The 87,346-nt window shown below is 63.0% G+C and carries 83 protein-coding genes, 1 tRNA gene and 1 other RNA gene (1 of these 85 only partly in view); 48 read left to right on the top strand and 37 right to left on the bottom strand.

Annotation, left to right across the window (positions count from 1 at the left end; all coding sequences use genetic code 11):
• On the top strand, positions 1 to 839 hold the 3' portion of the coding sequence (locus tag AC27VQ_RS14560; RefSeq protein ID WP_313530862.1) for an ABC transporter substrate-binding protein. It extends 244 nt beyond the left edge of the window; 839 of the gene's 1,083 nt are visible here — the last part of the coding sequence; the start codon falls outside the window, past its left edge; it ends in the stop codon at positions 837 to 839.
• 161 nt (positions 840 to 1,000) lie between these two features.
• Entirely contained in the window at positions 1,001 to 1,192 is a 192-nt protein-coding gene (locus AC27VQ_RS14565; RefSeq protein WP_421593569.1) for a hypothetical protein, read from the top strand.
• A gap of 165 nt (positions 1,193 to 1,357) precedes the next feature.
• On the opposite strand, the gene AC27VQ_RS14570 is transcribed toward AC27VQ_RS14565, so the two are convergent.
• Genes AC27VQ_RS14570 through AC27VQ_RS14580 form a run of 3 tightly spaced genes read right to left on the bottom strand, consistent with a single transcriptional unit; the run spans position 1,358 to position 4,214 of the window.
• Complete coding sequence (locus AC27VQ_RS14570; protein ID WP_488716886.1) at positions 1,358 to 2,452, bottom strand: ABC transporter ATP-binding protein; 1,095 nt, start codon at positions 2,450 to 2,452, stop codon at positions 1,358 to 1,360.
• Positions 2,453 to 2,475: 23 nt separating this feature from the next.
• Positions 2,476 to 3,300, bottom strand: a complete 825-nt coding sequence (locus tag AC27VQ_RS14575) for an ABC transporter permease (RefSeq protein WP_488716819.1) — start codon at positions 3,298 to 3,300, stop codon at positions 2,476 to 2,478.
• The gene (locus AC27VQ_RS14580) at positions 3,297 to 4,214 is read right to left on the bottom strand and encodes an ABC transporter permease (RefSeq protein ID WP_488716820.1); all 918 of its coding nucleotides are present in this window, start codon (positions 4,212 to 4,214) and stop codon (positions 3,297 to 3,299) included. Before AC27VQ_RS14580 ends, AC27VQ_RS14575 begins: the two co-directional genes overlap by 4 nt.
• A gap of 234 nt (positions 4,215 to 4,448) precedes the next feature.
• On the opposite strand from AC27VQ_RS14580, the gene AC27VQ_RS14585 reads away from it, so the two are divergent.
• Positions 4,449 to 5,864: an aminotransferase gene (locus AC27VQ_RS14585; RefSeq protein WP_488716821.1), complete on the top strand. Its 1,416-nt coding sequence runs from the start codon at positions 4,449 to 4,451 to the stop codon at positions 5,862 to 5,864.
• A 201-nt stretch (positions 5,865 to 6,065) separates the two neighbouring features.
• A complete protein-coding gene (locus AC27VQ_RS14590; RefSeq protein ID WP_488716822.1) occupies positions 6,066 to 7,136 on the top strand; it encodes a D-alanyl-D-alanine carboxypeptidase family protein in 1,071 nt (356 codons plus the stop codon).
• A 7-nt stretch (positions 7,137 to 7,143) separates the two neighbouring features.
• Here the strand turns inward: AC27VQ_RS14590 and AC27VQ_RS14595 are convergent, their stop codons facing one another.
• From AC27VQ_RS14595 to AC27VQ_RS14605, 3 genes are all read right to left on the bottom strand, one after another.
• On the bottom strand, positions 7,144 to 8,337 hold the full coding sequence (locus tag AC27VQ_RS14595; RefSeq protein ID WP_488716823.1) for an aromatic ring-hydroxylating oxygenase subunit alpha: 1,194 nt from the start codon (positions 8,335 to 8,337) through the stop codon (positions 7,144 to 7,146).
• Between the two features lie 163 nt (positions 8,338 to 8,500).
• Positions 8,501 to 8,755, bottom strand: a complete 255-nt coding sequence (locus AC27VQ_RS14600; RefSeq protein ID WP_488716824.1) for a hypothetical protein — start codon at positions 8,753 to 8,755, stop codon at positions 8,501 to 8,503.
• 92 nt (positions 8,756 to 8,847) lie between these two features.
• Entirely contained in the window at positions 8,848 to 9,636 is a 789-nt protein-coding gene (locus AC27VQ_RS14605; RefSeq protein ID WP_488716825.1) for a DUF1194 domain-containing protein, read from the bottom strand.
• Positions 9,637 to 9,812: 176 nt separating this feature from the next.
• On the opposite strand from AC27VQ_RS14605, the gene AC27VQ_RS14610 reads away from it, so the two are divergent.
• Entirely contained in the window at positions 9,813 to 10,910 is a 1,098-nt protein-coding gene (locus tag AC27VQ_RS14610; RefSeq protein ID WP_488716826.1) for a hypothetical protein, read from the top strand.
• A gap of 7 nt (positions 10,911 to 10,917) precedes the next feature.
• On the opposite strand, the gene AC27VQ_RS14615 is transcribed toward AC27VQ_RS14610, so the two are convergent.
• Positions 10,918 to 11,526: a TetR/AcrR family transcriptional regulator gene (locus AC27VQ_RS14615; RefSeq protein ID WP_488716827.1), complete on the bottom strand. Its 609-nt coding sequence runs from the start codon at positions 11,524 to 11,526 to the stop codon at positions 10,918 to 10,920.
• Positions 11,527 to 11,624: 98 nt separating this feature from the next.
• Here AC27VQ_RS14615 and AC27VQ_RS14620 point away from each other — a divergent pair, with 98 nt between their 5' ends.
• From AC27VQ_RS14620 to AC27VQ_RS14640, 5 genes are all read left to right on the top strand, one after another.
• On the top strand, positions 11,625 to 12,443 hold the full coding sequence (locus AC27VQ_RS14620; protein WP_488716828.1) for an NAD(P)H-binding protein: 819 nt from the start codon (positions 11,625 to 11,627) through the stop codon (positions 12,441 to 12,443).
• A 2-nt stretch (positions 12,444 to 12,445) separates the two neighbouring features.
• Positions 12,446 to 12,928, top strand: a complete 483-nt coding sequence (locus AC27VQ_RS14625; protein WP_488716829.1) for an anthrone oxygenase family protein — start codon at positions 12,446 to 12,448, stop codon at positions 12,926 to 12,928.
• A 75-nt stretch (positions 12,929 to 13,003) separates the two neighbouring features.
• Entirely contained in the window at positions 13,004 to 14,422 is a 1,419-nt protein-coding gene (locus tag AC27VQ_RS14630; RefSeq protein ID WP_488716830.1) for an amidase, read from the top strand.
• Positions 14,423 to 14,674: 252 nt separating this feature from the next.
• Entirely contained in the window at positions 14,675 to 15,877 is a 1,203-nt protein-coding gene (locus AC27VQ_RS14635) for a DUF2778 domain-containing protein (protein WP_488716831.1), read from the top strand.
• Between the two features lie 182 nt (positions 15,878 to 16,059).
• Positions 16,060 to 17,763: a methyl-accepting chemotaxis protein gene (locus AC27VQ_RS14640; protein ID WP_421593584.1), complete on the top strand. Its 1,704-nt coding sequence runs from the start codon at positions 16,060 to 16,062 to the stop codon at positions 17,761 to 17,763.
• 33 nt (positions 17,764 to 17,796) lie between these two features.
• On the opposite strand, the gene AC27VQ_RS14645 is transcribed toward AC27VQ_RS14640, so the two are convergent.
• From AC27VQ_RS14645 to AC27VQ_RS14655, 3 genes are all read right to left on the bottom strand, one after another.
• Positions 17,797 to 20,262: an ATP-dependent helicase gene (locus AC27VQ_RS14645; protein ID WP_488716887.1), complete on the bottom strand. Its 2,466-nt coding sequence runs from the start codon at positions 20,260 to 20,262 to the stop codon at positions 17,797 to 17,799.
• Between the two features lie 103 nt (positions 20,263 to 20,365).
• The gene (locus AC27VQ_RS14650) at positions 20,366 to 20,779 is read right to left on the bottom strand and encodes a carboxymuconolactone decarboxylase family protein (protein ID WP_488716832.1); all 414 of its coding nucleotides are present in this window, start codon (positions 20,777 to 20,779) and stop codon (positions 20,366 to 20,368) included.
• 48 nt (positions 20,780 to 20,827) lie between these two features.
• A complete protein-coding gene (locus tag AC27VQ_RS14655) occupies positions 20,828 to 21,649 on the bottom strand; it encodes a cyclase family protein (RefSeq protein ID WP_488716833.1) in 822 nt (273 codons plus the stop codon).
• A gap of 297 nt (positions 21,650 to 21,946) precedes the next feature.
• Here AC27VQ_RS14655 and AC27VQ_RS14660 point away from each other — a divergent pair, with 297 nt between their 5' ends.
• The 4 genes from AC27VQ_RS14660 (at position 21,947) to AC27VQ_RS14675 (ending at position 31,653) form a co-directional block, all read left to right on the top strand.
• A complete protein-coding gene (locus AC27VQ_RS14660; RefSeq protein ID WP_421593552.1) occupies positions 21,947 to 23,134 on the top strand; it encodes an efflux RND transporter periplasmic adaptor subunit in 1,188 nt (395 codons plus the stop codon).
• Positions 23,134 to 26,307, top strand: a complete 3,174-nt coding sequence (locus AC27VQ_RS14665) for an efflux RND transporter permease subunit (protein ID WP_488716834.1) — start codon at positions 23,134 to 23,136, stop codon at positions 26,305 to 26,307. Before AC27VQ_RS14660 ends, AC27VQ_RS14665 begins: the two co-directional genes overlap by 1 nt.
• Positions 26,308 to 26,400: 93 nt before the next feature.
• Entirely contained in the window at positions 26,401 to 27,813 is a 1,413-nt protein-coding gene (locus AC27VQ_RS14670; RefSeq protein WP_488716835.1) for an FAD-binding oxidoreductase, read from the top strand.
• Between the two features lie 51 nt (positions 27,814 to 27,864).
• On the top strand, positions 27,865 to 31,653 hold the full coding sequence (locus tag AC27VQ_RS14675; protein WP_488716836.1) for an AsmA family protein: 3,789 nt from the start codon (positions 27,865 to 27,867) through the stop codon (positions 31,651 to 31,653).
• On the opposite strand, the gene AC27VQ_RS14680 is transcribed toward AC27VQ_RS14675, so the two are convergent.
• The 5 genes from AC27VQ_RS14680 to AC27VQ_RS14700 all read right to left on the bottom strand — a co-directional run bounded on the left by AC27VQ_RS14680 (position 31,646) and on the right by AC27VQ_RS14700 (position 34,506).
• Positions 31,646 to 31,876, bottom strand: coding sequence for a ribbon-helix-helix domain-containing protein (locus AC27VQ_RS14680; RefSeq protein ID WP_488716837.1), 231 nt, complete (start codon positions 31,874 to 31,876; stop codon positions 31,646 to 31,648). The genes AC27VQ_RS14675 and AC27VQ_RS14680 overlap by 8 nt on opposite strands.
• A 68-nt stretch (positions 31,877 to 31,944) precedes the next feature.
• On the bottom strand, positions 31,945 to 32,151 hold the full coding sequence (locus AC27VQ_RS14685) for a DUF4169 family protein (RefSeq protein ID WP_488716838.1): 207 nt from the start codon (positions 32,149 to 32,151) through the stop codon (positions 31,945 to 31,947).
• Between the two features lie 8 nt (positions 32,152 to 32,159).
• Complete coding sequence (locus AC27VQ_RS14690; RefSeq protein ID WP_313527166.1) at positions 32,160 to 32,678, bottom strand: SspB family protein; 519 nt, start codon at positions 32,676 to 32,678, stop codon at positions 32,160 to 32,162.
• A 111-nt stretch (positions 32,679 to 32,789) separates the two neighbouring features.
• Positions 32,790 to 33,151: a transfer-messenger RNA gene (gene ssrA, locus AC27VQ_RS14695) on the bottom strand.
• A 26-nt stretch (positions 33,152 to 33,177) separates the two neighbouring features.
• On the bottom strand, positions 33,178 to 34,506 hold the full coding sequence (locus AC27VQ_RS14700) for a putative bifunctional diguanylate cyclase/phosphodiesterase (protein ID WP_488716839.1): 1,329 nt from the start codon (positions 34,504 to 34,506) through the stop codon (positions 33,178 to 33,180).
• 218 nt (positions 34,507 to 34,724) lie between these two features.
• Here AC27VQ_RS14700 and AC27VQ_RS14705 point away from each other — a divergent pair, with 218 nt between their 5' ends.
• The 7 genes from AC27VQ_RS14705 (at position 34,725) to AC27VQ_RS14735 (ending at position 40,946) form a co-directional block, all read left to right on the top strand.
• Positions 34,725 to 35,036: a DUF2853 family protein gene (locus AC27VQ_RS14705; protein ID WP_488716840.1), complete on the top strand. Its 312-nt coding sequence runs from the start codon at positions 34,725 to 34,727 to the stop codon at positions 35,034 to 35,036.
• A 119-nt stretch (positions 35,037 to 35,155) separates the two neighbouring features.
• Positions 35,156 to 35,950 carry a thymidylate synthase gene (locus AC27VQ_RS14710; RefSeq protein WP_421593543.1) on the top strand — a complete coding sequence of 265 codons (795 nt, stop codon included), beginning with the start codon at positions 35,156 to 35,158 and terminating at the stop codon, positions 35,948 to 35,950.
• 207 nt (positions 35,951 to 36,157) lie between these two features.
• On the top strand, positions 36,158 to 36,811 hold the full coding sequence (locus AC27VQ_RS14715) for a dihydrofolate reductase (RefSeq protein ID WP_488716841.1): 654 nt from the start codon (positions 36,158 to 36,160) through the stop codon (positions 36,809 to 36,811).
• 215 nt (positions 36,812 to 37,026) lie between these two features.
• Positions 37,027 to 38,154, top strand: a complete 1,128-nt coding sequence (gene hflK / locus AC27VQ_RS14720) for an FtsH protease activity modulator HflK (protein ID WP_313527180.1) — start codon at positions 37,027 to 37,029, stop codon at positions 38,152 to 38,154.
• Positions 38,154 to 39,089, top strand: a complete 936-nt coding sequence (gene hflC, locus AC27VQ_RS14725; RefSeq protein WP_313527182.1) for a protease modulator HflC — start codon at positions 38,154 to 38,156, stop codon at positions 39,087 to 39,089. The genes hflK and hflC overlap by 1 nt, the downstream gene beginning before the upstream one ends.
• 4 nt (positions 39,090 to 39,093) lie before the next feature.
• The gene (locus AC27VQ_RS14730) at positions 39,094 to 39,282 is read left to right on the top strand and encodes a DUF2065 domain-containing protein (protein WP_488716842.1); all 189 of its coding nucleotides are present in this window, start codon (positions 39,094 to 39,096) and stop codon (positions 39,280 to 39,282) included.
• 119 nt (positions 39,283 to 39,401) lie between these two features.
• Positions 39,402 to 40,946, top strand: coding sequence for a DegQ family serine endoprotease (locus AC27VQ_RS14735; protein ID WP_488716843.1), 1,545 nt, complete (start codon positions 39,402 to 39,404; stop codon positions 40,944 to 40,946).
• Positions 40,947 to 41,041: 95 nt separating this feature from the next.
• On the opposite strand, the gene serB is transcribed toward AC27VQ_RS14735, so the two are convergent.
• Complete coding sequence (gene serB, locus AC27VQ_RS14740; RefSeq protein WP_488716844.1) at positions 41,042 to 41,932, bottom strand: phosphoserine phosphatase SerB; 891 nt, start codon at positions 41,930 to 41,932, stop codon at positions 41,042 to 41,044.
• Between serB and miaA the strand changes: the two genes are divergently transcribed.
• Positions 41,931 to 42,839, top strand: coding sequence for a tRNA (adenosine(37)-N6)-dimethylallyltransferase MiaA (gene miaA / locus AC27VQ_RS14745; protein WP_488716888.1), 909 nt, complete (start codon positions 41,931 to 41,933; stop codon positions 42,837 to 42,839). The two genes, serB and miaA, sit on opposite strands and share 2 nt — an antisense overlap.
• Here the strand turns inward: miaA and AC27VQ_RS14750 are convergent.
• Positions 42,836 to 44,944: an ATP-binding protein gene (locus tag AC27VQ_RS14750; protein WP_488716845.1), complete on the bottom strand. Its 2,109-nt coding sequence runs from the start codon at positions 44,942 to 44,944 to the stop codon at positions 42,836 to 42,838. The two genes, miaA and AC27VQ_RS14750, sit on opposite strands and share 4 nt — an antisense overlap.
• A gap of 345 nt (positions 44,945 to 45,289) precedes the next feature.
• Between AC27VQ_RS14750 and AC27VQ_RS14755 the strand changes: the two genes are divergently transcribed.
• Entirely contained in the window at positions 45,290 to 47,068 is a 1,779-nt protein-coding gene (locus AC27VQ_RS14755; RefSeq protein WP_488716846.1) for an acetolactate synthase 3 large subunit, read from the top strand.
• Positions 47,069 to 47,087: 19 nt separating this feature from the next.
• Positions 47,088 to 47,660 (top strand): acetolactate synthase small subunit, encoded by a 573-nt coding sequence (gene ilvN, locus AC27VQ_RS14760; protein WP_313527199.1) that lies wholly within the window; start codon positions 47,088 to 47,090, stop codon positions 47,658 to 47,660.
• 63 nt (positions 47,661 to 47,723) lie between these two features.
• Here ilvN and AC27VQ_RS14765 read toward each other — a convergent pair whose 3' ends face one another.
• Positions 47,724 to 48,569, bottom strand: coding sequence for an aldo/keto reductase (locus AC27VQ_RS14765; protein ID WP_488716847.1), 846 nt, complete (start codon positions 48,567 to 48,569; stop codon positions 47,724 to 47,726).
• A 125-nt stretch (positions 48,570 to 48,694) separates the two neighbouring features.
• Here AC27VQ_RS14765 and AC27VQ_RS14770 point away from each other — a divergent pair, with 125 nt between their 5' ends.
• From AC27VQ_RS14770 to AC27VQ_RS14785, 4 genes are read left to right on the top strand one after another with little or no spacing between them, the layout of a single operon-like run.
• Positions 48,695 to 49,288 (top strand): LysE family translocator, encoded by a 594-nt coding sequence (locus tag AC27VQ_RS14770; protein WP_313527205.1) that lies wholly within the window; start codon positions 48,695 to 48,697, stop codon positions 49,286 to 49,288.
• Between the two features lie 34 nt (positions 49,289 to 49,322).
• Positions 49,323 to 49,964, top strand: coding sequence for a nitrile hydratase subunit alpha (nthA, locus tag AC27VQ_RS14775; RefSeq protein ID WP_488716848.1), 642 nt, complete (start codon positions 49,323 to 49,325; stop codon positions 49,962 to 49,964).
• On the top strand, positions 49,961 to 50,620 hold the full coding sequence (nthB, locus tag AC27VQ_RS14780) for a nitrile hydratase subunit beta (RefSeq protein ID WP_488716849.1): 660 nt from the start codon (positions 49,961 to 49,963) through the stop codon (positions 50,618 to 50,620). The genes nthA and nthB overlap by 4 nt, the downstream gene beginning before the upstream one ends.
• Positions 50,607 to 50,963 carry a nitrile hydratase accessory protein gene (locus AC27VQ_RS14785; RefSeq protein WP_488716850.1) on the top strand — a complete coding sequence of 119 codons (357 nt, stop codon included), beginning with the start codon at positions 50,607 to 50,609 and terminating at the stop codon, positions 50,961 to 50,963. The genes nthB and AC27VQ_RS14785 overlap by 14 nt, the downstream gene beginning before the upstream one ends.
• On the opposite strand, the gene AC27VQ_RS14790 is transcribed toward AC27VQ_RS14785, so the two are convergent.
• Complete coding sequence (locus tag AC27VQ_RS14790; RefSeq protein ID WP_488716851.1) at positions 50,960 to 52,051, bottom strand: AbrB family transcriptional regulator; 1,092 nt, start codon at positions 52,049 to 52,051, stop codon at positions 50,960 to 50,962. The genes AC27VQ_RS14785 and AC27VQ_RS14790 overlap by 4 nt on opposite strands.
• A 142-nt stretch (positions 52,052 to 52,193) precedes the next feature.
• On the opposite strand from AC27VQ_RS14790, the gene AC27VQ_RS14795 reads away from it, so the two are divergent.
• Entirely contained in the window at positions 52,194 to 53,321 is a 1,128-nt protein-coding gene (locus AC27VQ_RS14795; protein WP_313527220.1) for an ATP-dependent DNA helicase, read from the top strand.
• Positions 53,322 to 53,495: 174 nt separating this feature from the next.
• Here AC27VQ_RS14795 and AC27VQ_RS14800 read toward each other — a convergent pair whose 3' ends face one another.
• Positions 53,496 to 54,179: a MerR family transcriptional regulator gene (locus AC27VQ_RS14800; protein ID WP_488716889.1), complete on the bottom strand. Its 684-nt coding sequence runs from the start codon at positions 54,177 to 54,179 to the stop codon at positions 53,496 to 53,498.
• Positions 54,180 to 54,514: 335 nt separating this feature from the next.
• Positions 54,515 to 55,618 (bottom strand): hypothetical protein, encoded by a 1,104-nt coding sequence (locus AC27VQ_RS14805; RefSeq protein WP_488716852.1) that lies wholly within the window; start codon positions 55,616 to 55,618, stop codon positions 54,515 to 54,517.
• A 252-nt stretch (positions 55,619 to 55,870) separates the two neighbouring features.
• Here AC27VQ_RS14805 and AC27VQ_RS14810 point away from each other — a divergent pair, with 252 nt between their 5' ends.
• On the top strand, positions 55,871 to 56,623 hold the full coding sequence (locus AC27VQ_RS14810) for a pyridoxine 5'-phosphate synthase (RefSeq protein WP_488716853.1): 753 nt from the start codon (positions 55,871 to 55,873) through the stop codon (positions 56,621 to 56,623).
• Between the two features lie 42 nt (positions 56,624 to 56,665).
• Here AC27VQ_RS14810 and AC27VQ_RS14815 read toward each other — a convergent pair whose 3' ends face one another.
• A complete protein-coding gene (locus AC27VQ_RS14815; protein WP_488716854.1) occupies positions 56,666 to 57,553 on the bottom strand; it encodes an SDR family oxidoreductase in 888 nt (295 codons plus the stop codon).
• A gap of 159 nt (positions 57,554 to 57,712) precedes the next feature.
• Between AC27VQ_RS14815 and AC27VQ_RS14820 the strand changes: the two genes are divergently transcribed.
• Both AC27VQ_RS14820 and AC27VQ_RS14825 read left to right on the top strand, forming a co-directional pair.
• Positions 57,713 to 58,120: a winged helix-turn-helix transcriptional regulator gene (locus AC27VQ_RS14820; RefSeq protein ID WP_488716855.1), complete on the top strand. Its 408-nt coding sequence runs from the start codon at positions 57,713 to 57,715 to the stop codon at positions 58,118 to 58,120.
• 22 nt (positions 58,121 to 58,142) lie between these two features.
• Positions 58,143 to 59,387 (top strand): FAD-dependent oxidoreductase, encoded by a 1,245-nt coding sequence (locus tag AC27VQ_RS14825; RefSeq protein ID WP_488716856.1) that lies wholly within the window; start codon positions 58,143 to 58,145, stop codon positions 59,385 to 59,387.
• On the opposite strand, the gene AC27VQ_RS14830 is transcribed toward AC27VQ_RS14825, so the two are convergent.
• Positions 59,375 to 60,337: a bifunctional helix-turn-helix transcriptional regulator/GNAT family N-acetyltransferase gene (locus AC27VQ_RS14830; RefSeq protein ID WP_488716857.1), complete on the bottom strand. Its 963-nt coding sequence runs from the start codon at positions 60,335 to 60,337 to the stop codon at positions 59,375 to 59,377. The two genes, AC27VQ_RS14825 and AC27VQ_RS14830, sit on opposite strands and share 13 nt — an antisense overlap.
• A 54-nt stretch (positions 60,338 to 60,391) precedes the next feature.
• Complete coding sequence (locus AC27VQ_RS14835; protein WP_488716858.1) at positions 60,392 to 61,105, bottom strand: aspartate/glutamate racemase family protein; 714 nt, start codon at positions 61,103 to 61,105, stop codon at positions 60,392 to 60,394.
• A 168-nt stretch (positions 61,106 to 61,273) separates the two neighbouring features.
• Between AC27VQ_RS14835 and AC27VQ_RS14840 the strand changes: the two genes are divergently transcribed.
• Complete coding sequence (locus tag AC27VQ_RS14840; RefSeq protein WP_421593581.1) at positions 61,274 to 61,735, top strand: Lrp/AsnC family transcriptional regulator; 462 nt, start codon at positions 61,274 to 61,276, stop codon at positions 61,733 to 61,735.
• 57 nt (positions 61,736 to 61,792) lie between these two features.
• Here AC27VQ_RS14840 and AC27VQ_RS14845 read toward each other — a convergent pair whose 3' ends face one another.
• From AC27VQ_RS14845 to AC27VQ_RS14860, 4 genes are all read right to left on the bottom strand, one after another.
• A complete protein-coding gene (locus AC27VQ_RS14845; protein ID WP_064330432.1) occupies positions 61,793 to 62,002 on the bottom strand; it encodes a cold-shock protein in 210 nt (69 codons plus the stop codon).
• Between the two features lie 192 nt (positions 62,003 to 62,194).
• Positions 62,195 to 62,557, bottom strand: coding sequence for a DUF4087 domain-containing protein (locus tag AC27VQ_RS14850; RefSeq protein WP_488716859.1), 363 nt, complete (start codon positions 62,555 to 62,557; stop codon positions 62,195 to 62,197).
• A gap of 10 nt (positions 62,558 to 62,567) precedes the next feature.
• The gene (locus AC27VQ_RS14855) at positions 62,568 to 62,867 is read right to left on the bottom strand and encodes a hypothetical protein (RefSeq protein ID WP_313527254.1); all 300 of its coding nucleotides are present in this window, start codon (positions 62,865 to 62,867) and stop codon (positions 62,568 to 62,570) included.
• A 117-nt stretch (positions 62,868 to 62,984) separates the two neighbouring features.
• Positions 62,985 to 63,365 (bottom strand): BRA0787 family protein, encoded by a 381-nt coding sequence (locus AC27VQ_RS14860; protein ID WP_488716860.1) that lies wholly within the window; start codon positions 63,363 to 63,365, stop codon positions 62,985 to 62,987.
• A gap of 419 nt (positions 63,366 to 63,784) precedes the next feature.
• On the opposite strand from AC27VQ_RS14860, the gene AC27VQ_RS14865 reads away from it, so the two are divergent.
• The 3 genes from AC27VQ_RS14865 (at position 63,785) to AC27VQ_RS14875 (ending at position 67,174) form a co-directional block, all read left to right on the top strand.
• Positions 63,785 to 64,408 carry a TetR/AcrR family transcriptional regulator C-terminal domain-containing protein gene (locus AC27VQ_RS14865; RefSeq protein ID WP_488716890.1) on the top strand — a complete coding sequence of 208 codons (624 nt, stop codon included), beginning with the start codon at positions 63,785 to 63,787 and terminating at the stop codon, positions 64,406 to 64,408.
• 58 nt (positions 64,409 to 64,466) lie between these two features.
• On the top strand, positions 64,467 to 65,486 hold the full coding sequence (gene ilvC, locus AC27VQ_RS14870; protein ID WP_117366444.1) for a ketol-acid reductoisomerase: 1,020 nt from the start codon (positions 64,467 to 64,469) through the stop codon (positions 65,484 to 65,486).
• A gap of 464 nt (positions 65,487 to 65,950) precedes the next feature.
• Positions 65,951 to 67,174, top strand: a complete 1,224-nt coding sequence (locus AC27VQ_RS14875) for an aminotransferase-like domain-containing protein (RefSeq protein WP_488716861.1) — start codon at positions 65,951 to 65,953, stop codon at positions 67,172 to 67,174.
• A gap of 148 nt (positions 67,175 to 67,322) precedes the next feature.
• On the opposite strand, the gene AC27VQ_RS14880 is transcribed toward AC27VQ_RS14875, so the two are convergent.
• Positions 67,323 to 68,966 carry a M20/M25/M40 family metallo-hydrolase gene (locus AC27VQ_RS14880; protein WP_488716862.1) on the bottom strand — a complete coding sequence of 548 codons (1,644 nt, stop codon included), beginning with the start codon at positions 68,964 to 68,966 and terminating at the stop codon, positions 67,323 to 67,325.
• A gap of 140 nt (positions 68,967 to 69,106) precedes the next feature.
• Between AC27VQ_RS14880 and AC27VQ_RS14885 the strand changes: the two genes are divergently transcribed.
• Positions 69,107 to 69,523, top strand: a complete 417-nt coding sequence (locus AC27VQ_RS14885; RefSeq protein WP_421593510.1) for an Lrp/AsnC family transcriptional regulator — start codon at positions 69,107 to 69,109, stop codon at positions 69,521 to 69,523.
• Positions 69,524 to 69,527: 4 nt separating this feature from the next.
• Here the strand turns inward: AC27VQ_RS14885 and AC27VQ_RS14890 are convergent, their stop codons facing one another.
• On the bottom strand, positions 69,528 to 71,144 hold the full coding sequence (locus AC27VQ_RS14890) for a hypothetical protein (protein WP_488716863.1): 1,617 nt from the start codon (positions 71,142 to 71,144) through the stop codon (positions 69,528 to 69,530).
• A gap of 168 nt (positions 71,145 to 71,312) precedes the next feature.
• On the opposite strand from AC27VQ_RS14890, the gene AC27VQ_RS14895 reads away from it, so the two are divergent.
• The 9 genes from AC27VQ_RS14895 to AC27VQ_RS14935 all read left to right on the top strand — a co-directional run bounded on the left by AC27VQ_RS14895 (position 71,313) and on the right by AC27VQ_RS14935 (position 80,407).
• Entirely contained in the window at positions 71,313 to 72,419 is a 1,107-nt protein-coding gene (locus AC27VQ_RS14895; protein ID WP_488716864.1) for an endonuclease/exonuclease/phosphatase family protein, read from the top strand.
• A gap of 82 nt (positions 72,420 to 72,501) precedes the next feature.
• Complete coding sequence (locus AC27VQ_RS14900) at positions 72,502 to 73,419, top strand: PhzF family phenazine biosynthesis protein (protein ID WP_488716865.1); 918 nt, start codon at positions 72,502 to 72,504, stop codon at positions 73,417 to 73,419.
• Positions 73,420 to 73,536: 117 nt separating this feature from the next.
• Positions 73,537 to 73,612 (top strand) — tRNA-Lys (locus tag AC27VQ_RS14905).
• A gap of 387 nt (positions 73,613 to 73,999) precedes the next feature.
• A complete protein-coding gene (locus AC27VQ_RS14910) occupies positions 74,000 to 74,152 on the top strand; it encodes a hypothetical protein (RefSeq protein ID WP_488716866.1) in 153 nt (50 codons plus the stop codon).
• Positions 74,153 to 74,390: 238 nt separating this feature from the next.
• A complete protein-coding gene (locus tag AC27VQ_RS14915; protein WP_488716867.1) occupies positions 74,391 to 74,948 on the top strand; it encodes a DUF924 family protein in 558 nt (185 codons plus the stop codon).
• Between the two features lie 70 nt (positions 74,949 to 75,018).
• Positions 75,019 to 77,529, top strand: a complete 2,511-nt coding sequence (locus AC27VQ_RS14920; RefSeq protein ID WP_488716868.1) for a mechanosensitive ion channel domain-containing protein — start codon at positions 75,019 to 75,021, stop codon at positions 77,527 to 77,529.
• Between the two features lie 149 nt (positions 77,530 to 77,678).
• Positions 77,679 to 77,927, top strand: coding sequence for a hypothetical protein (locus tag AC27VQ_RS14925; RefSeq protein WP_488716869.1), 249 nt, complete (start codon positions 77,679 to 77,681; stop codon positions 77,925 to 77,927).
• A 186-nt stretch (positions 77,928 to 78,113) separates the two neighbouring features.
• Positions 78,114 to 78,941, top strand: a complete 828-nt coding sequence (locus AC27VQ_RS14930) for a response regulator (protein ID WP_488716870.1) — start codon at positions 78,114 to 78,116, stop codon at positions 78,939 to 78,941.
• 143 nt (positions 78,942 to 79,084) lie between these two features.
• Positions 79,085 to 80,407 carry a GGDEF domain-containing response regulator gene (locus tag AC27VQ_RS14935; RefSeq protein WP_488716871.1) on the top strand — a complete coding sequence of 441 codons (1,323 nt, stop codon included), beginning with the start codon at positions 79,085 to 79,087 and terminating at the stop codon, positions 80,405 to 80,407.
• Positions 80,408 to 80,447: 40 nt separating this feature from the next.
• Here AC27VQ_RS14935 and AC27VQ_RS14940 read toward each other — a convergent pair whose 3' ends face one another.
• A complete protein-coding gene (locus AC27VQ_RS14940) occupies positions 80,448 to 81,455 on the bottom strand; it encodes a GlxA family transcriptional regulator (protein WP_117366400.1) in 1,008 nt (335 codons plus the stop codon).
• A 297-nt stretch (positions 81,456 to 81,752) separates the two neighbouring features.
• Here AC27VQ_RS14940 and AC27VQ_RS14945 point away from each other — a divergent pair, with 297 nt between their 5' ends.
• Complete coding sequence (locus AC27VQ_RS14945; protein WP_488716872.1) at positions 81,753 to 82,346, top strand: GNAT family N-acetyltransferase; 594 nt, start codon at positions 81,753 to 81,755, stop codon at positions 82,344 to 82,346.
• A 94-nt stretch (positions 82,347 to 82,440) separates the two neighbouring features.
• On the opposite strand, the gene AC27VQ_RS14950 is transcribed toward AC27VQ_RS14945, so the two are convergent.
• Positions 82,441 to 82,635, bottom strand: coding sequence for a hypothetical protein (locus AC27VQ_RS14950; RefSeq protein WP_488716873.1), 195 nt, complete (start codon positions 82,633 to 82,635; stop codon positions 82,441 to 82,443).
• Positions 82,636 to 82,742: 107 nt separating this feature from the next.
• Positions 82,743 to 82,961 (bottom strand): hypothetical protein, encoded by a 219-nt coding sequence (locus tag AC27VQ_RS14955; RefSeq protein WP_488716874.1) that lies wholly within the window; start codon positions 82,959 to 82,961, stop codon positions 82,743 to 82,745.
• Between the two features lie 116 nt (positions 82,962 to 83,077).
• Here AC27VQ_RS14955 and AC27VQ_RS14960 point away from each other — a divergent pair, with 116 nt between their 5' ends.
• Positions 83,078 to 83,995, top strand: coding sequence for a LysR family transcriptional regulator (locus AC27VQ_RS14960; RefSeq protein WP_313527311.1), 918 nt, complete (start codon positions 83,078 to 83,080; stop codon positions 83,993 to 83,995).
• 33 nt (positions 83,996 to 84,028) lie between these two features.
• Here the strand turns inward: AC27VQ_RS14960 and AC27VQ_RS14965 are convergent, their stop codons facing one another.
• The 4 genes from AC27VQ_RS14965 to AC27VQ_RS14980 form a co-directional block, all read right to left on the bottom strand.
• Complete coding sequence (locus AC27VQ_RS14965; protein WP_488716875.1) at positions 84,029 to 84,433, bottom strand: hypothetical protein; 405 nt, start codon at positions 84,431 to 84,433, stop codon at positions 84,029 to 84,031.
• A 12-nt stretch (positions 84,434 to 84,445) separates the two neighbouring features.
• Positions 84,446 to 84,754, bottom strand: coding sequence for a hypothetical protein (locus AC27VQ_RS14970; protein ID WP_488716876.1), 309 nt, complete (start codon positions 84,752 to 84,754; stop codon positions 84,446 to 84,448).
• A gap of 174 nt (positions 84,755 to 84,928) precedes the next feature.
• Positions 84,929 to 87,001, bottom strand: coding sequence for an ASKHA domain-containing protein (locus tag AC27VQ_RS14975; RefSeq protein ID WP_488716877.1), 2,073 nt, complete (start codon positions 86,999 to 87,001; stop codon positions 84,929 to 84,931).
• Between the two features lie 33 nt (positions 87,002 to 87,034).
• Positions 87,035 to 87,346: hypothetical protein (locus AC27VQ_RS14980; RefSeq protein WP_488716878.1), on the bottom strand; the 312-nt coding region annotated here is incomplete at its 5' end.

The raw sequence follows: 87,346 nt of genomic DNA on the forward strand, positions 1-87,346 counted from the left end.
CGCATCCCTGCTCGCAGAGCGTGGTGAAATGGCGCGAGGCGGGGCTCTTGGAGCCGCTCGATACGGCCAAGCTCACCTCGTGGAACGATGTGCTCCCGAATTTCAAGGCGATGAAGAACCTGATGACGTCGGACGACGGTACGGCATGGTTCATTCCCTTCGAATGGGGCAACACGGTGCTGACCTATCGTACCGATACGGTGAAGCCCGAAGAGGTCGCGTCGCTCAAGGCGTTCGCCGATCCCAAGTTCAAGGACCGCGTGTCGATCGGCGACAATGTCGATGATGCCTATGCGCTGGCCAGCCTTGTCATCGGCGTGAAGGATTGGACGACGATGACGGATGCGCAGTTCCAGGAGGCCTCCGCCTTCCTGCGCGAGGTACACAAGAACGTGCGCCTGTACTGGACCGACAATACGGATCTGAGCCAGGCGATGGCGAGCGGCGAGGTCGATCTCGCCTGGGCCTGGAACGAGACGGCGACGACCCTGCAGGCCGAGAGCCAGCCCGTTGCCATCAAGAAGGACACCAAGGAGGGGCTCTCCACCTGGGTCTGCGGCTATGTACGCCTGAAGGGGGCGGAGGCGAGCCCCGATCTTGCCTATGATTACCTCAATGCCGTCACCGATCCTGCCGTCGCGGCCTATATGGTCGAGAGCTGGGGCTATGGCCATTCGAACGCCAAGGGCATGGCCGCCGTCGACCCGAAAATCCTGAAGGACAAGGGCTATGCCGATGTCGATGCCTTCGTCGCCAACACGCTCTTCCAGTCGCCGATGCCGACGGAACTGCGCCAGAAGATGATCGCCGAATTCGAGAAGATCAAATCGGGTTACTGACGCCCGCTTGCCGAACCTTGCCCCGCCGGGGCGGGGTTCACCAAGGGTTCATTCGACATTCATCGGAAATCGCGTATCATGGCGGTATCGGTGGCAATGAAAACGGGCGCCACCGCCGAAAGTTAAGGAGCTTCCGCCCCAGTGAACGAAAGGGGGCGGCTATGCAGCCAAACTCTGTAACGCTCATTCCGGACAAGGACGACTGGATCGTCGTCGTCATGGAAAACGGCGTGGAATTACAACGATCTTTCAAGATGCAGACCCATGCGCAGAGCTGGTCCGATGGGCAGCGTGTGCGCCTCGGTTTGCCGGCAGGCTCTGCGCCGGCGACCTTCGAATTTTCCGGTAAGTAAGCGATTTTCACGCAAATCATAGGGATCGCCTGAAACTCCCGGCCCGCCGGGAGTTTTGCTTTTCTAGAGCAATTCCAGCAAAAGTGCGCAGCGGTTTTGCGTCCGGAATTGCGTAAAAACAAAGGGATGGAGTGTTTTCGCGATTCGAAGAAAAGCGGAAATGATCTAGATACGCGTGACCGGTGGATCCTCGGCCAGCAGCACGAAGGCATCCGGATCGTAAGCAAGGCGGATTTCGGCGCCGATCGGCAGGTCGTCTGCGCCGAAATTGTTCGTTTCGACCATGGACAACGGCTGCTCCAGCCCGTCGACGCCAACCGTCAGATGGGTGACCTCACCGAAATAGGCGCGGTTTTCGATGCGGCCGGCAAGCTCGTGCGGCGCGCGGTCGTCGTCCCACAGGAGCCGCAGGCGCTCCGGGCGAATACCGACGGTGACATGGCCGTTGCTGGCGGCAAAACCCTGCGGCTTTTCCAGCTGCACGGCGCCGAAACGAGCGGCGTCGATGGAGACGGCATTGCCCTGTTCGCCGAGCACCCTGGCCTTCAGGAAATTCATGCCGCCGAGGAAATCCGCGACCTTTCGCGTGCGCGGGCGCTGGTAGATTTCCTTCGGGCTGGCGATCTGCGCAATGCGCCCGCCGAACATCACGGCGATGCGGTCGGAGAGGGCGAGGGCCTCGTACTGGTCGTGCGTCACGAGGATGAAGGTGATGCCGACGGCCTTTTGCAGGGTGCGCAGTTCCACCTGCATTTCCTCGCGCAGCTTCTTGTCGAGGGCCGACAACGGCTCGTCGAGCAGCAGCACCTTCGGGCGCATGACAAGGGCACGGGCGAGCGCTACGCGCTGGCGCTGGCCGCCGGAGAGTTCATGCGCCTTGCGCTGGCCGAGGCCGGAGAGGCGCACCATGTCGAGCGCATCGCCGACGCGTTTCTTCTCCTCCTCGGGCGAGAGCTTGAGCCGTTTCAGGCCGTAGGCGACGTTTTCCGAAACATCGAGATGCGGGAAGATAGCGTAGCTCTGGAAGACCATGTTGGTCGGCCGCTTGTTCGGCGGCAGTGCCAGCGAGGGCACGCCATCGATATAGATTTCGCCGGCCGTCGGATTTTCGAAGCCGGCGATGGAGCGCAGCAGCGTGGTCTTGCCGCAGCCAGAGGGGCCGAGCAGGGAGAAGAATTCGCCTTCGGCAATCGACAGCGAGACATCGTCGAGCGCCTTGTAGATGCCGTAGAATTTCGACACGTTTTCGATCTGGATCATCGCGCGGTCGGTCATGAGGGCTCCTAGGGCAGGGCGTGTGCCAGCTGCGTGCGGCGTTCGGCACGGCGGCGCAGGATTTCGGCGAGGGTGAGCATCAGGATGGAGGCGGCGAGCATGATCGTGCCGAGCGCCAGCACACCCGGCAACTTCGCGGCAAAGCGCAGCTGGCCCCAGATATAAACCGGCAGCGTCGGCTCGGTGCCGGACAAGAAGAAGGCGAGGATGAACTCGTCGAGCGAGATGGTGAAGGTGACGAGCAGGCTGGAGACGATGGCGGGTGCCACCACCGGCAGCGTCACGCGGCGGAAGGTGCCGATCGCGGTTTCGCCGAGATCGTAGGACGCTTCCTCGAGGCTCCGGTCGAAGCCTTCGAAGCCCGAGACCAGCACCGACATGGCATAGGGCACGCAGAACACTGTCTGGCCGAGAATGACGGTGACGAGCGACAGTTCCACCCCCATCGCCAGCACGATCATCAGCAGCGAGACGGCGACGATGATCTCCGGCAGGAAGAGCGGCGCCATGATGAGGCCGGCGGCGGCGCGCTGGCCACGAAAGCGGTAGCGCGTGATGGCGCGGGCCGCGCAGATGCCGAGGATGGTCGAGAGCAGCGAGACGGACAGGCCGACGATCAGGCTGTTCCAGGCCGCCTCCAGCATCACCGAGTTGCCGGAGAGTGAGGCGTACCATTTGGTCGTGAAGCCGGCGAGCGGGAAGGTGGTGGTGGCCGCATTGTTGAAGGAGAAGATCGGCAACAGCAGGATCGGCAGGTATAGGAACAGGAAATAGAGCGCCACATAGATGGGCAGGAACGGAATGAAGCGCAGGCGCTGGGTGAGGAGGCTCATTTGATCCTCCTGATGGTGAATTTCAGCGCGAGAACCACGGCGGCGGCCGAGAGCGAGACGAGTACCATGGTCGTCACCGAGAGCGCTGCCCCCAGCGGCCAGTTGGCGCCCTTGCCGAACTGCGCCTGGATGGCGGTCGCGATCATCACGCCGTCCTTGCCGCCGACGAGGCGGGGCGTGACGTAGTCGCCGACCGTCGGGATCATGACGATCAGGAAGGCGGAGATGACGCCGGGCAGCGAGAGCGGCAGGGTGATGCGGAAGAAGGCCTTGATCCTGCTGTCGCCGAGGTCGCGCGCCGCCTCGATCAGCGTGCGATCGACTTTCTGCAGTGAGACGTAGATCGGCAGGATGGCGAAGGCCGCCCAGCTGTGCACAAGCGTGATGACGACGGCGTTGGAATTGTAGAGCAGCGAGGTCACCGGCTTGTCGATGAGACCCATCGAGATGAGGCCGGTGTTCATCACGCCGCCATAACCCAGAATGACCTTCCACGACATGACGCGCAGCAGGTAGCTGGTCCAGCAGGGCACGGTGATGAGGAAGAGCCAGAGGTTCTTGTGCACGCCGCCATGGAAGGAAATGAACCAGGCGACCGGGTAGGAGAAAACGACGGTGACGACGCTGACCGTCAGCGAGATCCACAGCGAGCGGACGAAGAGGTCGCGGTAGATCGGTTCCGTCAGCGCCTGCCGGTAGTTTTCCAGCGTGAAGGTGCGGTCGATTTCGAGATAGTTCTGGGTCCAGAAACTGTAGGCGATGACGATAAGGACCGGGAGGAAGAGCAGCGCCAGCGCATAGAGAAAGGTCGGCGAGAGCATGGCGAGGCCACGGGCCTCTTCGCTCCGCATCCAGGCCCGGCGCCGGGAGGGGGCGGGCGTGTCAGCGATCGGTCCGAACGCCGCCGCCGTCATCGGGCAAGGCTCCCGTGGCGACAACTTTCATAAAGGGTGAGCTTTCCCATTCCCATGGCGGTCGCCTTTTCGGCTTCGTTGTTCCCGAAACGAAGCATGCGCCTAAATCCCCGTTGAAATCAAGCCCTGTTTCTGCAATATTGATTGAACGAACATTCAATATGATCGGGAAATACGAGATCTTTCATATTGTTGATCGCAGATTCTTTTCGCAAATTCTCGATGGAGAGGGACATGGCGGCAATTCCGAAAACGGCGAACGAACCGGTCGAAGAGGTGGCCGACGATCTGACCCGGCTTGCCGAGCGGCATCTCGTGCAGCCCTGGCCGGTGTCCGGCTCCATCGGCGCGGAGGCGCGTGGGCGCATCGAGTCCGGCGAGGGCATCTATGTGACGGATGCGGCCGGGCGAAAGCTGATCGACGGCCCCGCCGGCATGTGGTGCGTCAATGCCGGCCATCGCAACCGTGAGCTTGCCGACGTGATGGCCTCGCAGGCCATGGAGCTCTCCTATAACTCGCCCTGGTACACGACCAACACGCCGTCGGCCGTGCTCTCGGCCCGGCTTGCCGGCCATGCGCCCGATGGCGTCGATCACGTCTTCTACACGACGGGCGGCTCCTCGGCGGTCGAGACGGCGCTGCGCTTCATGCAGTTCGCCAACAATGTGAAGGGCCGGCCCGAGAAGAAGCTGATCGTCTCCCGCCAGGGCGGCTATCACGGCTCGACCTATCTCTCCGCCTCGCTCAACGGCCGGCCGCGCGACCATGACTGGATGGATAGCGCCTCAGAGCTGGTGGTGAAGCTCTCCTGCCCGAACCCCTTCCGCCGGCCCGACGGTATGAGCATTGACGCCTTCTGCGATTTCCTTGTCGAGGAATTCCGGCAGGTCATCGAGGAGAAGGGGGCGGAAAATATCGGCGCTTTCATCGCCGAGCCCGTCATGGCCTCGGGCGGCGTCATCGTGCCGCCGCCGGGTTACCTCAAGCGCATGCACGCCCTTTGCCGCGCCAATGACATCCTCTTCATCGCCGACGAGGTGGTGACGGCCTTCGGCCGGCTCGGGCATGTCTTCGCCGCGAAGGATGTTTTCGACATCGAGCCCGACATGATCACCTTCGCCAAGGGTGTCACGTCAGGGTACTTTCCGCTCGGCGGGGTGATGATCGCGGGGCGGCTGTTCGAGGAACTGCGCCGCTCGAACCATTCGGAGGCGATGTTTGCGCACGGGCTCACCTATTCCAGCCACCCGGTCGGCTGCGCGGTCGCGCTGAAGAACCTCGATATTCTCGAAGGTGGACTGCTGGCGCATACGCGGGCGGTGTCGGATCATTTCCAGGCGGGCCTGAAGGCGCTGGAAGAGCTGCCGCTGGTCGGCGAGGTGCGCGGGCTCGGGCTGATGGCCTGCGTCGAATGCGTCGCTGATCGCGTCAGCAACAATCCGCTGACGCTCGATCTGGAAGTCGGCAAGCGCATCGACAAACATTGCCAGGAACTCGGCCTGCTGGTGCGTCCGCTGATTAACATGTGCGTGATGTCGCCGCCGCTCACCATCTCGCTTTCGCAGATCGACGACATGACGGCGATCCTGCGCAAGGGCATCGAACTCACCATGGACGATCTCGTCCGGGAGGGGCTCTGGAAGGACTAAGTCCTTCAAAAAGCTTGTTTGGAACGACCATTCCCCGGTCCAAACATTTGAGGCTCGCGAAAGCGGGCCTCTTTTTTATGTGCCTTTCAGTGTGCGTTCGGCGCAGGAGGAGCGGCAGGCCGACCCGGCTCCCGATCGCAGCAAAAGCTTGCGCTCACGCGGCCCATGATGGCATTAGGGCTGCTTCTTCGGAGAATGGATATGAGCAACGACACAACAGCAGAACGGCCGTGGAGGAGACAGGCCCTTTTCGCATCGCTTTTCGCGCTGGCGCCGCTTTTCACCGGCGCGCCGGCTCTTGCCACGCCTGTGCTGGTCGTCGATGCCGACAGCCGTCAGGTGCTCTATCAGGAAGATGCGGGCGCGCCGTGGTATCCGGCCTCCACGACCAAGCTGATGACGGCGCTCGTCGTGTTCGAGGCTTTGAAGGCCGGCGAAGTCACCATGTCGACGCATGTGACGATGACGCGCAATGCGACGAAGCAGGCGTTTCTCGAGTCCGGCCTGACGCTCGGGCGGGCGATGACGCTGGAAGACGCGCTCTATGCCGTCATCACCGCCTCCGCCAACGACGTCGCCGTCGCGCTCGCCGAAGCCGTGGCCCCCGATCAGGCCGCGTTCGTCGCGCGGATGAACAAGACGGCCGAGCGCCTAGGGCTGACTGGCACGCATTTTTCCAATCCGAACGGCCTGTCCGACAAGGCGAACTATACGACAGCGCGGGATCTCGCGATCCTCGGCCTGGAAGTGGATCGTTCGTTTCCCGGCTACCGCCGCTTCTTCCAGGCCTCCGCCGTCACGATCGACGGCAAGGAGATCAAGTCCAACAATCTGCTCCTGACCCGCTTCAGCGGCACCATCGGCATGAAGACCGGCTTCATCTGTGCCTCCGGGCGCAACATCGTCGGGCTCGCGACGCGCGGCGGCCGGCGCATGATGGTGGTTATTCTCGGCGCGACGACGGAGCGCGAGCGCAACGAACGCTCGGCGCAATACCTGACGCAGGCCTTCGACGGCCGTCTGCCGACCGGCGCGGGGCCTGTCGAAAGTCTCCAGAACAAGGTCGGCGCGGTACCGGAAGACATGCGCATTCGTCTGTGCACCGACAAGGCGGCGGCCTATGAGGCGAGCCGCGACGCGCTCTATCCGATGGGCCTGCCGGGGCAGGAAACTTTTCTGAAGGACCGGATCGCCGAGCAGGTCCACACCATCAAGACATGGGTCGACGAAACGGTGAAGGACGTGCCGGTACCGAAGCCGCGCCCTTCGTAAGAGCTGCTCAGGCCTTGAGGCTGCTATTGGCCTCTGCCATCGCCTTCTCGTCCGGCGCTTCCTTCAGCGTCATGACCGGCAGCACCTTGCGCAGGTGGTCGTGATGGGTGCGCACGCCATATTCGAGATCGGAGAGGTAAAAGCCGGCGAAGGCGTTCGACGTCATCGCCTCGTTCGACCAGACGGTGAGCTGCACGTCTTCGGCCTGGGTGTCGCGATCGATGCGGAAGGCGAGGTAGCGGGCGAGCCGGTGGGCGCGATCCTCTTCGCGATAGCGGTAGATGCCGCCGCGCAGCATGGTCTTGCCGATGGCGACGGGGAATTCCTGATAGAACTGGATGGTTTCGGGCGTGACCGCGATGACGCAGTTCGGGAAGAGGCCGAAATAGATCCAGGCCTTGCGCAAGTGCTCCGGCAGCGCCGTGTTCTCGGGGGAAATCTTGACGTAGTTACGCACGCTCCAGCGGCGGCCGGCATGCGGATTGTAGGTCGCAAACGACCGGCAGAGACCGTCGACGAAAGGCTCGTCGTAGTAGGTCGAGCCGTAGAGATCCTGTAGCGCCGGATGGGCCATGGCGACGTGATAGCCCTCGTTGTCGACGTCGCGCACGGACTTCCAGTTGACGGGTGTTTCCTGTGTCCAGATGCCGCCGGTCGGGATCATCTCTTCCGATCGGTAATGGGACAGCTCCGCCTCGAAAGGCTTCATCACCTCGGCGACGGAGGGCTGGGGGCCGGGGGCGAAGCGGATGAAGACAAAACCTTGCCAGATCTCGCATTCCAGCGATTTCAGCGCGAATTCGTCTTTGTCGAGCGGTGGGAAGCTGCGTGGGCGGGCAGCGCCACGCAGCGTGCCGTCGAGATTATAGACCCAGCCGTGGAACGGACAGACCAGCGCGTTGCGGCAGCTTCCCGTCTCGTCCGCGACGAGGCGGGAGCCGCGATGGCGGCAGATATTGTGGAAGGCGCGCACCGTGCCGTCCTGTCCGCGCAGGATGAGTGCACGCTCGCCGACGACATCCATGGTGAGGTAGTTGCCTGGCTCGGGAATGTCGGAAACATGGCAGGCGATCTGCCAGTGCTCGCGGAAGACATGCTGCTTTTCCAGCTCCAGAAGCGCGGGGCTGTGATAACACCAGCCGGGAAGTCCGCTCCGGTCCCAGTCGTTGGGAATGCTGATATCGCGGATCATCTCGTTCATGTCGCTCCCCATTATTTTGCTGAACGTTCATTCAATATAAGCACGATTTTCGTGCAAAAGGAATAGCTTGTGAAACGTGCGTTTTCCAAAAAGGGGAAAACCCCGGCCGATGGGCGACCGGGGCAGGCGGGATTTCCGGCGAAAGCCGGGACAGTGCCGCTGCTTAACGGCAGACCTTCACGCGCTTGATGACGAGGTTGCCCCAGTGGTCGTAGCGCTTGATCTTCTTCCAGAAGCAATGCCGGCGATGGCCATAGTAGTGGGTGACATAGCCGCCATGGTGGCCGCCCCAGCCGTGATGGCCACCCCAGCCATGGCCACCGCCAAAGCCGAAATAGAAGCCGCCGGCCTGCGAGGGGGCTGCGAAGGATACCGCTGCGATGGTCGCGACAACGGCGGACATGAGGAATTTGCGCATTTCAGTCTCCTCTCTTCCCGTGAAAGGATGAAGGGATTTCATCCAGTACGGTCACTGTGACACGAGGGCGCTGTTTCGGCTGGAACAGGTTTTTAGCGGTCGAGTTCGGGGTAGTAGCGGTCCATGTTGCTGGGGCGCAGCCGCTCGCCGATCAGGCAATCGACGTCGCTGCCGGCGGCCGGCAGGATGCGGGCGGGCGGCTCGGCGCCGCTGACTTCGAGGATCAGCTTGCGGCGGATGGCGATGGCGAAATCCTCCGGCTCCTGCACCGGCAGAACGAAGGCGCCGGGGCCGCCGATGACGCAGTTCGAATAGTAGTCGTCCAGCGAACCATAGGCGGCGGACGGGCGGATCATGATGGCGAGGCCGTTGATGATGATGCCGAGCGCATTGGCGGCATCGCGCGTCGGTGTCACAGGCGGGCCGAAATTGTTCGGGCCGTCGCCGGAGACGTCTATGACTCGACGCATGCCGGAATAGCTGTTGGCGTCGAAGAGCTTTGCGCCATAGGCGATGGCGCTGGAAATGGAGGTGCCGCGGCGCGTGGCGATCGGGCGGGCCTCCAGCAGGGCGGCGAAGGCGTTGGCGTCGTTGGGGCCGGAGATGATCTGCCAGGGGATGTGCGAGCTGTCGCGAACCGTGCCGGCCCATTCGAAATAGGTGATGGCGATGCGGCCGGTCAGCCCGTCGCGCACGGCATTGATGAACTCGGCGTGGCGCAGCGCATCGACATAGCCAGCACGCTGGATCTGCGCCTCCTCGATATCCATCGACCCGGACACATCGACCGCCAGGACCAGCTCCACGTCGACGTCTTCCCCGGAAGCGGCGAGCGTGGTGCCGGATGTGAGGCTCATCAGCAAGGCAAGCATCGTCAGCATGACCGTCACCCATCCATGCATCTGCCATCCTTAAATGTAGCACGCGCGCGACGGGGAAAGAGCGGGCCATCTTCAAAAAACGGTGATGGCGGTGAATAGCGTCCCTGGGGCAGCCGTCTGCTGTGTGTCCCGGGGGGTGCGGGGCAGGCGGGCTTTGCCCGGGGGAGTGGAGCGACATGGGGTTCAAGACTATTCTCGCCGGTCTTGCGAGCAGGATTTTCGGCCGAGCACCGGCCGCACCGTCCGAGCCGCTTTCCGACGAGGAACGGCTGGTTCGCGACTACGACCTCTCCCTCGTCGAGCTCCATGACGAGATACCGGCCCTCATCCCGCAGCGCGACGCCATGCGCGCGGCCTGGCGGAGCGGCGGTTTCGAGACTTACCAACGGACTTTCGAGGCGGCGCGGGCGGGCGGTGTCATTGCGGAAAACGGCAAGCCGCTCTATTCGCTGGTGCGGGACTGGTTTTTGGAACCCTTCACCGAGCTGCCCGACGAGGAAGCGGCGGCTCAGGCGCATGAGGATGGGCTTGCGCCTTTCCGGGCGTTCATCGAGCGCAGTCCGTCCGCCTTTTCCGCCGCGACCTATGCCGACGCGCTCCGCGTCACCGCCTTCGTGCGGCGCGGCACCGGCTGGGGCCGGGACGTCAGGGCCGAGCAATGGCAGGGTTATGAAGCGCTGCTGAAGGAGGCAGACGTGGTGCTCGATAGCCATGCCGATCCGAGTGATTTCAGCTGGCGGATGAGCGATTACCGCCGCTCGGCCAACGAGGGCAATTTCGAGACGTTCAAGGCACGCTTCGAGCGCGCCTGGCTGCTCGATCGCTACAATATCGATCTGTGCCGCGCCCATGCCCGCATGATCATGCCGCGCTGGCTTGGCCGGGATGAACGGGATCTCGAGGATTTTGCCCGCCGCGCGGCCAAGCTGACCGAGGACCGTTTCGGGATGGGCTTCTATGCGCTGATCCAGCAGGCCAATACCGATGTCGGCAGCCACGAGCTCGTCGATACGCTGTGCGATCCCGATCTGGTGAAGCGGGGCTTCGAGGATTTGCTGGCACGTTTCCCGGCGCCGAGCGTGATGAACCTCTATGCCGATGCGCTGGAATGGATGGGCGACACGCAGGCGCTGGCCGATCTGCTCGAAACCCGCTTTCGCGTGATGGTGCCGCAGATCTGGTATGGCGAGACGCGCAGCGACCGGATTTCCTATCTTTTCGCGACGTTGCTGGAGGCGGCCGAAGTGCTGGAGCAGCGCCGCGCCGCGAAATAGGACCGTTCTACAGTGCCGTCAGGTCGCGGATCGCCATGCGCTTGTAGGCATCGACCAGCGCATCGCCCTCCGCCCGCTCGACGGAGACGGCAAGGCGCATCGTGGCTTCGCCAAGATGCATGACGAGCAGGGCCGTCGCGTCGATTTTTGCGGGATCGACCGTCGGTCGCAACGCCTTCAGCCGAGCGCCGAGCAGGGCGCCGTTGCGGCGGCTTTCCTCCACCTCCATCGCCCGCAAGGCACCGTCCGCCTGCACGGCGGACCAGATGTCGCGAATGACGGGCTCGGCGAGGAAGATCGCATAATAGGTGTCGATCAGCGCGCCGAAGGCGGCGGCGAGGTCTTCCATGCTGGTGACGGTGGAAAGGCCTTCGGCGATGCAGACGCGGCTTTCCTCGTTGCAGCGCTCGGCAAGCGCATGCACGACGGCGCTCTTGTCGGGGAAATACTGGTAGAGCGAGCCGATCGAGATGCCCGTGCGCTGGGCAAGCTCGCTCATGCGCAGCGCGTCGCTGCCCGTTTGCGCAATCATCTCAGTCGCATTGGCAAGAATGGCATCCACCCGCTCGCGGCTGCGCTTCTGGCTCGGCGCGCGGCGCATCTGCGTGTCGTTCATCGCTCTCTCCAAAGCTTGGCGCAAATCACGCTTGACAAATACGAGGATTCCTCACATTTTGCAAATATGAGTAAAGCTCACATTTTGGAGGATGAGAGATGAAGCGTATTCTGGTTATGGGTGGTGAAGGCAAAACCGGACGGCCGGTGGCCGAACGGCTGCGGGCGCGGGGATATGAGGTGCGGATCGGCTCGCGCTCGGCGGCGATCCCGTTCGACTGGCGCGATGCCGCCGGCTGGCCGGCGGTGCTTGCGGGCGTGGATGCCGTCTATATCGCCTATCAGCCGGATCTGGCGGTGCCGGGCTCCGACGACGATATCCGCCTTGTCTCGCGCCTTGCCGCCGAAGCCGGTGTCCAGCGCCTCGTGCTGCTCTCCGGGCGCGGCGAGGATGCGGCCGAGGTCAGCGAGGAGGCGATGAAGGAGGCGGGCCTCGCTTGGACGGTGCTGCGCGGCAGCTGGTTCTTCCAGAATTTTAGCGAGGGCCTGTTTGCCGAACCGATCCTTGCCGGCGAGCTCGTTCTGCCCTCGGCCACGGTGCGCGAACCCTTCGTCGATACGGCCGATGTCGCCGACATGGCCGTCGCAGCGCTGACGGAGGAAGGGCATGCCGGCAAGACCTACGAACTGACCGGTCCGCGGCTGATGACGTTTTCGCAGGCCGTGGCGGAGTTTGCCGCAGCGGGCGAGCGTGCGGTCACCTATACGCCCGTCACGATCGATGCCTATGCGGAGATGCTGCGGGACGCGCAGATGCCGGAAGACGTCATCTGGCTCGTCAGCTATCTCTTCGGCTCGGTGCTTGACGGACGCAATGAGCGCCTGAGCGACGATATTCACCGCGTGCTCGGCCGCCCGCCGCGCGATTTTGCCGATTTTGCCCGCGATGTCGCTGCAACCGGTTTCTGGAGGACCTGACCATGGCAAGCCTGTTTCCCATCCTGACCTTCCTCGCCATTCTCGCGACGGCGCTCAATGCGGGCCTGTTCTTCATCTTCTCCGTCTGCATCATGGCGGCCTTTGCACGCCTGTCGCCGGCCGAGGGTGCAGCGGCGATGAATGCGATCAACGCGGTCATCCAGAACCCGCTGTTCTTTTCCGCCTTCTTCGGCGCGACGCTGCTGTCGCTCGTCCTCGCGATCATCGGCTACATGCAGGGCGGGGCGGCGGGGCTGATGGCGATGGCGGGTGGCATCGTCTTCCTCGTCGCGGTCTTTGGCGTGACCGCGGTCTTCAACGTGCCGCTCAACGATGCGCTAGTCGCGGCCCCTGCCGGCAGTCCGGAGCAGGCGACACTCTGGCAGCGCTATCTCGATGTCTGGGTGATGTGGAACCATATTCGCACGCTGGGCTCGCTGGCTGCGGTGGCGCTGCTGGCGCTCGCCTTCCGCCAGGGCGCCTAGCTAGGCTGAAAGGCTAGGCTGGCGCTCCCGCATACGGCCTGCTAGCTCTGTCACAGACAAATGCCGGAGCCGACCTTGCAGGACATCACCGCCCTTTCCGCCCTTGCCCTTTCCGCCGCCATCGCCGAACGCCGGCTGACCTGCCGAAGCGTGATGGCGGCCTATCTCGACCGCATCGCTGCGATCAATCCCCGCATCAACGCCATCGTCAGCCTGCGCCCGACTGAGGAACTTCTGGCCGAGGCTGACGAGGCCGACCGGGCGTTCTCGGCCGGCGAATACCGCGGCTGGCTGCACGGCATGCCCTTCGCCATCAAGGACCTGTCGGAGGCCAAGGGTATCCTCTGCTCCTTCGGCTCGGCGAACTACGCGGATTTCGTGCCTGACTATGACGATATCCATGTCGAGCGCATCCGCGCGGCCGGCGCCATCATCATCGGCAAGACCAATGCGCCGGAAATGGGCCTGGGATCGCACAGCTACAATCCGGTCTTCGGCGTTACGCGCAATCCCTACGATACGGCCAAGAGCGCCGGCGGTTCCTCCGGTGGTGCTGCGGCGGGGCTTGCGGCGCAGATCCTGCCGGTCGCCGATGGTTCCGACATGATGGGCTCGCTGCGCAATCCGGCCGGCTTCAACAATGTCATCGGCTTCCGCCCGTCCTTCGGCCGCATCCCGTCGCTCGGCAACGAACTCTTCCTCGGCCAGCTCGCCGTCAACGGTCCGATGGGCCGTACCGTCGCCGATGTCGCCGCGCTGTTTGCCACGCAGGCCGGGCACGATCCGCGCGACCCGCTGTCGCTGACCGATGAAAGCCTGGCCTATGATCCGCACCGCGATCTCTCGGGCGCCCGCATCGGCTGGCTTGGCGATTTCGGCGGCTATCTGCCCTTCGAGCCCGGCGTGCTGGAGCTTTGCCGCGCTTCGCTCGATGTTTTCCGCGGGCTCGGCTGCACCGTCGAGGATGTCGCGCCCGGTTTTGACATGGACAGGCTCTGGCAGACCTGGCGCACGCTGCGTCATTTCCTCGTCGCCAACGGCCAGGCGGCCGACTATGCCGATCCGGCGAAGCGGGCGCGCATGAAACCGGAGATGATCTGGGAGATCGAAAACGGCGAGCAGCTTACGGCAAAGGACGTCTATGCCGCCTCGCTGGCGCGCAGCGACTGGCATCGTTATGTCGCCGGTCTCTTCGAAAAGTATGATTTCCTGATCCTGCCCTCTGCACAGGTCTTCCCTTTCGATGCCGGGATGGACTGGCCGAAGACGGTCGGCGGGCGCATGATGGATACCTATCACCGCTGGATGGAGGTGGTGATCGGCCCGACGCTCGCGGGCCTGCCGGTCGCCGCCATGCCGGCGGGTTTTGGCGACAATGGTCTGCCGGCCGGCATCCAGATCATCGGCCCGGCGCGGGCGGACCGGGATGTGCTCTCGGCGGCCGCGGCTTACGAAAAAGCGACCGACTGGTTAAGCCGGCATCCCCAATTCTAGGGAGGCGACGGCGTTCGGACACGCGAGCGCCGCAATCTCGTGACAGGGCAGTTTCGCCGGGTGTTGAGGACCTCCCGGCAGACTCCTTCAAAAACACGAGGCGCCGTTTAGGATTTGCTTACCATATTTCGTCATTCTTTGCTCGTTCGGCGGAACTCTGGAGCCCGTGGCTCCCACCGCCGCCAGCGTAGTGGCTCTCGGAGTGTTGTTTCCGCGGCCGCGTTGAGTAACGAGTTTCGGGTAACAAGTATCATGGCGTCTGTGTACAGTTCCGCGCGTTCCGCGGCGAAAACCCGTTCGGGTCGTTCCGGCGGTATCCTTCTCAGCGCATTGCTTGCTTGCGGCGTCATCGCCGGGTCCGCCTGGGCCGTCGTCTCGACGCTGGGCGCGATGCAGCATGCGGCCTCTTCGCTCTCTGAAGGCAAGAAGAGCCTGTCGGCTCCCCTTCATGTCGCGTCGCTCGCGGCCGGCAAGGACACCACCGAGCGCTCGCTGAAAATCCAGAAATTCGGCCGTCTCTCCAAGCCGTCGGAAAGCGAGCTTCGCCAGAAGCTTTTGACGGCCGAGGCGATCCAGGTCGCGCACCAGCGCAAGATCTCCCTGCAGCTTGCCGCCGTCGTGAAGCGCGAAAAGGCCAAAGCCGCAATGATCGACGCGGCCGTCGCGCGCGCCGAGCGCTCGGTCGAGCAGGAAAAGGCCATTACCGGCCAGCCGACGCTCGTCACCGCGCTCATCGAGGATCAATCCGCCCGCAAGGATATCCAGCCCTTCGGCCTCGTCATGAAGAAGCCGGATATCGAGGAGGAAAACCTTCTCAGCGAAATTCCGCTGCCGGAAGCACGCCCCGCGCTCGAAACCGTCACCATCGAAAAGCCCGTCGTCGAGGAAAAACCCGTTGCGCGCACCAACAAGCGCGACGATGCCAAGGCTGACGACAAGGATGAAGACGTCGCGCTCGTGAAGCCCGAGCGCTCGCTGTTCGGCGATCTCTTCAAGAGCAAGGGTTCCGGCACCGGCTGGCCGGGCCGTGGCACGAAGGTCGCGATCTATGACGTCTCCAACGCGACGGTCTACATGCCCGATGGCACGAAGCTGCGCGCCCATTCCGGCATCGGCAAGATGCGCGACAATCCGGGCTACGAGCACGTGAAGATGACGGGACCGACCCCGGCCGGCATCTATCGCCTCCGGATGCGCGAGCAGCGTTTCCATGGCGTGGAAGCCATCCGCATGCTCTCCGTCGACGGGCGTGATCCGAAGAACCGCACGGGCCTTCTGACCCACACCAACCTTCTGCGCGGCCAGAAAGGCTCGCATGGCTGTGTCGCCTTCCAGAACTACGAGCCGTTCCTCAATGCCTTCAAGCGCGGGCATATCACGATGATGGTCGTAGTCCCGGAAATCCCGTCCTCCCGCACGCAGCTCGCCGCGCTCTACCGCAAGGCCGGCGCCTGATCCGAAACCGACTGTTTCTCTTCAAAAACCGGTGCCTTTGGGCGCCGGTTTTCGTTTTGTCGTACTTTCCTCTTAAATGTTATGCGCAAAAACGGTTGGTTTAGAAAACGCTAACAATTTTCGGTCAATTCTTGCCAAATCCAGTTGGTTGGGGAACGAACGTGACTGCTTTCGATTTTGGAATGAATGCCCGCGCCGTGCTTGCCGCGATGAACAAATCGCAGGCGATCATCGAATTCGATCTGACGGGCAAGATCCTGCATGCCAACAAGAATTTCCTTGATACGGTTGGTTACGAGCTTTCGGAGATCGTCGGTAAACATCACCGCATCTTCGTCGAGCCGGAAGAGGCGCGCTCGCCCGAATATGCGGCCTTCTGGGCGCAACTGGCCGAGGGGCGTTTCGACCAGCGCCAGTATAAGCGCGTCGCCAAGGGCGGGCGCGAAATCTGGATCGAGGCGTCGTACAATCCGATCTTCCGCGGCAGCAAGCCTTACAAGGTCGTGAAGTTCGCCACCGACATCACCGCCGCCAAGCGCAAAGCGATGGAGGACGACGGCAAGCTGACGGCGCTCGGCCGCGCGCAGGCCGTCATCGAATTCACCCCCGATGGCAAGATTCTGACGGCCAACGAGAATTTTCTGGCCGTACTCGGCTACCAGCTGTCCGAGATCGTCGGCCGGCACCATTCCATGTTCTGTCAGCCGGAGCATGTGGCAAGCACTGCCTATCGCGACTTCTGGAAACGGCTTGGCGAGGGGCATTTCGTTTCCGACCAGTTCACGCGCTTCACCAAAGGCGGCGGCAAGATCCACATCCAGGCCTCCTACAACCCGATCCTCGATGCCGATGGCCGGGTGTTCAAGGTCGTGAAATTCGCGACCGACGTGACCGAGCGCGTGCGAGCGATCGAGGAGATTGGTGCCGGTCTCGGCCGTCTTGCCGAGTGCAATATCCGCATGACGATCGACAACGCCTTCATTCCCGAATTCGAGCCGCTGCGCCGAGACTTCAACAATTCGATCGGTGCCTTCCAGGAAACGCTGTCGGAGGTGCTCGACCAGACCTATACGCAGAACCGCAGCGGGCAGGACATGCGCAAGGCGGCCGAGGAGCTTTCCGAGCGCACGCGCCAACAGGCCGTCGCTCTGGAAGAGACCGCGGCTGCACTGACGCAGGCGACGGTCGCCGTTCGTTCCTCGACGGACCGCACCCGCGAGACGCGCAAGCTGGTGCAGGACGCCCGTGCTTCAGCCCATAGCTCCGCCGGCGTGGTCAACGACACCGTCAGCGCCATGCAGCGCATCGAAGCTGCTTCCAGCGAGATCAGTCAGATCATCGGCGTGATCGACGAGATCGCCTTCCAGACCAACCTCCTGGCACTGAACGCCGGCGTCGAGGCCGCGCGCGCCGGGGAGGCGGGCAGGGGCTTTGCCGTCGTGGCGCAGGAGGTGCGCGAGCTTGCCCAGCGCTCCGCCAAGGCGGCGCGCGAGATCAAGACTCTGATCACCAATTCCAGCGCGGAAGTGCAGGAGGGCGTGCGGCTCGTCGGTGAAACAGGCCGGGCGCTGCGGGAAATCGGCAATTTCGTCGAAGAGATCGACCACAATGTCGACGCCATCGCCACCTCCGCCGCCGAGCAGGCGAGCGGCCTAGAGGAGATCAGCGCGGCGGTGAGCGACGTCGACCGGATCACCCAGGAAAATGCCGCCATGGTCGAGCATACGACCTCGACCAGCCAGACGCTCGCGGAGGGCGCGATCACCCTCAGCGAACTGGTGAACCGCTTCCAGCTCAACCGTCGCGCCCGCCGTCGTGACGGCAGCGAAATCTGGTCCCCCGAGGAGCGCGCCGCGCGTCTCGGCGCGATGCGCAAGGCATCCTGAGAACAGCGAAGGCGGGGCCGCAGGCCGGCCCCGTCACGCCCGTTCGACGAAGCCGTCGAGCACGCGTTTCTGGCCGGCGCGGTCGAAATCGATCGTCAGCTTGTTGCCCTCGATTGCCGAGACGTTGCCGTTGCCGAACTTGATGTGGAAGACACGGTCGCCGACGGAGAATTTCGACGGCTCGGTCGTGGTGGACTTCGCCACCAGTTCCCCGTCGATCGTCTTCGATCGCGGGCCGCTCTCGCCATAACCGATGCGCTCCACCGCGTGGCCGGAGCGGGAGCCCCAGTTGTCGCGCGTCGCATCCGTGCGGTTGGCCTGCGCGCGGCGCCAGCCGGGCGTCGAATAGGCGTTCTGGAACGGCTCCTGCTTGTCAAAGCGCGATTGGCCGTAGCCGCCGCCGCGGCCGTACCCGCCATAGGATTGCTCCACCTCGGCGACTTCGACATGGGCTTCCGGCAATTCGTCGAGGAAACGCGAGGGCAATGTCGATTGCCAGAGGCCGTGGATGCGGCGGTTCGAGACGAACCAGATGTGGCAGCGGCGCTTTGCCCGCGTGATGCCGACATAGGCGAGGCGTCGTTCTTCTTCCAGCCCCGAGCGGCCGCCCTCATCCAACGCGCGCTGGTGCGGGAAGAGGCCTTCCTCCCAGCCGGGCAGGAAGACGGTCTCGAATTCGAGGCCCTTGGCCGAATGCAGCGTCATGATCGAGACGGCATCGAGCTCGGCGTTCTGCTCGGCATCCATGACCAGCGACACATGGTCGAGGAAGCCGCGCAGCGATTCGAAGGCCTCCATCGAGCGGATGAGTTCCTTGAGGTTTTCCAGCCGGCCCGGCGCTTCGGCCGACTTGTCGGCCTGCCACATGGCGGTATAGCCGCTCTCGTCGAGGATCTGCTCGGCAAGCTCGGTGTGCGGCGTGGTCTCCAGCAGCGATTGCCAGCGGCGGAAATCCGTGACGACGTCGAACAGCGCCTTGCGCGCCTTCGGCTTCAGCTCGTCCGTCTCGATGATATCCGCTGCGGCGGCGAGCATGGGGATGTCGCGGGCGCGGGCATAGTCGTGCAGGTTGCGGATGGTCGTATCGCCAAGGCCGCGTTTCGGCGTATTGACGATACGCTCGAAGGCGAGGTCGTCGGCCGGCTGGCTGACGAGGCGCAGATAGGCCATGGCATCGCGGATTTCGAGCCGCTCGTAGAAGCGCGGACCGCCGATGACGCGGTAATTGAGGCCGAGCGTGACGAAACGGTCTTCGAATTCGCGCATCTGGAAGGACGCACGCACCAGGATCGCCATGTCGTTGAGCTTGTGCTCCTTGCGCTGGAGCTGCTCGATCTCCTCGCCGACGGCGCGGGCCTCCTCCTCGGAATCCCAGGCCGCGTGAACGACGACCTTGTCGTCATCGGGGTCATGCCGGTCGGTGAAGAGCGTTTTGCCGAGCCGGTCCTCGTTATGGGCGATCAGATGGCCGGCGGCGCCCAGAATATGGGCCGTCGAGCGATAATTGCGCTCCAGCTTGACGACCTTGGCGCCGGGAAAATCCTTCTCGAAGCGCAGGATGTTGTCCACCTCCGCGCCGCGCCAGCCATAGATCGACTGGTCGTCGTCGCCGACGCAACAGACATTCTGCGGCGTGCCCTTGGGGCGCTGGGCGAGCAGGCGCAGCCACATATATTGGGCGGTGTTGGTGTCCTGATACTCATCGACGAGGATATAGCGGAATTTCTGATGGTACTCGGCCAGCACATCCGGATTGGCGCGGAACATGCGGATCGGGTGCAGCAGAAGGTCGCCGAAATCGCAGGCGTTCAGCGTCTTCAGGCGGTTCTGGTAGGCGACGTAGAGTTCACGGCCCTTGCCGTTGGCGAAGGCGCGGGCGTCGCCTTCCGGGATCTGCGCCGGATCGAGGCCTTTGTTTTTCCAGCCGTCGATCATGCCGGCGAACTGCTTGGCCGGCCAGCGTTTGTCGTCGATGCTTTCGGCCTGCAGGATCTGCTTGATCAGGCGCACGACGTCGTCGGTGTCGAGGATCGAGAAATCCGAGCGCAGGCCGACGAGTTCGGCATGGCGGCGCAGAAGCTTCACGCCAATCGAGTGGAACGTGCCGAGCCACGGAATGCCCTCGACGGCGCCGCCGACCAGCAGGCCGATGCGCTCCTTCATCTCGCGCGCCGCCTTGTTGGTGAAGGTCACGGCGAGAAGCTGGCTCGGGAAGGCGCGGCCGGTGGCGAGAATGTGGGCGATGCGGGTGGTGAGCACGCGCGTCTTGCCGGTGCCGGCGCCGGCGAGCACCAGAACGGGGCCGTCGACGGTCTCGACCGCCTCGCGCTGTTCGGGGTTGAGGCCGGAAAGATAGTCCGGCGCGCGCTGCGCATCGCGGGCTGCCATGGCGCGCGCGGCAATGCCGATACCGCCGGACGGCTTGGCCGGAGCGGCAGGCTTTGCGCCGAGCTGCGGGTCTTCATCGAAGAAGGGAATGTCGTCGTAACCGCTGATCATGCGGCTCAATGTAGTGATTCGGGTCCGAAAGACCAGTTTTCCGTTCTGCTTTTATTCCACGGGGAAGAACAGGGGTGGAAAGATTGTGGAAAGCGCTGCTCGCTCAGGGCATTGCGCGCTCGGCATCGAAAACGCTGTCCACGGGCAATTGCAATGCTGTCGCCAGCTGGTTTGTCTTGCCGGCGAGCGAGACGATGGCGAGCAGTTCGCCATATTGCGCCTCCGTCATGCCCTTCGCCTTGGCGGCGGCGGTGTGGGAGTGGACGCAGTATGAGCAGCCGTTCGTGACGGAGACGGCGATGTAGAGCATTTCCTTTACCAGCGGATCGAGCGTCGAGGGCGTCGCCATCACGGCCTTCACCTCCGCCCAGGTGCGTTCCAGCAGCGCCGGATCGAAGGCGAGGTAGCGCCACATATTGTTGACGAAATCCGATTTCCTGACGGCGCGGATGTCGTCGAAGACGGCCTTGACGCGCGGGTCGGCTTCGATGTTTTCGGCAGGCTTGACGGTGCTCATGGTAGTCTCCTCCGGAAAGGCCGGCGGCGAACCGCCGGCCGGCAGACATCAGGCGAGTGCGAAGACGCGGGACGGGCCGCCCGTGCCGCCGCGCACTTTCGGCGCGCCGACGAAGATCGTGGCACCCTTTGCCGGAAGCTGGTCCAGATTGGCCGCGCCTTCAAGCCCCCAGTTACCGGAGGAGAGCCAGGCGTAGTGCGTGGCGAAATCCGGCGAGAGGCCATAGTCGAGCGAGAGCGTATCGACCGCGATGCCGACGGCGCTCGAATTTTCCGCAAGATACTGCACCGCTTCGACATGGAAGCCTGGGAAGTGCAGCTTGCCGTCGGCATCCGCATTGCGGAACTTGTCCGTGCCGAGATGTTTGCCCCAGCCGGAATGGAGCGCCACGCAGGCTTTCTCCGGCAGGTCGCCATTGGCTGCGATCCAGGCCTTGATGTCGTCCGGCGTCAGCTGGGCATCCGGGCTGGCATCGGCCTTCTCCCTGATGTCGATGACGGCGAGCGGCACGACGAGATCGGAGACCGGGATTTCGGCGACCGAAGTCCCGTCCTCGGAAAAGTGCAGCGGCGCATCGAGATGGGTGCCGGTGTGTTCGTTGACGCGCAGCTCGAAGAGGTTGAACTTGTGTTCCTTGTAATTGAACTTCTGTTCGCGCCAGAACTGCTGCTGGCCGAAGAAGGTCGGAAATTCCTCGTGGAGTTCGTGCGTCAGGTCCGTCACCTTCGATGGCGCCTGGGCGAAAGCCGGGCTGAGTACCCCTGAGCTTGCGGCGGCGACAGCGGCCCCGCCCGCGGCGGCGGCGCGGAAGAAGCTTCGTCTCGAAAGCATGCGGGATTTCACGGAGTCAATAATGCAGGCGTCGCACATGGTTTCCCCTCTCGTTCAATAGGTTTATGAAAGAATACTGAAATAGTTTGCGGCCTGTGGGCCGGCAGAAAAGCTATCACAAGGGAAAGGAGCGTCCAGTCACGCCCATGCTCGGATAAGGCGCGGCAGGGGAAGATTTCTCCACGTTTTCTTACATTTCGGTAACAGACCGAAGCCTCAATCTTACAATTCCGTAATGATCCGATTCTTTCATTGCCGGTTCATTTCCAAAACGGGATACTTGCCCTATGTCGCACTGCAAAACGTGACGGTTCGCTTCCATCGGAGAGAGAGTGCATGCGGGTTTGGAAACAGCTCCTTATCGGCCTTGGCGTCATTGCGGCCGGGGTTTTGCTCTGGGGCCGCTTCGCGCCCGGCGCAAACGGGATGCTGACGGCTGCCGGCCTGCCGGCGCCGCTTGTCGCGGCCATCGCGCCGGCCTCTGAGGAGAAGGCGGACGGCGGGAGCCAGGCCAATGGGCAGGGCGGCGGCCGTCGCGGCGGCTTCGGCGGCGGGCCGACGCTCGTCGTCACCAAGCCGGTCGCCATGGCCACCGTCAACGATCGCCTGAACGCCATCGGCGACGGCGAGGCGATCCGCACCGTGACGGTCACGCCCTATGCCACCGGCAATCTCACCGAAGTCCTCGTCGAATCCGGCACGCGGGTGGAGCAGGGGGCTGTCATCGCCCGGCTTGACAGCGACGAGCAGAAGATCGCCGCCGATCAGGCGCGCGTCACCGTCGAAGCCGCCCAGCAGAAGCTGAAACGCCTGGAAAATCTCCGTTCCTCCACCAGCACGGCCGATCTGCAGGATGCGCAGACCGCGTTGAAGGCCGCCGAACTGGCCCTGCGCAATGCCGAACTGACGCTGCGTCGCCGCGATATCACCGCACCCTATGGCGGCGTGGTCGGCATCATCTCCGTCAATCCGGGCGACTATGTCACGACGTCGACGGCGATTGCCCGCATCGACGACCGCTCGGAAATCCTCGTCGACTACTGGGTGCCGGAGCGGTTTGCCACCAGCATCAAGGTCGGCGGCGAGGTGAGTGCGACGGCGGTCGCGCGGCCGGGCGACGTTTTCACAGGAACGGTGCAGGCGATCGACAACCGCATCGACCAGGAAAGCCGCACGCTGCGCGTCCGCGCCCGCATCGCCAATCCCGAAGACGTGCTGCGCGCCGGCATGTCCTTCCAGGTGGCCATGCACTTTGCCGGCGATCTCTATCCGAGCGTCGATCCGCTTTCGCTCCAATGGAGCGCCGACGGTTCCTATATCTGGCGCGTGAAGGGCGATAAGGCGGAACGCGTGCCGGTCCATATCGTGCAGCGCAATCCCGATAAGGTGCTGGTCAAGGCTGAGCTTGCCGAGGGAGATGCCGTCGTCACCGAGGGCGTGCAGACGCTGCGGCCGGGCGGGGCTGTGCGCACGGCGCAAGAGCGCGGCATCAAGGAAAAACCTGCCGTCGCGGAGGGCACGTGATGTCGGGCGAGGCGAGCGGAATGAACGATGGCGGCAAGGCGGGTTTTACCGCGCTTTTCATTCGCCGGCCGATTCTCTCTCTCGTGCTCAACACGCTGATCATCATCGCCGGCCTTGCCGCCTTCACGGGCGTCGAAATCCGCGAATTGCCCTCCGTCGACCAGCCGGTCATCAGCGTCACCACCGATTTCGACGGCGCGTCGCCGGAAACCATCGACCGCGAGCTGACCGATGTCATCGAGGGTGGCGTTTCGCGCGTGCAGGGCATCAAGAAAATCTCTTCCGTCTCGTCCTTCGGCCGCAGCCGCGTGACGCTGGAGTTTTCCGACACCACGGATATCAACCAGGCCGCCAACGACGTGCGCGATGCGCTCGGCCGCGTGACGAACCAGCTGCCCGACGATGCCGACGACCCGCGCGTGGTGAAGGCCGATGCGGATAGCCAGCCGATCATGCGGCTTGCGCTGACCTCCGACACGCTGTCGCTCGAAGACCTGACGCTGCTGGCCGAAAACGAGATCACCGACCGGCTTGCCTCCGTCGAGGGCGTCGCCGACGTGGCGGTCTATGGCGATCAGGAGAAGATTTTCCGCGTCGATGTCGATCAGGCGAAACTTGCGGCGCGTGGGCTGACGGTGGCCGACCTGCGCAACGCGCTGGCGACCGCCGCCTTCGACGTGCCGGCCGGTTCGCTGAAGAGCCAGAGCCAGGATATCACGGTGCGTGCCACGGCCGACCTGACCAAGCCGTCCGACTTCGAAAACCTCATCCTGAAAAACCACGTGCGCCTCGGCGACGTCGCCATGGTCACGCTCGGCCCGGACGAGGGCTCGACGGCGCTGCGTTCCAACGGACGGCAGGGCATCGGCCTCGGCATCATCCGCCAGGCACAGTCCAACACGCTCGACATCTCCGCCGGCGTGAAGCAGATGGTCGCGCAGTTCGGCACGATCCTGCCCGAGGGTACCCAGATCAAGATCACCAGCGACGACGCCGTCTTCATCGATGGTGCCATCCATGAGGTGGAGATCGCGCTTGTCGTCGCCGTCCTGATCGTGACGCTCGTCATCTATCTCTTCCTGCTCGACTGGCGCGCGACGCTCATTCCGACGATCAGCATGCCGATCGCGCTGATCGGCACCATCGCGGCGATCTATATGGCGGGCTTCTCCGTCAACATCCTGACGCTGCTTGCCATCGTGCTGGCGACCGGCCTCGTGGTGGACGATGCCATCGTGGTGCTGGAAAACATCGTGCGCCGCCGGGCCGAGGGCCTGAAGCCGCGCGCCGCCGCCATTTTGGGCACGCTGGAAGTGTTCTTCGCGGTCATCGCAACGACGGCCACACTTGCCGCCGTCTTCGTGCCGCTCTCCTTCCTGCCGGGGCAGGCGGGCCGGCTCTTCCGCGAATTCGGCTTCGTGCTCGCCTTCGCCATCCTGCTGTCCTCCTTCGTGGCGCTGACGCTCTGCCCAATGCTCGCGTCGCGCATGCTGACGAAGGACATGACGCATGAACATACCGGCATCCTCGCCCGCATCGGCGGAGCCGCGTCGCGCTTCTACCGTGCGTCGCTCAAGGCCTGCCTCGGCGCGCCCTTCATCGTCTTCATCGTCGCTCTGCTGTTCACGGCGGCGGGCGCCACCTCGTTCTTCACCATCAAATCCGAGCTGACGCCGACCGAAGACCGCTCGATGGTGATGCTGCGCATCAATGCGCCGCAGGGCGTGTCGCTCGAATATGCGCAGGACCAGATGAAGATGATCGAGGACAAGCTGCGCCCGCTCTATGACGGCGGCGAGATCGTCAACATCTTCTCCATTTCGGGGCAGGGCGGTTCGACGAACAGCGGCTTCATGGTGCTGACGCTGGCGCCCTGGAGCGAGCGCGAGCGCTCGCAGCAGCAGATCGTGCAGGATATCAACAAGGCCGTCGCCGACGTGCCCTCGGTACGCGCCTTCGCGCAGCAGCCGAACAGTCTCGGCATTCGCGGCGCTGGCAACGGGTTGCAGGTGGCGCTTGTCGGCAACGACTATACCAAACTCGGCAATGCGGCGGCGGAGCTGGTGCGCAAGATCGAGGACAGCGGCCGCTTCCAGAACGTGCGCCTCAACTACGAGGCCAACCAGGCGCAGCTTTCCGTGACCGTCGACCGCGAGCGCGCGGCCGATCTCGGCATCGACATTACAGGCCTTTCCGCCGCCTTGCAGGCGATGCTGGAGGGCACGAGCGTCGTCGATATCTATGTCGACGGGCAGTCCTACCCGGTCAAACTGTCCTCCACCACGACTCCCATCAACGACCCGATGGACCTCGAAAACATCTTCCTCAAGACCGGCGACGGCAAGATCGTGCCGATGTCGTCCATCGCGACCCTGGAAGAAAAGGCCGTTGCGCCGCAGCTTTCACGTGAGCAGCAGTTGCGCGCCGTCTCGCTCTCCGCCGGCCTCAAGGACGGCTTGGCGTTGGGTGATGCGCTCACCATGGTCGAGGAGATGGCGCAGCCCCTGCTGCCGGAGGGCTCGCGCCTGATGCCGATGGCGGAAGCGGCCTCGTTGCAGGAGAATTCGAGCGGCCTCGTCATCACCTTCGGCTTCGCCATCGCCATCATCTTCCTTGTGCTTTCGGCACAGTTCGAAAGTTTCGTCAGCGCCGTCATCATCATGGTGACGGTGCCGCTGGGGCTTGCCTGCGCCGTCTTCGCAATGATCCTGACCGGCACGACGCTCAACATCTACAGCCAGATCGGCCTCGTGCTGCTTGTCGGTATCATGGCGAAGAACGGCATTCTCATCGTCGAATTCGCCAACCAGCTGCGCGATCAGGGGCAGGATATCCGCAGCGCGATCGAGAATGCCGCCAACATCCGCCTGCGTCCGGTGCTGATGACGATGATCGCCACAGTCGTCGGCGCGGTGCCGCTGGTGCTGGCAAGTGGGGCGGGTGCCGAAGCGCGCATCTCGCTCGGTTGGGTTCTGGTCGGTGGCCTTGGCCTTGCGACGGTCGTGACGCTTTATCTGACGCCGGTCGCCTATCTCGTCATCGCCCGCTTCACCAGCCCGCATGCCGATGAGGAGCGCCGTCTTGCCGCCGAGCTCCAGCATGCCGAGATGCTGGCGCGCACGCGCGAGAAAGAGCAGCCGAAAGAAGAGGTCTTGCCGCAGGCGGCGGAGTGATCGCTGCCGGAAATGCAGGGCATGACCGGATATTGCGGCTGGACAGCCGGGCGTCAATTTGCTGAGTAAACCTCAGAGAGTGAGGACCTTACCATGGCATTGGCGGATATCAGGACGGGCCAGCGCAACGAGGCGGGGATCGCCGCAGCGATAACCCGGCTTTCGGCGCGTTTCGGCACGCGGTTGCAGACCGGCGAGGCGATCCGCACGCAGCACGCCCACACCACCACCTATATTCCCGCGCAGCTTCCCGATGCCGTCGTCTTCGTGGAGAATGCCGAGGAGGTGAAGGCGGTCGTTGGGCTGTGCGCGGAGCTGAAGGTGCCTGTCATTCCCTTCGGCACGGGCTCTTCGCTGGAAGGGCAAGTCAATGCGCCCTTCGGCGGCATCTCGATCGATTTTAACGCTATGAAGCGCGTCCTCGAAGTGAATGCCGAGGATCTCGACTGCACCGTCGAACCCGGCATCACCCGCGAGGAGCTGAACGTCTACCTTCGCGATACCGGCCTGTTCTTCCCTATCGATCCCGGCGCCAATGCCTCGATCGGCGGTATGGCCTCGACGCGCGCTTCGGGCACAAACGCCGTGCGCTACGGCACGATGAAGGACAACGTACTGGCCGTGACCGCCGTTACGGCGACCGGCGAGGAGATCCGCACCGCCCGGCGGGCGCGCAAATCCTCGGCCGGTTACGACCTTACGCGCCTTCTCGTCGGGGCGGAGGGCACGCTTGGCGTTCTGACCTCCGTGACCCTGCGCCTGCAAGGCATCCCCGCCGTCATCGCCGGCGGCATCTGCGGTTTTCCGACGCTGAAGGATGCCAGCAATGCCGTGATCATGACCATCCAGCTTGGCATTCCCGTCGCCCGCATCGAACTGCTCAACACCTTACAGATCAAGGCCTGCAACGCCTATTCCGGTCTCGATCTGCCGGAGCAGCCGACGCTGTTCGTGGAGTTCCACGGCACGGAGGAGAGCGTGCGCCTGCAATCGGAAGAATTCGGCGCCATCGCCGCCGAATGCGGCGGCGGCGAATTCCACTGGAGTGCCGATGCCGAGGAGCGGGCAAAGCTCTGGAAGGCCCGGCACAATGTCTATTGGGCCTCGAAGGCGCTGCGTCCCGGTTATGAGGCGATTGCGACCGATGTCTGCGTGCCGATCTCGCGCCTGGCCGATTGCGTGGCCGAGACCGAGCGCGACATCGAGGAGCATGGTCTTCTCGCTCCAATCGTCGGCCATGCCGGCGACGGCAATTTCCATGTCTGCGTGGTCTTCGACGACAAGGACCCGGCTCATGTCGAAAAGGTCGAGGCCTTCGTCGGTCGCCTCAACGCCCGCGCGCTCTCCATGGACGGCACCTGCACGGGCGAACACGGCATCGGGCAGGGCAAGCAGGCTTTCCTGCCGACGGAGCTTGGCGGCGCGGTCACCCTGATGAGGCAGATCAAGCAGGCGCTCGATCCCGACAACATTCTCAACCCCGGCAAGATTTTTTCGACTTTGTAGCGGCAGTTCGCGTTATCCTGACGCGGTGGATTGGAATTCGAGGCATGCGGCGTGCTTTCTAGGATCATGCTTATCGGTGGCGGCCTTGTGGTCGTGGCGCTCTTCGTGGCGCTGCTGGCGCCGCTCTTCGTCGATTGGACGAATTTCCGGCAGGATTTCGAACGCGAGGCGAGCCGCATCATGGGCCGCCCCGTCACCGTGCACGGTAGTGTCGATGCCCGCCTCATCCCGTTCCCATCCGTGACGCTGAACGACGTGCGCGTCGGCTCGCCGGAGGATGGCAAGCCGCTGGTCGAGGTCGCGCGTTTCTCGATGGATGCGGAGCTGGCGCCGTTCCTCTCAGGCGAGGCGCTGATCTTCGACATGCGCATCGAGGAGCCCAAGGCCCGCATCAAGCTCTTCCAGGACGGCACACTCGACTGGGCGCGGGGCCGCAAGTCGGATATCCCCGCCCGCACGGTCATCCTCGAAAATGTCGCCATCACCGGCGGTGACATCGAATTCGTCGACGAGCAGACGGGCCGCACGCGCCATGTCTCCGGGCTCGACGCGCAGATTTCGGCGAAAACGCTGGCCGGTCCCTGGCGCATCGATGGGCGCGGTGCGCTCGATGGGGAAAGCGGGGCTTTCCAGCTGTCGAGCGGGCAGGTGGAGAATGGCGCGCTGTCCATGCGCGCCCGCATAGTGCCCGATAATCTTGCCTTCACCGCCGATCTCGATGGGGCATTGAAGATCGTCGATTTCCGTCCGCAATATCAGGGCGGTTTCACCGTTTCCGAAAAGCCGCGCGCCAAGGGCGAGGTGGTAAGCGATCCGATCCGCGTCGCCGGCAAGTTCGAGCTTTCCAACGAGCGCGTGCGTATTCCCGAATACCGACTGGAAGCGGGGCCTGCCGCCGACCCCTATGTGGTGACGGGCGAGGCGACGCTGGATACCGGCCGTGCGCCGGAATTCCTGTTGATTGCCGATGGCCAGCAGATCGATGTCTCGCGCATCGGCAACAGCGGGGAGACCGGAAAGACTGGCCGAGACCCGCAGCTTTCCGCCCGCCAGCGGCTTCAGGCGCTGCTGGCGATCGCCGCGGATATTCCGATCCCGCAGGTGCCGGGCCGCGCCAGTCTGTTCCTGCCCGCCGTCGTGGTGGGCGATACCACGGTGCGCGAAATCCGCCTCGACGTGAAGCCTGACGGAGACGGCTGGCGTATCGACCGGGCGGATGCGCAGCTGCCGGGCCGCACCGCGCTGGAGGCGAAGGGGCGGCTGACATTGCGCGAAAACCGCAGCTTCGTCGGCAATCTGCTGGTCGCGTCCAACCAGCCGTCTGGCCTCGCCACCTGGCTTGCCGGCTCCGTCGATCCGGAAATCCGCAAGCTGAAGACCGCGGGCTTTTCCGCCGACGTGAACCTGACGGACGAATTGCAGCGCTTCGAGAGCCTGGAAATCGCCATTGGCGGTGCGTCGCTGAACGGCCGGCTGGAGCGCGAATCCCGCTCCGATGCCGCGCCGACCCTGTCGCTGGAACTGCGCGGTAACGACGTGCAGCTGGACTCGCTGCAGGCTTTGACCGGTCTCGTCGCCGGCGATGCCTCGCTCGGCACGCTGGCGGACCATGCGATGGCGCTGGATATCAAGGTGGATCGCTTCACCGCCTTCGGCGAAAGCGCCAGCGGCGTCAATGCGGCGCTATCGATGAAGGACGGACTGCTGACGCTGAGCCATCTCGATATCGCCTCACTGGAGGGCGCGACGCTGTCGGCAAGCGGCACGCTGGGCGGAACATTGCTGGCACCGAGCGCCGGCATCGACGTGAAGCTGAAGGCGGAAGCCATGCGGCCGGTCGCCGATCTCCTGGCGCGCCACCTGCCGGCCCATCCGCTTCTCAGCCGCTTCGTCGCCAATGCCGGCTATTATGACAATGCCGACCTGTCGATCCGGGCGACCATGGCGGAGGACAAGCCGGCGACGCTGACCGTCACCGGCCCCGTCAATGAGGGGCGTCTGGAACTGAACGTTTCGGCGAAAACGCCGGCCGATCTCCTGGCCGGCAGCCGCTTCGAGCTGGAGGGCAGCCTGTTCAACCCGCAATCCGTCGTGCTCGCCGGGCAGATCGGGCTTGATCCACTGCCCTTCGATGCCGAGCCTGATGGCAGCGCCACAATCCGCGTGACGCAGCCGGAGGAGGGACCGGCGACGGTGTCTGCGTCTTTCAACGCCGGTAGTACGACGATTTCCGCGAAGGGCACCGCCATGCTGGCCGCGAACGGATTCCTCGACGGTACGCTCGCCGTGACCGCCAAGAGCGACGATATCGAACCCTATCTGATGATGAACGGCATCGCCGTGCCGCAGGCCGGCACCGGCTTGCCGATCTCTTTGCAGGCCTCGGTCACGACCAGTCCCGAAGCCATCGCCATCACGGAGATCACAGGCAAGGCCGATCGCAACGCGTTTTCCGGCAGTCTGACCTTCGATCGCGCGGCGACCGTGCTCAAGGGCACGGGCGCGCTGCGCTTCGATACGGTCGATTTTGCCTTCCTCGCCGAGGCCGTCGCTGGCCCGGTGCAGGATGTTGTCGAAGGTGGGCTCAACACCGCGCCGCTGGTGCAGCCGCTTCAGGATGCCGCCGATGTCTCCGTTGCGCTGTCGGCCGGTTCCTTCTGGCCGGGGCTTTATGACGCGGTCGAGGATTTCAAGGGCAATCTCCAGTGGAAGGGCGGCGAACTGACGCTCGACGACATGGAGGGCGACTGGCTGGGCGGACGGCTTTCGGGTCGCCTCAAGGTGGCCAATGCCGATGAGAACGGGCTCTTCGAGGCGCGCGCCCGGCTGACGGGCGCCGATCTCTCGAAGATCGCCTGGGCTGGCCAGCAAGGTGCTGTCGCCACCGGCAAGGCGGATGTGACGCTGGCCGTCGATGCCTCCGGCAAGAGCGTCCGGACCATGGTCGAGGGCGCGAGCGGTTCCGGCGAGGTGCATGTTTCGGACCTGACCCTGCGCGGGCTCGATACCGGGGCGCTGCCGGCGCTGCTGGCGGAAGGTGACCGCATCGAAGGGGATGTCACGCCGGAACGGGTCGCAGGTTTTGCCGCCGATGCCATTCTCCAGAAGGAAGCAGCCCTCGGTGACGTGCGCATTCCCTTCGCGCTGGCCGGTGGCAAGTTGCGCGTGCAGAGCTTGACGGCCGAGGATGCCGGGGCAGCGCTGACCGGCGATGCCGATGTCGATCTTGCCGGCGACACCATGACGGCGCGCCTTGCCGTCAGCTACAAGGCGGGCGAGGAGGCGCTGGCGGGGGCCGAGCCGGAAGTGGTGCTCGGCTATCGCGGGCTTGTCGAGGCGCCCGGTTTCGAGATGGACGTGCAGCCTCTGGCCAATTTCCTGTCGCTGCGCCGCTTCGAGACGGAGCGCCGGCGCGTCGAGACCTTGCAGGCCAATGTGCTGGAAAAGCAGCGCCTGCGCCGTGAGGCCGCCCTTTATCGCTCCCGTGCGGAGGCGCGGGCAGCCCTTGCCGAGGCGGCGCGCCTGCAAGCGGAGGAAGAGGCACGCCGCCGGGCGGAAGCGCTTGAGCGACTGGAACAGGAGCGCTCCACGCGTGCCGCTGCCGAGGAGGCCGAACGCGTGCGCCGCAAGGCGGCGGATGACGCGCGGCGTCTCAAGGAAGCCGAGCAGGAGGCGCGCCGGCTTGCCGAGCAGCGGGCGGCTGAGGAAGCGCGCAAGGCTGAGGACGAGGCGAAGCAGCGCCGTCTCGTCTCGCCCGGAGAGGGTGTCGAGCGCGGCGAGGATCTGCCGCCGGTCGATGGCGGCCAGCTGAATTTCAACGGCCTGCCGGGTGTCAACTAACCGGGCTGTCGGCCAACCGTTCCTTCAGCCATTGCAGTACATAGAGCCGCAGCGCCGAGGACAGATTGTCATCCACGGCGCGCGTATCGTCGATTTCGCGGATGAGGGCGGCCAGCGGCAGCGCCCGCCCGTCGGCGATATCCTTGAGCATGTCGTGAAAGGCCGGCTCCAGCGAAAAGCTCGTGCGGTGGCCATGAAGGGTCGTGGAATATTTGCGGATCATGCCTTGTGCATCGATTCAAGGGTTTGGGAGATCGATTCCGGTTTTCCCGGTAAAGGCTTGAAAAGCTTTCAGTCCTTCGTCTCGTCGGGCCGCTCTGATTGCTCGAGACGGCCCTGATCGAGGGTCTTTTCCGCTTTCTCGTTGAGGGCGCGCGTCAGCGTCTTCTCGGCCTTCGTCCGACCGAAAGTGAGCCGGTTCTGCTCGGCCTGCTTTTCCTTGTCGGAGCGGGCTTTCTGCTTGCGGAACTGGCGAAGATTGACGATGTCGCCGCTCATCGAAGAACTCAGTTCTTCTTGCGGAAGGAATCGAGCGAGACGACCGAGCCGCCCTTGTTGTCGTCGCCACCGGTCGGGGGCGTCGGCTCTTCGCCCGCATCCTCGGCCTTTTCCGGCGAAGCGGGATAGGCGGTGATCTCGGCGGAGTGTTCTTCCTCCTCCTCGACGGCCGGCACGTCGAATTCCAGTTCGAAGCTCACCGAAGGGTCGTAGAAGCCGCGGATGGCATTGAATGGGATGACCAGCTTTTCCGGCGTATCGGAGAAGGAGAGGCCGATCTCGAACAGGCTCTCGGTGACCTTGAGGTCCCAGAACTGGTGCTGCACGACGATCGTCATCTGCTCGGCATATTTCGCCTTGAGGTGCTGCGAGATGCGCACGCCGGGGGCGTTGGTCAGGAAGGTGATGAAGAAATGGTGCTCACCGGGGAGGTGCCCTGTGACCGCGACTTCGGACAAAACCTTGCGAATGACGCTGCGCAGCGCGTCCTGGGCGAGAATGTCGTAGCGAATGTGGTCTTGCGCCATCCGTTCCTGTCTTTCTTCCTGCTGCCTTTATATCAGGCATTGCGTCTCATCTCATGCGGTCGGGCACGAGTCATCTGGCACAGCTATAGACCATTTCAAGGGATTGGAGAAGGTGAAGGCTTCTGTTGCCAGGTGCCTTCGGACCCCGCCTGCCGGTGCGACCCGTCAGGACTTTGAGTGAAGTGTCACACCGCGATTAAGCAGCGAGACGAGCTTCCGCATAGTTGTCGTTTGCAACTACAAGTTTAGCCCGATAACGGTGGTACAATGCCGAGCAAAAAGTCGATCTTTACGCCCTTGTCGATCCTATTTCGCCCCCATCAAAAGCCGGTCCGTCAAGGGTTGACCGGTTTTTGGTGGAGGCGCCGGGTACCGCCCCCGGGTCCAATGGGTTTATTACACCGCCCGTTTATTGCCATAGCTGCCGAAGCAGCACGTCACATATAGGCATTCCCGGCGCGCAAGAAAAGGGTTTTGTGACGGGATTTCCGATTTACCTTCAGGCGGTTTCGGCAAGCGGCGGGGCTTCATTGGCCCAGCGGCTCTGGAATTCGGCAAGCGGGACGGGCCGGCCGAAATAATAGCCTTGGAAAACGGTGCAGCCGAAGGACTGGAGAAGCAGCAATTGCTCCTTCGTTTCGATGCCTTCCGCGACGACGGAAAATTCCAGCATGCGGGCGATGTCGAAGATGCTTTTGAGCAGGATCCGGTTGCGCTTGCTCTGGGGCGCATCCTGCACGAAGGAGCGGTCGATCTTGATCTCGTGGATCGGCAATTGCCGCAGGTGGCTCAGCGAGGAATAGCCGGTGCCGAAATCGTCGAGCGAGAGGATGATGCCCGCGGCACGCAGCGCCCGCATCTTCTCCACGATGACATCGACGTCGTCGACCATCATGCTCTCGGTGAGTTCCAGCTTGAGCCGGGTCGGATCGAGCTCGCGGGCCGCGATGCGGGCCATCAGGGTTTCGATGAAGTCGGCCTTCATGAACTGGTCGACGCTGACATTGACCGACAGTTTCAGATGGCGCGTCGCCGCGTCCTGCTGCCAGAAGGCGAGGGTGCGGCAAGCCTCGCCCAGCACCCAGTCGCCCAGCGCCGGCATCAGGCCGGCCTCTTCCGCGGCGGGAATGAATTCGGCCGGCGAAATATGGCCGCCGCCCGGCCGCTTACGACGCAGCAGCGCTTCGGCGCCGGACACTTTGCCGGCTTCATCGACTTGCGGCTGGTAAAACAGCTCGAATTCCCGGTTGGTGAGCGCGGCCTTGATATCGCGCGCCTGATCGAAGTTGTGCGCGAATTTCAGCTGCATCACATAGATGCCGCCACAGAGCAGAGCGACGGCGATGATCGTATTCACCCACGTGCCGAAGGTGCGAAATTCGTCCGCTATCGGCTGGGTCACCGGGGCGGTGAAATTAGTGCTCGAGAAGACAATGAAGGACCCGAGGCACAGCACGATGACGGCCAGCTGGAGGCGCGAGCGCTCGCGCTGGTAGTTGATATAGCCGAGCAGCGCCAGGACCAGCAGGAAGATATGCGTGACGCGCGGCGCCACGGCATTCGGCACGTCAAAGACGAGGCAGAAGACCAGGATGATGAAGAAGAAGGATATCTGCGAGAACAGCAGGGCCGCCGAAAGCTGACGGCGATGCGCCAGGAGAAAGCTCATGAGGGAGACGGCGATTACCGCGACGTCGATGCCGACAAGGGCCCAGGCTTGCCGGGAGGCAAAGAAGATGCCCCAGCCGAGCGCCATCACCGCAACGGCCAGAGAGGCTACGCCATAGGCAAGCCAGAATCTCTGCGAATGGTCTTCCGTCTGTCGCACCTGCCGATACCGTCGTTATCAGCGGCATGCCTGTTGCAGGCCGCAGCACACACCTCTACGTGGTATTTCTTCAGAAATTGCAAAAATACCGGTGCAAATCCTATGGGAGCCTGACATCGCCTATTATCGCTTGACTTGCCTCGAGCACGGGAAAACCATGGCCGTGCGTCAGGCTCGCCATGATGGCGGCACGCATGTTGATCGTAGAGGGAGACAGCATGACCGATTATCTCGCAGATGTCCGCAAATATGACAGCGGTGCCGACGAGGCCGTCGTCAAGAAGATCGTGAGCCATCTCGGCATCGCGTTGCGCAACCGCGACTCGTCGCTGGTCTCCTGCTCCGACCCCGCGGAACTCGACCGCGTCAAAGAGAAGTGGTGCGGCAAGAAGTTCGGTATCACGGGCGACGCCGCCGACAAGGCGGTCGAGGCCGTTTGCAAGGCGATGGCCGACGACCGCACGAAATCGCGCGTCACCTTCTACTATCTCACGGCCAAGGAACTCGGGAAACTCGACGCGCTGGCCTGAGACAGGCCGGGCCTCAAGACAACGGAGCCTTGGGGAAAACGGGGAAATCCCATTTCGTCCTTTGGTCGCCGCCGTTCGCGCATTAGTATCTTACGCTGGACAACGAATCGGCGGCGACCATGCAGCAATATCTCGATCTTCTCGCCCATGTAATGGAAAACGGCTCCGACCGCGGAGACCGGACCGGCACGGGCACGCGCGGCGTCTTCGGCCATCAGATGCGCTTCGACCTGTCGGAAGGTTTCCCGGTGCTGACCACCAAGAAGCTGCACCTGCGCTCGATCATCCATGAATTGCTGTGGTTCCTGAAGGGAGATACCAATATCGGCTATCTCCACGACAACGGCGTCACCATCTGGGATGAATGGGCCGACGAGAAGGGCGAACTCGGCCCGGTCTACGGCTATCAGTGGCGCTCCTGGCCGACCCATGACGGCCGCCATCTCGATCAGATCGTCGCCGTAATCGACAGCATCAAGCGCAACCCGAATTCCCGCCGCCACATCGTGTCGGCCTGGAACCCGGCGCTGGTCGACGAGATGGCGCTGCCGCCATGCCATTGCCTGTTCCAGTTCTACGTGGCGGACGGCAAGCTCTCCTGTCAGCTCTATCAGCGCTCGGCGGATATCTTCCTCGGCGTGCCCTTCAACATCGCTTCCTACGCGCTGCTGACCATGATGGTGGCGCAGGTGACGGATCTGCAGCCGGGCGATTTCGTTCATACGCTGGGCGACGCGCATATCTATGCCAACCATTTCGAGCAGGTGCGCACGCAGATGACGCGCCGGCCGAAGCCGCTTCCTTTCATGAAGATCAATCCCGATGTGAAGGATCTTTTCTCCTTCAAATTCGAGGACTTCACCCTGATCGGCTACGAAGCCGATTCAACCATCAAGGCGCCCATCGCCGTCTGATCTGTCAAACATCACGTTCTCTGACGAGGTGGCTCAGTTAAAGTGGAGAACACCTGTTTGGCTGGGCAGAATCTTTGGTGGAGGTTGTTCTCTGAACCCTTATCTGTCATGAGGTTCGCCCATTGCACTTGTTGTGCCTCAACAGCCTGATGGGTCGAGTTTGTGTCTAGTAAGCATCGCGCTAAAATGCCATCCGCAGTGTCTATTGTGGCGCGTAGCTATCCTGACCGCATAATTGGCATCGAAAATAGACTACCTTGGCATCTCGGTACCGACTTGAAGAATTTCAAGGCGCTAACGCAGGGGCATGCGATCATTATGGGGCGCAAGACATTCGAGTCTTTAGGGCGCCCGCTCCCGAATCGCGTGAATATTGTCCTGTCACGCTCTCCGATCGAAGATACCGATAAGGTCAAATGGGCGAGAGACCCCGAAACTGCCCTCCTGCTTGCTGACTTTTATTCTATATGTATGGATAAAAATCAGTTTTTTGTGATTGGTGGGGAGAATATATATCAGATATTTGATCAATATATCAATAAAATATTCCTTACAGACGTTTATAGTGGACCTATCAATGGTGATGCTAAGTTCGATTTCGATTTCGATCTGGCGGAATGGTACTATAGGTATGAGAGGGAGTTTCAGAAATCGGTGATTGATGATTTCCCATTTCGCATATCTTACCTAGTGCGCCGCAAACCTGAGCATCGGCAGCGCATGATTACAGAATTCAAAAACCGTAATCCTTTGTTCGAAGGCAACTGGGGTAAGTTGACTTATCTGCATTCCGCTGATCACGAACGCAAGGTTGAGGCAGAGCAGCTCAGTTTCATCGACAATCTATCGCCCGCTGCGTAAGCGGACGTCACATATCCCCTTCGATCACGAACTATTTTGCCGCATAGACGCGCATCCCGTCGTGGATTTGTTGAAAGGTGCCCGAGGGATACCTATAACGGGTTCACCTAGCGTTGCGCGGCGAAACAATCCGCGAAACGCGCAGCAACAGATCGATGGTGGATTTTCGCGGTTTGCGGAGATGCGCCAAGGGGACATGAAAGAAAGAGGTATTGATGCCCTGGAGCAATCAGAATGGCGGCGGCGGCCCTTGGGGTGGCGGCGGCAGCGGCGGTGGTGGAAACAATCAGGGGCCGTGGGGGCAGGGTCCGAACCGTCCTCGCGGCGGCGGTGGCGGCAATGGCGGCCCACCGGACCTTGAGGAAATCATCCGGCGTGGCCAGAACCAGCTGAAGAACGTCATGCCCGGCGGTTTCAACGGCGGCGCCGTTGTCATCGGCCTCCTGCTTCTTGGCGTCTTCTGGCTGATGAACTCCATCTACACCGTCCAACCGGACGAGCGCGGCGTCGAGCTGCGCTTCGGCAAGCCCAAGCAGGAAATCTCCATGCCGGGCCTGCACTTCCACATGTGGCCCTTCGAGACCGTCGAGCTCGTGAAGATCACCGAGCAGCAGCAGAATATCGGCCGCCGCACTGCCGCGTCGAATTCCGACGCCTCAGGCCTGATGCTGACGGGCGACCAGAACATCGTCAACGTGCAGTTCTCGGTGCTCTATTCGGTCACCGACCCGCAGGCCTACCTCTTCAATCTCGAATATCCCGCCGAAACGCTGCAGCAGGTCTCCGAAAGCGCCATGCGCGAAGTCGTCGGCCGCCGTCCGGCGCAGGACATCTTCCGCGATAACCGTCAGGCGATCGCCGAAGGCGTGAAGACGACGATCCAGGCGACCATGGACGCCTATGGCGCCGGCATCTCGATCAACACGGTTGCCATCGAAGACGCGGCCCCGCCGCGCGAAGTCGCCGACGCGTTCGACGAAGTGCAGCGCGCCGAGCAGGACGAGGACCGCTTCCTCGAAGAAGCCAACCAGTATGCCAACCAGAAACTGGGTCTCGCCCGCGGTCAGGCCGCGCAGGTCCGCGAAGAGGCGGCCGCCTATAAGGACCGCGTCGTCAAGGAAGCGGAAGGCGAGGCGGCACGCTTCCTTTCCATCTACGAACAGTACAAGGCAGCGCCCGATGTCACCCGCAAGCGTCTCTTCCTTGAAACCATGGAAGGCGTGATGAAGAACTCCAAGAAGGTCATCATCGACGAAAAGCAGGGTGGGCAGGGTGTCGTTCCCTTCCTTCCGCTCAACGAACTGGGCCGCACGACGGGCCAGCAGGCAGGAGGGACGCAGTAATGGGTAACCGTTTTCCAGCCATCCTGATCGCCATCGGCGTTCTCCTGTTCATCGCCTATTCCTCGGTGTTCGTCGTCAACGAGCGCCAGCAGGCGATCGTCATCCGCTTCGGCCAGATCCAGGACGTCAAGACGGAACCGGGCCTCTACTTCAAGCTGCCCTTCGGCTTCATGGATGCCGACAGCGTCCAGTATATCCAGGACCAGGCGCTGCGCTTCGATCTCGACGATATCCGCGTCCAGGTCTCGGGCGGCAAGTTCTATGAGGTCGATGCCTTCGTGGTCTACAAGATCACGGATGCCCGCCGCTTCCGCGAAACCGTCTCGGGTGACCGGGAATCGGCGGAATCGCGCCTTCGCACCCGTCTCGACGCTGCCCTTCGCCGCGTCTACGGTCTGCGCGGTTTCGAATCCGCTCTGTCGGAAGAGCGCGCTTCGATGATGCGCGAGGTTCGCGGCGAACTGACGAACGACGCCTCTAATCTCGGCCTGACGATCTCCGACGTCCGCATCCGCCGCACGGACCTGACGCAGGAAGTCTCGCAGCAGACCTTCGAGCGCATGAAGGCCGAGCGTCTTGCCGAAGCCGAACTGATCCGCGCTCGCGGTAACGAAGCCGGCCAGCGCCGCCGCGCCATCGCCGACCGTCAGGTCGTCGAGTTCATCGCGGCCGCCCAGCGCGATTCGGAAATCCTGCGAGGCGAGGGTGAAGGCGAGCGCAGCCGCGTGTTCGCCGAAGCCTTCTCGCAGGATCCGGCCTTCTTCGACTTCTACCGGTCGATGAGCGCCTACCGGGAAGCGATGGGGGCGTCGGACACGACGCTCGTGCTTTCGCCGCAGTCGGAGTTCTTCCGTTACTTCGAGGATGCCGCCGGCACCAAGCCCGCGACGTCAACGAATACGGGCACGGCAACGACGCCGTCGACCGCGAACTGACGACATGGCCGATTTCCTCACGGGAATCGCCTTCTTCCTGATCATCGAGGGGCTGGTGTACGCACTGGCCCCTTCGATTTTGCGGCGCATGGCGGAAATGCTGCCGCAGGTTCCCGAGACGCAGCTGAGGGCGAGCGGGCTCTTTGCCATCGGGCTCGGCGTGCTGATGGTCTGGTTCATCGGGGGCGCATGACGGCGGCCCTTGCAGGAACCCGCGAAGACGGGCATGACTTTCACATCAATTCAGCGTGGCGGACTGATTTTTGCCGTATCCGGGGCAAACACTCGCCATGAGATCCGGAACGAATGGGGATGCCTGATATGGCTTTGAAGACGACGTCCAGCGCAGCCAAGGCGGCGCTCGCGCTCGCGGTAACGTTCTCGCTTGTGGCGGGCACACCGTTCGCCGTGCCGGCCGCCGCTGAGGTGAAGCCGACGAACAACGGCCCGGAATCCGTGGCCGACCTCGCCGAGAGCCTGCTCGACGCCGTCGTCAACATTTCCACGTCGCAGAACGTCAAGAGCGACGACAAGGCGCCCATCCCGCAGGTGCCGGAGGGTTCGCCCTTCCAGGACTTCTTCGACGAATTCTTCAAGGGCGAAGGCGGCGAGGGCGGCAACCAGGGCCAGACGGTCAATTCGCTGGGCTCCGGCTTCGTCATCGACCCCTCGGGCTTCATCGCGACGAATAACCACGTCATCGAAGGCGCCGACGATATCGAGGTGAACTTCGCCAACGGCTCCAAGCTGAAGGCCAAGCTCGTCGGCACTGACCCGAAGACCGACCTTGCACTCCTCAAGGTCGAGCCGAAAGCGCCGCTGAAGGCCGTGCCCTTCGGCGATTCCCGCACCATGCGCATCGGCGACTGGGTGATGGCGATCGGCAATCCGTTCGGTCTTGGCGGTTCGGTGACGGTCGGCATCATTTCGGCGCGCGGCCGCAACATCAATGCCGGCCCCTACGACAATTTCATCCAGACAGACGCCGCCATCAATCGCGGCAATTCCGGCGGCCCGCTGTTCAACATGCATGGCGAGGTCATCGGCATCAACACCGCCATCATCTCGCCCTCGGGCGGCTCGATCGGCATCGGCTTCTCCGTGCCGACGGAACTGGCGCAGAACATTTTTACGCAGCTGCGTGAATTCGGCGAGACCCGCCGCGGCTGGCTCGGCGTGCGTATCCAGCCCGTCACCGACGATATTGCCGAAAGCCTCGGCATGAAGGAGACCAAGGGCGCGCTGGTGGCCGGCATCATCAAGGGCGGCCCGGTCGATAACGGCTCGATCCAGACGGGCGACGTCATCACCCGCTTCGACGGCAAGGATGTGCATGAGATGCGCGACCTGCCACGCGTCGTCGCCGAAAGCCCCGTCGGCAAGGCGGTCGATGTGCTGCTGCTGCGCGACGGCAAGGAGATCACGGTCAAGGTGACGCTCGGCCGTCTCGAGGACGGTGAGAAGCAGGCCGATGCCGGCGACGAGATGGTGCCGGAAGAAGGCACGATCGAAGAGGGCACGACGCCCGAGACCGGCGAGAAGACCGCGCCGGCCCCTGCCGACCTAGTGCTCGGCATGGCGATCGGCGATCTCGATGCGGATGCCCGCAAGACCTTCGATATCGTCGAAAGCGTCAAGGGTGTCGTCATCACCGAGGTCGCGCCGGATTCGGCCGCGGCCGAGCGCGGCATCGTGCCGGGCGATGTGATCGTCGAGATCGGTCAGGAAGCGGTGACCACGGCCGAGGAGGTCACGACCCGCGTCGACAAGCTGAAGTCGGAAGACCGCCGCAACGCGCTGATGATGATCGCCAACCATACCGGCGCGCTGCGCTATGTCACGGTTCGTATCGATTGAGACAAAAGGGTGAGTCCCGTCAGGGACTTGCCGGCATTCTCGGACAGAGTGAATCAGGCCGCTGGAGCATCGCTACAGCGGCCTTTTGCACGGGCTCAGCCGGTCACGAAGTCCGACTTGCGGTAGCCCTGCAGGTAGAGCAGCGCGGTAAGATCGCCGTGATCGATGCGGATTTTCGCTTCGGCGGCAACGGCTGGCTTGGCGTGCAGCGCGACGCCGGCGCCGGAAAGGTGCAGCATGCCGAGGTCGTTGGCGCCGTCGCCGACGGCCATGGCCTCGTCTGGGGAAATGCCGAGGCGCGTGGCGATGTCGTTCAGGGCATCCACCTTTGCCTGCTTGCCGAGGATCGGCTCTGCGACTTCGCCGGTCAGCTTGCCGTCGGCGTCGAGAAGCAGGTTGGCGCGGTTCTCGTCGAAGCCGAGCGTCGCGGCGATGCGGCTCGTGAAGACGGTGAAGCCGCCTGAGACGAGTGCGGTGTAATAGCCCTTGGCCTTCATGGTGGCGATGAGTTCGCGCCCGCCCGGCGTCAGCGTGATGCGCTTTTCGATGACCTCGTCGACGACGGAGATCGGCAGGCCCTTGAGCAGCGCGACGCGCTCACGAAGGGCGGGCTCGAAGGCGATCTCGCCGTTCATGGCACGGGCGGTGATGGTCGCGACCTGGTCCTTGAGACCGACTTCGGCCGCCAGTTCGTCGATGCATTCCTGGCCGATCATCGTCGAATCCATGTCGGCGATCAGGAGCTTCTTGCGACGCGTCTCGGCGTCCTGCACGGCCAGATCGATCGGCGCGCCGCCGATGACGGCGCGGATTTTGTCGCCCGCTTCATCCGGATCGCTGTCGTCGCGAAGCGCGATGTCGCAGGCGATGCCGTCGGCGAGCCAGTAGAGGCCGGATGCATTGACGGCCTCGGCAGCCTTTTCGGCGAGCGCCGGGGTCAGAACAGGGTTTGACGGATTGGCGACAAGCGTGGCAACGAAAGCCATGATGGAAAACCTTGATCGAAAGCGGGACGCGATCCTGATAACGGGCCCGACGGCCAGCGGCAAGTCCGCGCTTGCCGTGCGGCTGGCGGCCGAGCACGGCGGCGTGGTGATCAATGCCGACAGCATGCAGGTCTATGACACGCTGAACGTTCTGACCGCCCGCCCGCAGCCCGAGGATATGGGCGGCATCGAACACCGCCTCTATGGCCATGTACCGGCGGGTGCTGCCTATTCCACCGGCGACTGGCTGCGGGAGGCAACTGCCTTGGTGGGAGAGCTGCGTATACGGGGCCGGTTGCCGGTCTTCGTCGGCGGCACCGGTCTCTATTTTCGGGCTCTGACGGGGGGACTCTCGGATATGCCCACCATTCCCGACGATATCCGGGAGCGGGTCCGCGCACGCCTTGCGGCCGAGGGCGCCGAGGCGCTGCACCGGGATCTTGCCAAACGCGACCCGCAAACGGCTGCACGGCTGAGGCCGAGCGATGGCCAGCGCATTCTGCGGGCGCTTGAGGTGGTCGAAGCGACGGGCAAGTCGATTTCGGCTTTCCAGTCGGCTTCAGGGCCGACATTGATCGATCCGGAGCGGGCGGAGAAGATCGTCGTGCTGCCGGACCGCGCGGTGCTGGCCGCCCGTATCGACCGGCGCTTCGCAATGATGCTCAAGGCGGGCGCGGTGGAAGAGGTGCAAGAGCTGCTTGCCCAAAACCTCTCGCCGGCCATGCCCGTCATGAAGGCGATCGGCGTGCCGCAGATCGCGGCGATGCTGGCGGGCGAAATGCGCGAGGCCGAGGTGATCGAGCGCGGCGCGGCCGCAACCCGGCAATATGCCAAGCGCCAGATGACCTGGTTCCGCAACCAGCTCGACGAGCGCTGGCGGCGGATCGATCCCCTTGCTGCGAATTAGCGGCGAATGAGGCTGCTGAGCGGCTTCTTGAGGAGCTGTTCGCGGATGGAGCCTTCGCGCCGCGGCGTTTCCTGCTGCTGTTCGCCGAAGGCGGGACGGGGCGGCTGGCGATAGGGATCGGCCGCCGGGCGCTGCTGTTCCGTCGTCAGTTCGCGACGGATGGTTTCGAACCGATCCTGCGCCGGCTGGTCATAGGCGCCAGCGGCCCCCGGCAGCATATCAGGACGATAGGGCTCATGCGCGGGCGGCGCGGCTGCGGCCGGGCGATAAGGATCCTGCACTGGCGCGGCTGCGATCGGGCGTGGTGCGGGGGCTACGTTCTGCAGCGTGTCGATATAGTCCTCCTCGTCCTCGTAGGGCGCATCCTCGTAGCCGGTCGGCAACGCGCCGCCCTGGCCCTGCGTGGCGAGATAGGCGTTCTGGAAGCCGGAAATATCCGGGCCGGTAATGGCGCGCATGCGCGCCACGATGTTGCGCAGATCGACGCTTTGCGGTGTCTCTTCGGTGACTTTCACGCCGGTGCCGTTCGCCTTGGGCAGGCGGCTTGCCTCGACGCGGGAGAAGCGCATGCGCATCGGCACCGCGACGGCTTCGCCGAAGGCGATCGCCTCGCCATTGCCGATCGAGGAGATGAAGCTCGTCGTCGAGGACGAGGAATTGGGGATCGCCGAGCGGATGATCTCCTGGTCGTGATCGTTGGCAAGGCGCATCGCGAAGATCGTCGAGCACTGCGACAAGATGGTCGGATCGAGTTCACCGGGGCGCTGCGTGATGATGCCGAGCGAGACGCCGTATTTGCGGCCCTCCTTGGCGATGCGGGCGATGGCCTGACGCGTCGGCATGAAGCCGAGCTTCGGATCGGCCGGCACATAGCGGTGCGCCTCTTCGCAAACGACCAGCATATGCACGCCGCCATTGCTCCACAGGCCGATTTCGAAGGCCATGCGGCAGAGAACCGAGGCGACCGAATTGACGACCTCCGAGGGAATGCCGGCGAGCTGGAAGGTGGTGACGGGCTTGCCGTCACCGGGAATGCGGAAGATGCGGGCGATCGTATCGAGGATCGTGTCGGTGATCGTGTTCGACGAGAACATGAAGTGATAGCGCGGGTCGTTGATCGCCGACATGATCTTGACCTTGAGCGAGCGCAGATGCGGCTTTTCCGCCCGTCCCTCGAGCCGGCCGATGCGCTCGTCGATCAGCGCCAGCAGGTCGGCGATGCGGAAGGGGACCGGCGTATCCGACGTCACCGAGCTCTTCTCGCTTGCACGGCGCACCAGGCCGTTGTCGCTGGAGCCGCGGAAGGCGCGCTTGGCCTCCGGGATGAGGTCGCGCAGGATATCCATTTCCTCAGGCACCGGGGGGCGTCCGCGGAAAACGACCTCGGCGAATTCCTCCAGCCGGAACAGCCAGAAGGGCAGGTCGAGCGTATCCGTATCGATGACGACCGCGAGGTCGCCGAAGGCGGAGGCGAATTCGTTGTGCGGGTCGAGGATCAGCACGCGCAGGCGCGGATCGGCCTGGATAGCCTTGTGCAGCAAGAGCGTGACGGAGGTCGATTTGCCGACGCCAGTGGTGCCGACGATGGCGAAATGCTTTTCCAGCATGGAAGGCACATGGATCGTCGCGTCGATGCTCTCGTCCTGCGTCAGCTTGCCGATGGCGCAGACATCGTTCTTGCCGGTGTCGTAGACCTTGGCGAGATCGGAGGCGCGGATGCGGTGCGCGATGGCGCCGAGATGCGGATAATCGGTGATGCCGGCGGAAAATTCCTCGCGGCCATCAGGGCCCACATGAACTTCGCCGAGCAGCTCGACTTCGATGCGGAAGACGGTATCGCGATTTTCCACCCAGCTTTGCTGGTCAGTGGACATGGAATAAACGAGAGCGACGATGCGGTTGCGGCCGACGGAAATCGAGATGAGGCGGCCGACGGCCCAAAGTTCCGTGAGTGCGGTCTGCCCGCCTTCGGCGACGGCGCTGATGGTGGCGTGCGAGCCGTTGCAGGCCACGACGCGGCCCATCAGACGGTTGCCCTGCAACACGTCGTCCCGGCGTTCCTGTTCGCCCGCCACAATAGAACTTTGAAAATCATTGTTCAGCAATCACGGCACTCCTTGCCATCAAAGGCGAATTCTAGCCGAGGCCGCTTAATAAGACGTTTCGTGTTGACGCGGCTTTGCATCGCCTTTTGCCGTCCGCGCCGGATTCCGTGCCGTTTCGAAGCATCGGGAAAAGCGTTGACGCGCGCCGGCTTTGTGGCTAACACTTCGACCCATGAAAAATCTGACGGTTGTTATTCTTGTGGTGGGAACGCGCATGGGCAGGGTGGTGTAACCATCCGGCGAAAGCACCCATGCGCGGTAAGCAGGCTCCTCCAAGGGGCCTTTTTTTATGCCCGAAAATTCGATAAGCACCCTGGAAATACGAAAGAGACGGACGGGAAACCGATGAGCGGAACAGAAAACCAGATGACGGGCGCCGAGATTGTCTTGCAGGCCCTGAAAGACAATGGCGTAGAACATATCTTCGGCTATCCCGGCGGCGCCGTGCTGCCGATCTACGACGAGATCTTCCAGCAGGACGATATCGAGCACATTCTCGTTCGCCACGAGCAGGGCGCCGGCCACATGGCCGAAGGCTATGCCCGCTCCACCGGCAAGGTCGGCGTCATGCTGGTCACGTCGGGTCCGGGTGCGACGAATGCCGTCACGCCGCTGCAGGATGCGCTGATGGATTCCATCCCGCTCGTCTGCCTCACCGGTCAGGTTCCGACCACGCTCATCGGTTCAGATGCTTTCCAAGAATGCGACACGGTAGGCATCACGCGCCCCTGCACCAAGCACAACTGGCTGGTCAAGGACGTCAACGATCTCGCCCGCATCATCCATGAGGCCTTCCGCGTCGCGCAGTCCGGTCGTCCGGGCCCCGTCGTCGTCGATATCCCGAAGGACGTGCAGTTTGCCACCGGCACCTACACGCCGCCGTCGGCCGCCCCCGTTCAGAAAAGCTACCAGCCGAAGATCCAGGGTGATGCCCGCGCGATCGAAGCGGCCGTCAGCCTGATGAAGAGCGCCCGCCGTCCAATCATCTATTCCGGCGGCGGCGTCGTGAATTCCGGTCCGGAAGCCTCGCGCCTGCTGCGCGAACTCGTCGAGATCACCGGTTTCCCGATCACCTCCACGCTGATGGGCCTCGGCGCCTATCCGGCTTCCGGTAAGAACTGGCTGGGCATGCTCGGCATGCACGGTTCTTACGAGGCGAACATGGCGATGCATGACTGCGACGTCATGATCTGCATCGGCGCGCGCTTCGACGACCGTATCACCGGCCGTCTCAACGCGTTTTCGCCGAATTCGAAGAAGATCCACATCGATATCGACCCGTCCTCGATCAACAAGAACGTCCGCGTCGACGTTCCGATCCTGGGCGATGTCGGCAATGTCCTGGAAGATATGGTCCGTCTGTGGCGGGCCGGCGCCAAGGACTACGACAAGTCGCAGCAGTGCGACTGGTGGTCCTCGATTGCCAAGTGGCGTGCGCGCAACTCGTTTGCCTACAAGGCGAGCAACGACGTGATCATGCCGCAATATGCGATCGAGCGGCTCTATGAGCTGACCAAGGACCGCGACACCTACATCACGACGGAAGTCGGCCAACACCAGATGTGGGCGGCGCAGTTCTACGGCTTCGAGCAGCCGAACCGCTGGATGACCTCGGGCGGCCTCGGCACGATGGGCTACGGCTTCCCGGCGGCGATCGGCGTGCAGGTCGCGCACCGCGACAGCCTCGTCATCGACATCGCGGGCGACGCCTCGATCCAGATGTGCATTCAGGAAATGAGCTGCGCGGTCCAGTATAACCTGCCCGTCAAGATATTCATCCTGAACAACCAGTATATGGGCATGGTGCGCCAGTGGCAGCAGCTGCTGCACGGCAACCGTCTGTCGAACTCCTATACGGAAGCCATGCCCGACTTCGTCAAACTGGCGGAAGCCTATGGCGGCGTCGGCATCGCCTGCGACAAGCCCGGTGATCTCGATGGCGCAATCCAGGAGATGATCGATGTCAACCGCCCGGTCATCTTCGATTGCCGCGTGGCGAACCTCGCCAACTGCTTCCCGATGATCCCCTCGGGCAAGGCGCATAACGAAATGCTGTTGCCCGACGAGGCCACGGACGAAGCGGTCGCCAACGCGATCGACGCCAAGGGCCGCCAGCTCGTTTGATGAAAAGGTAGAAACGATCATGAATGCACACCTACAGCCCACCGGTTCTGCCTACTTCATCGCCAAGGAAACCCAGGTCGCGGAGAGCCACACGCTCTCCGTGCTGGTCGATAACGAGCCGGGTGTTCTTGCCCGCGTGATCGGCCTGTTCTCCGGCCGCGGCTACAATATCGAAAGCCTCACGGTCTCCGAGACCGAGCATGAGGCCCATCTGTCGCGCATCACCATCGTGACGCGCGGCACGCCCAGCGTCCTGGAGCAGATCAAGTCGCAGCTCGAGCGCATCGTGCCCGTCCACCGCGTCGTAGACCTCACCGTGCGCGCCAAGGCGCTCGGCCAGGAACGGCCAATCGAGCGGGAAGTGGCGCTGGTGAAGATCGTCGGCTCCGGCGAGATGCGCCAGGAAACGCTGCGTCTGGCCGATGCCTTCCATGCCAAGGTTGTCGATGCGACGACGGATCATTTCATCCTGGAAATCACCGGCAAGTCCTCGAAGATCGACCAGTTCGTGGCGATCATGAAGCCGCTCGGCCTCGTCGAAGTCTGCCGCACCGGCATCGCCGCGATGAACCGCGGCCCGCAGGGCATGTGAGGTTTCTCACAGCTTGCATTCGGCAAAGGGCCTTTCCGGAAACGGAAAGGCCCGTTGTTTTACTCAGATCATTTCCAGCGGCCGCTTGCGGGTCGGTGGTGAGAAGGCTTCGTCGAGCAGGCGCAGGTCCTCCGAGGTCAGGCGAATTTCCGAGGCGCGGAAATTGTCGCGTACCCGTTCGGGCGAGCCGGATTTCGGGATGGCGATGACGCCGGCCTTGGTGAGCAGGAAGGCGAGCGCGACCTGGGCCGAGCCGACATTGTGAATGCGGCCGATCTCCTCCAGCACGGGATGGCCCAGAAGGCGTCCCTCGTCGAGCGGTGAATAGGCCATGATCGGGATGCCCTGCACCTGGCTCCAGCGCAGGAGATCGAATTCGATGCCGCGGCGGGCGAGATTGTAGAGCACCTGATTGGCCGCCGGGCGATGCGGCTCGGCGTCTTCGAGCAATTCCCGCATGTCGGAAATGTCGAAGTTCGAGACGCCCCAGGCGCCGATCTTGCCCTCAGCCTTCAGCGTCTCGAAGGCCTCGACGGTTTCGGAGAACGGGTGACGGCCGCGCCAGTGCAGCAGGTAGAGCTCGATATGGTCGGTGCCGAGACGCTTGAGGCTGGCTTCACAGGCGGCGATCGTGCCGGCGCGGCTGGCATTGTAGGGCAGTACCTTGCTGACGAGAAACACTTCGTCACGCCGCCCCTTGATGGCCTCGCCGACGACTTCCTCCGCGCCGCCGTCGGCATACATTTCCGCCGTGTCGATGACCGTCATGCCGAGATCGAGCCCGGCGCGCAGGCTTGCGGCCTCCTCGGCCATCGATGCCTCGCCTTCGCCCATATGCCAAGTGCCGAGGCCGAGCGCCGGGACCTGTCGTCCGCCGGGAAGGGTGACTGCCGGTAGTTCCGCTTTCATGCTGCACTCCACGAGAGACGCCATACATCAGCAATCGGAATTGTATGTATGACAAGAATTGGCTGGTCGTCGCCAAGAGATGGACTATCAATCGGAAAAAACAATCCGGATCACAAGAGACTGCCATGCAGATCGAAATCTTTCTGGCGCTGCTGGTCTTCGCCTTCACGACCTCCATCACGCCCGGCCCGAACAATATGATGCTGTTCGCCTCCGGCGTGAATTTCGGTTTCGTGCGCACGATCCCGCATATGTGCGGCATCGGCGTCGGCTTCCTCGTGCTGCTGCTGGCCGTCGGTTTCGGGCTCGGCGCGCTGCTGGAGGCCGTGCCGCTGGTCTATACGGTGCTGAAATTTGCCGGCGGCGCCTATCTCGTCTGGATCGCCTGGAAGATCGGCACCTCGCGCTCGCTCGGCGAGGGCAAGGCCGGTGCCCGGCCGATGAGCTTCCTGGAGGCCGCCGCCTTTCAATGGGTCAATCCGAAGGCCTGGGTCATGGCCGTTTCGGCCATGGCGACCTATACCAACTCGGCCAATTACACGATGAGCGTGCTGATCGTCGGCATCGCCTTCGCCATCGTCAATTTCCCGAGCGTCTCGACCTGGGCGGGCTTCGGCTCGGCGCTACGCGAGTGGCTGTCCGTTCCGGTGCGGCTGAAGTGGTTCAACATCACCATGGCGCTGCTGCTCGTCGCCAGCCTCTGGCCGATGCTGCGCTAAGGGCGTATGAAAAGGCAATGCCCGAGGGACTGCCATGTCGCATGATCACGACCACGACGACCGTCACCATCACCATCACCACGACAACCATTTCTCGCCGATGGAAGCGCGCGTTCGCGCGCTGGAAACAATCCTGACGGAGAAAGGCCTGATCGATCCCAAGGCGATCGACGTCATCGTCGAGACCTACGAGACGAAGATCGGCCCGCGCAACGGCGCCCGCGTCGTGGCCAAGGCCTGGGCGGAACCGGATTTCGCCGACTGGCTGAAGCGGGATGCCACGGCGGCCATTGCCAGCCTCGGTTATACCGGCCGGCAGGGCGAGCATATGCGGGCCGTGTTCAACGATGACGATACGCACAATCTCGTCGTCTGCACGCTGTGCTCCTGTTATCCCTGGTCCGTGCTCGGCCTGCCGCCGGTCTGGTACAAGGCGCCGGCCTATCGCTCGCGCGCCGTCATCGATCCGCGCGGCGTTCTGGCGGAATTCGGCGTGACTCTTCCCGAGACCCAAAAAATCCGCGTCTGGGATTCGACGGCGGAGCTGCGTTACCTCGTCGTGCCGCAACGCCCCGAGGGCACCGAGGGACTGGACCAGGAAGCGCTCGCCGATCTCGTGACGCGCGATGCCATGATCGGCACCGGGCTGGCGCTGGCGCCGGAGGCGCGGCCATGAACGGACCGCACGATCTCGGCGGCCAGCATGGCCTCCGTCCAGTCGCGCCGGAGCCGAACGAACCGTATTTTCACGGCGACTGGGAAAAGCGGGCGCTGGGCGTGACGCTGTCCTGCGGCGCTTTCGGCGCCTGGACGATCGACGAGAGCAGGCATGCGCGCGAAAACATCCCGCCCGCCACCTATCTCTCGGCGAGTTACTACGAGATCTGGATCCGCGCGCTGGAAACGCTGTTGCAGCGCCACGGCTTCGTCAGCGCCGCGGAACTGGCCGAGGGCCGGATGCTGGAAAAGGGCGCCACGCCGAAGCGTGTCCTGAAGGCCGACATGGTGCCAGCCGTGCTTGCCAAAGGCAGTCCCTGTGACCGGCCGGCGGAGGAAGCCCCGCGCTTTGCCGCCGGCACACGCGTGCGCACCCGCAATTTCAACCCGACGACCCACACGCGCCTGCCGCGTTATGCCCGCGACAAAGTCGGCGTGGTCGAGACCGTGCAGGGCTCGTTCGTGTTTCCCGACGACAATGCGCATGGCAAGGGCGAGAGCCCGCAATGGGTCTATACCGTCGTCTTCGATGGCGGCGAGATCTGGGGCGAGGGGGCTGCACCCGGCCTGACCGTCTCCATCGATGCTTGGGAGAGCTATCTTGAGCCGGTGTGAGACGCTTGCCGATACACCCGGCCTGCCGAAATCCGCCGAGGGCGATCCGGTCTTTGCCGAGCCCTGGCAGGCGCAGGCCTTTGCGATGACGGTGCGGCTGCATGAGCAGGACTTGTTTTCCTGGGCCGAATGGGCCGAGGCGCTGTCGCGCGAGGTGCATCGGCCCGGTCGCGCGGTCGATGGCGCCGATTATTTCGAGTGCTGGGTGGCGGCGCTGTCGTCGCTGCTGTCCGCGCGCGGCGTGGCAAGCGAGGCGGAACAATCAGCGCTTTCCGATCGCTGGGCGCGCGCTGCCGAGGCGACGCCGCACGGCAAGCCTATTCTTCTGGAAAATGCCGGCTAAATCCGGTCCGCCACGAAGCGGGCAAGCCACGGGCCGATGAAGGTCACGAGGATCAGCCGCGCCGTCTGCAGGGTCATCACGAAGGCGATGTCCACATTGGCGGAGGCGGCGATGACGGCGACCGAATCGAGGCTGCCGGGGCTGGTGGCGAGATAGGCCGTCAGCGGATCGACGCCGAGCAGGACGACAAGCGCTCCGGCCAAAAGGCCTGAGAAACAGAGCAGCGCGACGATGGACAGCACTGTCGGCAAAAGGGCGCGGCGCGCATGCAGCAGAATGGCGCGTGTGAAGCCGAGGCCGATATTCCAGCCGAGCAGCGCAAATGCGATGACCAGCAGTCCTTGCGGCAGGACGATCGTCACGGTGCCGGACGTGTTGAGCACCGAGGCGAGGGCGAAGGGGAGAAGGAAGGCACCGGCCGGTATGCGCAGTTTCTGGCCGGCGAGGCCGGCGAGAATGCCGATGGCCAGCATCGCAAAGAGCGGAAGCACGGGTACCGGCTCGAACCAAGCATGTGGCGGTGCGGCCGCACCCTCATGGCCGGCAAAATGCGCGACCAGCGTGGCGAGGCTCGCGACGAACAGCACGCGCAGATATTGCATGAAGGCGACGAGGCGCATATCGGCGCCATAGGCTTCCGCCATCATCAGCATGGAGGAGGCGGCGCCCGCCGAAGAGCCCCAGATCGCCGTCGTTCCGGGCAGGACGCCGGTGCGTGCGATCATCCAGCCGCTGAAGGCGCTGACCGCGATCACGGAAAAGACGACGGCGAGGATCAGCAGCCAGTTGTTGAGGAAGGTGGCGACGAAATCCTGCGACACCGTGCCGGCGATCATCAAGGCAAGGACGACCTGCACGACGAAGAAGCAGAGGCGCGGAAGCCGGATCGTCCCGCCGGCCAGCGCCACGACGATGCCGGCAAGCATTGGGCCGATCATCAGCGCCGCCGGAAAGCCGGTCAGGTAGAGCGGCGTGGTCGTTATCAGTGACAGGCAGGCCACGCAGGCCCATTGCAGGGCGGCGGGCAGGCGCCCGAGGCCGGTGGGCCGGGATGCGGTCTCGTCTGGGGTCGGGGAGGCGGGGGACACATCAACGCTCCGTAGGTCGTGTTTTCCATACAGCGGCGGAGCTGTGGCGAACAGGGCCAAAACAGGGGGTAGGCGGAGTGTGCAGCTGGTGAACGGGGTTCCGCCCCTTGCTTCACGCCCGCGAATCCTGCCAAGTCCCGGCATGGAATTCGCACCCCAACAGGATGAAGCGCTCAAGGCTGTCGCAAAGTGGCTGAAGGACGGGCGCGAACCGCTTTTCCGGCTGTTCGGCTATGCCGGAACGGGCAAGACGACGCTGGCGCGGCATTTCGCCGAAAATGTCGACGGTGAGGTGTTGTTTGCCGCTTTCACCGGCAAGGCGGCGCAGGTGCTGCGCTCCAAGGGCGCGAGCAATGCCAAGACGATTCATTCGCTGATCTACCGCCCGCGCGGCGAGGAAGAGGTGTCGGACGAGGAGACGGGCAAGACCTCGATCTCGCCGATGTTCTCGATCAATCGCCAGAGCCCGGTCGCCAAGGCGGCCCTCGTGGTGGTCGACGAATGCTCGATGGTCGACGAGGCGCTCGGCCGGGACCTCATGAGCTTCGGCACGCCGATCCTGGTGCTTGGCGATCCCGGCCAGCTGCCGCCGGTCACCGGTGGTGGTTACTTCACCAATCAGGAGCCGGATTACCTGCTGACGGACATCCACCGGCAGGCGCGCGACAACCCGATCATCCGCCTTGCCATGCAGGTGCGCGAGGGCAACGACATCGGTTATGGCGACTATGGCGCCGCCCGCGTCATCGGCCGCAACGAGGTCGACCAGACCCTGGTGCTCGAGGCCGATCAGGTGCTTGTCGGCACCAACCGCACGCGCCGGCGCTATAACCAGCGTCTTCGCGAGCTGAAGGGGTTTACGACGGACTATCCGCAGTCCGGCGACAAGCTGGTGTGCCTGCGCAACGACCCGGCCAAGGGTCTGCTCAACGGCTCGCTCTGGCAGGTGATGAGCTCGTCGAAGGAAACGGTGAAGCCCGGCATCAACCTGATGATCAGGCCCGAGGACGACGACATGGATCGCGGCGCGGCCAAGATCAAGTTGCTGAAGGCGGCCTTCGAGAACCTCGAGGAGGAAATCCCGTGGTCGACGCGCAAGCGCTATGACGAGTTCGATTTTGGCTATGCGTTGACCGTGCACAAGGCACAGGGCTCGCAGTGGAACGATGTCGTTCTGTTCGATGAGAGTTTTGCATTCCGCGACACACGTGAACGCTGGCTTTACACTGCCATTACGCGCGCCGCGGAAACGCTCACCATCGTACGATAGACGGATCTTTTTCGCTGAAGCGCGAAAAGGATCCATCCATTTTTCTCACGCAATTCCGGGCGCAAAACCGCGGTGCACTTTTGCTGGAATTGCTATGGGACCCGTACGACGAACCGCCTTTCAGGAGGCGGAGACGAGAGGCCGGTCATCATGTCCGGCCGCTTAACGCCAGCCTTAATGGCCGACGATCCCGAGCATGACCGCCTTGGCGACGGCCTGGAAACGGTTGTTGCTGTTGAACTTGGCGATGATGTTCTTTTCCATAACCTGCACTTCGCCGGGCTCGACTTCGAGCGCTCGGGCGATGCGGCTCGTCGGATAGCCCTCGGCCATCAGCGAGAGGCAGCGCAGTTCCCCGGCGGTCAGATGCGCCTGCGGCGTGTTGTCGTTGGTCTCGGGCTCGAGCGCGCCGGTGAAATCGAGCAGTTCGTTGATCTGCTGCATCTGGCGGCGGATCGTAGATTGCTGGGCGGCCAGCTCGCGCTTGCGCGCCGTCATAGCGGTGCGGAAGATCATGTCGGCCTCGTCCTGGCTTTCGGCGGACGAAAGGCGCTCCAGCAGTTCCTGGATGACCGCGACGGGCATGCCCGTCTCGCGACAGGTGTTGACCACCGCCATCTGCTGGATTTCTTCCGGGCCATAGACGCGCATGGGCCCGACGCGAGCGGCCTTCAGCAGGCCCTTTTCCTCGTAGAAATGAAGCGTGCGATGCGTGACGCCGAAGGCGTTGGCCATGTCGGCGATCGCCAGGCGTCCCGCCGGCAGATTTTCCGGGAGCGGGGTCACGGGCAGATAACGGATGGATTTACGCGCGCCGGAGCGGGCGTCGGCGGCGACTTTCTTCGACTCGTTCGTCATCATGAAAGCAGCCCGCAAAAAAGAAGATCGGTCATGTCATTACCCCCGGTCGCCAGCCTACACCTCGTTCAGAGACGAGGCTTCAAGACGGCGAAAAACGCCCCATTATCGCTCGCTGCTTCTCCGGCCTGTCTGCCAGGAAACCACCTACGACTCTGCCAGAGTTCCAGATCCATCTCGAGAGGAGATTGTGCAGGGATCCAAACCCCGAAGCGGCACAGAATACCAATCCGCCCAGGTTCATAAAATAAACTCTGGGGCCGGGCGTGCCTATCGTTATATCTAGGGATGTATTTCCTGGGTGGGCTTCCCGCTTTGCGGCGGGGAAGAGCGGACTATCGCGTCAGGGTGGCGCCGGCGTCGTCAACGATTGCCGCTTCGGCCAGCGCTGCGCCCGGCGTGATCGTGCAGGCCGCCGGCTGGCGGAAGTGCGGCGTGCCGCGCGGCGTCGACTGGCTGCTGTGGGAAAGGCATTCCATCACGCTGCTTGCCGTCCCCTTGCGGATAGCGTGGCGGTAAAGCGGCCCGCTGGCCGAAAGGGTCCGGGCGGCGAAGGCGACGGCTTCATAGGCGATGCCCGCTTCGCTCTTCAATTGATCACGCGAAAAATGCCGCGCGTAGATCGTGGCGCCGGACTGATCGTGGATCAGTCTTGCATAGACGCCGAGCCCATCCGGCCGGTTCTCCACGCGGATGGAATAGGAAAGCGGCGGCGGCGCACCGGTCTCAAGCGTATCTGCCAGACGCACGGTGCGGTGATATTCCGCCGAATTGGAAATGGCGCGGGCAAGCGCGTTGCACTCGCCGCTCTGCGGCCAGCATTGCAGGATGTGCAGCTGCGGCAGCAGCTCGACCATGCCGCCGAGCCTGTTTTGCATCGACAATACCTGCTGCACCTTGGCGACGGCCGCATTGGTGGCTTCGGGATAGAAGGAGGGCGCAAGGAAGAGCAGCGGCAGCAGCGAGAAGAGCGCAAGCGGCGAGGAGATCGGCTTGGGAAGCCATGAGCGCTTTGGCCTCGATACGGCATTGGCGAGAAGCCGCGTTGTCTCCGCCTCGTCAATTGCCGGTTCATCGCCGGCATCCGCCGCGATTTGCGCAACGCTGTATTCCGGGACGTAACTGCCGAGCGGCACGCGGATGCGCAGCTGTTCAGTCGTGCCTTCGGTCTCGTAATACTGTTCGAGAAGCTTGCGCAGCTTGCCGGCCTGCACGCGCACCAGCGGATCATTGCCGGCATCGAAGCCCGGCGGCCGGCCGAAGACGTCTATGCCGATGCTGTAACCCTTGAGCTGGGCGGCTTTGCCGGCCAGTTCGTTTTCCACGACATAGGAGAGGAACGAGCGCAACCGCTCGGAGCGGGCGAAGGTTTCGCTGGCAATGACGGCATGAAGCGCGCGCCGCACGAGATCGCACGGCGGCCTGTCGGTCCTGCTCATGGTGTCGCCACAGAGGAGGCCATCGTCGCTGCCTGAGTTCCTTCCCCATTTCGGAACAGAGGCGGCCGGAATGACCGCTACCCCCAAAAATCACGGGGAGTTTAGCGGTGATTCTTGATGAACGGCAAGGGGTGGTTGACCGCGTGTGCGGCAATTGTCCGCCATCGTACCGCCATCCAGCGTTTTCAGGCGATTGCCCTTGTGGAAACAACGCGCTAGACCTTGTTTTCAGTCATAGGAGCCCGCGTCGTCATGCCTGCGAAACTGTCGGTCAATCTCAACGCAATCGCCATGCTGCGCAACCGCCGGGACCTGCCCTGGCCGAGCGTCACGGCACTTGGCCGAATTGCGCTTGAGGCGGGCGCTTCAGGACTGACCGTGCATCCGCGCCCCGACCAGCGCCATGTGCGCTTCAGCGATCTCGGCATGATCCGCAGCCTCATCGACACCGAATTTTCCGGTACGGAATTCAACATCGAGGGCTTCCCGGAAGAGAATTTCATGCGCCTCATCGAGGAGCACCGTCCCGAGCAGGTGACGCTGGTGCCGGATGATCCGGCGCAGGCGACCTCCGACCACGGCTGGGATTTCCGCAAGAACCACAATCTGCTCGGCAACATCATCGAGCGGCTGAAGAAATTCGGCCTGCGCGTTTCGGTCTTCGCCGATGGCGAGCCGGATCGGGAATCGCTGACGATCGCGCGCGATCTCGGGGCCGACCGGATCGAGCTTTACACAGGCCCCTATGGCGGCTGCTACGATAATCCGGCGGAAGCCGTGCGCATGGTCGAACTGCTTGGGGAAACGGCGGATATCGCCTTCGAACTCGGCCTTGGCGTCAACGCCGGCCATGATCTTACGGTCGCCAACCTGCCGGCGCTCGTGGCCCGCATTCCGCGCCTCGAGGAGGTCTCCATCGGCCACGGCCTGACCGCCGATGCGCTGGAATATGGCATGGCGGAGAGCGTACGGCGCTACCGCCGCGCCTGCGGCCAGGATGTCTGACGGCCATGCGGCGCCCCTTCGGAGCGCCGCATCTTTTCGCGATCACCCGAGGAAGGCTGCCTTGCTGGCGGCAACGAAATCCTCGAAGGCTGTCGGCTTGCGGCCGGAGAGCGCCTCCGCATCGCCGGTGACGGCTGCGATCTTGCCTTCGCGCGTGTTGGCGTCGAAGGAGACGATGGTGGGGATGATGCCTTCCGGCAGGCCGGCGCCCTTCAGGCCCTCGGCAAGCTGCGCATCCGTGACATGCACGACCTTCAGTTCCTTGCCGGTGGCGGCGGAGACGATGGCGGCGATGTCTTCCGCCGTGCGCGCCTTGGTGCCCGTCAGCGTATAGATCTTGCTCTCGTTGCCGGCCTTCAGGATTGCGCCGGCAAGGGCGGCGGCGGTGTCAGCGCGCGTGATGTGGGCGATCTTGCCTTCACCGGTCGCCGTGTACCAGGAGCCGGTCTGCAGTGCATGCGGCAGCGACATGAACAGGTTTTCTGCATACCAGCCGTCGCGCAGGATCGTGTAGGGAATGCCGGTCGCCTGGATGGCCTGTTCGGTGCCGAGATGGTCGGGGGCGAAGGTGACGAGCGAATCGTCCGGCTGCGGGATCGACGTGTATAGGATATGCTTGGCGCCGGCCTTCTTGGCGGCAGCGACGGCGGTCTTGTGCTGGGCGAGGCGCTTGCCGGGAACGCCCAGCTCGTCGGTGGAGATGATCAGGATCTTGCCGGCGCCGGCGAAGGCGGCATCGAGCGAGGCCGGGTCGTCGAAATCGGCGGCGCGCACGGTGACACCCTTGGCGGCATAGCCGGAGAGTTTTGCAACGTCGCGCGTCGTGGCGATGATATCGGCCGGAGCCACCTTGCCGGAGGCGATGAGGTTGTCGAGGACGAGGCGGCCGAGCTGGCCGGAAGCGCCGGTGACGAGAATGGTGTCGGTCATGTCTGTGCCTTTCTGGGCGGGGTTTCCGGCTGGGGCAGGGTGGAGCCGTCGAACCCGTGGATGTCGGTCTCTTATTGAGACTTGCTCTTATCTGGTAATCTGATAGAGCCTGTAAAGGAGGCAGTTTTTTCTGCGGTGGTTACCTGGAGGGAACCGACTATGAACAAGATCGTCGGCAGCGCCGATGGCGAACGCGTCATGCTCATCGATGGCGTGCCCATGTCGATGGACGACTGTCCGGTGCGCGACGTGCTCGACAGCGTCGGCGGCAAGTGGACGTCGCTGATGATCTTGGGCCTTGCCGATGGGCCGCGCCGCTTCTCGCAGCTGCGCCGCTTGATTCCCGATATTTCGCAGCGCATGCTGACCCAGACGCTGCGCGACCTCCAGCGCGACGGCTATCTCACGCGCACCGTCTATCCGACCCAGCCGCCGAGCGTCGAATACAAGCTGACGCCGCTCGGCCATTCCTTCCTTGCGCTTCTACGCACGCTCGTGCAGTGGTCTTCGGAAAACCACACCGCGATCCGTGCCGCACGCGCGGCTTACGACGCGGAACAGGACTGACGAAGACGTAGCGGGGACGGGCATGAAGCCACTGGATATCGGCATTGCCGGCGCGGGCCCCGCAGGCCTTGCAGCCGCACTGTTCCTTGCGCGTGCCGGCCATCGGGTCGAATTGATCGAGCGCTTCGAGCGTCCGTCTCCTGTCGGTTCCGGCCTGCTGATGCAGCCGACAGGGCTGACCGTGCTCGATGCGCTCGGCCTTTCGCCCGCCATCCATGCGCTTGGAAACCGCATCGATCGGCTGCACGGCGCCGATGCCCTGAGCGGCAGGACGGTGCTCGATGTGCGTTACGATGCTCTGGCCGGCGGGCGCTATGGCTTGGCGGTGCACCGTGCCGCGTTGTTTTCAACCTTGCATGATGCGGTCGTAGCGGAAGGTCTGCCCATTCGCACCGGCATCACGCTGGCGAAAGCCGAAACGCGGCAGGCTCGCACGGCGCTGCATGATCCCGAGGGCGAGATCGTCGGCGACTACGATCTGGTAATCGATGCGACGGGCGCGCGGTCTCAGCTCGTCGCCGCCTCCGTCGTTGCGCCGCCGGTCAAGGAACTGCCCTGGGGCGCCTTCTGGGCGACGCTGGATTGCGACGGCATCGCGCATGACTCTACGGCCCTCTCTCAGCGGTATGACGCTGCGAAAGTCATGATCGGCGTGTTGCCGGTCGGCCGGGCGCATGCCGGCGAGGGGCGCAAGGCCGCGTTCTTCTGGAGCCTCAAGACGGCAGAGGCGGAGGCGGTGAAGCAGGCCGGTCTCGATCGCTGGAAAGCCGGCATTGCCGGCTACTGGCCGGAGGCGGTGCCGTTCCTCGACCAGATCACGGACTGGGACCAGCTGACGCTCGCCCGCTACGCCCACCGCACCGCACTGCCGCCCTATGCGGACGGCATCGTCTTCATCGGCGACAGCGCGCATTCGACGAGCCCGCAGCTCGGGCAGGGCGCGAACATGGCTTTGCTGGATGCTGCGGCGCTGGCGCATGCGCTGTCTTCGGCGGCGACGCTGGACGAGGGGCTTGCGGCCTATGCGAATGCAAGGCGCAACCATGTGCGCCTGTTCCAGCTGCTCTCCTATGTCTTCACGCCGTTCTACCAGTCGGATTCGCGGGCGATCGCCTGGCTACGCGACCGGCTCGTGGCGACGGTCGCGAAAATTCCGCCGGCCCCGCAGGTCCTTGCGGCGATCGTGTCCGGCACGCTTGCCGACCCGTTCACGCGGGCCGGTCTGGAAGAGTGCCGCTGGCTGGAGAGCGTGCTTCAGGAGGCATGACCCGGCGGCTGCCAGCCATCGAGATCGAGCGCCCAGGTTTGGCCGATGAGGTCCTTGCCGAAGCTGTGATGCGCCTCTTCCTTTTCCAGCACGAAGCCGGCCGCCTGATAGATGCGCCGGGCCGCGGTCAGGATGTCGTTCGTCCAGAGTTCCAGCCTGCTGTATCCTGCGTCCTGCGCAAAACGGATGCACTCCGTCACCAACAGCGTGCCGAGCCCCTGGCCGCGAGCGGCATCCGAGACATGCAGCAGGCGTAGCTTCGCCGTCGTCTCGTTCGCCTTGACTAGGAAGACGCTGCCGACGAACCGGCCGTCCTGTTCGGCGATCCAGCAATGTTCGCGCGCGGGATCGAAATTGCGCAGGAACTGCGCGCAGATTTCCGCCACCAGCGCCTCATATCCCGCGTTCCAGCCGTAGGTTTCGGTGTAGCTCTGGGCCTGGCTGGCGATCACGCGGCCCATATCGCCGGGGCGATGGGGACGGATGACGGCTTTGCCAGATGCGCCGGTGAGCAGGGTCGTGGCGCGGTCCAGCGCCGCCGTCAGGTCGAGCCGCTCGGTTTGCGCTAAAGGTTCGATAAGCTTTGCGATGCTTTGCCGGGAACGTATGGCGAGATCGGCCGCGACGGCCCGGCCGTTTTCGGTCAGGCCGAGCAGGCGTCCGCGTCCGTCCGCCGGGTCCCTGCGGGCATCGACAAAACCTTTGCCGACAAACGTCTTGAGCAGGCGGCTGAGATAGGCGGGATCGAGCGACAGCTCCTCGGTGAGCTCAGAGGCCGAGGTGGTGCCGCGCGCGGCGAGCTCATAGATGACGCGCGCTTCCGTCAGCGTATAGGGCGTGTCGAGATAGGCGCGGTCGAGCACGCCGATCCGGTTGGTGTAGAAGCGGTTGAAGGCGCGGATCGTCTCGATCGGGTCTGATGCGGCTTCGTCAGGGGCATGGGCAGTCATGGTGATCTCCTTCGACCACAATGTTTCCCAATTTAATTGACTGAGTCAAATAAATTATGCGGCCTTGCTGGCGACATCAGTGCCGAGGGCGAAATCGACGGCGGCTCTGGCGTGGATCGCCGTGGAATCGAAGCCGGGCAGGGCAAGCGCATCGGGATCGAGCAGCAGGCAGATTTCCGTGCAGCCGAGGATGACGCTGTCTGCGCCCTCAGCGCGTGCGGCATCGATCAGCGCCAGCACGCGGTCGCGCGAGGTATCGAGCACCTTGCCTTGGCACAGTTCGTTGAAGATGACGTCGTGCATCAGGATGCGGCCTGCCTCATCGGGCACCATGACGTCGAGTCCGGCAGCCTTCATGCGCTCTGCATAAAACCCGTGTTCCATCGTGTAGCGCGTGGCAAGCAGCAGCGGACGGTGCTTGCCGGCGGCGTGGATTTCGCCTGCGGTTTCGTCGATGATGTTGAGCAGCGTTGCCTTGGTGGCGGCCTGCACGGTATCGGCGACGAGGTGCATCGTGTTGGTGCAGATCAGCACGCAATCGGCGCCGGCCTTTTCAAGACCGGCGGCAACCGCACCGAGCCGTGCGCCGGCGGCGTCCCAGCGGCCGCCATTCTGAAGCTCGACGATCGACTGGAAATCGACCGAATGCACCAGCACTTCCGCCGAATGCAGGCCGCCGAGCCGTTCGCGCACAGCCTCGTTGATCATGCGGTAATAGACTGCCGTGCTCTCGAAGCTCATGCCGCCGATAAGGCCGATCGTTTTCATGGTCGTTTCCTCCGCTCTGTCTGGATGGCAGGGAGAATGCAGTGCAACCGGCGGCGATTGTTCGCAAACTTTGCGTCCATTCCGCGAATTTGCAGGAAATTTTCTTGCATAAAATTCAAGTGACGCTCATTGCTTGCGTGAATGAAGGCAGCGATGGAGAATCCCGGCGTGCTGGATGAACGAGACCGGAAATTGCTGGCGCTGTTGCAGGAGGATGCGGGTGCGCCCGTTTCCATGCTGGCGGAAAAGGTGAGCCTGTCGCTCTCGGCCTGCGCGCGGCGTATCCAGAGACTGGAGGAGAGCGGCCATATCGCGGGCCGGGTGGCGCTGCTCGACCGCGACAAGATGGGTGTACCGACGACGGTTTTTGCCCTCATCAAGACCGCCCATCACAGCGACGACTGGATCGCGCTGTTTTCGAAGGCGATCGCGGATATTCCCGAGGTCGTCGAGGCGCACCGGCTGACCGGCAATTACGATTACATCCTGAAGATCGTGCTGCCGCGTGTCGAGCACTATGACGTGGTCTACAAGCGCATCGTGCGCCGGGTCGAGCTTTTCGACGTGTCGGCGTCGATCTCGATGGAAAGCCTCAAGAGCGGATCGCGCCTGCCGGTCGAACATGCCTGAAAGCACGCACAAAAAAGGCCGGTAAAACCGGCCTTTTTCGGTGTCTGTTGCGACAGATCAGGCAGCGACGAGCTGATCAGCCGACATCTTGCCGGACTTACGGTCGCGAACCAGTTCGAAGGAAACCTTCTGGCCTTCGTTGAGGGCAGCGAGGCCCGCGCGCTGTACAGCGGAGATGTGGACGAAAACGTCCGGCTCACCGCTATCCTGCTGAATGAATCCGTAGCCCTTGGTCGTGTTGAACCACTTTACGGTACCAGTTGCCATGACGAAACCTTTCCTAGCCGTCAAATCAATCTTCGGCCGCCCGTCGGGCGGCCTTGGGTGGTCGAATTTGAAGGGGAAGTTCGTGGAGCTGCAGGCTGGAAACCCGCAAATGCGACGTCAACGTTCAAATCTCGATGCGGGAGAAATAAGTGCTTCGGCGCGACCGGTCAAGACGCGCCCGCACGCTCGTCCTTATTCCGGTGCGGAAAGTGCCTCGTCGTTTGCGCATTGCGAGATGGGCCGTTGCCGGAAGGAATAAATCGCGACGATCCGGCCTTCGTCGTCGTCCGTGTCGACCTTCAGGCAGGCGCAGGCATAGCCGTAATTGCCGTTGGTGCGCACATAGTCGCCCTCGGAAATATCGGGAATGCGGTCCATGCCGTCGGGCTCGGTGCCGCCGCCCTGGCTCATCATCGTCCATGTGCCGTCGGCATCGTCCAGCCACCAGTTGCCCGGCGTCGGGTTCTGCAGCCAGCCGCAGCGGCTTTCAGCAGCGTTGGCGGCGGTGGAAAGGGTTGCGAGCGTGAAGAGCGCGGCAAGAAGGGTCTTTTTCATAGGCGTGCTCTTAGTTCTGGATCTTCTTGCAATGGAACATGTCGCCGCTCGTCTCGGACGCCCAGTCCATCTCTGTGCCGGTGAAATTGGCGAGACCGATGCGGTAGTCGTCGGCGAAGGTCAGCGTATAGGCGCCGCCATCCTTTTCGCTCTTGAGGATCGGCATCGGGCCTTCGCCCGAATCATAGGTGTCGGCGGTGAAGGTGAAGGTCGAGACCTCGCAATCCCAGGTGCCGACATAGGGCGGCTCCTCGGCAGCGGCGGCGGGCAGGGCGGAAACAAGCAAGGCGGCGGCGACGAGACGAAGCATGGCGCGGGATCCGAAACAGGAGGGTGGATACTCCCGTAACGGGCGAGGGCCGCCAATTATTCCCGCATGGGTGCTGCCGGTCCGAAAAAGCCCCGCCGGAGCGGGGCTTTCCTGAAATCAGGCGGGGCGTCGCTTGTCGACGCGGTTATGGTCGAGGAAAGCGGCAATGGCCGCTTCGCCGCAGAGGCGACGCTGTTCGACGAGGGCGGATGCAAGGCGGGCGGCATCGCGGAAGGTGGCGATGTCGGCATTTTCCGCCGCCGGATTGCGGGCAAGGCAATCGGCAACGATATCCGCCATGGTGCGCGGCAGGAGGTCGGTGCAGTCCAGCATGCTGTCGAACACGGCGCCGATGGGAACGATCTTGTCTTCGAAGATCACCATCGGTTCGGCGCGTTCGTCTTCCCAGGCATCGAAGGCCTCGAGAGCGTCACCAAACAGTTGCTGAAGCGTGATGGGAGCATGTCCTTCGTGAAGGTCTGGCAGGAAATTCAACATTTTCTGTCTCCTTGGCGTAAGGGCGTTTCGCTTGTTACTCCTGTACATAGACCCCTGGGTTCAGGCTTGCCGATCCGCGACGCATATCGGCCTGCTGCACCGCAGGTCTCACAAATCTTAACAAGAGGAAACGGATTGGGAAGCGAAATATTTTGTTGTGAGCCGGCTCGCGATCGCATTCCCTTGGAGTTCTGTTTCAAAACAGCGACATAGGCGGAAGAAATTTTTGATGGCGTTTGTGCGTTGCAGCGCCATGCGGTGTCCGCTTGGCGAACATCAAGTCGGCAGATCATGCTTTTTTCTATTGTCGCGAGAAGATCGTTGACCACGGCACCAGACATCGCTAGAAGATGCCGAACCGTACGGTACGGTACGCAAAAGGGCGGGTGAAAATCTTGCAGATCGCAGAGCAGGCAAAGATGGGCGCAGCCGCCGCGGGACTGACGGAACGTCAGGGCGCGGTGCTGGAGCGCGCGCTCGGCCTGCTCGTGGAAGGCGGCGAGCGGGCCTTGACCACCGCCGGTGTGGCGCGCGCCGCGAACTGTTCGAAGGAAAGCCTTTATAAGTGGTTCGGCGATCGCGACGGGTTGATCTCGGCGATGATCACCTACCAGGCCGGCAAGGTGCGCACGGTCGAGGTCGATGCGCGTGCGCTGACGAGTGAAAGCCTGCGCAAACATCTCGTCGCCTTCGCAGGCGATCTGATCGATGTTCTCTCGGGCGACGTGTCGCTGGCGCTGAACCGCCTTGCCATCGGCCAGGCGAGCCGCGAGGGCGCCGGTCTGGGCCGCCTGCTGCAGGAGCGCGGCCGTCGGCAGATCGGCAAGCGCGCCGCGGCGCTGCTGGAAGCCGGCCGCAAGGCGAAGCTGCTTGCATTCGACACCGCTGACGAGGCATACGGCACGCTCTACGGCCTTGTCGTCTCCGACATGCATTTGCGCATGTTGCTGGGCGAGGACGCTAGCGCACTCAAAAAGGAATTCTCGCCACGCGCGGAGAAGGCGGTCGATGCCTTCCTGACGCTTCACGGCGCGAAAAGGTAAGGCCGGCAGGAGAAACCGCCGGTTCAGGTTAAACAGACAGCAAGGGAAGGAAACATCGATGCGCGTCTATTACGATCGTGATGCCGATCTCAACCTCATCAAGGCGAAGAACGTCGCCATCGTCGGCTACGGCTCGCAGGGCCGTGCTCACGCCCTCAACCTCAAGGATTCCGGCGCCAAGGGCGTCGTGATCGCGCTCAAGGCCGGTTCGCCGACGATCAAGAAGGCCGAAGCCGATGGCTTCAAGGTCATGACGGTCGCCGAAGCCGCCAAGTGGGCCGACCTCCTGATGATGGCGACGCCGGACGAACTCCAGGCCGACATCTACAAGGCCGAAATCGCCGGCAACATCCGTGACGGCGCTGCCATCGCGTTTGCGCACGGCCTCAACGTGCATTTCGGCCTCATCGAGCCGAAGTCCTCGGTCGACGTCGTCATGATCGCGCCGAAGGGCCCGGGCCACACGGTTCGCGGCGAATACCAGAAGGGCGGCGGCGTTCCCTGCCTCGTTGCCGTTCACCAGAACGCTTCGGGCAACGCGCTTGACCTCGCGCTCTCCTACGCCTGCGGCGTCGGCGGCGGCCGTTCGGGCATCATCGAAACCAACTTCAAGGAAGAGTGCGAAACCGACCTCTTCGGCGAACAGGTCGTTCTGTGCGGCGGTCTCGTCGAGCTGATCCGCGCCGGCTTCGAAACGCTGGTCGAAGCCGGTTACGCGCCGGAAATGGCCTATTTCGAGTGCCTGCACGAAGTAAAGCTCATCGTCGACCTGATCTATGAAGGCGGCATCGCCAACATGAACTACTCGATCTCCAACACAGCCGAGTGGGGCGAATACGTCACGGGTCCGCGCATCATCACCGCCGACACCAAGGCTGAAATGAAGCGCGTCCTCAACGACATCCAGACCGGCAAGTTCACCTCCGAGTGGATGCAGGAATGGAAGGCCGGCGGCGCACGCTTCAAGGGCATCCGTCGCAACAACGACTCGCACCAGATCGAAGAAGTCGGTGCGAAGCTGCGTGGCATGATGCCGTGGATCGGCAAGAACAAGCTGGTCGACAAGGCTGTCAACTAATCGTTTGCGCGCCAAAGCGTGAACGACGGACCGGGCGGTTTTCCGCCCGGTTCTCTATTTCAGTCAAGCTGAAATAATGCAGTGCATCCTCTGATCTATTGCGACGCAGCAAGTAATAATCTTGCGCGAACGCCCGAACGGGAACAAAATGCGCAAGTGTTTCGTTCAGCCGTCAGGAGGATGGTGCAATGACCACGATTATCCAATACTTCGCCTGGTTCGACCTTTTTATCCTGGGCAGTATAGCCATGCTGGTGCTGCTCAGCCTTTACAGCGACCGCGCCACCTGAGCGCTCCCGCAATCTGAAAGATGTGCCGGAGCGGCTATGTTCCGGACAGTCTTTCCCTGCGCGTAACCTTGTTGGTGCGCCTCTTTCGTCGCGCGAATATTTAGGTCAGCATTATTGACATAAATACGGCGCCGTGATGAGGTGCGTTCAAACAACAAGCCCGAGGAAACCCCTATGTTCAAATGGGAACAGGCCTTCGCGACCCGCGCGTCGCGGATGAAGGCATCCGAAATCCGTGAACTCCTGAAACTGCTGGAACGGCCCGACATCATCTCGTTTGCCGGCGGCATTCCGGATCCGGCCCTGTTTCCGAAGGAAGCCTTCTCCGCCGCCTATACGGACGTGCTGGCAGGTGAGGGCGCCAATGCAGGCCTGCAATATTCCGTCAGCGAGGGCTATAAGCCTCTGCGCGAGTGGCTTGCCGGCGAAATGGGCAAGCTCGACATTCCCTGCACCGCCGACAATGTCTTCATCGTCTCCGGTTCGCAGCAGGGCCTCGACTATCTCGGCAAACTCTTCCTGTCGCCGAAGGATACGGCCCTCGTCACCTGGCCGACCTATCTCGGCGCGCTACAAGCTTTCAATGCCTACGAGCCGACCTATGACCGCCTGAACCTCCAGGGCAACCGCACGCCGGACGCCTATCGCGCCACGGCGGAAGAGGCCGGCGGCCGCGTCAAGTTCGCCTATCTCTCGGCCGATTTTGCCAATCCGACGGGCGAAACCGTCGATCGCGCCGGCCGCGAAAAGCTGCTGTCGCTTGCCGAAGAACTGGACATCCCTGTTATCGAGGACGCGGCTTACCAGTCGCTGCGCTATGACGGCGAAGCCGTGCCGCCGATCCTGGCGTTGGAAATCGCCAAGACCGGCAATATCGACGCCGCCCGAACCATCTATTGCGGCTCCTTCTCCAAGACGCTGGCTCCGGGCCTGCGCGTCGGTTACATCGTCGCGGCTGCGCCCGTCATCCGCAAACTCGTGCTGATGAAGCAGGCGGCGGACCTGCATTCCTCGACCATCAACCAGATGGCCATCGCCCATGTCGCCGAACGCGGTTTCGACGCGCAGGTGGCCAAGATCAAGGCTGCCTACAGTGCGCGCCGCGATGCCATGCTGGCAGCGCTCCAGAAATACATGCCGGAAGGCGTTTCCTGGACGAAGCCGGAAGGCGGTATGTTCGTCTGGGTCACGCTGCCGGCCGGCATGGACGGCGCGAAACTGCTTGCCCGCTCCATCGAGACGGAAAAGGTCGCCTTCGTGCCCGGTCAGGCCTTCCACGCCGATGGCAGCGGCGCCAACACGCTGCGTCTCAGCTTCTCCTGCGCCGATGCGGCGACCATCGAGGAGGGCATTTCCCGTCTCGGTCGTCTGCTGAGCACGGAGCGGCTTGCGGCCTGAGCGGAAACCCCTCCCTAAATCCCTCCCCACAAGGGGGAGGGACTAACCTGCGGCACTCTCGGCTAACGATTTCTTGCGAGGAGCTTGCCGCTGGCTTTTCTCCCCGCTCGTGGGGGAGATGCCGGCAGGCAGAGAGGGTCTTGCCTGCCTATGCCGCCAGCCAAACCAGCGCCGATTCGAACACCAGATCCGGCAGAACCTCGAACGTATAGGGCGCATGCACGCGCTCCCACTTCTGGTGATAATCCCGCCCCCACGGCCCGATATTGACCGTCGGGAAAGACAGCAGTCCGTCCGGCACGTTGTCGGTGAAGGCCGCTGACGTGGTGTTGGCGGCGAGCAGGCCGGTTTCGCCGGCGTCCGGCCGATGACCGAAGAAGCTCATGTCGGAAATGCCGGCAAATATCTGCTTGAACTTGATCGACGTGCCGTGCCGCCTGGCGGCGTCCTGCATGACCGTTTCCAGCCGGCCCTGTATCAAGCGCCCGGTCTCGCCGGCGCGCTCCAGATGGACCAGCGGATAATGCAGGCTGCCGAAGCCGATAATGACAGCGGGGCCCTCTATCCCTGCTTCCGTCGCAGCTGCCGCCACGATCTCCCGGCTGACCTTCAGAGGATCGGTGCCGCCTGATAGCGAGCGGTCCAGCGCGGCGAGACGGTCGAGGGCATCGCCGCCGCGCGTCTTCAATCGCGCCAGAAGCTCAGCATAGGTCAGAACGCTGCCTTCGGTCTTCGCGGCCGGCCGGCCGCGATAACGTGCCTGATGGGCATCCTGCGCTTCCAGCGCGGCGTTCAGCGCGCCGGTCACGACTGTGCGGAATTCGCCGAGAATATCGGCGGGGCTGCGGCGGTGGGTCAGCCAGTTGAAGGAAAGCCAGACGCGGTCCGGCGTCGTCACGTCGTAGCCATCCCTGATATCGCGGGCTTCCAGGCACACCGGCGGCGGGGACCGTTCGCCGAAGGCCTCGTCGCTGAGCTCCGGCACGGTATCCATGGCGCGCACGATTTCCGCGCTGATGCGATGGGCGCTGGTGCCGTTGAAGGGGTAGCCGGCATGGGTGGGGCGGCCGATGACGAAGGCGAAGGGCGCGAATTTGCCGATCGAGCCCAGATAGACCGTACGGCCTTCCTCGCCGTCGCGCTCGCAGCTCGATGCATCCAGATTGATGCCGCCGACAATATCGAGGTCGAAGCGGCGAGCGATCTCCGGCAGGGCATTGCGCAGGCTGCGCATGCCGCGCGAGCGGTTCTCCTCGTCCGGCGTTGCGACGAAGAGGATGTTACCGTCCGGTGCCTCCAGTCCGGCAAAACGCTCCAGTGCCGCTATGCCGGCGGCAAGGCCGCTCTTCATATCGAGCAGGCCGCGCCCGGCGATGAAATCGCCGCTCTCGAAATCCTTGAGCGCCTTCGCCTCCGCACCGTTCAGCGGGCGGCTGCGCAATTCCTGGAGCAAGGCTTCCGTCAGCGGTTCCGGATCGCAGGCGAGCGGCGCCAGCGTGCCGTAATTGGCGATGGACACGGTATCGAAATGGCCGGCCATCACCACCGTGCGCCGGCCGCGGCCGCGCACCAGCGCCACGACATTCTGCGTCATCGGTTCGCCATGGCTGTCCACGGTGAAGAGCTGGTCAGTATGGCGTTTGAAATAGGGCGTTTCGGCAAGATGCGCCCGCAACCGCTCGGAGAAAGCCGCTTCGTCCGGCGAACCGGTGACGCTTGGCCAGCGGGTCATCAGCAGCGAAAGATTTTTGGCGCGGGCGGCGGCGGTTTGGATGGCATTTTCGGTCGTCATGAAGGGCGCCTGTCGAAAGCGGTTGCATTGAGATGAACGCTATCCAAGGATGGCGGCAAGCGAAACGGCAATCTTTTGAAAAAATTGCACCTGATATTGCCGTTTCGTCATTCAAATCTGGCATTCTGGCAGCTGATATCATGGACACGACCGACCGCAAACTTCTCGCCCTCCTGCGCAAAGATGGCCGCGCCTCGCTTTCGGCGCTCGCCGCGGAGCTCAACGTTTCGCGCGGCACGGTGCAGAACCGTATAGACCGGCTGACGCGCGACGGCGTCATTTCGGGTTTCACCGTGCGGGTGACGGAGGCGGACGATCCCCATGCGGTTCGCGCCATCACGATGATCGAGATCACCGGCCAGAAGACGCTCGCCGCCGTCAAGGCGCTGCGCGGCATCCCAGAAGTGCGCGCGCTGCACACGACGAACGGTGCCTGGGACCTCGTCGCCGAGCTGCATGCGGAAAATCTCGTGGAATTCGAGCGGGTGCTGCGCGGCATCCGCGCCATGGACGGCGTGTCGAAATCCGAGACTAGCCTGCTATTGACGACGCTTTAAGGAATTACGGCATCACCACGTCAATTTCCTCGCCGGTCGAGGAATAGGTGACGCGCCCGCCCTTCCAGCCGTCTTGGCCTTCGAGGCGAATTTCCAGCGTCACCTTGCCATCGGGCGAGGGCACCATGAAGCTGCCGTCCGGTGACATCAGCTGGCCGATGGAGAAGGTGTAGCGGCTGAGCGACATGTCCGAGCCGACCTTCAGCCGCGTGAAGGTGCGGGCGGTCAGCTCGTTGAGTTTTTCCGCGGAGAAGAAGGCGAGGTCGTCCATGCGGAACAGCCGCTCGGGATGGAATTCCGCATCCCACGGCATCATCATGCTGGAGGCGGTGATGCCCCGGTCGTTGGCATTGTATTCGCGCATCGTGCCGGGCGTATCGGGCACCTCGGCCAGAATGCGCATCGAATCGTTGGACACGCTGAGTTCGGCGAACCGGGCGTTCTTGCCGAATTGTTCGCTTACCACGGCAAAGACGTCGCGCGTCGTCGTGGCATCGAGCCAGTTGCGGTTGGGCTGGCGCGCATCGGGCAGGTCGGTCGCCCGCACGGTGCCGTCAGCCGTGAGATCCACCGTGCCGCTGTTGGTGAAGAGCGCCAGCTCGCCCGATTGCGTCCAGTCGGTGAAATGCACGGTCCAGCGTTGCTCGGGCTTTCCGGGGCCATCTGAAAACAGTCGCAGCATCATGTAGTTCAGCGTCGATTTGTCGTTGCCCCAGGCCTTCTTCGCGACATCGCGAACCTTGCCGAGCTTGGAAAGATCGATATCGGCAAGCGACAGCGCCGGCTCCTGCTCGGTGCCGGGGAACATCGGCGAGGCGATGGGCGAGCGCGTGACGCCCGAAATATCCCAGGAATAGCCGACCGTTGCCCCCTTGGTGGTGGGATGATCGGCCTTCACCTGCACGGATTTCGGATAGACCGTGAGATCGCGGATGACCGGTTTGCCGCCGATGACGCCGGTCAGGCTTTCGAGGGCCGCTTCCTTCGGCCAGTCGTCGTCATTGATGAAATTCATGTTGCGGGCGCGCGCGGTGTTGGACAGGTCGCCGCCGATGATCCTGCCGCCGGCATCCGCATAGACGGTCGCGCTTTCACGCGACGAGGTGACATAGATCGACCAGCGGATATCGCCATAGGATGGTGCGGGAAGCAGGAAGACCCGCTTGGTGATCTCGATGGACTGCACGCTCGCTTCGCCTTCGAGCTTGGCATAGGCGATGGCGCTTCTGGCGACGGCATCCACCTTATTCAGCGCCACCATATCGAGCGTGAAGAGGCCGCTTGCCAGATTGTCGACCATGGAGGGCGCCTGGCGTGCCGAGGGGCCGCTCACCACCTCGGCGCTGAAGAAGAGCAGGCGCGTGCCCTGCCGCACCCGCCACTCATCGACATCGTTGGTGCCCGCGCCCTGCACGAGCATGGTCACGTCCTTGTCGGTGATGCGCAGCGTGTGCACCTGCGGGGGCTTGCCGAGCGATTCGGTGACGAGCCCGGCGGCGCGGGCGGCTTCCCCCGGGGCCGTGATGTAGCTTTCGGCGGCGTGTGCGGGCAGGCCGGCGAGGACGAAGAGCGCCAGCCAGACCATCGGGAATGTCCGCCAAATGCTGGATACGATCCCCATGTGCATCTCCTCCGCTCGTCACCGGAATGCCCATCATCCGTAGGGATGGACGGCGTGGCAAGCCGGTTTATTACTGGGCGGACATTGCAGGGTAAAAGAGGCTTTCCATTGCCGGTCAGCCGGTTACACTCCGGCTCTGTCGTCCCGCCCGCCTACCGAAAGTGCCTCATGTCGCTGCGCCTCGCTACCTTCAACATCGAAAACCTCATGACCCGCTTCGATTTCACGGGGTTCCGCAATCAGGTCCGGCAGGATCGCGTGCTGCGGCTCTTCGATATCCGAAACGAGGCGGAATACCAGCGGCTGGAGGAGGCCCGCACCGTGGCGCATACCGACGATACACGCCAGCATTCGGCGCTCGCCATCGCGGATGCCGATGCGGACATTCTCTGCCTGCAGGAAACCGATAACATGGCTGCCCTGCAGGCCTTCGAATACGGTTATCTCTTCCGCATGGTCGGCAATGGCTACCGTCAGAAATATCTCATCGAAGGCAATGACAGTCGCGGCATCGACGTTTCCGTGCTGATGCGCGAGGAGACGCGTGACGGCCAGAAGATCGAATGCATCGATATCCGCAGCCATGCCGGCGTCACCTATCGGGATTTCGATCTGCACACGCCGGATCTCGGGCAGGGCGCCAAGCCGGAGGACAGGATCTTCAAGCGCGATTGCCTTGAAATGGACCTGCGCATCGGCGGGCGGCCGCTGACGCTCTATGTCGTGCATTTCAAATCGATGGGGCCGGGCCGGGAAGGCCTGGATGGCCGGCAATCCACCCTGCCCGTGCGCCGCGCCGAGGCGCGCGCCGTGCGCCGCATCATAGAGGATCGCTTCGGCAAGGGCCAAACGGCCGACAAGGCCTTCGCCATTTGCGGCGATATGAACGACTATCAGGAGAAGCTGGCGATCGAGGGTGACAAGCGCAGCGGCTACCGTTTCGTGCCGCAGCAGGAGGCGGCAAGCGCGCTGGATGTCTTCAGCGAAGACGGTTTTGCCGTGAACCCGATGCTGCGCCGGCCGGTGGACGACCGCTGGACGCTCTATCACAGCCGCGGGCCGGAGGAGCGCCACCTCTGCCAGCTCGACTATATCTGGCTGTCGCCGTCGCTTGCCGAGCGCAATGCCAAACGCGTGCCCGAGATCATCCGCGCCGGCCAGCCCTTCCGGACCCTCTTCCCGCCGGGGCAGGAGGTGGAGCGCTATCCGCGCGTCGGCTGGGACCGGCCGAAGGCGTCCGACCATTGCCCCATCGTCATGGAGCTCGATTTATAGCGCGTATTTCTGCTTGCCCCCGGCGGAGTGCTCGGGCACCTTTGGCGTGGTCCTGCGGTAAAAACTGAATGCGGAGAGTGCCTTGTCCCGTCGCTACGCCATCTATGACGTCTTCACTGACACGCGGCTCGCCGGCAATCCGCTGGCCGTCGTCTTCGATGCAGATGGTCTCGAGGACGCCGCGATGCAGCGCATCGCCGGCGAATTCAACCTCTCCGAAACGGTCTTCGTGAAGACGCCGGAAAACCCGGCCCATGCCGCGCGCCTGCGTATCTTCACCCCCGGCCGCGAATTGCCTTTTGCCGGCCACCCGACCGTTGGCGCGGCCATTGCCATTGCCGAGGCAGGCGATGGCAATGGCGGCGGCTCGCGCGATCTGGTGAGCGTTCTCGAAGAGAATGTCGGGCCGGTGCGCTGCGCCGTGAAGGTCGGCGGTACGAAGGCCGCCTTTGCCGAGTTCGACGTGCCGCGTAAATCCGTGCGCCTCGATGCCAGCTTTGAGCGTCAGGCGATCGCCGATGCCTTCAGTCTGAAGCCCGGCCAGATCGGCTTTGAAAACCACGTGCCTTCCCTGTGGAGCGCCGGCGTCGCCTTCGTGATGATCCCCGTCCACGATCTCGTGGCTGCCGCGGCGGTGGATTTCGACCCGGCGCTCTGGGAGCGCTGCGCGCCCTTCGCCGAGGGGCGACTTGCCTCGGCCTATCTCTACTGCCGGGGCGGCGTGAACCATCTCGCCAAATTCCACACCCGCATGTTCGCGCCCGATATGGGCATTGCCGAGGACCCGGCAACGGGGGCCGCCGTCGCCGCCCTGTCCGGCGCCATCCATTTCTTCGACAAGCTGGTGGACGGCCATCACCCGTTCCTGATCGAGCAAGGCGTCGAAATGGGCCGCCCCTCGCATATCCACCTGCATCTCGATGTCGCGGGCGGCGCGATTGCCGGTGCGCGCATCGGCGGCGAGGCGATCCGCATCGCATCGGGAATGCTGGATTTGTGACGTTTATTTTGCGCTGCGGAAGAAATTTTTGCGCAGACGCATTTTTTTCCGGCTGCGGTATAGACAAGGTCTGCGAAGCTCTTTATAGCCCCCGTCAGACCGCTGGAGCGGTCAAGTGGGTGATTAGCTCAGTTGGTAGAGCAGCTGACTCTTAATCAGCGGGTCCACGGTTCGAGCCCGTGATCACCCACCAAAACTTTCCTTATTCCGCTGATTAAACAAAGACTTCCCCTTCAGGGGCGCTTATCGTGCGCGCTGTTCAAAGCCATAGGCGCCGCCTTCCAGATACTCTTCAAAGCAGAAAATCACCTGCTGTGATCGTTGGCCTGCCGCCCATCTCCGGGCGGAAGTTGTTCATCCCATTGCCGTCGGTATCATATTCGAAGAACGTTTGGCTTTGCCACAGCTTATCGCCGTGAACCAGTGCAACTCTCCAGCATGGCTATGAAAGTCTTGGTGTGCATTGAGATGGAGCTGTGTCCTGTGGGTACGCGGAGCGTTGTCACGGCGGGCTCAAAATCGAGGATGCGATCGCGTGCGCCGGGAGAGAGACCAACATCGGTCGTGCTGCGGAAGACGAATGAGTCTTTACCGCAACGCCTGTCAGCCTATCCGCGCCATTCCCGCTGCAGGGTTGGTCATTTCCGCTGTCGCCGTTCCGTTTGTTTTTGCCGCCAATGCTGACCAGTGCGTTGTTGACCTGTCCGCCGGACAGCGTGTTGAAATGGCTTGAGCCAATTAACAGGTCGACGTCGTGAGGCTGGAATCATGGGCCGTGCCATCACCGGCGAGCTTGTGGCGCATGGAGGAGGCGACCGTCCTTCCTCCGGGATAATCGGCTTCGTTGGGGCTTGGCGTGGGCATGGTAGAAGGAGCGCTCATGAAAGGCAAAATGCTTTGCGAACACAGCCCCTTGCTAAGCCTGCTGGTACCCCCATATTGCGCGGACAGAAGAGGCAGGAGATTACGCGATGAGTGACGGCAGGATCAGGACACCGCAGGAGGTGGTCGGTTATTGGTGCGAGATATTGACCGCAAAGGACTGGTTTCAATCGACGCCGGAGCTGGATGCGCGCGTGCACGAACAGTTCGTCGCGACCCATCTTGCGCTGTCGCGCGAGGTGACGGCGGAATGGCGTGCGAGCCCGGAGGCGCGTCTTGCCGCGCTGATCGTGCTCGACCAGTTTCCGCGCAACATGTACCGCGCCTCGCCGCTGGCCTTTGCGACCGACTGGATTGCGTTGCGCGAGGCACGTCTGGCGGTGGAGGCGGGGGCCGACAAGGGCGTCGCCTACGACCGCCGGCATTTCTTCTATATGCCGTTCGAGCATTCGGAAGATTTGGCCGATCAGGATCTTTCGGTGAAGCTTTTCGAGGCGCATGGCGACGAGATGTATCTGGATTATGCGGTTCGTCACCGCGATGTCATCGCGCGATATGGCCGTTTCCCGCATCGCAACGGCTTTGTCGGACGTATTTCGACGCCGGCAGAAGCTGCCTATCTCGCCGAACCGGGGGCGGGCTTCTAGCAAGGCGGGGCGGCCGGTTTAAAATGGCCGCAATCATGGCTAGAAGGGGGAACGGAATCGCCTGGTTGCGATGCGTCGCCTGTTTCTGTTCACCGAGGATGGCCTCTTGCCGATCTCCCGTCTCGTTTCCATCCTTCTTGCCGTTCTTCTCCTCGCGGCATCGCCCGTTGCGGCCCAGACGGCGGCCGCACCCGCCACCGACGCGACGCAGCTCGAACAGGCCAGCGCCGATCTCGACAAGGCCGGCGCCCAACTGAACAGCATTCGCGAGCGGGTCGACAAGGCGCAGGATGACGATGCCCGGCTCGTTGCGCTGAAAGTGGAGACCGAGACGCTGAACCGGATGATCCTCGCGACCTCGGTCGCGACGCGTCCACGTCTCGAAGCGATCAAGGCCCGCCAGACGGAGCTTGGCGATCCGCCGGCCGAAGGGGCGCCGCCCGAAGCCGATGTCGTCAAGGAGGAGCGCAAGAAGCTCGCCGCCGAGCGCAACGAGATCAACGCGCTGACCGGCGAGGCGGAAAACCTCTCCATCGAGGCGACGAAGCTTTCCAACCGCATCACGGAAATCCGCCGACAGCTGTTCACCGATGCGATCCTGAAGCGCACCGACATCAACACGGAGCTCTTCGCCGAGGCCTCCGGCGCGGTCATGGACGAGACGGCGACGCTTGGCCGAACCGTGACGGCCTGGCTGCAATTCGTCTGGAAGTTCAAACGGATGCAGCTTTTCGGCGCTGTCGCGCTGTCGCTGATGGCAGCCCTCGTTCTGCTGTCCGGCAGCTATCGGCTGTTTTCGCCCTATATCACCCGGGCCGCGCAGCAGGAGAAGCCGCACTATATCACGCGCCTTTCCGTCGCTTTCTGGTCGACCATCCTTCCCACCATGGCGGCGAGTGCCTTTGCCGGCGCTAGCTATTTCTTCCTGGATACGTTCAATGTCCTGCGGTCGGACATCGCGCCGCTGGTGGCCATTGCGCTGGGCGTGACGGTTGCCATCTATTTCGTCGCGCAGCTCGCCAATGCCGTCCTGTCGCCCGCCGACGGGCACTGGCGCCTGATGCGGGTCTCCGATCGCGGCGCGCAGCTGCTGTGGCTCTCCATCTTCAGCATGGCGATCGTCAACGGCGCCGATTACTTCCTCGGCGCGATCAGCGAAGTGCTTGGCTCGCCCGTCGTTCTGACCGTCGTCAAGAGCTTCTTCGCCTCGCTCATCATCGGCGTGCTTCTGGTCGTCACCGCCTTCATCCGGCCCGTGCTGCATCAGGGCGAAGCACCGAATGCGGCGGGCCGCCCGTGGCCGCGCTCGATCTTCGTGCTGCTCATCCTGACGGGCCTCGGCCTGATCTTCTCGTCGCTGCTCGGCTATGTCGGCATGGCCCGGTTCGTCGCGACGCAGATCGTGGTGACCGGCGCGATCGTCGTGACAGCCTATATCGGCTTCCTGTCCGGGCGCGCCGTTTCCGCGCCCGACGCCTTCGGCGCGACGACCGTCGGCAAGCGGCTGGAAGAGCGCTTCGGTCTCGGTCCGGTGGCGCTCGATCAGATCGGTCTTGCCGCGGGTCTCGCGATCTATCTGCTGATCTTCGTCTGCTTCGTGCCGCTGGTGCTCCTGCAATGGGGTTTTCAGGTGGCCGATATCGAATCCTGGGCCTACCGTATTTTCACGGAAATCCGCATCGGCAGCATCACGATCTCGCTGGTCGGCATCCTCGCTGGCATCATTCTCTTCGCACTGGGTTTCATCGTCACGCGCTGGTTCCAGAAGTGGATCGACGGCAATGTACTGGCGCGCAGCCAGGTCGATGCGGGCGTGCGCAATTCCGTGCGCACCGCGGTCGGCTACGCTGGTGTCGCCATTGCCGGCCTCGTCGGCATATCGGCGGCGGGCATCAATCTTTCCAGCCTCGCGCTCGTCGCCGGTGCACTCTCCCTCGGTATCGGTTTTGGTCTGCAGAACATCGTCTCGAATTTCGTCTCCGGCCTGATCCTGCTTGCCGAGCGTCCCTTCAAGGTTGGCGACTGGGTGGTGGCCGGCACGACGGAGGGGTTCGTGCGTCGCATCTCGGTGCGCGCCACCGAGATCGAGACCTTCCAGCGCCAGACGGTCATCGTGCCGAATTCCGTGCTGATCAACGGTCAGGTCGGCAACTGGACCCATCGCAACAAGCTGGGTCGCGTCGATGTGACAGTCAGCGTCCATGGCGGTAACGATCCGCAAAGGGTCAAGGATGTCATCTATACTGCGCTGAAGACACAGCAGGGCCTCCTGCGAAATCCCGAGCCTGTCGTTCTCCTGCAGGCCTTTTCCTCGGCTACGCTCGATTTCGAAATCCGGGCTTTCCTTGCTGATATCCTGACTGACGTTTCCGTGAAGTCGGAACTCAGGGCGGCAATTCTCGAGCGCTTTCGCGCTGAACAAATTGCTTTGAGTGCGCCGTCGTCACCGGAAGTGGCGATCAAGATTTCACCCGAAGGCGCACAGCTCATGGCGGCCCTGCTCAACCAGGCCACCGAAAAGGTCCGTGGGCCTGACACGGCTGGGGAAGCCGAACCGGACGAAAACGATCCCGAAGCCTGATTTCCGGCACATGAATGCCGCATTCATGCTGCATTCAGCCGCCCCCGCATAAAACGTGATGCAAATCCGCTGGAGGAACGATACTGTTTCTCCAGGGCTTGTTGAACAGGGGCGGCGCTGCGCGCCGGGCGAAAATGAAGCGAATGATCATGATGCTGCTCGTGTCGGCTGCGATGACCGCTCCGGCCATGGCTGCTACCGTCACCAACAAGGACGCCGACACGCAGGTTCTGGTCGTCGTGGAGGGTGGCAACCGCGCCGAGATCGCGCTGGAGCCCGGTTCCACGGAAACGATCTGCCCTTCGGGCTGTTTCGTCACCATGCCGAACGGCGACCGCATCGCCTTGAACGGCGGCGAGGATGTCGAAATCCAGGGCGGTTCGGCCTCGGTCAAGTAAACACCGAACGGTGGTTTTTCGAGAACGGCGCGGAAGAAGTTCCGCGCCGTTTTCCTTTGTGCGCAGAACAAACGGAGTGGCAAAGGAATGCCGCTACGCTTTTTCATGCTCTCTAAATTTAACGCTTTCGCAAAGGGTTGCGGTTACCTCTAGGCTCGGGGAAAATTCAGATCACGAAGGCATATCATGGCGTTTATCGGCATTTCCGGGATGCAGTATTCCGGCGCGTCTCTCTCGCATCATCGTATTCTTGTTGCGGAGGATTCGAATGTCTTCACCTCCATGATCTCGAAGCGGCTGAAAGAGCTTTTTGATCTGGATGTCGAGATTTGCCGCAGCTTCGAAGAACTCGAGCTCGCTTATGACAAGTCGACCGACAAGATCACGCTGGCGATCTCCAACATCAATCTGCCGGGTGCGGAGAAGGGCGAGGCGCTGAATTATCTCGTTGATCTTAGCATTCCCACGATCGTCTTCACCGGTACCTTCCAGCAGACGACGCGCGATCAGCTGCTGTCCAAGGAAATCGTCGATTATATCCTGAAGGACAATGTCTTCGCGGTCGATATGCTGGCGGAGTCGGTCTGCCGCTTCCTGACCAATCACCAGCATCATGTGCTGATCGTCGATGACAGCGCCACCGCCCGCGCTCTGCTCTCGACGCGCCTGAAGCGCTACAATTTCCGCGTCAGCGTCGCGGAGAACGGTTCGACGGCGCTCGCGCTGCTCAAGGCCAATCCCGACATCGCGCTGATGATCACCGACTACAACATGCCCGATATCGATGGTTTCGAACTGACGCGGCGCATTCGCGGCACGGTCGGTTCGCACCAGCTGCGCATCATCGGCGTGTCCTCATCGACGGATCGCCTGCTCTCCGCCCGCTTCCTGAAGGCCGGCGGCAACGACTTCATCATGCGGCCCTTCATCGATGAGGAATTCTACTGCCGCGTGAATCAGAACCTCGATACGCTGACCCAGATCAGAACGGCGCAGCAGCGTCAGAAAGCCTGAAAATCAGATAGGCCGAGACTCCACCCAGATCTGTCCCTTACGTAGCGTGAGATATTTCTCGCGGGATTAACCACTTGGTAAAACCGGTGGTTTGTAATGCGTGCCGACGGGAACAATAAGATCAGGATAGTGGACGGGTGGACGTGGATTCAACTCCGCAGCGAGGACCAGCATTTCTGCGCCATTCCGGCCAGCATGTGCTGCTCGTGGAAGATTCCCGCATGTTTTCCACGGCGCTCAAATATCGCCTGGAGAAGGAGCTCGGCCTTCAGGTCACGCATTGCCCCAGCATGGCGGCGGTGCGCACCATCTTCCAGACCGAGGCGCCGGAATTCGCGCTCGCCGTTCTCGACCTCAACCTTCCCGATGCGCCCAATTGCGAGGCGCTCGACTATGTGATCTCCAAGGGCATCGCGCCCCTGGTCTTTACCGGCTCGTTCAGCGATGCGACGCGCGACCAGATCCTTGCCAAGAACGTGCTGGATTATGTCGTGAAGGACAGCCCGGCCGCGATGCAGCAATTGGTGCTGGCGGTGGATCGTATCCTGACCAGCGGCAAGACACGTGTGCTCGTCGTCGATTCGGACCCGGAAAGCCTTCACAAGCATGTCGGCCTGATTGCCAAGCAGCGTTTCCAGATCACCGCCGTGGAGAGCGGGGCTGCGGCCCTTGACGCCCTTGATGCCAACAGCGGCATCGACATGGTGGTCTGCGATCTCGACCTGACCGATATGGACGGCTTCGCGCTGCTGGAGGAAATCCGAAAGCGTCATGGCGACGACACCGTGCGAGTGGTGGGCCTCTCCACCGCGACGGACCGCATGGTTGCGGCCCGTTTCCTGCGGGCCGGCGGTGATGAATACATCCAGAAACCCTTCCTGGAGGAAGAGTTCAACAGCCGTATTTTCCACGTCGCCGCGATCCAGAAGCGCGTTCAGTCGCTGCACCGCATCGCCGCACGGGACTATCTCACCGATATCTACAACAGGCGCTATTTCTTCGAGGCCGGCCCGCGGCTGGTCGACCAGGCGGTGCGGCGCGGCGAACCGATGTCGATTGCTATTCTCGACATCGACCATTTCAAGCGCCTCAACGACACCTATGGCCATGAGGTCGGTGACGTCGTGCTGAAGGCGGTTGCGCGGCGTCTCAAGCACCGGCTCAACGACCGGCATCTTCTGGCGCGGCTTGGCGGCGAAGAGTTCGGCATCATCTTCCACGGTCTGTCGCTGGAAGCGGCGCTTGATTGCTGCGAGCATTTGCGCAGGGAGCTCGCAGCCCAGCCGATCATCGCCGATGGCGAGGCATTGACTATCACGGTCTCGGCGGGCCTTGCCGTCATCGCCGAGCGGGAAACTTTCGACAACTACCTGAATGCCGCCGACCAGTTCCTGTATATGGCCAAACATGCGGGACGGAACCGGGTGTTCTCCGAACTGTCGCTGATGAACGCGCTGGCAAGCTGATCCCCGCCGAAGGGGCGAGGATGCTGCATGTCATCAAAATTTAGCGTGCGATGGCCGAGAGCGTCAGCTTGCGTTCAGCGCGCTCCTGCTGGGGCGACCGGTTGTAGAGTTCGCGGTAGCACTTGGAGAAGTGCGAGGCGGAGACGAAACCGCAGGCGACTGCCACTTCCACCACCGGCATGGAGGATTGGACGAGCAGGTGGCGCGCCCGGTCGAGCCGGATTTCGAGATAGTAGCGGGCGGGCGAACGGCCCATTTCCTGGCGGAACAGGCGCTCGATCTGGCGGCGCGAGAGATCGGCGCTGTCGGCGATCTCCAGAAGCGACAGCGGCTCGGATAGATTGCCTTCCATCAGCTCGATGATCGACAGCACCTTGGCGTTCTGCACGCCGAGGCGCGCGCGCAGCGGCAAGCGCTGGCGGTCGTGCGGGCCGCGCACGCGGTCGGTCAGGGCCTGTTCGCAGACGCGGTTGACGAGGTTTTCGCCAAAATCCTGATCGATCAGGTTCAGCATCATGTCGAGCGAGGCAGTACCGCCGGCACAGGTATAGATGTTGCTGTCGATTTCGTAGAGGTCGGCATAGACGTCGGCCTGCGGATAGGCCTCGGCGAAGCCGGGCAGGTTCTCCCAGTGGATGGCGCAACGCTTGCCCGAGAGCAGGCCCGCCTGGGCGAGAACATGGGCGCCGGTACAGAGCGAGCCGACCGCGATGCCGCGATTATAGACTTCGCGCAGCCAGGCATTGACCGACTTGTTCGAGAAATCCTCGACATAGATGCCCGAACAGACGAGCACCATGGAGGGGCGGTTTTCGCCGCCGAGATATTTGCGCTCGTCGGCAAGCGAGGAGTTCACCTCGATACCGATGCCGCTGGAGGACAGCACCTGCTGGCCGTCCGTGGAGGCGAGGCGCCAGGTATAGGCTTCGTAGCCGAGCATGCGGTTGGCGATACGCAGCGTCTCGATGGCCGCCGAGAAGGGCAGCATGGAGAAGTTGGGCACGAGGAAGAAAACGAGAGAGCGCTTCTTGACGTTTTGCTTGTTCATCACGGTGTCCATGCTGGAGGCCTGAATGTCGCGATGGTCGCAGGGAGAACAGTCGCAGCGCTAGTATTTTTGCGACACGAAAGAGGATGGTTACGACCGATGGGGGCTACGTATCGCTGATATGTCAGTATCTCCGAGCGAAAATAAGGCGATTGTGCAATGCAGCACATTTGCGACCTCGCTTCAGGCATCGTCGGATTGCGACAGCGGATGCGGCGTGCAACGCGCGGATGTTCCCGTTTGACAAGAAGCGCCTCGACCGCCAGATACGGAGCGGAATTTCGAAGGATGATTACAATGCTGCCAGATGGATATTCGGATGTGCCGGCGGGCAAGCTCGCTGCCGTGGTGACCTGCCTTGAAATGCCGGCGCCGCCGGCCGTTCGCGCGGATCCCGAACAGCCGGGCATAACTCTCGAGCGTATGGAGAAGGTCGATCTCGCCTGGTATCGCGATCTCTACCGGCGCATCGGCACCGAATGGCTGTGGTCCTCGCGCCTTGCCATGTCGGAAAGCGAGCTTGCCGACATTGTCCATCACCCCGATGTCGAGGTCTATGCCGTCATGAAGGATGGGCGCGGCGAGGGGCTTATGGAGCTCGATTTCCGTGAGGACGGTGTGGGCGAACTCGCCTTCTTCGGCCTGACGGCTGCCGTCATCGGCAAGGGAACAGGGCGCTGGCTGATGAACCGGGCGATTGCGCGTGCCTGGTCGCGACAGGGGCTCACGCGATTCTGGGTGCATACCTGCACGCTCGATTCACCCCAGGCGTTGGATTTCTACATCCGCTCGGGCTTTACGCCGGTGCGGCGCCAGATCGAAGTTTTCGACGATCCGCGGCTGACGGGCATCCTGCCGGACACGGTCGCGCCTGAAATCCCGATGATCTGAGCCCAAAAGAAAACCGCCGGAGAGACTTTTGAAGGTCATGTCCGGCGGTTTGTAGCGTCGTGGTCGTTCGGCATGTCGCCGTTACAGTCGTCCGTCATCGCGTGGTCTTGTTCGACGAACGGAAACCGATGTCCTTGCGCAGGTCGAAGGGCATGCTTTCCAGTTCGCGTTCCACACGATAGCGCTGCCAGGCGGAAACGATCCGTTCGGAAAGTTCATGGACGATATGAGACAGGGTGCCGGCGCCGGCAGCACGCCGAACCGGGTGGTGATCCAATGCTATTGCCATTTTCAGGGTTCCTTTCGAGCTTGGGAGGTTTCGAAAGGTCGCGACCTTGATCGTCACTATGCCGCGGCCTCACATATCAATCAAACGAATATATTTGATTGGATCGATCAGTGTTCTTCATGTTTGATGAGCGTAGGCCAGCCGATATCCTGCTTGAGATAGTCGGGCAGGTGGGCCAGTTCTTCGGCGGTGTGATGAGCGAGTGCGCGCCGGCGGCGGGCCTCGAGCGCGTCGCCAACGAAGCGCCGTATTGCATAGTAGAATCCGTTTCCACGGGCGAGAACGGCAAGATCGGCGCCGCCAGCATGGGATTTCTGCGTTTTCATGGCGTTTTTCCTTCCATTCGTGTGCTTGCAGATTGACTATCCGCCCATCCTGTATTTCAATCAAACGAAATGAAGTGACAGTTTGCTTCAGAATTTCTGATCCATGGAGACCCGTCATGAATCTTCTCATGCGCCAGACGCTCCCGCTTTTGGAACTCGATATCCTTAAGACCTTCGTGGCGATCGCCGAGACCGGCAACTTCACCACGGCCGCCGAGACGGTGCACCGCACGCCCTCCGCCGTCTCCATGCAGATCAAGAAGCTGGAGGAATTGCTCGGCTGCTCGCTCTTTCGCCGCGATGCGCGCTCGGTCGTGCTGACCCATCACGGCGAGGTGCTGCTGTCCTATGCGCGGCGTCTCATCGCGCTCAGCAACGAGGCGGTGTCGCGCTTCATGATGCCGGAGATGAACGGCGTCGTGCGGCTCGGTGCGCCCGATGACGTGGGCGAGCTGATCCTGCCGGAGGTGCTGAAACGCTTTGCCGAGAGCTATCCGTCCATTGCCGTGAATGTGTCGATCGAAAACAGCGCCAATCTGCGCCGTGCCGTCGCCGAACGGCGGCTCGATCTCGCGATCTTCAATGCGACCGACGGCACGATCCCGGTTCCCGGTGAAATCCTGCTCAAGGAACAGCTCGTCTGGGCGGGCAAGAACTGCGGCAATGCTCATCTGAAGACGCCGCTGCCCGTCTCGGTCTGGGAGGAGGGCTGCATCTGGCGCGCCAAGGCGCTGGAGGAGCTGAGCCGTTCAGGCCGCGATTTCCGCGTCGCCTATTTCTGTGCCCACCACATGGGCCAGCGCGCCGCCATTCGCGCCGATCTCGCCGTCGCCCCGCTTGCACGCTTCCTCATCGGCGACGATATGGTGGCGCTGGGCGAGAAGGACGGGCTGCCCGATCTCGGGCACTATCATATCGGTCTCGTCGTCAATGAGGAGGCGGAAGCGCCGGCGCAGGCCGTCGCCGAGTATATCCGCACGGTCTTCGCCCGTATGGAGCGCCGGCCGATGGACATGCTGCAGGTCGCCTGCTGATCTCAGGGAGCCGGGCGCAAGCCCGGCTTTCTGCTATTCGTAGGTATAGGACGCGCACATCTCGTCGCTGCTCTCAGGCGCGTCTTCCGTCGAGAACACGGCGACGATCGTATCCGTGCCGTTGCTGGCCGACCACGAGGCCACATAGGTGACGGGCGCGCCGCAGAGCGTGTTGCCATTGAGGAGAACCGGGTCCTTCGGATCCGCCACGCTATAGACCGACGCCGGCACCGACTTGCCATCCACGACGAACGTATCGCCGATGAGATCGTCGAATTCGATCTTCTTGCCGTTTTCGAAGGTGATGCCGAAATCGTCGAATTCGATATCGCCGGTAATTGACATCGCGGTGTTGCTGATGGCGGCGTAGCTATCGGCAAGGGCAGGCGAGGCCAGGCCAAGCGACAGGGCGAGGGCGATAAGACGCGTGCGGTTCATGGCGGATGATCCTTAATAGCGGCGGCAGCTCATCGTACGGTTGCTCTCCGAAGAGGAGAAGTCGAGCGTATCCGATGTGATTTCCGAAAGCGTGATATAGACGTCATCTGACAGGAACAGCGAGTATGAACCATCAGAGCCTTCCTGGACCTCCTGCACATCATAGCTGTCGTCGCCGATGCTGTAGACGGTCGCGGTGAAGACGAAGGGCGCGCCGTCGCATTCCCATTCGCCGGTAAAGGGATAGTCCCCCTGCGCGCGCACCGTCGTGGCGGCCGCAAGAAAGAAGAGGCTGGCGGCGGCAAGGCGGGCGAGCGACATGGAGCGGCTTTCGTGCGCTGGAGGGATGGCGAGGGATCACGCGATCTATCGTGTTATCGACGGGCGACACCCTCGGCCTATTCGCGCACCTTGCCGATAAACCGCCGGAAACAAAACGGATTTTGTTGGTGTGGTTTATGGACATGGTAACCGCGGCCAGTGGCCGCGGCGGTACTACTCGCGGCTGCGGCGCCTGCGGCGACCGCCACCTTCACCGCCGCCATCGTCGGATAGCACCTTGCGCTCGGGCAGGGCGACGACCTTGGCGAGTTCGGGGAAGGGATCGACCTTGTTCGGCATCGCCATGGCATTGACGAAGAGCTGCTGGAAGTTGGGTTCCAGCGCCGTCTCGATCTTCTCGATATGGGCGACAGTCCGTTCGATCTCACGGCGGTGATCGCGGTTGAGCAGCGCCATCAGCGCGCCGGTGCCGGCGGCATTGCCGACCGCCTTCACCTCATCGAGGTTGCAGTCCGGGATGAGGCCGAGCACCATGGCGTATTTCGGATCGATGAACGAGCCGAAAGCGCCGGCAAAGCGGATCGTATCGACATGATCGACGCCCTGCTTTTCCATCAAGAGCTTGATGCCGGCATAGAGCGCCGACTTGGCGAGCTGGATGGCGCGGATGTCATTCTGCGTCACCGTGATGCGCTGCTCGCCGTCATGCAGCAGGTAGGAGAAGGTGCGGCCGTTCTGCAGGATGCGGGGGCTTTTCTCCGCCATCGCGCCATCGACCACGCCGTCCTCGGAGATGACGCCGGCAAGGTACATTTCGGCGACGACCTCGATGATCGCGGAGCCGCAGATGCCGGTGACGCCGACGCTGGCGGCCTGTTCGGCAAAGCCCTCTTCATCCGACCATTTTTCCACACCGATGACGCGGAATTTCGGCTCCAGCGTGATAGGGTCGATGCGCACGCGCTCGATGGCGCCGGGCGCGGCGCGCTGGCCGGAGGAGATTTCCGCACCTTCGAAGGCCGGTCCGGTCGGGGACGAGGCGGCGACGACTCGCTGGCGGTTGCCGAGCACGATTTCGGCATTGGTGCCGACATCGACGAGCAGCATCATGCGATCCTGCCGGTAAGGGCCCTCTGCAAGCGTCGCGCCCGCTGCATCCGCGCCGACATGGCCGGCGATGCAGGGGAGCGTATAGAGCCGTGCGCCGCGGTTCACCTCGATGTCGAGCTCATGCGCCCAGTATTGCAGGGCGCCGGAAACGGCGAGCGCGAAGGGCGCCTGGCCGAGTTCCGTCGGGTCGATGCCGAGGAAGAGATGGTGCATGATCGGGTTGGCGACGAAGACCATGTCGAGAATGTCGTGCCGGTCGACTTCGCCCTCGGCGCAGACCTTGCCGATCAGGCCGTTGACGGCCTCGCGCACCGCCTTGGTCATGGCTTCCCGTCCGTCCGGGTTCATCATGACATAGGAGACACGGCTCATCAGGTCTTCGCCGAAGCGGATCTGCGGGTTCGACGTGCCGGAGGAGCCGACGATGCGGCCCGACAGCAGCGAGACGAGATGCATGGCGATGGTCGTCGAGCCGATATCGCAGGCGATGCCATAGGCCTCATTCTTGAGGCCCGGCCATAGGCCGACGATGAAGGGACGCGAACTGTCCATATCGCGGTGAATGGCGGCGGTGACGCCCCAGTTGCCCTTACGCAAGATCGACTGGACCTGCGGGATGAGGTGCGGCGCGACCAGCAGGTCCTTCCAGCCCCAGTCCTTTTCCAGCATCACCTTCAGGCGGTCGAGATCGCCGAGCGGCTTGTGCATGTCGGGTTCGTCTACTTCGACATAGCAGAGCTGGACGGCGGCGTTGCGCTCGATGACGCGGTCGGTCGCGGCCTTGCGCACGACCTGCGCATTGACCACGGTATCCTGCGGCACGTCGATGACGAGGTCGCCCTGGATGAGCGCCGAGCAGGACAGGCGGCGGTTTTCCGGCAGGCCACGCACCTTGTCGTAGCGCTCTTCCTTCGGGCCGCGGGCCGAGATGTGGTCGTTGGAGGAGACGATCTTGTGCTTGGCGAAATTGCCTTCCTGCACCTCGATCTGACAGCGCCCGCAGGTCGCGCGACCGCCGCAGACGCTCTCGACATAGACGCCGAGTTTGCGCGCGGCTTCCAGCACGGGCGTGCCGACCGGGAAACGGCCGCGCTTGCCCGAGGGCATGAAGAGGACCAGCGGTTCCTTTGCCGAAGCTTCCGTCATATTGGTCTCGCTCTCACCTTCAATGCGCATCGGATCGTTCTTTCCACTGGCGGCAGGGCCGCCTTACGTCTTCTTCTTGGCAAGGCGGCGCGCATTGCTGCGCACGCGTTTGCCGTAAGGTTTCAGCGCGGCCGTGGACACGGCCCGCACCGTCGTCTCCGGCGAAGCCGCCGTCATCACGGCCTTCGCCAAAGCAAAATTGGCCGCCACGACGCTTTCCGTCGCAGCAGCCATCTTTTCGGTGACCATCCGGGTCATCTCGGTCGTGTTCTGCGTCGAGCCCGTCAGCGCCGCGAACCCCATCTCCTGACAGCGCATGGCGATCACGAGGGGTGCCTCCAGCCAGAGGCTGAAGGCGTCGCGGCGAAGCTGACG

Source organism: Shinella sp. 20P9.1.1, assembly GCF_057798995.1.

Excerpts from the sequence above, each read along its gene's own strand:
- AC27VQ_RS14565 (WP_421593569.1), top strand. The coding sequence starts at position 1,001 with ATGCAGCCAAACTCTGTAACGCTCATTCCGGACAAGGACGACTGGATC.
- AC27VQ_RS14570 (WP_488716886.1), bottom strand. The coding sequence starts at position 2,452 with ATGATCCAGATCGAAAACGTGTCGAAATTCTACGGCATCTACAAGGCG.
- AC27VQ_RS14575 (WP_488716819.1), bottom strand. The coding sequence starts at position 3,300 with ATGAGCCTCCTCACCCAGCGCCTGCGCTTCATTCCGTTCCTGCCCATC.
- AC27VQ_RS14580 (WP_488716820.1), bottom strand. The coding sequence starts at position 4,214 with ATGACGGCGGCGGCGTTCGGACCGATCGCTGACACGCCCGCCCCCTCC.
- AC27VQ_RS14585 (WP_488716821.1), top strand. The coding sequence starts at position 4,449 with ATGGCGGCAATTCCGAAAACGGCGAACGAACCGGTCGAAGAGGTGGCC.
- AC27VQ_RS14590 (WP_488716822.1), top strand. The coding sequence starts at position 6,066 with ATGAGCAACGACACAACAGCAGAACGGCCGTGGAGGAGACAGGCCCTT.
- AC27VQ_RS14595 (WP_488716823.1), bottom strand. The coding sequence starts at position 8,337 with ATGAACGAGATGATCCGCGATATCAGCATTCCCAACGACTGGGACCGG.
- AC27VQ_RS14600 (WP_488716824.1), bottom strand. The coding sequence starts at position 8,755 with ATGCGCAAATTCCTCATGTCCGCCGTTGTCGCGACCATCGCAGCGGTA.
- AC27VQ_RS14605 (WP_488716825.1), bottom strand. The coding sequence starts at position 9,636 with ATGCTGACGATGCTTGCCTTGCTGATGAGCCTCACATCCGGCACCACG.
- AC27VQ_RS14610 (WP_488716826.1), top strand. The coding sequence starts at position 9,813 with ATGGGGTTCAAGACTATTCTCGCCGGTCTTGCGAGCAGGATTTTCGGC.
- AC27VQ_RS14615 (WP_488716827.1), bottom strand. The coding sequence starts at position 11,526 with ATGAACGACACGCAGATGCGCCGCGCGCCGAGCCAGAAGCGCAGCCGC.
- AC27VQ_RS14620 (WP_488716828.1), top strand. The coding sequence starts at position 11,625 with ATGAAGCGTATTCTGGTTATGGGTGGTGAAGGCAAAACCGGACGGCCG.
- AC27VQ_RS14625 (WP_488716829.1), top strand. The coding sequence starts at position 12,446 with ATGGCAAGCCTGTTTCCCATCCTGACCTTCCTCGCCATTCTCGCGACG.
- AC27VQ_RS14635 (WP_488716831.1), top strand. The coding sequence starts at position 14,675 with ATGGCGTCTGTGTACAGTTCCGCGCGTTCCGCGGCGAAAACCCGTTCG.
- AC27VQ_RS14640 (WP_421593584.1), top strand. The coding sequence starts at position 16,060 with ATGAATGCCCGCGCCGTGCTTGCCGCGATGAACAAATCGCAGGCGATC.
- AC27VQ_RS14645 (WP_488716887.1), bottom strand. The coding sequence starts at position 20,262 with ATGATCAGCGGTTACGACGACATTCCCTTCTTCGATGAAGACCCGCAG.
- AC27VQ_RS14650 (WP_488716832.1), bottom strand. The coding sequence starts at position 20,779 with ATGAGCACCGTCAAGCCTGCCGAAAACATCGAAGCCGACCCGCGCGTC.
- AC27VQ_RS14655 (WP_488716833.1), bottom strand. The coding sequence starts at position 21,649 with ATGTGCGACGCCTGCATTATTGACTCCGTGAAATCCCGCATGCTTTCG.
- AC27VQ_RS14660 (WP_421593552.1), top strand. The coding sequence starts at position 21,947 with ATGCGGGTTTGGAAACAGCTCCTTATCGGCCTTGGCGTCATTGCGGCC.
- AC27VQ_RS14665 (WP_488716834.1), top strand. The coding sequence starts at position 23,134 with ATGTCGGGCGAGGCGAGCGGAATGAACGATGGCGGCAAGGCGGGTTTT.
- AC27VQ_RS14670 (WP_488716835.1), top strand. The coding sequence starts at position 26,401 with ATGGCATTGGCGGATATCAGGACGGGCCAGCGCAACGAGGCGGGGATC.
- AC27VQ_RS14680 (WP_488716837.1), bottom strand. The coding sequence starts at position 31,876 with ATGATCCGCAAATATTCCACGACCCTTCATGGCCACCGCACGAGCTTT.
- AC27VQ_RS14685 (WP_488716838.1), bottom strand. The coding sequence starts at position 32,151 with ATGAGCGGCGACATCGTCAATCTTCGCCAGTTCCGCAAGCAGAAAGCC.
- AC27VQ_RS14690 (WP_313527166.1), bottom strand. The coding sequence starts at position 32,678 with ATGGCGCAAGACCACATTCGCTACGACATTCTCGCCCAGGACGCGCTG.
- AC27VQ_RS14705 (WP_488716840.1), top strand. The coding sequence starts at position 34,725 with ATGACCGATTATCTCGCAGATGTCCGCAAATATGACAGCGGTGCCGAC.
- AC27VQ_RS14710 (WP_421593543.1), top strand. The coding sequence starts at position 35,156 with ATGCAGCAATATCTCGATCTTCTCGCCCATGTAATGGAAAACGGCTCC.
- hflK (WP_313527180.1), top strand. The coding sequence starts at position 37,027 with ATGCCCTGGAGCAATCAGAATGGCGGCGGCGGCCCTTGGGGTGGCGGC.
- hflC (WP_313527182.1), top strand. The coding sequence starts at position 38,154 with ATGGGTAACCGTTTTCCAGCCATCCTGATCGCCATCGGCGTTCTCCTG.
- AC27VQ_RS14730 (WP_488716842.1), top strand. The coding sequence starts at position 39,094 with ATGGCCGATTTCCTCACGGGAATCGCCTTCTTCCTGATCATCGAGGGG.
- AC27VQ_RS14735 (WP_488716843.1), top strand. The coding sequence starts at position 39,402 with ATGCCTGATATGGCTTTGAAGACGACGTCCAGCGCAGCCAAGGCGGCG.
- miaA (WP_488716888.1), top strand. The coding sequence starts at position 41,931 with ATGATGGAAAACCTTGATCGAAAGCGGGACGCGATCCTGATAACGGGC.
- serB (WP_488716844.1), bottom strand. The coding sequence starts at position 41,932 with ATGGCTTTCGTTGCCACGCTTGTCGCCAATCCGTCAAACCCTGTTCTG.
- AC27VQ_RS14755 (WP_488716846.1), top strand. The coding sequence starts at position 45,290 with ATGAGCGGAACAGAAAACCAGATGACGGGCGCCGAGATTGTCTTGCAG.
- ilvN (WP_313527199.1), top strand. The coding sequence starts at position 47,088 with ATGAATGCACACCTACAGCCCACCGGTTCTGCCTACTTCATCGCCAAG.
- AC27VQ_RS14765 (WP_488716847.1), bottom strand. The coding sequence starts at position 48,569 with ATGAAAGCGGAACTACCGGCAGTCACCCTTCCCGGCGGACGACAGGTC.
- AC27VQ_RS14770 (WP_313527205.1), top strand. The coding sequence starts at position 48,695 with ATGCAGATCGAAATCTTTCTGGCGCTGCTGGTCTTCGCCTTCACGACC.
- nthA (WP_488716848.1), top strand. The coding sequence starts at position 49,323 with ATGTCGCATGATCACGACCACGACGACCGTCACCATCACCATCACCAC.
- nthB (WP_488716849.1), top strand. The coding sequence starts at position 49,961 with ATGAACGGACCGCACGATCTCGGCGGCCAGCATGGCCTCCGTCCAGTC.
- AC27VQ_RS14795 (WP_313527220.1), top strand. The coding sequence starts at position 52,194 with ATGGAATTCGCACCCCAACAGGATGAAGCGCTCAAGGCTGTCGCAAAG.
- AC27VQ_RS14800 (WP_488716889.1), bottom strand. The coding sequence starts at position 54,179 with ATGACGAACGAGTCGAAGAAAGTCGCCGCCGACGCCCGCTCCGGCGCG.
- AC27VQ_RS14805 (WP_488716852.1), bottom strand. The coding sequence starts at position 55,618 with ATGAGCAGGACCGACAGGCCGCCGTGCGATCTCGTGCGGCGCGCGCTT.
- AC27VQ_RS14810 (WP_488716853.1), top strand. The coding sequence starts at position 55,871 with ATGCCTGCGAAACTGTCGGTCAATCTCAACGCAATCGCCATGCTGCGC.
- AC27VQ_RS14815 (WP_488716854.1), bottom strand. The coding sequence starts at position 57,553 with ATGACCGACACCATTCTCGTCACCGGCGCTTCCGGCCAGCTCGGCCGC.
- AC27VQ_RS14820 (WP_488716855.1), top strand. The coding sequence starts at position 57,713 with ATGAACAAGATCGTCGGCAGCGCCGATGGCGAACGCGTCATGCTCATC.
- AC27VQ_RS14825 (WP_488716856.1), top strand. The coding sequence starts at position 58,143 with ATGAAGCCACTGGATATCGGCATTGCCGGCGCGGGCCCCGCAGGCCTT.
- AC27VQ_RS14830 (WP_488716857.1), bottom strand. The coding sequence starts at position 60,337 with ATGACTGCCCATGCCCCTGACGAAGCCGCATCAGACCCGATCGAGACG.
- AC27VQ_RS14835 (WP_488716858.1), bottom strand. The coding sequence starts at position 61,105 with ATGAAAACGATCGGCCTTATCGGCGGCATGAGCTTCGAGAGCACGGCA.
- AC27VQ_RS14845 (WP_064330432.1), bottom strand. The coding sequence starts at position 62,002 with ATGGCAACTGGTACCGTAAAGTGGTTCAACACGACCAAGGGCTACGGA.
- AC27VQ_RS14850 (WP_488716859.1), bottom strand. The coding sequence starts at position 62,557 with ATGAAAAAGACCCTTCTTGCCGCGCTCTTCACGCTCGCAACCCTTTCC.
- AC27VQ_RS14855 (WP_313527254.1), bottom strand. The coding sequence starts at position 62,867 with ATGCTTCGTCTCGTCGCCGCCGCCTTGCTTGTTTCCGCCCTGCCCGCC.
- AC27VQ_RS14860 (WP_488716860.1), bottom strand. The coding sequence starts at position 63,365 with ATGTTGAATTTCCTGCCAGACCTTCACGAAGGACATGCTCCCATCACG.
- AC27VQ_RS14865 (WP_488716890.1), top strand. The coding sequence starts at position 63,785 with ATGGGCGCAGCCGCCGCGGGACTGACGGAACGTCAGGGCGCGGTGCTG.
- ilvC (WP_117366444.1), top strand. The coding sequence starts at position 64,467 with ATGCGCGTCTATTACGATCGTGATGCCGATCTCAACCTCATCAAGGCG.
- AC27VQ_RS14875 (WP_488716861.1), top strand. The coding sequence starts at position 65,951 with ATGTTCAAATGGGAACAGGCCTTCGCGACCCGCGCGTCGCGGATGAAG.
- AC27VQ_RS14880 (WP_488716862.1), bottom strand. The coding sequence starts at position 68,966 with ATGACGACCGAAAATGCCATCCAAACCGCCGCCGCCCGCGCCAAAAAT.
- AC27VQ_RS14885 (WP_421593510.1), top strand. The coding sequence starts at position 69,107 with ATGGACACGACCGACCGCAAACTTCTCGCCCTCCTGCGCAAAGATGGC.
- AC27VQ_RS14890 (WP_488716863.1), bottom strand. The coding sequence starts at position 71,144 with ATGGGGATCGTATCCAGCATTTGGCGGACATTCCCGATGGTCTGGCTG.
- AC27VQ_RS14895 (WP_488716864.1), top strand. The coding sequence starts at position 71,313 with ATGTCGCTGCGCCTCGCTACCTTCAACATCGAAAACCTCATGACCCGC.
- AC27VQ_RS14910 (WP_488716866.1), top strand. The coding sequence starts at position 74,000 with ATGAGTCTTTACCGCAACGCCTGTCAGCCTATCCGCGCCATTCCCGCT.
- AC27VQ_RS14915 (WP_488716867.1), top strand. The coding sequence starts at position 74,391 with ATGAGTGACGGCAGGATCAGGACACCGCAGGAGGTGGTCGGTTATTGG.
- AC27VQ_RS14920 (WP_488716868.1), top strand. The coding sequence starts at position 75,019 with ATGCGTCGCCTGTTTCTGTTCACCGAGGATGGCCTCTTGCCGATCTCC.
- AC27VQ_RS14925 (WP_488716869.1), top strand. The coding sequence starts at position 77,679 with ATGATGCTGCTCGTGTCGGCTGCGATGACCGCTCCGGCCATGGCTGCT.
- AC27VQ_RS14930 (WP_488716870.1), top strand. The coding sequence starts at position 78,114 with ATGGCGTTTATCGGCATTTCCGGGATGCAGTATTCCGGCGCGTCTCTC.
- AC27VQ_RS14940 (WP_117366400.1), bottom strand. The coding sequence starts at position 81,455 with ATGAACAAGCAAAACGTCAAGAAGCGCTCTCTCGTTTTCTTCCTCGTG.
- AC27VQ_RS14945 (WP_488716872.1), top strand. The coding sequence starts at position 81,753 with ATGCTGCCAGATGGATATTCGGATGTGCCGGCGGGCAAGCTCGCTGCC.
- AC27VQ_RS14950 (WP_488716873.1), bottom strand. The coding sequence starts at position 82,635 with ATGGCAATAGCATTGGATCACCACCCGGTTCGGCGTGCTGCCGGCGCC.
- AC27VQ_RS14955 (WP_488716874.1), bottom strand. The coding sequence starts at position 82,961 with ATGAAAACGCAGAAATCCCATGCTGGCGGCGCCGATCTTGCCGTTCTC.
- AC27VQ_RS14960 (WP_313527311.1), top strand. The coding sequence starts at position 83,078 with ATGAATCTTCTCATGCGCCAGACGCTCCCGCTTTTGGAACTCGATATC.
- AC27VQ_RS14965 (WP_488716875.1), bottom strand. The coding sequence starts at position 84,433 with ATGAACCGCACGCGTCTTATCGCCCTCGCCCTGTCGCTTGGCCTGGCC.
- AC27VQ_RS14970 (WP_488716876.1), bottom strand. The coding sequence starts at position 84,754 with ATGTCGCTCGCCCGCCTTGCCGCCGCCAGCCTCTTCTTTCTTGCGGCC.
- AC27VQ_RS14975 (WP_488716877.1), bottom strand. The coding sequence starts at position 87,001 with ATGCGCATTGAAGGTGAGAGCGAGACCAATATGACGGAAGCTTCGGCA.